The organism is Patulibacter americanus DSM 16676, assembly GCF_000420025.1.
GTDB lineage: Bacteria > Actinomycetota > Thermoleophilia > Solirubrobacterales > Solirubrobacteraceae > Patulibacter > Patulibacter americanus.
Genome location: NZ_ATUD01000003.1, coordinates 56,512 through 169,624, shown reverse-complemented (window position 1 = coordinate 169,624; position 113,113 = coordinate 56,512). Strand labels below are relative to the sequence as shown.

Annotated in this window: 105 protein-coding genes, 1 tRNA gene and 1 pseudogene (2 of these 107 running past the window's edge); 54 read left to right on the top strand and 53 right to left on the bottom strand. The window is 75.2% G+C overall.

Features of this window, described 5'->3' with window-relative positions:
- The 3 genes from F593_RS27920 to F593_RS0107170 all read right to left on the bottom strand — a co-directional run.
- On the bottom strand, positions 1-403 hold the 5' portion of the coding sequence (locus tag F593_RS27920; protein ID WP_022928081.1) for a cupin domain-containing protein. The gene continues 26 nt to the left of window position 1, outside the view; only the first 403 of its 429 coding nucleotides appear in the window; it begins with the start codon at positions 401-403; the stop codon falls past the left edge of the window.
- Between the two features lie 34 nt (positions 404-437).
- Positions 438-2,069, bottom strand: a complete 1,632-nt coding sequence (locus F593_RS27915; protein WP_022928080.1) for a VanW family protein — start codon at positions 2,067-2,069, stop codon at positions 438-440.
- A 304-nt stretch (positions 2,070-2,373) separates the two neighbouring features.
- The gene (locus F593_RS0107170) at positions 2,374-3,471 is read right to left on the bottom strand and encodes a zinc-binding metallopeptidase family protein (protein WP_022928079.1); all 1,098 of its coding nucleotides are present in this window, start codon (positions 3,469-3,471) and stop codon (positions 2,374-2,376) included.
- Positions 3,472-3,662: 191 nt separating this feature from the next.
- On the opposite strand from F593_RS0107170, the gene F593_RS0107165 reads away from it, so the two are divergent.
- Complete coding sequence (locus tag F593_RS0107165; protein ID WP_022928078.1) at positions 3,663-4,475, top strand: crotonase/enoyl-CoA hydratase family protein; 813 nt, start codon at positions 3,663-3,665, stop codon at positions 4,473-4,475.
- A 9-nt stretch (positions 4,476-4,484) separates the two neighbouring features.
- Here F593_RS0107165 and F593_RS23225 read toward each other — a convergent pair whose 3' ends face one another.
- Positions 4,485-5,360: a calcium-binding protein gene (locus F593_RS23225; protein WP_022928077.1), complete on the bottom strand. Its 876-nt coding sequence runs from the start codon at positions 5,358-5,360 to the stop codon at positions 4,485-4,487.
- Positions 5,361-5,556: 196 nt separating this feature from the next.
- On the opposite strand from F593_RS23225, the gene F593_RS23220 reads away from it, so the two are divergent.
- From F593_RS23220 to F593_RS0107145, 3 genes are read left to right on the top strand one after another with little or no spacing between them, the layout of a single operon-like run.
- Positions 5,557-6,018: a calcium-binding protein gene (locus F593_RS23220; protein WP_169449169.1), complete on the top strand. Its 462-nt coding sequence runs from the start codon at positions 5,557-5,559 to the stop codon at positions 6,016-6,018.
- On the top strand, positions 6,002-6,700 hold the full coding sequence (locus F593_RS0107150) for a response regulator transcription factor (RefSeq protein ID WP_084629639.1): 699 nt from the start codon (positions 6,002-6,004) through the stop codon (positions 6,698-6,700). The genes F593_RS23220 and F593_RS0107150 overlap by 17 nt, the downstream gene beginning before the upstream one ends.
- Before the next feature lie 9 nt (positions 6,701-6,709).
- Positions 6,710-8,104: a HAMP domain-containing sensor histidine kinase gene (locus F593_RS0107145; protein WP_022928074.1), complete on the top strand. Its 1,395-nt coding sequence runs from the start codon at positions 6,710-6,712 to the stop codon at positions 8,102-8,104.
- A gap of 58 nt (positions 8,105-8,162) precedes the next feature.
- Here the strand turns inward: F593_RS0107145 and F593_RS0107140 are convergent, their stop codons facing one another.
- Together F593_RS0107140 and F593_RS23215 are read right to left on the bottom strand one after the other, a co-directional pair.
- The gene (locus F593_RS0107140) at positions 8,163-8,354 is read right to left on the bottom strand and encodes a hypothetical protein (RefSeq protein ID WP_022928073.1); all 192 of its coding nucleotides are present in this window, start codon (positions 8,352-8,354) and stop codon (positions 8,163-8,165) included.
- Positions 8,351-10,258 (bottom strand): hypothetical protein, encoded by a 1,908-nt coding sequence (locus F593_RS23215; protein WP_022928072.1) that lies wholly within the window; start codon positions 10,256-10,258, stop codon positions 8,351-8,353. The genes F593_RS0107140 and F593_RS23215 overlap by 4 nt, the downstream gene beginning before the upstream one ends.
- Before the next feature lie 98 nt (positions 10,259-10,356).
- Between F593_RS23215 and F593_RS23210 the strand changes: the two genes are divergently transcribed.
- Entirely contained in the window at positions 10,357-11,112 is a 756-nt protein-coding gene (locus F593_RS23210) for a TetR/AcrR family transcriptional regulator (protein ID WP_022928071.1), read from the top strand.
- Between the two features lie 4 nt (positions 11,113-11,116).
- Here the strand turns inward: F593_RS23210 and F593_RS23205 are convergent, their stop codons facing one another.
- Together F593_RS23205 and F593_RS23200 are read right to left on the bottom strand one after the other, a co-directional pair.
- Positions 11,117-12,178 (bottom strand): alpha/beta fold hydrolase, encoded by a 1,062-nt coding sequence (locus tag F593_RS23205; RefSeq protein ID WP_022928070.1) that lies wholly within the window; start codon positions 12,176-12,178, stop codon positions 11,117-11,119.
- Between the two features lie 99 nt (positions 12,179-12,277).
- Positions 12,278-13,423 (bottom strand): lysylphosphatidylglycerol synthase transmembrane domain-containing protein, encoded by a 1,146-nt coding sequence (locus F593_RS23200; protein WP_022928069.1) that lies wholly within the window; start codon positions 13,421-13,423, stop codon positions 12,278-12,280.
- 173 nt (positions 13,424-13,596) lie between these two features.
- On the opposite strand from F593_RS23200, the gene cobN reads away from it, so the two are divergent.
- A complete protein-coding gene (gene cobN, locus F593_RS0107115; RefSeq protein ID WP_022928068.1) occupies positions 13,597-17,874 on the top strand; it encodes a cobaltochelatase subunit CobN in 4,278 nt (1,425 codons plus the stop codon).
- Positions 17,871-18,155: a hypothetical protein gene (locus F593_RS0107110; protein WP_157251638.1), complete on the top strand. Its 285-nt coding sequence runs from the start codon at positions 17,871-17,873 to the stop codon at positions 18,153-18,155. The genes cobN and F593_RS0107110 overlap by 4 nt, the downstream gene beginning before the upstream one ends.
- Positions 18,156-18,246: 91 nt before the next feature.
- On the opposite strand, the gene F593_RS0107105 is transcribed toward F593_RS0107110, so the two are convergent.
- The 9 genes from F593_RS0107105 to F593_RS23180 form a co-directional block, all read right to left on the bottom strand.
- Positions 18,247-18,951: a hypothetical protein gene (locus tag F593_RS0107105; protein ID WP_022928066.1), complete on the bottom strand. Its 705-nt coding sequence runs from the start codon at positions 18,949-18,951 to the stop codon at positions 18,247-18,249.
- Positions 18,948-19,955: an MBL fold metallo-hydrolase gene (locus tag F593_RS0107100; RefSeq protein WP_022928065.1), complete on the bottom strand. Its 1,008-nt coding sequence runs from the start codon at positions 19,953-19,955 to the stop codon at positions 18,948-18,950. The genes F593_RS0107105 and F593_RS0107100 overlap by 4 nt, the downstream gene beginning before the upstream one ends.
- Positions 19,956-19,985: 30 nt before the next feature.
- Positions 19,986-20,510: a DUF1360 domain-containing protein gene (locus F593_RS23195; protein ID WP_022928064.1), complete on the bottom strand. Its 525-nt coding sequence runs from the start codon at positions 20,508-20,510 to the stop codon at positions 19,986-19,988.
- A 127-nt stretch (positions 20,511-20,637) separates the two neighbouring features.
- The gene (locus tag F593_RS23190) at positions 20,638-21,588 is read right to left on the bottom strand and encodes a manganese catalase family protein (protein ID WP_022928063.1); all 951 of its coding nucleotides are present in this window, start codon (positions 21,586-21,588) and stop codon (positions 20,638-20,640) included.
- A gap of 226 nt (positions 21,589-21,814) precedes the next feature.
- On the bottom strand, positions 21,815-22,768 hold the full coding sequence (locus tag F593_RS23185) for a YihY/virulence factor BrkB family protein (RefSeq protein ID WP_022928062.1): 954 nt from the start codon (positions 22,766-22,768) through the stop codon (positions 21,815-21,817).
- Between the two features lie 51 nt (positions 22,769-22,819).
- Positions 22,820-23,203 (bottom strand): Na-translocating system protein MpsC family protein, encoded by a 384-nt coding sequence (locus tag F593_RS0107080; RefSeq protein ID WP_022928061.1) that lies wholly within the window; start codon positions 23,201-23,203, stop codon positions 22,820-22,822.
- A gap of 199 nt (positions 23,204-23,402) precedes the next feature.
- Positions 23,403-24,017, bottom strand: coding sequence for a flavodoxin family protein (locus F593_RS0107075; protein WP_022928060.1), 615 nt, complete (start codon positions 24,015-24,017; stop codon positions 23,403-23,405).
- Positions 24,018-24,125: 108 nt separating this feature from the next.
- Positions 24,126-24,398: a hypothetical protein gene (locus tag F593_RS0107070; protein WP_022928059.1), complete on the bottom strand. Its 273-nt coding sequence runs from the start codon at positions 24,396-24,398 to the stop codon at positions 24,126-24,128.
- Positions 24,395-25,093: a HemK2/MTQ2 family protein methyltransferase gene (locus tag F593_RS23180; protein ID WP_022928058.1), complete on the bottom strand. Its 699-nt coding sequence runs from the start codon at positions 25,091-25,093 to the stop codon at positions 24,395-24,397. Before F593_RS23180 ends, F593_RS0107070 begins: the two co-directional genes overlap by 4 nt.
- 19 nt (positions 25,094-25,112) lie before the next feature.
- On the opposite strand from F593_RS23180, the gene F593_RS30800 reads away from it, so the two are divergent.
- Genes F593_RS30800 through F593_RS0107050 form a run of 3 tightly spaced genes read left to right on the top strand, consistent with a single transcriptional unit; the run spans position 25,113 to position 27,572 of the window.
- On the top strand, positions 25,113-26,258 hold the full coding sequence (locus F593_RS30800) for a carboxylate-amine ligase (RefSeq protein ID WP_169449168.1): 1,146 nt from the start codon (positions 25,113-25,115) through the stop codon (positions 26,256-26,258).
- A 55-nt stretch (positions 26,259-26,313) separates the two neighbouring features.
- Positions 26,314-27,339 (top strand): iron-containing redox enzyme family protein, encoded by a 1,026-nt coding sequence (locus tag F593_RS0107055; protein ID WP_245540786.1) that lies wholly within the window; start codon positions 26,314-26,316, stop codon positions 27,337-27,339.
- Complete coding sequence (locus tag F593_RS0107050) at positions 27,336-27,572, top strand: CDGSH iron-sulfur domain-containing protein (protein ID WP_022928055.1); 237 nt, start codon at positions 27,336-27,338, stop codon at positions 27,570-27,572. Before F593_RS0107055 ends, F593_RS0107050 begins: the two co-directional genes overlap by 4 nt.
- Before the next feature lie 84 nt (positions 27,573-27,656).
- On the opposite strand, the gene F593_RS23175 is transcribed toward F593_RS0107050, so the two are convergent.
- Genes F593_RS23175 through F593_RS0107035 form a run of 3 tightly spaced genes read right to left on the bottom strand, consistent with a single transcriptional unit; the run spans position 27,657 to position 31,130 of the window.
- On the bottom strand, positions 27,657-29,546 hold the full coding sequence (locus F593_RS23175) for a CheR family methyltransferase (RefSeq protein WP_022928054.1): 1,890 nt from the start codon (positions 29,544-29,546) through the stop codon (positions 27,657-27,659).
- Positions 29,543-30,655 carry a chemotaxis protein CheB gene (locus F593_RS23170; protein ID WP_022928053.1) on the bottom strand — a complete coding sequence of 371 codons (1,113 nt, stop codon included), beginning with the start codon at positions 30,653-30,655 and terminating at the stop codon, positions 29,543-29,545. Before F593_RS23170 ends, F593_RS23175 begins: the two co-directional genes overlap by 4 nt.
- Before the next feature lie 10 nt (positions 30,656-30,665).
- Entirely contained in the window at positions 30,666-31,130 is a 465-nt protein-coding gene (locus tag F593_RS0107035) for a hypothetical protein (RefSeq protein WP_022928052.1), read from the bottom strand.
- Positions 31,131-31,192: 62 nt separating this feature from the next.
- On the opposite strand from F593_RS0107035, the gene F593_RS0107030 reads away from it, so the two are divergent.
- Positions 31,193-31,615, top strand: a complete 423-nt coding sequence (locus tag F593_RS0107030) for a Na-translocating system protein MpsC family protein (protein WP_022928051.1) — start codon at positions 31,193-31,195, stop codon at positions 31,613-31,615.
- Between the two features lie 51 nt (positions 31,616-31,666).
- Here F593_RS0107030 and F593_RS23165 read toward each other — a convergent pair whose 3' ends face one another.
- The gene (locus F593_RS23165) at positions 31,667-32,443 is read right to left on the bottom strand and encodes a SigB/SigF/SigG family RNA polymerase sigma factor (RefSeq protein WP_022928050.1); all 777 of its coding nucleotides are present in this window, start codon (positions 32,441-32,443) and stop codon (positions 31,667-31,669) included.
- A gap of 325 nt (positions 32,444-32,768) precedes the next feature.
- Between F593_RS23165 and F593_RS0107020 the strand changes: the two genes are divergently transcribed.
- Both F593_RS0107020 and F593_RS0107015 read left to right on the top strand, forming a co-directional pair.
- Positions 32,769-33,656 carry an HAD family hydrolase gene (locus F593_RS0107020; protein ID WP_022928049.1) on the top strand — a complete coding sequence of 296 codons (888 nt, stop codon included), beginning with the start codon at positions 32,769-32,771 and terminating at the stop codon, positions 33,654-33,656.
- Positions 33,657-33,928: 272 nt separating this feature from the next.
- Entirely contained in the window at positions 33,929-34,312 is a 384-nt protein-coding gene (locus tag F593_RS0107015; protein WP_157251634.1) for a Na-translocating system protein MpsC family protein, read from the top strand.
- 18 nt (positions 34,313-34,330) lie between these two features.
- On the opposite strand, the gene F593_RS23160 is transcribed toward F593_RS0107015, so the two are convergent.
- Positions 34,331-35,116 (bottom strand): SigB/SigF/SigG family RNA polymerase sigma factor, encoded by a 786-nt coding sequence (locus F593_RS23160; protein ID WP_169449167.1) that lies wholly within the window; start codon positions 35,114-35,116, stop codon positions 34,331-34,333.
- A 271-nt stretch (positions 35,117-35,387) separates the two neighbouring features.
- Here F593_RS23160 and F593_RS23155 point away from each other — a divergent pair, with 271 nt between their 5' ends.
- Positions 35,388-36,248 carry an adenylate/guanylate cyclase domain-containing protein gene (locus F593_RS23155; RefSeq protein ID WP_022928046.1) on the top strand — a complete coding sequence of 287 codons (861 nt, stop codon included), beginning with the start codon at positions 35,388-35,390 and terminating at the stop codon, positions 36,246-36,248.
- Between the two features lie 77 nt (positions 36,249-36,325).
- On the opposite strand, the gene F593_RS0107000 is transcribed toward F593_RS23155, so the two are convergent.
- Positions 36,326-36,838, bottom strand: a complete 513-nt coding sequence (locus tag F593_RS0107000) for a hypothetical protein (protein WP_022928045.1) — start codon at positions 36,836-36,838, stop codon at positions 36,326-36,328.
- Between the two features lie 34 nt (positions 36,839-36,872).
- Positions 36,873-37,823 carry an SDR family oxidoreductase gene (locus F593_RS23150; RefSeq protein ID WP_022928044.1) on the bottom strand — a complete coding sequence of 317 codons (951 nt, stop codon included), beginning with the start codon at positions 37,821-37,823 and terminating at the stop codon, positions 36,873-36,875.
- 183 nt (positions 37,824-38,006) lie between these two features.
- Here F593_RS23150 and F593_RS0106990 point away from each other — a divergent pair, with 183 nt between their 5' ends.
- Positions 38,007-39,428, top strand: a complete 1,422-nt coding sequence (locus tag F593_RS0106990; RefSeq protein ID WP_022928043.1) for a sugar porter family MFS transporter — start codon at positions 38,007-38,009, stop codon at positions 39,426-39,428.
- A 101-nt stretch (positions 39,429-39,529) separates the two neighbouring features.
- Here F593_RS0106990 and F593_RS0106985 read toward each other — a convergent pair whose 3' ends face one another.
- The 3 genes from F593_RS0106985 to F593_RS23145 are packed head-to-tail and all read right to left on the bottom strand — an operon-like array spanning position 39,530 to position 42,140.
- Positions 39,530-40,381: a MetQ/NlpA family ABC transporter substrate-binding protein gene (locus F593_RS0106985; RefSeq protein ID WP_022928042.1), complete on the bottom strand. Its 852-nt coding sequence runs from the start codon at positions 40,379-40,381 to the stop codon at positions 39,530-39,532.
- 26 nt (positions 40,382-40,407) lie between these two features.
- On the bottom strand, positions 40,408-41,088 hold the full coding sequence (locus F593_RS0106980) for a methionine ABC transporter permease (RefSeq protein WP_022928041.1): 681 nt from the start codon (positions 41,086-41,088) through the stop codon (positions 40,408-40,410).
- Complete coding sequence (locus tag F593_RS23145; RefSeq protein WP_022928040.1) at positions 41,085-42,140, bottom strand: methionine ABC transporter ATP-binding protein; 1,056 nt, start codon at positions 42,138-42,140, stop codon at positions 41,085-41,087. Before F593_RS23145 ends, F593_RS0106980 begins: the two co-directional genes overlap by 4 nt.
- Before the next feature lie 151 nt (positions 42,141-42,291).
- On the opposite strand from F593_RS23145, the gene F593_RS23140 reads away from it, so the two are divergent.
- From F593_RS23140 to F593_RS23125, 5 genes are read left to right on the top strand one after another with little or no spacing between them, the layout of a single operon-like run.
- A complete protein-coding gene (locus tag F593_RS23140; RefSeq protein WP_022928039.1) occupies positions 42,292-44,637 on the top strand; it encodes a VWA domain-containing protein in 2,346 nt (781 codons plus the stop codon).
- Entirely contained in the window at positions 44,634-45,233 is a 600-nt protein-coding gene (locus tag F593_RS23135; protein WP_022928038.1) for a type 1 glutamine amidotransferase family protein, read from the top strand. The genes F593_RS23140 and F593_RS23135 overlap by 4 nt, the downstream gene beginning before the upstream one ends.
- On the top strand, positions 45,230-46,183 hold the full coding sequence (gene cobM, locus F593_RS23130) for a precorrin-4 C(11)-methyltransferase (protein WP_022928037.1): 954 nt from the start codon (positions 45,230-45,232) through the stop codon (positions 46,181-46,183). The genes F593_RS23135 and cobM overlap by 4 nt, the downstream gene beginning before the upstream one ends.
- Before the next feature lie 59 nt (positions 46,184-46,242).
- On the top strand, positions 46,243-47,733 hold the full coding sequence (locus tag F593_RS0106955; protein ID WP_022928036.1) for a carboxylesterase/lipase family protein: 1,491 nt from the start codon (positions 46,243-46,245) through the stop codon (positions 47,731-47,733).
- Positions 47,734-47,772: 39 nt separating this feature from the next.
- A complete protein-coding gene (locus F593_RS23125) occupies positions 47,773-49,107 on the top strand; it encodes a cobalt-precorrin-5B (C(1))-methyltransferase (protein ID WP_022928035.1) in 1,335 nt (444 codons plus the stop codon).
- A 108-nt stretch (positions 49,108-49,215) separates the two neighbouring features.
- Here F593_RS23125 and F593_RS23120 read toward each other — a convergent pair whose 3' ends face one another.
- From F593_RS23120 to F593_RS0106935, 3 genes are all read right to left on the bottom strand, one after another.
- A complete protein-coding gene (locus F593_RS23120) occupies positions 49,216-50,397 on the bottom strand; it encodes a CynX/NimT family MFS transporter (RefSeq protein WP_022928034.1) in 1,182 nt (393 codons plus the stop codon).
- A 247-nt stretch (positions 50,398-50,644) separates the two neighbouring features.
- Positions 50,645-51,193: a cysteine hydrolase family protein gene (locus F593_RS0106940; RefSeq protein WP_022928033.1), complete on the bottom strand. Its 549-nt coding sequence runs from the start codon at positions 51,191-51,193 to the stop codon at positions 50,645-50,647.
- Positions 51,190-51,849: a DJ-1/PfpI family protein gene (locus F593_RS0106935; protein WP_022928032.1), complete on the bottom strand. Its 660-nt coding sequence runs from the start codon at positions 51,847-51,849 to the stop codon at positions 51,190-51,192. Before F593_RS0106935 ends, F593_RS0106940 begins: the two co-directional genes overlap by 4 nt.
- A 211-nt stretch (positions 51,850-52,060) precedes the next feature.
- On the opposite strand from F593_RS0106935, the gene F593_RS23115 reads away from it, so the two are divergent.
- From F593_RS23115 to F593_RS0106920, 3 genes are all read left to right on the top strand, one after another.
- Positions 52,061-53,023, top strand: a complete 963-nt coding sequence (locus F593_RS23115) for a GlxA family transcriptional regulator (RefSeq protein ID WP_022928031.1) — start codon at positions 52,061-52,063, stop codon at positions 53,021-53,023.
- Positions 53,020-54,651, top strand: a complete 1,632-nt coding sequence (locus F593_RS0106925; RefSeq protein WP_022928030.1) for a glycerate kinase — start codon at positions 53,020-53,022, stop codon at positions 54,649-54,651. The genes F593_RS23115 and F593_RS0106925 overlap by 4 nt, the downstream gene beginning before the upstream one ends.
- A 113-nt stretch (positions 54,652-54,764) precedes the next feature.
- Entirely contained in the window at positions 54,765-56,312 is a 1,548-nt protein-coding gene (locus F593_RS0106920) for an alkaline phosphatase D family protein (RefSeq protein WP_022928029.1), read from the top strand.
- Positions 56,313-56,369: 57 nt separating this feature from the next.
- Here F593_RS0106920 and F593_RS0106915 read toward each other — a convergent pair whose 3' ends face one another.
- Together F593_RS0106915 and F593_RS0106910 are read right to left on the bottom strand one after the other, a co-directional pair.
- On the bottom strand, positions 56,370-58,061 hold the full coding sequence (locus F593_RS0106915; protein ID WP_022928028.1) for an FAD-binding dehydrogenase: 1,692 nt from the start codon (positions 58,059-58,061) through the stop codon (positions 56,370-56,372).
- 97 nt (positions 58,062-58,158) lie between these two features.
- The gene (locus tag F593_RS0106910; protein WP_022928027.1) at positions 58,159-59,055 is read right to left on the bottom strand and encodes a patatin-like phospholipase family protein; all 897 of its coding nucleotides are present in this window, start codon (positions 59,053-59,055) and stop codon (positions 58,159-58,161) included.
- 62 nt (positions 59,056-59,117) lie between these two features.
- Between F593_RS0106910 and F593_RS0106905 the strand changes: the two genes are divergently transcribed.
- Both F593_RS0106905 and F593_RS0106900 read left to right on the top strand, forming a co-directional pair.
- Positions 59,118-59,771, top strand: coding sequence for an NUDIX domain-containing protein (locus F593_RS0106905; RefSeq protein ID WP_022928026.1), 654 nt, complete (start codon positions 59,118-59,120; stop codon positions 59,769-59,771).
- A gap of 11 nt (positions 59,772-59,782) precedes the next feature.
- Positions 59,783-60,640 carry an alpha/beta fold hydrolase gene (locus F593_RS0106900; RefSeq protein WP_028721505.1) on the top strand — a complete coding sequence of 286 codons (858 nt, stop codon included), beginning with the start codon at positions 59,783-59,785 and terminating at the stop codon, positions 60,638-60,640.
- 82 nt (positions 60,641-60,722) lie between these two features.
- On the opposite strand, the gene F593_RS0106895 is transcribed toward F593_RS0106900, so the two are convergent.
- Positions 60,723-61,010 (bottom strand): putative quinol monooxygenase, encoded by a 288-nt coding sequence (locus F593_RS0106895; protein WP_022928024.1) that lies wholly within the window; start codon positions 61,008-61,010, stop codon positions 60,723-60,725.
- A 37-nt stretch (positions 61,011-61,047) separates the two neighbouring features.
- Positions 61,048-61,470, bottom strand: coding sequence for a hypothetical protein (locus F593_RS0106890; protein WP_022928023.1), 423 nt, complete (start codon positions 61,468-61,470; stop codon positions 61,048-61,050).
- Positions 61,471-61,563: 93 nt separating this feature from the next.
- On the opposite strand from F593_RS0106890, the gene F593_RS0106885 reads away from it, so the two are divergent.
- A complete protein-coding gene (locus F593_RS0106885) occupies positions 61,564-61,794 on the top strand; it encodes a hypothetical protein (protein WP_022928022.1) in 231 nt (76 codons plus the stop codon).
- Positions 61,795-61,797: 3 nt separating this feature from the next.
- Entirely contained in the window at positions 61,798-62,265 is a 468-nt protein-coding gene (ybaK, locus tag F593_RS0106880; RefSeq protein WP_022928021.1) for a Cys-tRNA(Pro) deacylase, read from the top strand.
- An 82-nt stretch (positions 62,266-62,347) separates the two neighbouring features.
- Here the strand turns inward: ybaK and F593_RS23110 are convergent, their stop codons facing one another.
- On the bottom strand, positions 62,348-62,935 hold the full coding sequence (locus tag F593_RS23110; RefSeq protein WP_022928020.1) for a DUF1269 domain-containing protein: 588 nt from the start codon (positions 62,933-62,935) through the stop codon (positions 62,348-62,350).
- Between the two features lie 86 nt (positions 62,936-63,021).
- Positions 63,022-65,733: a DUF1963 domain-containing protein gene (locus F593_RS0106870; RefSeq protein ID WP_022928019.1), complete on the bottom strand. Its 2,712-nt coding sequence runs from the start codon at positions 65,731-65,733 to the stop codon at positions 63,022-63,024.
- Between the two features lie 178 nt (positions 65,734-65,911).
- Here F593_RS0106870 and F593_RS0106865 point away from each other — a divergent pair, with 178 nt between their 5' ends.
- The gene (locus tag F593_RS0106865) at positions 65,912-66,706 is read left to right on the top strand and encodes an aldo/keto reductase (RefSeq protein WP_051160466.1); all 795 of its coding nucleotides are present in this window, start codon (positions 65,912-65,914) and stop codon (positions 66,704-66,706) included.
- On the opposite strand, the gene F593_RS0106860 is transcribed toward F593_RS0106865, so the two are convergent.
- The 3 genes from F593_RS0106860 to F593_RS23100 all read right to left on the bottom strand — a co-directional run bounded on the left by F593_RS0106860 (position 66,703) and on the right by F593_RS23100 (position 70,171).
- Positions 66,703-67,374 (bottom strand): hypothetical protein, encoded by a 672-nt coding sequence (locus F593_RS0106860; protein WP_022928017.1) that lies wholly within the window; start codon positions 67,372-67,374, stop codon positions 66,703-66,705. The two genes, F593_RS0106865 and F593_RS0106860, sit on opposite strands and share 4 nt — an antisense overlap.
- A 174-nt stretch (positions 67,375-67,548) precedes the next feature.
- Positions 67,549-68,976 (bottom strand): APC family permease, encoded by a 1,428-nt coding sequence (locus tag F593_RS23105; protein WP_022928016.1) that lies wholly within the window; start codon positions 68,974-68,976, stop codon positions 67,549-67,551.
- Between the two features lie 91 nt (positions 68,977-69,067).
- Entirely contained in the window at positions 69,068-70,171 is a 1,104-nt protein-coding gene (locus F593_RS23100) for a serine hydrolase domain-containing protein (protein WP_022928015.1), read from the bottom strand.
- Positions 70,172-70,439: 268 nt separating this feature from the next.
- On the opposite strand from F593_RS23100, the gene F593_RS0106845 reads away from it, so the two are divergent.
- The 6 genes from F593_RS0106845 (at position 70,440) to F593_RS0106820 (ending at position 82,191) form a co-directional block, all read left to right on the top strand.
- The gene (locus F593_RS0106845) at positions 70,440-71,261 is read left to right on the top strand and encodes a ferritin-like domain-containing protein (RefSeq protein ID WP_022928014.1); all 822 of its coding nucleotides are present in this window, start codon (positions 70,440-70,442) and stop codon (positions 71,259-71,261) included.
- A gap of 203 nt (positions 71,262-71,464) precedes the next feature.
- Positions 71,465-72,955 (top strand): cellulase family glycosylhydrolase, encoded by a 1,491-nt coding sequence (locus F593_RS0106840; protein ID WP_169449166.1) that lies wholly within the window; start codon positions 71,465-71,467, stop codon positions 72,953-72,955.
- A 123-nt stretch (positions 72,956-73,078) separates the two neighbouring features.
- Positions 73,079-74,113 carry a hypothetical protein gene (locus F593_RS0106835; protein ID WP_022928012.1) on the top strand — a complete coding sequence of 345 codons (1,035 nt, stop codon included), beginning with the start codon at positions 73,079-73,081 and terminating at the stop codon, positions 74,111-74,113.
- 217 nt (positions 74,114-74,330) lie between these two features.
- Positions 74,331-77,180 carry an OmpA family protein gene (locus tag F593_RS27910; RefSeq protein ID WP_022928011.1) on the top strand — a complete coding sequence of 950 codons (2,850 nt, stop codon included), beginning with the start codon at positions 74,331-74,333 and terminating at the stop codon, positions 77,178-77,180.
- 196 nt (positions 77,181-77,376) lie between these two features.
- The gene (locus tag F593_RS0106825; RefSeq protein WP_022928010.1) at positions 77,377-79,644 is read left to right on the top strand and encodes a molybdopterin oxidoreductase family protein; all 2,268 of its coding nucleotides are present in this window, start codon (positions 77,377-77,379) and stop codon (positions 79,642-79,644) included.
- Positions 79,645-79,869: 225 nt separating this feature from the next.
- Positions 79,870-82,191, top strand: a complete 2,322-nt coding sequence (locus F593_RS0106820; RefSeq protein WP_022928009.1) for a hypothetical protein — start codon at positions 79,870-79,872, stop codon at positions 82,189-82,191.
- A gap of 107 nt (positions 82,192-82,298) precedes the next feature.
- Here F593_RS0106820 and ilvB read toward each other — a convergent pair whose 3' ends face one another.
- The 4 genes from ilvB to F593_RS0106795 all read right to left on the bottom strand — a co-directional run bounded on the left by ilvB (position 82,299) and on the right by F593_RS0106795 (position 85,295).
- Positions 82,299-84,137, bottom strand: coding sequence for a biosynthetic-type acetolactate synthase large subunit (ilvB, locus tag F593_RS23090; protein ID WP_022928008.1), 1,839 nt, complete (start codon positions 84,135-84,137; stop codon positions 82,299-82,301).
- On the bottom strand, positions 84,137-84,331 hold the full coding sequence (locus F593_RS0106810; protein WP_157251630.1) for a hypothetical protein: 195 nt from the start codon (positions 84,329-84,331) through the stop codon (positions 84,137-84,139). The genes ilvB and F593_RS0106810 overlap by 1 nt, the downstream gene beginning before the upstream one ends.
- A 294-nt stretch (positions 84,332-84,625) precedes the next feature.
- Positions 84,626-84,778, bottom strand: coding sequence for a hypothetical protein (locus F593_RS29800; protein WP_022928005.1), 153 nt, complete (start codon positions 84,776-84,778; stop codon positions 84,626-84,628).
- Positions 84,779-84,950: 172 nt separating this feature from the next.
- Complete coding sequence (locus F593_RS0106795; protein WP_157251628.1) at positions 84,951-85,295, bottom strand: hypothetical protein; 345 nt, start codon at positions 85,293-85,295, stop codon at positions 84,951-84,953.
- 107 nt (positions 85,296-85,402) lie between these two features.
- Here F593_RS0106795 and F593_RS0106790 point away from each other — a divergent pair, with 107 nt between their 5' ends.
- Complete coding sequence (locus tag F593_RS0106790) at positions 85,403-85,996, top strand: hypothetical protein (RefSeq protein ID WP_022928003.1); 594 nt, start codon at positions 85,403-85,405, stop codon at positions 85,994-85,996.
- A gap of 104 nt (positions 85,997-86,100) precedes the next feature.
- Positions 86,101-86,706: a chemotaxis protein CheB gene (locus tag F593_RS0106785; RefSeq protein WP_022928002.1), complete on the top strand. Its 606-nt coding sequence runs from the start codon at positions 86,101-86,103 to the stop codon at positions 86,704-86,706.
- Positions 86,707-86,741: 35 nt separating this feature from the next.
- On the opposite strand, the gene F593_RS27905 is transcribed toward F593_RS0106785, so the two are convergent.
- From F593_RS27905 to F593_RS23070, 5 genes are all read right to left on the bottom strand, one after another.
- Positions 86,742-87,830, bottom strand: coding sequence for an NADP-dependent oxidoreductase (locus tag F593_RS27905; protein ID WP_022928001.1), 1,089 nt, complete (start codon positions 87,828-87,830; stop codon positions 86,742-86,744).
- A 105-nt stretch (positions 87,831-87,935) separates the two neighbouring features.
- Positions 87,936-88,700 carry an SDR family NAD(P)-dependent oxidoreductase gene (locus F593_RS0106775; protein WP_022928000.1) on the bottom strand — a complete coding sequence of 255 codons (765 nt, stop codon included), beginning with the start codon at positions 88,698-88,700 and terminating at the stop codon, positions 87,936-87,938.
- Positions 88,701-88,710: 10 nt separating this feature from the next.
- On the bottom strand, positions 88,711-90,006 hold the full coding sequence (locus F593_RS23080; protein WP_022927999.1) for an acyl-CoA dehydrogenase family protein: 1,296 nt from the start codon (positions 90,004-90,006) through the stop codon (positions 88,711-88,713).
- 52 nt (positions 90,007-90,058) lie between these two features.
- Positions 90,059-90,649, bottom strand: a complete 591-nt coding sequence (locus tag F593_RS23075; RefSeq protein ID WP_022927998.1) for a class IV adenylate cyclase — start codon at positions 90,647-90,649, stop codon at positions 90,059-90,061.
- 10 nt (positions 90,650-90,659) lie between these two features.
- Complete coding sequence (locus tag F593_RS23070; protein ID WP_157251626.1) at positions 90,660-91,172, bottom strand: MarR family transcriptional regulator; 513 nt, start codon at positions 91,170-91,172, stop codon at positions 90,660-90,662.
- Positions 91,173-91,254: 82 nt separating this feature from the next.
- Between F593_RS23070 and F593_RS0106755 the strand changes: the two genes are divergently transcribed.
- The gene (locus F593_RS0106755; RefSeq protein WP_022927996.1) at positions 91,255-91,899 is read left to right on the top strand and encodes an FMN-dependent NADH-azoreductase; all 645 of its coding nucleotides are present in this window, start codon (positions 91,255-91,257) and stop codon (positions 91,897-91,899) included.
- A gap of 74 nt (positions 91,900-91,973) precedes the next feature.
- Positions 91,974-92,543: a TetR/AcrR family transcriptional regulator gene (locus tag F593_RS0106750; RefSeq protein WP_022927995.1), complete on the top strand. Its 570-nt coding sequence runs from the start codon at positions 91,974-91,976 to the stop codon at positions 92,541-92,543.
- Here the strand turns inward: F593_RS0106750 and F593_RS23065 are convergent.
- On the bottom strand, positions 92,540-93,595 hold the full coding sequence (locus F593_RS23065; RefSeq protein ID WP_022927994.1) for an AraC family transcriptional regulator: 1,056 nt from the start codon (positions 93,593-93,595) through the stop codon (positions 92,540-92,542). The two genes, F593_RS0106750 and F593_RS23065, sit on opposite strands and share 4 nt — an antisense overlap.
- A 98-nt stretch (positions 93,596-93,693) precedes the next feature.
- On the opposite strand from F593_RS23065, the gene F593_RS0106740 reads away from it, so the two are divergent.
- The 5 genes from F593_RS0106740 (at position 93,694) to F593_RS23055 (ending at position 98,079) form a co-directional block, all read left to right on the top strand.
- Positions 93,694-94,719, top strand: a complete 1,026-nt coding sequence (locus F593_RS0106740; protein WP_022927993.1) for an aldo/keto reductase — start codon at positions 93,694-93,696, stop codon at positions 94,717-94,719.
- Positions 94,720-94,916: 197 nt separating this feature from the next.
- On the top strand, positions 94,917-95,192 hold the full coding sequence (locus F593_RS0106735) for a hypothetical protein (protein ID WP_022927992.1): 276 nt from the start codon (positions 94,917-94,919) through the stop codon (positions 95,190-95,192).
- A gap of 66 nt (positions 95,193-95,258) precedes the next feature.
- Positions 95,259-96,542 carry an MFS transporter gene (locus tag F593_RS23060; RefSeq protein WP_022927991.1) on the top strand — a complete coding sequence of 428 codons (1,284 nt, stop codon included), beginning with the start codon at positions 95,259-95,261 and terminating at the stop codon, positions 96,540-96,542.
- Between the two features lie 168 nt (positions 96,543-96,710).
- Complete coding sequence (gene cbiQ, locus F593_RS0106725; protein ID WP_022927990.1) at positions 96,711-97,487, top strand: cobalt ECF transporter T component CbiQ; 777 nt, start codon at positions 96,711-96,713, stop codon at positions 97,485-97,487.
- Positions 97,488-97,494: 7 nt separating this feature from the next.
- A complete protein-coding gene (locus F593_RS23055) occupies positions 97,495-98,079 on the top strand; it encodes a GNAT family N-acetyltransferase (protein ID WP_022927989.1) in 585 nt (194 codons plus the stop codon).
- 75 nt (positions 98,080-98,154) lie between these two features.
- Here the strand turns inward: F593_RS23055 and F593_RS0106715 are convergent, their stop codons facing one another.
- The 3 genes from F593_RS0106715 to F593_RS0106705 form a co-directional block, all read right to left on the bottom strand.
- The gene (locus tag F593_RS0106715) at positions 98,155-98,535 is read right to left on the bottom strand and encodes a hypothetical protein (protein ID WP_028721502.1); all 381 of its coding nucleotides are present in this window, start codon (positions 98,533-98,535) and stop codon (positions 98,155-98,157) included.
- Between the two features lie 85 nt (positions 98,536-98,620).
- Complete coding sequence (locus tag F593_RS0106710; RefSeq protein ID WP_022927987.1) at positions 98,621-99,451, bottom strand: metallophosphoesterase; 831 nt, start codon at positions 99,449-99,451, stop codon at positions 98,621-98,623.
- 85 nt (positions 99,452-99,536) lie between these two features.
- Positions 99,537-99,908 carry a MerR family transcriptional regulator gene (locus tag F593_RS0106705; protein WP_022927986.1) on the bottom strand — a complete coding sequence of 124 codons (372 nt, stop codon included), beginning with the start codon at positions 99,906-99,908 and terminating at the stop codon, positions 99,537-99,539.
- Between the two features lie 40 nt (positions 99,909-99,948).
- Between F593_RS0106705 and F593_RS0106700 the strand changes: the two genes are divergently transcribed.
- The 6 genes and pseudogenes from F593_RS0106700 to F593_RS27400 all read left to right on the top strand — a co-directional run bounded on the left by F593_RS0106700 (position 99,949) and on the right by F593_RS27400 (position 108,330).
- Positions 99,949-100,836: an aminotransferase class IV family protein gene (locus F593_RS0106700; protein WP_022927985.1), complete on the top strand. Its 888-nt coding sequence runs from the start codon at positions 99,949-99,951 to the stop codon at positions 100,834-100,836.
- Between the two features lie 77 nt (positions 100,837-100,913).
- Positions 100,914-104,174: pseudogene (gene fdh, locus F593_RS23050) on the top strand (formate dehydrogenase); the annotation flags it as partial.
- Positions 104,175-104,401: 227 nt separating this feature from the next.
- Positions 104,402-105,283 (top strand): 4Fe-4S dicluster domain-containing protein, encoded by an 882-nt coding sequence (locus F593_RS23045; RefSeq protein WP_033206349.1) that lies wholly within the window; start codon positions 104,402-104,404, stop codon positions 105,281-105,283.
- A complete protein-coding gene (nrfD, locus tag F593_RS23040; protein ID WP_157251624.1) occupies positions 105,280-106,635 on the top strand; it encodes an NrfD/PsrC family molybdoenzyme membrane anchor subunit in 1,356 nt (451 codons plus the stop codon). Before F593_RS23045 ends, nrfD begins: the two co-directional genes overlap by 4 nt.
- 76 nt (positions 106,636-106,711) lie before the next feature.
- Entirely contained in the window at positions 106,712-107,356 is a 645-nt protein-coding gene (gene rpiA / locus F593_RS23035; RefSeq protein ID WP_022927980.1) for a ribose 5-phosphate isomerase A, read from the top strand.
- Positions 107,357-107,526: 170 nt separating this feature from the next.
- Positions 107,527-108,330, top strand: a complete 804-nt coding sequence (locus F593_RS27400; protein ID WP_022927979.1) for an SDR family NAD(P)-dependent oxidoreductase — start codon at positions 107,527-107,529, stop codon at positions 108,328-108,330.
- A gap of 9 nt (positions 108,331-108,339) precedes the next feature.
- Here F593_RS27400 and F593_RS0106665 read toward each other — a convergent pair whose 3' ends face one another.
- Positions 108,340-108,750 carry a Na-translocating system protein MpsC family protein gene (locus tag F593_RS0106665; protein ID WP_022927978.1) on the bottom strand — a complete coding sequence of 137 codons (411 nt, stop codon included), beginning with the start codon at positions 108,748-108,750 and terminating at the stop codon, positions 108,340-108,342.
- A 275-nt stretch (positions 108,751-109,025) separates the two neighbouring features.
- On the opposite strand from F593_RS0106665, the gene F593_RS0106660 reads away from it, so the two are divergent.
- The 5 genes from F593_RS0106660 to selB all read left to right on the top strand — a co-directional run.
- A complete protein-coding gene (locus F593_RS0106660) occupies positions 109,026-109,565 on the top strand; it encodes a Na-translocating system protein MpsC family protein (protein WP_022927977.1) in 540 nt (179 codons plus the stop codon).
- A gap of 9 nt (positions 109,566-109,574) precedes the next feature.
- The gene (gene selD, locus F593_RS0106655; protein ID WP_022927976.1) at positions 109,575-110,591 is read left to right on the top strand and encodes a selenide, water dikinase SelD; all 1,017 of its coding nucleotides are present in this window, start codon (positions 109,575-109,577) and stop codon (positions 110,589-110,591) included.
- Positions 110,592-110,722: 131 nt separating this feature from the next.
- Positions 110,723-110,814, top strand: a tRNA-Sec gene (locus F593_RS29795).
- A 50-nt stretch (positions 110,815-110,864) separates the two neighbouring features.
- Positions 110,865-112,286, top strand: a complete 1,422-nt coding sequence (locus tag F593_RS0106650; RefSeq protein WP_022927975.1) for a hypothetical protein — start codon at positions 110,865-110,867, stop codon at positions 112,284-112,286.
- Positions 112,287-112,361: 75 nt separating this feature from the next.
- A protein-coding gene (selB, locus tag F593_RS23025) for a selenocysteine-specific translation elongation factor (protein ID WP_022927974.1) crosses the window boundary here: on the top strand, positions 112,362-113,113 show its 5' end (the start). The gene runs 892 nt beyond the window's last position; only the first 752 of its 1,644 coding nucleotides appear in the window; its start codon is at positions 112,362-112,364; the stop codon falls past the right edge of the window.

Sequence of the window (113,113 nt, the reverse complement as noted above, 5' to 3'; positions counted from 1 at the left end):
GGTCGTCGGGGAGCGGCACGTCGGCCACGTCCTGCGGCTCGCCGTCCCAGTCGTGGAACGCCTTGGCGTCGCGCGGCTCGTGGTCGCCGGAGCCCCCGAGGGCGAGCAGCGAGACCCGCTCGGGTCCGCGGTTGACGAGCTGACGGCGCACGTGCGGCGGGATCCGGACGAGCTCGTCGGGCCCGAACTCGCGGTCCTCGCCCTCCACCACGATCGTCAGGCGGCCGGCGAGCACGAGGTAGACCTCCTCCTGCTGCTCGTGCAGGTGGATGCGCATGCGCTGTCCAGGCTCGAGGAGCATCTGGTTGATCCCGAAGCTCGTGACGCCGAGGGGCTTCCGGAGCCGGACGAAGCGCTCCGGGGCGGTCTCCTGCAGCCGGGCGGTGGTGATCTCGTCGCTCATGGGCCGACCCTAACGGCCGGCGACCGCCGCGCCGCTACTCCGTCTCGCCCTTCTGCTCCTTCTCGTACCGCGTCGTCAGCGGCTGCGAGGCCTTGCGGCCGTCGGCGTAGCGGACGGTGCGGGTGACGGTGATGGAGAAGTCGCCGCCGTCGGCCGCCTGCCGCTCGCCCGCCTTGGCGCTCACGCGGCGCCCGCCGTTGTTCCCGTAGAGCGAGACCGTGACGCCCGCGTCGTCGTATGACGTGCGGACGAGGACGGGGGCGTCCGTGTCGTTCGTCCAGCGCAGGTCGATGTCGGGGAAGTTCAGCGTCGACTCGCGGCCCGGCGGATAGCGATCGATGTAGAGGCTGTGCGCGCGGTAGGCGTCGAGCTGCAGGCCCGCGAAGTACGCGGCGTTGTAGATCGTGGTGGAGAACTGCGAGACGCCGCCGCCGACGGAGGGCTCGATCTTGTTGTTCGCGATGAACGGGGCCTCGACGTAGCCCTTGGCCTTCGTGCGCTCGCCCGTGATGCCGTTGAGCGAGAACGTGCCGCCGACGGGGATCAGCGTGCCGTCGACCGTGCGGGCCATCTGCCGGATGTTCGTGACGCGCGGCTGACCCGCGACGTACGGCGTCGTGAACGTGCCGATGAGGTACTTGACCTTCCGCGCGGCCGCGGTCGTGACGTCCGCCGGCTTGCTCTTGCGGGGCACCCGGACGGTGTGGCGGCCCGTGCGGACGGCGGCGCGCACGCGCGAGGCGAGGCGCTCGCGGTCGACCTCGCGCCCGGAGCGGGCGGGGCGCACGGAGACCGAGACGCGCTTGGGGGACCACGAGACGTCGCCCTTGTCCGTCAGGCTGCCCGCGGTCGCGGGCGCGCTGACCCGCGCGTTGCGCGCCTGGCGTCCGCCGTTGCGCACGACGCGGTCCAGAAGGGCGCTGAGGCCCTCCCCGCCGGCCCCCAGACGCGCGCGGCGGCCGTCGTCCTGGCTCTCGAGGGCGAGGATCTCGGCCGTCTCCCCGGCGGAGAGCTCGATCGGCTTCCCGGCGCCCGTGAGCCGCAGGCCCCCCTGCAGGTACTCCTCGGCGTCGGCCGCGATGGTCTGCAGGCGGCCGGCCGAGACCGCGGGGACGGCCTTCAGCGGCACGTCGATCGGGCCGCGCCGGCCCGCCAGCAGCTCACGGCGCACCAGGTCGCGCAGGCGGTCGGCGTCGATCGTCCGGCCCGGGCGGGGCTTCGTCGTCGAGACCTCGAGCGTCTCGTCGTCGACCCGCAGGGTGCCGGCGAACGCGTCGCGGCTGACCCGTGCGGCGACGCCGTCGATGGCCTTGGCCGTCCGCGCGTCGTCGAAGCGCGCGCGCACCGGGACGTCGCGGGTGGAGACGAGCCCACGCAGGGGCCCGACGACCCCGCCCCGGCCGGCCCGGACGGCCGCGTCCGCGGTGCCCGACAGGTCGATGGCGTACCCCAGGTCGGAGGCCTTGACGCGCAGGAGCCTGCCGTCGGCCCGCAGGAGGACGGTGCGCTGGGCGGTGAGCACGGGCCGCAGCCGGCGCGCGATCGTCGTGGCGTCGGCGCCCGCGACCTCGATGCCCGCCACGCGGGTCCCCGGCAGCGCCTCGTTCGCGTGCGTCGTCTTCACCCCGATCGACGTGAGCAGCACCGCCAGCACCACGAGCAGCACGAGCGAGACGGCCAGGATCCGGCCGTCGACGGGCAGCCTCCGCGGCGGGCGGCCCCCGGAACGCGAGGTCCCGGCGTCACCCGGGCGCGGGGCCCGGGGTGCACCGGGAGCGGGGGCCGCGGGGCGCGGACGGCGGGCGGGGCCGGCGCCCGCCCCGGACCCCTTCGGGGGGACGGGACGGGAGGGCCGGGGACGACGGGGTTCGGGCATCTCTCGCGTCTGACGGTAGCCCGCCGCCCCCGCCGACCGCGCTGCCGCGGCGATCCTGCACGGCGCCTTGCGGGAGCGGGGTCACGGCCCGCCCCTATCGCCCGGCCGCCAGCGCCACCGCGCGGTCGACGAACGCGAGCTTCTCGACGACCGGGGGCGCGAGGACGAACGGGTAGAGGTCCTCGTTGCCGAGGCTGCGGTTCAGGGCGTTCAGGGCGTAGGAGAGCGGAAGCCACTGCTCGAGCGCCTCGGGGAACCGCCCCACGCGCGGCGCCTCGATGCGCCCGGCGAAGGTGCCCGCCGGGTCGGCCACGTGCTCGGGCCCGGCCACCGCCACCCGGTACGACGCCGCGGTCTGCAGCGCGTCCCACAGGTGCAGGTAGTGCGCGAAGGTCTCCGCCCAGTCCTCGGCGGGGTGCATCGTGGAGTAGGCGCTCACGTGGCGTGCGGGCCAGTCCTCCGGCGCGCCCTGCGCGTAGTGGCGGTCCAGCGCCGCGCCGTAGTCCTCGCGCTCGTCGCCGAAGAGCTCGCGGGCCCGCTCCACGAGGGCCCGGTGGTCGTCGTCGTCCGGGGCCAGGGCGCCCTCGACCAGGACCGTCCAGTACCAGTGGCCGACCTCGTGGCGCAGGTGCCCGAGGACGGTGCGGTAGCGCTCGTGCAGCTGCAGGCGCATCGTCTCGCGGTGGGCGTCGTCCTCCTCGGCCAGGTCCATCGTGATGACCCCGTCGGCGTGGCCCGTGGTGACCGGGGCGTTCGCGCTCGAGAGCAGCTCGAAGACCAGCCCGCCGTCCGTCCCCTGACCGTCCACCACCGGCAGGCCGAGCTCCCGCAGCTCGAAGATCAGCCGCCGCTTGGAGCGCTCCGCACTCGCGAACCGCTCCAGGCCCTCCGCGTCGCCGTCCGCCGGACGGGTGCGGGTGAGGGTGCAGCTCGCGCACAGCTCGCCGTCGGCGGCCGCCAGCCAGTTGCAGCCGATGAGCTCGGCGTTCGCGCAACGCCAGCGCTCGACGGGCGCGTCCGTGTCGCCCGGGACGACCTCGACGCCGTCGCCCTCGTGCTGGGCCACCCCGGTGCGGAGCCCGACGATCTCGGCCGCCCCGGGGTCGAAGGCCAGGTCGGCCCCGCAGTGCAGGCACAGCGAGCCTTCGAACGTCACGAGACGACGGCAGACGGAACAGGCGAAGGCGCGCACGGCTACAGAGTGCCCGGCGCGGCGGGCGGGCAACCGGCGGCCGCGCGACGGTGGGCCTCGGGCGTCGCGGCACCGACCGTCGGCCGACGGGGGGGCGCCCGGACCGGGCCAGGGGCGCCCGCGGCCCCACCAGAGGGCATCCGGGGTCGACCGTCCCCCCGACCGGGGGCCGACCAGCCAGAATGCGGCGCATGACGGACCAGCGGGTGACGATCGAGACCCAGGACCACGTCGCGCACGTGCGCCTCGTACGGGGCGACAAGCACAACGGCCTGGACGGGGCGATGTTCCTCGCCCTCCGCGACGCCGCGCGCGACGTGCGCCGCATCGCCGGCCTGCGCGCCGTCGTGCTGTCGGGCGACGGGCCGAGCTTCTGCGCCGGCCTGGACGTGGCCAGCTTCTTCGCGGAGGACAGCCCGATCGGCATGGAGGCCCTCGGCGACCGGCCCGACGGGGTGCTCGCGAACCTGGCGCAGGCCGTCGCCTACGACTGGCGCCTGGTGCCCGTCCCCGTGATCGCCGCGGTGCACGGCAACTGCTTCGGCGGCGGGCTGCAGATCGCGCTGGGCGCCGACATCCGGATCGCGGCCCCGGACGCCAAGCTCTCCGTGATGGAGATCAAGTGGGGCCTGGTGCCCGACATGGGCCTGACGGTGACCCTGCCCCCGCTCGTCCGGCAGGACGTCGCGAAGGAGCTGACGTTCACCGGCCGGATCGTGTCCGGGACCGAGGCGGTCGAGCTCGGCCTCGCGACCCGCACCGCCGACGACCCGCTCGCCGCCGCGCGGGAGCTGGCCGCGACGATCGCGGCGAAGTCGCCGGACGCCATCCGCGCCGGCAAGCGCCTGCTGAACGAGGCGTGGGACCAGGACGACGCCCCGAGCCTGCTGCTCGAGACGGAGCTGCAGGTCGCGCTGCTCGGCTCGAAGAACCAGATGGCCGCGGCGCAGGCCGCGTTCACGAAGCAGCCGGGCGACTTCGTCGACCCCGAACCCGAGGCCTGAGCGCCCGCCCTACTGCTCGACGCGCTCGTCCTTCGGCGCCTCCTGCTGGTCCTCGCTGCGGGAGTCGCCCGCCTTCGGCGCGCGGCGGACGACGGTCTCGCAGGAGCCGTTGGGGTTGATCGCGGTCGCGTCGGCGATGACGTCGACGGTGTCGAGGTCCGCGCGGTCGCGACCCTCGCCGCAGGTCACGCGGTCGGCCTCGCCGTCGCGGGTGCGGATGCGGTCGTTGCCGGCCCCGCCGTCGAGGGTGTCGGCCGTCGCGTCGACCTCGCCGTTCGGGCCGGGCGTCACGTCCTTGCGGGCCAGGGCCCAGAGCACGTCGTCGCCGTCGCCGCCGGAGACCGTGTCGACGCCGCGGTTGGCGAAGAGCGTGTCGTCGCCGGCGCCGCCGTCGATCGCGTCGTTCCCGACGCCGCCCGCGACGCGGTCCCGGCCGCGCTCGCCGAACGCCCGGTCGTCGCCGGCGCCGCCGAAGAGGCGGTCGTGCGAATCGCCGCCGCGCAGGACGTCGTCGCCCGCGGCGCCGAAGAGGCGGTCGTAGGACGTGCGATCCCCGGTGTCGTTCGCGTCGCCGGTGAGCTGGTCGTTCCCGGCGCCGCCGTTGAGCCAGTCGTTCCCGGACGCGCCGAGCAGCGTGTCGGCGCCGGCCGCGCCGAAGACGCGGTCGTCGCCCGCGGCGCCGATCAGCGTGTCGGCGCCGGCGAGGCCGAAGATCCGGTCGTTGCCGCCGGCGCCGTCGATGCGGTCCGCGCCACGGGTGCCGACGAGTCGGTCGCCCGCGCCCGTGCCCGTCCCCGTGACGCCGGCCGCCAGGGCGGAGGCGGGAAGGACGGCGAGGACGGTCGCTGCCAGGACGGCCGCGCGGCGGTGGGTGGTGCGCTTCATGGGGGATCGCTCCTGTCGGGGGTGCACGACAGTTCTCCCTCACGGGGAGGCCGCCGTGGGGGCTTCCTCACCCGCCCCTCACCCACCATGAGAGGCGTGTGAGAACGCCGTACCCCATACGCACGGGCGTGACAGGATGGCCCCTACGCGCGCCGACCTCCCCCGCGGCGCCGCCCCCGACCCCCCGGAGCTCGCCATGCGCCGCCCCATCGCTCTTCTCGTGTCCCTGTGCCTCTTCGGCGGCGTGGCCACCACGGCCGAGGCCGTCACCCGCACCGGGACCAACGGCAACGACGTCCTCCAGGGCACGAACGGCAACGACCGGATCAGCGGCCGGGGCGGCGACGACACGATCCGGGGCCGCGGCGGCCGCGATGTCCTCAGCGGCGGCAGCGGCAACGACAACATCACCGGGGACACGGGTCCCGACAGCATCAACGGCGGGAGCGGCAACGACGTCATCCTCGGCGGCGGCAGCGGCGACCGCATCACGGGCGGCTCCGGGTCCGACGTCATCAACGGCGGCGGCGGGAACGACACGATCAACGCGCGGGACGGCGCGGCCGACACCATCAACTGCGGCCCGGGACGCGACACCGTGACCATCGACCGCGGCCTCGACCGCGTGCAGGGCTGCGAACGTGTCATCCAGCGCTGAGGCCGCGGGGCGGCCGGTCGTGCTGCTCGTCGACGACGACGCCAGCATCCGCCGCACGCTGGCCGTCGGGCTGGACCTCGAGGGCTTCTCCGTCGTCCCCGCCTCGGGCGGCCGCGCGGCGCTCGAGGCCGTCCCCCGCGTCCGGCCCGCCGCGATGCTGCTGGACCTGACGATGCCCGACCTCGACGGGCTCGAGGTGCTGCGCCGGCTGCGCGCCGCGGGTGAGCAGGTCCCGGTGTGCGTGCTGTCGGCGCGCGACGAGGTCGACGACCGCGTGCGCGGCCTGGAATGCGGGGCCGACGACTACGTCGTCAAGCCGTTCGCGCTCGAGGAGGTCGTCGCGCGGCTCAACGCGCTGCTGCGGCGGCGTCCGCCCGGCGAGGACGAGCGGCTCGTGGCCGGCGACCTGACGCTCTGCCCCGCGACCCACACGGCCGCGCGCGGCGAGCGCGACCTCGAGCTGACGCGGCGGGAGTTCGACCTGCTCCGGCTGTTCCTCCGCCATCCGAACGAGATCCTCGACCGGCGGACGATGCACGAGGACGTGTGGGGCTACACGTTCGATCCGGGCACGAACGTCGCCGACGTGTTCGTCGGGTACCTCCGGCGCAAGCTCGAGGCCGGGGGCGAGCCGCGGGTGCTCCACACGGTCCGCGGTGTCGGGTTCGTGCTCCGCCCGTAGGCTGCGGGCGTGCCGCTCCAGTCCCTCCGCAGCCGGCTGACCCTCGGCGTCCTGGCCGTCCTGGCGGTGGTGCTCGTCGTCGGCGGTTGGTACGTCGCCCGCGAGGCGAACCGCGCCGAGCGCCAGGGCCTCGACGACCGCCTACGCCGCACGGCGGAGCTCTCGGACGACTACGCCCAGCAGGCGATCGACGACCAGAGCGACGACGAGGAGGACGAGCAGCTCGACCGCGTGCTGCGCGCCACGGGCAGCTCGCTCCGGGTGACCTACGCCGGCGCCGAGCTCTTCCGCGCCGGCGTGCCGCTGCCCGGCCTGGGGTCGACACCGCTCGGCTACACCACCCGCCTCGTCGGCGGGCGACGACTGCGCGTCTTCACCGAACCGGTGAAGGACCGGCTGCCCCAGGAGCGCGCGCGCCAGCAGGCGACCACGGACCTGCGCCCCGTCGAACGGCGACAGGCGCGCCTGCGACGGACGCTGGTCGCGATCGGCGCGGCCATGCTGCTCGTGGCCGGGCTCGGCACGTGGCTGGCGGCCGACCTCGTGCTGCGGCCCCTGCGGCGACTGCGCGGCCACGCGCGGCAGGTGGAGCACGAGGCCGACCTCGATCGCCGGGTGCCGACCAGCGGCCCGCGCGAGATCCGTTCCCTCGCCGGCTCCTTCAACGCGATGCTCGAGCGGCTCGGGCGCTCCGCCCACGACCGCACCCTCGCCCTCGAGGCGACGCGCCGGTTCGCGGCGGACGCGGGCCACGAGCTGCGCACGCCGCTGACGAGCGTGCAGGCGGCGCTGTCGACGATCGAGCGTCACCCGACGATGGACCCGTCCACCCGGGCGATGATCGTGGAGGACGCGCTGAGCGAGCAGCGGAGGCTCGTCGACCTGCTCGACGGCCTGCAGGCCCTGGCCCGCGGGGACGCCAACGCGGTCGACCACGACGAGGTCGACCTCACCGACGTCGTCGCGCGGGTGGTGCGCTCCGCCGAGGAGCGCCACCCCGGGGTCCGGCTGGAGCTCGACCTGCCGGAGGCCGAGGTCGTGGTGCACGGCTGGGAGCCGGGGCTGCGCTCCGTGGCCGGCAACCTCGTCGAGAACGCGATCCGCCACGGACGCCCCGGCGGACGGGTCGCCATCACGCTGAGCGCCGGGGATCGCAGGACGGGGCCGGTGCTGACCGTCGACGACGACGGACCCGGGGTGCCCGAGGAGGACCGGGAGGGCGTCTTCGTCCCCTTCACCCGGCTGGCCGGGACGGACTGCCCCGGCAGCGGCCTCGGCCTCGCGATCGTCGCCCAGCAGGCCGGCCACCACGGCGCCGCCGTGCGCGTGGAGGACGCGCCCCTGGGCGGGGCGCGGTTCGTGGTGGCCTTCCGGCCCTCGCCGGTGGCCGTCGCTCCGGCCTAGAAGCCCAGAGACCCCCCGCGCGCTCCGTCGTCCCTCTCGGCCCCGGCGCCCTTCGCGATCAGGGGCGCCCGTGGACGAGCTCGTCGTCCTCGGCGCTCCACTCGAACTCCTCGTCCGCGCTCGGCTCGCGCCGGCGCAGCCAGAGGACGGCCCCGCCGACCACGAGGATCGGCGGCAGCGCGAACGCGAGGGCGAGCGCGCCGTCCAGGTGGTGGGCCACGACGAGCACCGTGGCCAGCAGCGGGCTCACGTCGCCGGCCCCCCGTGGCGCAGGACGGGCGCGTGGGCGCGGAGCCAGTCGAGCGCCACGCCCGTGGTGCGGCCCAGCCAGCCCGGCCCGACGGCGACCGCCGGGGACGGGCGGCCCTCCCGGCCGACGTTGGCGGCGACGCGGCCCGTGGCGTAGGCGAGCACGCCGACCATGCCGAGGACCAGGATGATCGCCGGCGTCCACAGCCACGTCGGGATGTCGTCCTTGCGCTCGACCTGGAAGAGCTCGTGGTCGGGGACCATGGCGCGCGTGGCGGTGTCGCGCAGCGGGACGCCGGGGAAGCTGATCGCGTCGTCGCGGCGCATGAACACCGGCGCCGCGAGCATCGTCCGGCCGGAGTGCACCCGGACCATCGTCTTCCAGTTGCCGGCGACGGGGGCGCGCTCCGTGGTGACCCACGACCCGTCGGCCTGGCGCCGCAGGCGGTTGACGTAGGTGCCCTTGCCCTGCCACGCCGTCGCGGTGACCCAGTGGGCGTCCTCCGCGATCGACGGCGGGTCGAACGTGACGCGCACGTGGGCCGTCGGCTGCGCGCCGCCGTACCCGGGGCCCGGCGTCGTGCGGACGTCCGTCGTCGTCACCGTGGCGGTGACGTCGTCGGGCGTGGAGACGGCCAGGGCGTTCACGCCGAGCCCGACGGCCGCGATCGAAGCGAGGATCGCCGCGACCCGCGGGCCGCGAGTGGCGGGCAGCGTGCCCATGAGCGACTGGGCGAACACGGCACCCAGCACGCCGCCGGCCACGCCGGCCACGATCGCCACCGGCACGCCCTCGGGCAGCAGCGCCGGGGTCCACGGAAGGCGCATCGTCAGGTGCGACCAGCCGTACTCGCCGGCGAACCCGACGGTGCCGGCCAGCACGCCGGCCACGGCACCGAAGCGCACCGGCGAGCGACCCAGGGCGCTCAGGGCGACGAGCTCGACGGCCACGGCCTGGACGAGGAACAGCGGAAGCGACGGGAGCGACTGCCCGAGCGGGCCGCCGACGATCAGGCTGAGCGCGCCGAGCAGCGGGAAGTACAGCGCCCAGGCGGCGAGCGCCGCGCCGCGGCCGCCCCAGACCCGGGCCATGACGAGGCCCTGCGCGGCGGCGAAGGCGAGCAGCATCGGGTGCCAGACCAGCCGGTACTGCGGCAGGCCCCAGTCGAACTCGCCGAGCAGGATCGCCCAGCCAAGCAGCGTGACGGCGCCGAAGAGGACGGGCAGCGGGCGCATCGCGACGCCGCCGGGGTGCAGGAGGTCGCGGCCCGCGACCCGGGCGCCCTCGACCAGCAGCGTGAGCGCCGCGATCACGCCGAGCACGGCGCAGGCGATCATCATCACGTGGGTCGGGCCCCACAGGGTCACGTCCTGCCCGAAGAGCCGGTGCCAGCCGTCGTCGAGCGGGAAGCCCATGAACGCGAGCCCCGAGGCGGCGAGCATCAGCGCCGCGGAGCGCGGGACGGGCCAGAGGCCGCGGATGCGCAGCGCCGAGCGCGAGCTCTCGTTCGGCCGGGCCGGGGCCATGCCGACGGAGAGCAGGCCGGCCTGGAACAGCCCGAGCAGGCCGACGAGGATGGGGTAGTGCGCGGCGGTGCCCAGCGGCCCCTCGTCGCGCCCCTCGTCCATGTGGAGGGCGACGTCCCAGGTGACGCCGAACAGCGCGCAGGCGCCGAAGAGCACGCCGAGGACGGCGGGTACCGCGGCCCACCCCGGGATTCCGGTGCTGCGCTCGGCGAACCCGGCGAGCGCGCGCAGCGGGGCCGCGTGCCCGGTGCGCCAGCGCACGATGAGGGCCATCACGAGGAGCGTCACGCCGGCCGTGGCGACGGCGACGATGGCGATCTGGTCCAGTGGCGCGCCGCCTCCGGCGGGGGCCACGGCCTGGGCGAGGATGGTGGACAACGCAGTCTCCTGAGGGCTTCCTACGGTTCCGTACCTACGCTACCGTACCTACGAACCCGTAGTCCACTGTGCGTCGGGTCACGTGCAAGACTGGACGGGTGTCCTCCCGCCCCCGCACCAGCGCACGACGTCGCCCCGCGCCGCGGCTGCCGCCGGCGGAGCGCCGGGAGCAGCTCCTGGACACCACGCTCGAGCTGGTCACGGACGCGCGCTCCTTCGACGACGTCTCCATGGAGTCCGTCGCCCGCGCCGCCGGCGTCACCAAGCCGGTCGTCTACGACTTCTTCGCCAACCGCGCCGAGCTCCTGGCGGGGCTCATCGAGCGCGAGGAGCAGCGCACGCTGGCCGAGCTCGCCAGCGCGATCCCCGCGCCGCCGTGGCTCGACCAGGACCCCGACGACGTCCTCAAGCAGGCGCTCGAGACGTTCCTCGACGCGGTGCAGGAGAACCCGCGCCGCTGGATCCTCATCCTCCACCCCGTCGAGGGCACGCCCGAGGTCATCCGCCACAAGGTCGAGGAGATCCGCGAGGGCGTCGTCCACCTGGCGAAGGACCTGCTGGAGGTCGGCCTCGCGGTCCGCCGGAGCGCGACGGACATCGACCTCGACCTCGTCTCGCGCATGCTGATCGGCAACGCCGAGGAGGGCGCGCGGCTCATGCTCCAGCGCCCCGAGGACTACCCGCGCGAGCGCCTGCTCGGGTTCGTCGACTGGATGACGCGCATCATCCCGCGTGAGGCGCCCTACCCCGTCAGCCTGCAGGCGACGCTCGAGGGCCTCGCGGCGGACGACCCGCTGCGGCTGCTCATCGCGCGCCGCGCCGCCGACATGGTCTCGGGCAAGCGCCTGATCTGAGCGCTCAACCCGCGGCGCGGGCGGGCGGGACCTCCGAGGCCGGCGCGGCCGCTCCGCCGCCCGCGGCGACGAGGTCGCGGATCGCGCGGGTCGTGCGCTCCGGGGCCTCGACCGGGGCCATGTGGCCGACGTCGGGCAGCTCGACCATCTCGAGCAGGTGGGAGAGCCGCGGCGTCATCCGCTCGGCGTGCACCGGCGGCGTCAGGCGGTCGGCCTTCCCCACCAGCACGATCGTCGGCACGTCGATGGCGTCCAGGCCGTCCAGCAGCTCCACGCGGGAGATCGTGCTGCCGGTGTTCGCCCGCACGTCACGCGGGCAGCTCAGCACCATCCGCTCGCAGAACGCGACGGTCGCCGGGCTCGCGGCCCCGCAGAGCGCGACGTACCGGACGACGCGGGAGCTGATCGGCGTGGTGCGCTTGGGGATCGGGGCGCGGCTGCCGAGGAAGAGCTGGCCGATCTCCTGCTGCACGCGCGGGCCGATGCCGGGCGCCGGGAGGATCAGGGACGACGAGATGAGGTCGCCGACGCCGGTCGAGAAGAGGCCGACGGCGGAGACGCGGGCGACGAGCTCGTCCTGGTGCTCGGCGGCCCAGGCGACGATCGTCATCGCGCCGAGGGAGTGGCCGACGAGCACGGCCCGCTCGCCCTCGGGCACGGCGGCGCGAAGCACGCTCTCGAGGTCGTCACGGTAGGCCTCGATGGAGTAGTCGCCGCCGCTCGAGGGGGCGCTGCCCCCGTGGCCGCGCAGGTCGTAGGCGACGACGCGCAGCTCCCCCATCAGCGCCTGGATCTGCAGCGTCCAGAACTCCAGGGCGCAGGTCCAGCCGTGCACGAGGACGACGGTCGGGGCGCCCTCGGGCCCGAACACGCGCACCCGCAGCGGGGTGCCGTCGCCGGCGCGAACCTGGAGTGGCCGGCCCACGAGCTCGTGGGCCAGGGCGTCGCGCGCCGGGTCGTCCCCCACCCGCCGGCGGTCGGTGACGAGCGTGCCCGCCCAGGCGGCCCCGCCCGCGAGCAGGGCGGAGGCGGCGACGACGCGGGTCCGGGACCGGAACGGGCTCATGCCGCGCATCCTACGCCTCCGTAGGATCAGCGTCGACGGCCGTCCGCCGGCGCACCCCGGAGCGGAGCCCGGCGAGGGCGGACGGGAGCGGCGGCCGGGTCAGGCCGTGGCGGCGGTGCGCCCCGGTGGTGGGTCGTCCTCGTCGACCGCCACGATCTCCGCGTCCGGCGACGGCTTGCCGATGGCCGCCAGGGCGATCGCACCCGGGATGGCCGGCAGCCAGGTCGACACGAGGCGCTGCGTCAGGCTCGCGAGCACGGCGACGCCTCCCGTGACCCCGAAGGCGATGAGCATGCCCAGCAGGCCGGCCTCGACGCCGAGCCCGCCCGGCACGGGGAGCAGGTTGGCGACCTGGCCGAGCAGGTAGGCCATGAAGACGTCGAGCACGTTGGGCGACGCGCCGAAGGCGTGGCAGGCGGCCCAGAGGACGGCACCGTCGGCGATCCACCAGAGCGCGCCGCCGACGACGGCGAGGTCGCGCTCCTTGACGAGGGTCGTGACGGTGTGGACGGCGTCGTCGAGCGTGCCCGGGATCGAGGCGAGCAGGCGGGCGACGCGGCCCTCGCGCTCCGACGTGCGGTCGGCGAGCTTGCGGAGCAGGGGCCGGCCGGCAATCGCGACGGCGATGATCGCGACGGCGATGCCGGCCGGGATGATCGTGATCGCGGCGTGCCCGTGCCCCAGGCCGAACAGGACCACGCCGAAGATGGCGATGAGCGCGATGAACCACACGTAGGTGATCGCGATCTGGGCCGTCACCGTGGCGGCGGCGTGGCGGGCGTCGAGGCCCTGGCGACGCAGGGCGAACGTCGTCGACGCGATGCCGCCCGCCCCGGCGGTGGCCAGCAGGCGGGTGGCGGCGACGCCGGCGAGCACGATCCGCCAGCTCGTGAACCGCGGGAGCCGCAGGCCGGAGCGCCGGGCCGTCGCGTTGAACACCCACACGTAGCCCGCGAAGGAGAGCACCTCGAGGACGACCGCCACGACGAGCCACACGGGATCGCCCTGCCGGACCTTCTCCCACGTGTCGCCGAGGAAGCCGACGTGCGGCGCCAGCAGGCGGAACGCGACGATCACGACGATCAGGACGACGACGCCGATGACCACCCGGCGGAGGATCCCGTGGGTGACCGGGGCCTCCTCGTCGCGCGGCGGCCCGCTCGGCTCCGGCTGTGGCGCCGAAGGGTCGCGCGGGAACGGGTGCCCCGTCGCGTTGGGGGCGAAGTTGGGGTCGGGTGGGAACACGGGAGCCCGTGCCTCTACGACCGCCTCCGCGCGCCGTGCTGGCCCGTCCTCTTCGGGCGAGCTGTGCCGCCGCCGCTGCACGCAGGCATCCTCGCACGCCCGTCCCCGGCGCGCCGTACTGACTGGGCTTCCGGGCCTCGACGCTGTGCGGGCCCCGCTATCGTCGGCGCCTCGTGCTGCGCTTCCTCACCACCGCCGACACCGAGATCCTGGCGGCGGCGGCCGCCTTGCCGGGCCTGCCGGAGGACTTCCCCGCGCTCCGCTGCGCGAACCCGACGCAGCACGCGGACCCGCGGGCGCTCGTCGACGAGGTCTGCGACGGCGCCCGCGTCGTGCTCGTCCGGCTGCTCGGTGGCCGGCGGGCGTGGGAGGCCGGGTTCGACCTGCTCCACGAGCGCTGCGTGGCGGGGGGCATCGCCCTCGTGGCCGTCGGCGGCGAGTCCGAGCCCGACGCCGAGCTGGCCGCCCGCTCCACCGTCGCGCCCGGCGTCGTGGCCCAGGCGCACGACTACCTGCGCCACGGCGGCGTGGAGAACACCGCGTCGCTCCTGCGCTTCCTCGGCGACACGCTGCTGCTGCGCGGCGACGGGTTCGACCCGCCGCGCGAGCTGGCCGACCACAGCGCGTGGGATCCGGAGCTCGGCGACGTCGCCGTCGACGAGGCTCTGCGCGCGGCGCGGGAGCGGATCGCGGCCGACGACGCCGCGTCGGACACCGACGGCGCCCCGCGTCCGGTGATCGGCATCGTCTTCTACCGCTCCCACCGCACGGCCGGGAACACGGGGTTCGTCGCCGCGATCGCCGAGGCCGTGGCCGCCGAGGGCGGCGTGCCGCTGCCGATCTGGTGCTCCTCGCTGCGCCCCGGTCCCGACGGGCGGATCGCCGCGCTCGACCTCGTCACGGAGGATGGCGACGCCGGGGCGCCGATCGTCGACGCGCTGCTCACCACCGTGCTGGCCTCGGGCGGCTCGAACGCCGGCGACCAGAACGCCGACGCCGACCCGGAGGCCGACGACGGCCGCAACGACGCGTGGCAGACGTGGGACGTCGCGCGGCTCGAGGAGCTCGGCGTCCCGGTCATCCAGGCCGCCGCAGCGACGCAGCCCCGTGAGCGCTGGCTCGCCAACCCCGCCGGCCTGACGCCGCTGGACGTCGCGATGCAGGTCGCGATCCCCGAGTTCGACGGCCGCGTGCTCGGCGGCGTCGTCTCCTTCAAGGAGCGCGAGGCCGCCGGCGAGCCGGGGAGCGACGCGTCGCTGCCCGACGTCGACACGCCGATCATGCGCTACGTGGCGGATCCGGACCGCGCGCGCCGCGTCGCCGGCCTCGCCGTCCGCCACGCCCGCCTGCGGCACCTCCCCGCACAGCAGCGGCGGATCGCGATCGTGCTCTCGAGCTCGCCGACGAAGCACTCCCGCATCGGCAACGCCGTCGGCCTCGACACCCCGGCCTCGGCCGTCGAGCTGCTGCGCGCGCTGATCGTGGACGGCCAGGAGGTCGACGCTTCCGCCGTCCCCGAGCTGCAGGCCGCGCTCGACGCGGAGACGATCACGCCGGCCGAGGCGACCGCCGCGGGCGAGGCGCTGATCCACGCGCTGATCCGCCGCGGCGGCCACGACCCGGAGCTGCTCACGGACGACCAGCTCGCCGCCAACCCCTACCGCCTGCCCGGCGCGGACTACGCGGCGTGGTTCGCGACCCTCTCCCCCGGCCTGCGTTCCATCGTCGAGCGCGACCACGGGCCGGGCTTCGTGGACGGCCGGTGGGTGGCCGGCGGCCGGGCGGACATCGAGCCGCAGTACACCCACGAGGGGGACGTCGTCGTCGCGGGCCTCGAGCTCGGCAACGTCTTCGTCGCCATCCAGCCGCCGCGCGCGACGAGCGAGGAGGACGCCGCCGCGCTCTCCCACGACGCCGAGCGCGCCGCCCCGCACCACTACTTCGCGGTCTACCGCTGGCTCGAGGCCGTGTGGGGCGCCGACGCGATGGTGCACCTGGGCAAGCACGGCACGCTCGAGTGGCTGCCGGGCAAGTCGATCGGGCTCTCCGCCGACGACCACCCCGACGCGATCCTCGGCTCGATGCCGCTCGTCTACCCCTTCGTGGTCAACGACCCGGGCGAGGGCGTGCAGTCCAAGCGCCGGGTGCACGCGACGATCGTCGACCACCTCGTCCCCCCGATGATGCGCGCGGAGACCTACGACGAGCTGCAGGAGCTCGAGCACCTGCTCGACGAGTACGTGCGCATCGAGGCGCTCGACCCCGAGAAGCTGCCGGCGTTGGCGCGGCGGATCTGGGAGGTCGTGCACTCCGCCGACCTCCACCACGACCTCGGCCTGCACGACGACGAGGTGGCGAGCTTCCAGGCCGCCGGCGCCGGCGCGGACGCCGCGGAGTTGCAGCACCGGCTCGAGCACCTGGTCTCGGACATCGACACGTACCTCTGCTCCATCAAGGACCTGCAGGTCCGGGACGGCCTGCACGTCCTGGGCCGCGTGCCCGAGGAGGAGCAGCTGCGCGGCCTGGCCGTGGCGATCATGCGCCTGGGCTCGGGCGACCTGCCCGGCCTGCGCGTGGTGGTCGGCCGCGCGTTCGGCCTGGACGAGGACGCCCTCGTGCGGGCGGGCGGGACGCGTCTCGTGGCGAGCGGCCGGGGCGACGCCGACGCGTCGGCGATGGACGCAACGTTGTCCTCCACCACGGGGGAGAACGTCACATCGACCGGCGACGCCTCCCCGGGGGCCGATGACCCGGCTCCGGTCCTCCCCGCCGCGGACGACCCCGATCTGCTCGCGCTCGTCGACCGGTTCCCCGGCCCCGCGGCCACGGGCGGCGACGTCGTCGACCGGCTCGACGCCGCGCAGCGCGCGCTGATCGACGCGCTCGGCGACGCGGGCTGGACCACGGACGCCGCCGCCGTCCGCGACCTCACCCAGCGCGTGCTCGGGCGGGGCCACGCCGAGACGGAGCGCGTGCTGCGCTACGCCGCCGGCGAGGTCGTCCCGCGGATCGGCCGCTCGACGGAGGAGCTCGAGCACGTGGTCGGCGCGCTCAACGGCCGCTACGTCCCGTCGGGCCCCTCCGGCTCCCCCACCCGCGGCCGCCTCGACGTGCTGCCGACGGGGCGCAACTTCTACGGGGTCGACCCGAAGGCGCTGCCGAGCGAGCTGTCCTGGGACACGGGCCGCCGCCTGGCCGAGGACCTCGTGCGCCGGCACGTCGAGGAGGAGGGCCGCCCGCCGGAGCAGATCGGCATCGTCGTCTGGGGCACGGCCAACATGCGCACCCACGGCGACGACATCGCGGAGATCTTCGCGCTGCTCGGCGTGGAGCCGGTGTGGCACCGCGAGACGCGGCGCGTCACGTCGCTGCGGGTGATCCCGCTCGAGGAGCTCGGCCGCCCGCGCATCGACGTCACCGTCCGCATCTCGGGCTTCTTCCGCGACGCGTTCCCGCAGCTCATCACGCTGATCGACGAGGCCGTCGCGACCGTGGCGGCGCTCGACGAGGACGACGAGCAGAACTTCGTCGCCAAACACGTGCGCGAGGACGAGGCGCGGCTGCTGGCCGCGCTGCTGGACCAGGCGGCGACCGGCGGCGCCTCCACGACGGCCGCGGGCGGCGCCGACGGGCTCGACCTCGGGGCGTCGGGCGGCGACGCGGGCGCGTCGGGCACCGCCGCGTCCGACCCGGACCGCGCGCAGGCGCGCCGGCGCGCGACGACCCGCATCTTCGGCTCGAAGCCCGGCACGTACGGCGCGGGGCTGCTCGAGCTCGTCGACAACCGCTCCTGGCACGACCAGGGCGATCTCGCCGCCGTCTATGAGGCGTGGGGCGGCTACGCGTACGGCAAGGGCCTCGACGGCGCCGAGGCGCACGCGTCGATGCGCGAGCAGTTCGGCCGGATCGAGGTGGCGGTGAAGAACCTCGACACCCGCGAGCACGACATCTTCGACTCCGACGGGTACTTCCAGTACCACGGCGGGATGGTCGCGATGGTCAAGGCGATCACCGGCCAGGAGCCCAAGGCGTGGCTCGGCGACTCCGCCGACCCGACGACGGTGGAGACCCGCACGCTGAGCGAGGAGGCCCGCCGGGTCGTCCGCTCCCGCGTGCTGAACCCGCGCTGGGTCGCCGGGATGATCCGCCACGGCTACAAGGGCGCGATGGAGCTCTCCGTCACCGTGGACTACCTCTTCGGCTACGACGCCACCGCGGGCGTGGTCGAGGACTGGATGTACGAGAAGGTCACGGAGCGCTACGTCCAGGACCCCGACGTCCGGGCGTTCCTGTCCGGGTCGAGCCCGTGGGCCTTGCGCTCCATCGCCGAGCGGCTGCTCGAGGCCGCCGATCGCGGGTTGTGGGCGGAGCCGGACGAGGCGCAGCTGCAGGAGCTGCGCGACGTCCTGCTCGAAGTCGAGGGAGAGGTCGAGGAGGCCGGTCAGGCATGAGTCGCAAGCGCCCGAGCATCCGGGAACAGGTGCAGAAGACGTTCAACGTCGAGAACGGCGAGGTGCCGCCGCCCGACACCACCGGGCGCGTGCTCGAGGCCGTCGTCGCGTTCGTGCTCGGCGCGGGCTTCTGGCGCCTCGTCGTGACGGACAGCTGGGTGGCCTCGATCGTCTTCGGCGTGCTGCTGGCCGCCGTCCTCTTCGCCTACGGGCTGTTCCGCCGTCGGCTCGTCGAGGACCGTCGTCCCGGTCGCGACGACGACCGGCCGCCGCGGCGCTGAGCGGCCGCGACGCCCAGCGGGCCGGCGCCGGCCCCGGCGAGTCAGGCCCGCACGGTGGCCGGTCGGCCCGGCCCCGGGGCGCGGTGGCCGGTCAGCCGGGGCGGCCCGCGCCCGGGTCCGCCCCGTACCGCAGCCGCAGGTCGCGGCGCGGGTACGGCGGGTCGTCCGTCGAGGCGCGGAACGCCCGCCACGTCGCCTCGCCGCGGGCGCGGAACGCGCGCTCCACGCGGGCGACGTAGCCGGCGCTGACCACCGCGCGGCCGGCCGCGGCGGCGGTCGTCGTGCGCTCGCGGGCCCGCTCCGTCGCCCGGTAGATCCACACCGGTCCGGGCAGCGCCGCCGAGAACCGCTCCCCGACCTCGACCCGGTCGTACCGGGCCTCGCGGGCGTCCGTCCGGACCAGGCCGGCCGCGTCGACGGGGAGCGCGAGGACGGGCAGCGACGTATCCGGAGCCTCGTCGGCGGAGAGCGTGACCACGACGACGTCGGGACGCCCGCCGCCCGGGTCGACGTAGTGCTTGGCGTCGTTCTCCACCGCCCGGTTCTCCATGCCGGCGACCCACGTGCGCCGCATGCCGCGCACGTCGCCGGGCACCGCGCGACCGGCGGCGGAGAGCCGCCGGACGAGCGGGTCGTGCGGGTCGACGAGGCTGCCGTAGGCCAGGACCCAGCCGACGACGCCGGGCTCGGCGCCGTGGGGGTCGGGGTGGGCGCCGGCCGCGCGGGCCTCGGCGCCGTCGGTCCGGGGCGACCGGGGTCGGCCCGGGTCCTCCGCGGCGGGTCCCTCCCCGCTCACGGGGCGTCGGGGCCGCGCACCCAGGCGACGGCGTCCGGGCCGCCCGCCCGCGCCGCGTGGCCGACGTCTTCGAGCAGCTCGAGAGACGCCAGGAGCGCCGCGAGCCGCGTCAGCCCGTGCGCGGCCGACGGCACGCCCCGCCACACCTGCAGGCCCAGGTCCCAGGTGCTCACGGGCTCCTCGCCGAGGGCCTGGAGGACGCGGCCGGTACGGCGGTCCAGCGCGCCGCGGCGGTCGGCGACGAGGGCGCCCGGGTCGGGGACGGCCGGGCCGTGGCCGGGCAGCGTGAGGAACGCCCGGCGCTGCGTCGTCTCGTCCAGGGCCTGCAGGTAGGTCGCGGCCGGGCGGGCCTCCGGGGCGAGCATCGAGCCGAGGACGGGGGTGAGCGGCGCGGCGCGGAAGAGGTGGTCGCCCACGAGCGCGACGCCCCGGTCCCCGTCGACGAACAGCGTGTCGGTGGGGCTGTGGCCGGGCCGGTGCAGGACGGCGAGGTCGAGCCTGCCGGCGCGGACGACGTCGCCCTCCCGCAGCTCGTGGACATCGTCGACGGGGCGCACGGCGCCGATCAGGCCCTGTGCGCCGCGGGTGCGGTCGAGCAGCGCGTCGGGGGCGCCGTGGCGGGCGGTGTGGGACTCGGCCCACGCCAGCTCGAGGGCGAAGTGCTCCGCCGGGCTCCGCAACACGTCGGCGACGCCGCCGAGCGCCAGGAGCGTCGCCCCGGTGCGGTGCGCGAGCTCGCCGGCCAGGCCGATGTGGTCGGCGTGGTGGTGCGTGAGCAGGACCTGCTCCACCGCGTCGAGGGACGACCCGGCCGCGGCGATCCCCGCCCCCAGCGCGTCCAGCGCGCCCGGCAGCGGCATCGCGGCGTCGACCAGCGTCGTCGGACCCGCCCCCGTGAGCAGGTGCACGTTGACCCCGTCGGCCAGACCGGGGACGGCGAGCGCGATGCGCGTCGCCCCCTCGGCGACCTCCTCGACGGCGAGCGGCTGATCCCGGGCGTCCACCGCGGGATCGTCGCACGGCGCACGTCCTGGTCAGGCGGCGGCGCGCTCCGCGGCAGCGGCGACGGGCGGCGCGGGTGCCTCCTGGGCCTGCTCGGCCTCCGCCTCGGCCACGTTCGCGCGCGAGGTCAGCCACGCGAACCCGGCCAGCGAGACGTCGTTGACGGTGCCCACGGTCCCGACCGCGGCGGCCAGGCGGCCGGCGGTGGGCGAGGCGGTCCGCAGGGCCACGAGCCCCAGGCCGACCCAGGCCCCGGAGCAGCGCTTGCACGAGAGCAGCTCGCCGATGGCGTAGCGCATGCCGGTGCCGCGGGGCCGCTTCTCGCCGGGCGTCGGCTCCTCGACGAAGGGCCGCCGCAGCCACTCCTCGACCTTCTGCTCCGTGAGGACGCGGGTGAAGGTGAAGGTCGCCAGGCCGATCGGCAGGAGCTCCGGACCGCCCGGGGACTCGCCCGTGCGCCGCGAGATCGCGACGGTGCCGGCGAGGGCCGCGGCGTACACGGCCGAGATCAGCGCGTAGTTCGCGGGGTGGGTGGGGGTCTCTTCGATGGTCTTCACGGGGCTCCAGGGGTGCGTCGGGGGACCGGTCGGGCGCCGCGGCGGCAGAGGTACGGCGGCCCGGGCGGCCAGGCGGCGTCGGACGGTGCATACCCGCCCGCCGCCGCCGGGATGCCCGGCCCGGGTGCTACTTGCCGGGGTTGGCGACCTCGCCGATGACCTCGTCCGGCAGGCCGGCCTTCTTGCGCAGCGCGTCGGCGATCTCGCGGATCTCCTCCGTGGAGTAGCTCGGCGCGAAGACGTCGTTCTGGGCCGGCAGGTCCAGCGGGAGCGGACGCAGGGACGGGTCCTCGTCGACGACCTCGAGCGGCTCGCCCGTCTCGGGGTGGTTGCCGTTGAAGACCGCCGAGAGCTCCTGGTAGTCGTTCGGGGAGAACCGGTAGAGGCGGCGGTGGTCGCCCTTCTCGATGTAGGGGCGCGACTCCTTGATCTTGTCCGACGGCACGCGCGGCCCGGGGAAGAGCTTCGTGAGGTCGGAGCCCGTGAGGTTCTCCACCGCGCGGGCGTAGGCGACCTGGTGGACGCCGCCGCGGACGAGCAGGTAGCCCGTCAGCGCGCGGGCGGCCGGGTGGTCGCAGGCCTCGTAGACGCGGAGCTTGCCGGAGCGGGCGCCCGTCTCGAGGAAGTAGTTGTGCGTCAGGTCGAACAGCAGGTCGCCGGTCGAGACGACGTTGTCGCCCGTCCACGGCAGGCCGCGGGAGTCCTGCGGCAGCGCGCCCTTCCCGCCGTTGACGAAGTGGTGCGGGTTGCCGGGGATGTCGGCCAGGCCGAGCAGCGGCGACTTCTGGACGTCGACCTCGTCCTTGATGCTCCGCTCGTCCGTGAGCATCGAGTTGATCGTCGCGGCGACGAGCTCGATGTGCCCGAACTCCTCGGCGGCGATGTTCGAGATCAGGTCGTAGAACGGGCGGGCGGCCTGGCGCTCGCGGAAGTTGAACGACTGGAACGTGTAGTTCAGGAAGGTCGACATCTCGCCGAACTTCCCGCCCATCAGCTCCTGGACGACCTTCGCCTGGGCGGGGTCGGGGGTGGTGGGGGGCGGCAGCTCGGCGAGCCAGCGATCGATGCGCAGGATCATGCGGTGTCCTTCGTTCGGGCGGGGCGGGCCGTGGGCGCACCCCTCGTGCCCGGACCGCTGCCCGGCGCCGACGGCGACCAAACGCCGGACACCGAACCCTTCACATCCGCGCCCCAGCCCGCGACCCATCGGGGGCGGGACCCGCTCCCCCGCGGGCGCCACGAGCCCCGACGCCGTCAGACGCGGCCCGGCCCGAGACGCTCGGGGCGGGGCCCGCCCCCTCTCTCTACGCGGACTTGGGGCGCTTGTCGCGGTCCGGGGCGTCGCGCTCGGGGATCTGCAGCTCGCGCTCGGCGTCCGGGACGCCGTCCTCGATCTGCTCCGTGCGGGCGCGCTCGGCGTTGAGCTGGTGGCCCAGCAGGATCGCCACGTTCGTGAGCCACAGCCAGACGAGGAAGACGACGACCCCGCCGAGGGTGCCGTAGGTCTTGTCGTAGGAGCCGAAGTTCGCGACGTAGAAGGCGAAGAGCAGCGACCCGATCACCCACACGATCACGGCCAGCGCGGAACCGACGGTGACGAACTTGAAGCCGGGGAGCTTGGCGTTGGGCGACGCCCAGTAGAGGACGGAGACCATGGCCATCACGATCACGAGCAGCACGGGCCACTTCGCGATGGAGAAGACGGTGACGAAGGTGTCCGAGAGCCCGATGGCCCCGCCGATGGCGTCGGCCAGCGGGCCGGAGACGATGACCGCCAGCGCGGCGACCACGAGCAGCAGCAGCATCACGAGCGTGACGAGCATCTGCAGCGGGCGCAGCTTGTAGATCGGCCGGCCCTCGTCGACCTCGTAGATCACGTTCGAGATCCGCATGAACGCTCCGACGTACCCGGACGCGGACCACAGCGCCGAGGCGAGGCCGACGAAGAGCATCACGCCCGAGGTGCCCGGCTTCGAGGTGATGGAGCGGATCGGCTCGGCGAACGTCTGCACCGCGGACGACGGCCCGAGCTGACCGACCACGTCCTGGATGGCGTTCGTCGTCTGCTGCGGGTCGGCGAACACGCCGACGAGCGAGACCAGCGCGATCAGCGCCGGGAACATCGACAGGACGCCGTAGTACGTGAGCGCCGCGGCCGCGTCGGTCAGGCGGTCCTCGGAGAACTCGCTCCACGTGCGGCGTAGCGTGGGCAGCAGCCCGGTCTGCCGGGTGTGCCCGGTGCGCTCGATCTGGGTCATCGTCCGTTTGGATACCCCGGGGTCGACGGGGCAAACGAGCGGACGGGCGGCTCAGGCGGCCGCGTCCCGCGGGTCGGCGGCCTCGAGCAGGAACATCTCGGCCGACGCGTCCGCGACCACGTCGATGCCGCTGATGAACGCGCGCACGCGGCGGCCCGTGGCCTCCTCGATCGGGCGGCGCAGCTCGTCCTCCGTCGCGTACTGGAAGAACAGCCGCACGTCGCGCAGCCGCTGGTGCTCGCCCATCCGCACGAGCGCCTTCTCCGACGGGGTCTGCGTGTCCTCGAGGATGCAGACGATCGCGTCGGGGCCGGCGAAGTACGTCTTGACCTTCGTCGGCCCGCGCCCGAACTGGTGCTTGTAGACCTGGGCCATGCTGTTGGAGATGGCCTGCAGCGGGCTGTCGGTGTGCTGGTCGGTGCGGGTGGCGTTCACGGCTCGAGCGTCCTGATCGTGGCGTGCGGCCGCGCCCGGGAGGGGCGGCGTCCCGAGCACTACGGTGGCGGGGGTCCGATCGGATGCACCGCGTGGACACGGATCCGATCGCCCCGCCCCGCCACCTGCGCCGTCCGGGCCGAGCGGCAGTCCGATACCGGTCGGGGCCGGCCCCGCGCGCCCCGCTCCGGGGGCGCCCTCAGGAGCCGGGCGGCGCCGGGATCGGGTGCGCCTTCAGCGCGGTCGCGACGGCGGCCAGGTTCGACGCCATCGCCTGCCCGGTCGCGAGCGTCCACTCCTTCTCGTCCGTGGAGTCCCACTCCTCGGAGCCGGGGCCCGGGCCCTTGTTCCAGTACGTCCAGTTCTGGGCCGGCAGCGTGTAGCCCAGGTCGTTCAGGGCCGCGTTGATCTCGCCGATGACGTGGTGGGCGCCGTCCTCGTTGCCCGTCGTGATCACGCCGGCGACCTTGCCGTAGGCGATCGGGGTCTTCCCGTCGTCCTGCGTCTCGGAGAGGAACGCGTCCATCCGCTCGAGGACCCGCTTGGACACGCTCGACGGCTGGCCGATCCACGTCGGCGTGGCGATGATGAGGACGTCGGCCGCGACGACCTTCTCGCGCAGCGCGGGCCACTCGTCGCCGTCCGTGACGGCCTCGGAGACGACCCCCGGGTCGATCCGGTGGTCCGTCACCCGGACGATCTCCGTCTCGAACCCCCGCTGACGCAGGTCGGCGAGGACGTGACCCGCGAGGTCCGCCGTGTTCGACGGCTCGGGCGACAGCTTGAGGGTGCAGTTCAGGCAGAGGGCACGCATGGGGAACCGCTACCCGAGCGCCGAGGCGGCGAACCCGCCGGCCGGCGGCGCCGGGACCCGGACGCCCGGTCCGCTCCGTCAACCGGTGCGGGCGGACGGTGGCGCCCCTCAGATGCCCTGCGGCGCGGCGGCCGCGCCGGGCAGGTCCCCGCTGGCGGACGTCTGGCGCAGGTCCTGGAGGACGTCGAGGACGACGTCGACGCGGCCGGTCGCGGCGGGCGTGGGCGCCTGGCGTCGAACCCCGTGCTCCCCGCGAGAGCGTCCGGGACCGACGAGCAGCCGGCAGCCTGAGCAGCGCACGGGACGGGCCGGGTACGGGTGTGGTGCGTCCGCAAGCAGCAGCTGCTTGCAGTGGGGGCAGTAGGCGTGATCCGTGCTCATGCGGCCGTGTGTACCCCCTCGCGGCGCGCGGCAAGCGGGGACGCCTCGACGGGCCGCCGCCCGCGGATGATCACCATCTCCTCGACGTCGGCCGCGTCGGCCGGCAGGGCGCCGCGCTCCTTCAGGCGCTCCATCCGCTCCCGCATCAGGGGGCCGTACTCGCCGATCTGCCGCAGCACGACCTCGGTCTGCAGCCCGCCCGCGGCGAGCTGCTCGCGCGTCTCGTCGATGCCGCACACGTCCGAGTGGATGAGCAGGACGGAGCCGCCGGGGGTGAGGTGCGCCGGCACCTCGGCGCAGATCCGGTCGAGCACCGCGCGGCCGTCCAGGCCGGCGTCCCACGCGCGGGTCGGCCCGGAGCGCGGCACGTCGTCCTCGTCGGCGGGCAGGTAGGGCGGGTTGGCGGTGATCACGTCGAAGCGCCCCGACACGGCCCCGAAGAGGTCGCCGTGGCGGGCGTCGACCCGCACGCCGTTGAGCCGCGCGTTCATGCGCACCGTCAGCGCCGCGCGCCGGGAGACGTCGACCGCCGTGACGTCGGCACCGGCCTTCGCGCCGCTCAGCGCCACGACGCCGCTGCCCGTGCACAGGTCGAGCACGCGCCGACCCGGCCCGACCTCCTCCCGCAGGCGCTGCGCGAGCAGCCAGGAGTCCGAGCGGGGACGGAAGACGCCGGGGAGGGTGAGGATCCTCATGGCGGGGTACGTACCCGGCGTGTCGATCGCCACACGCCCCGGACACGCCGCCTTGGCGGAGGAGCTCCGCGCGTGCTTCTCCCGGCCCGGCGAGGCCCTCGTGGGGATCGAGGAGGAGCTCATGCTGCTCCACCCCGAGACCCTCGACCTGCTGCCGCGCGTGGCCGACGTCGTCGGCGGTCCCGACCCCGACGAGCGCCTGCACCTCGAGCTCCCGGCGTCCCAGGTCGAGATCGTGCTCCCTCCGGCCGGCCGCATCGACGACGCGGTCGAGGAGCTCCGTGACGCCCGCTCCTCCCTCGCCCGCCGCGCGGGCGACATCGGCCTGCTGGCCGGCGCCGGCGGCCACCCCTTCGCCGCCCTCGAGGGCGTCCTCAACAGCGGCGAGCGCTACGAGGAGATGGAGCGGGAGTTCGGGGCGATCGCCCGTCGGCAGCTCGTCTTCGGACTCCACGTGCACGTGTGCGTGCGCGGCGCCGACCGCGTCGTCGCCGTCCACGACGCCCTCCGCTCCTACCTGCCCGAGCTCGCGGCCCTCGCCGCCAACGCCCCGTTCCAGGCCGGCCGGGACAGCGGCCTCGCGTCCGTGCGGCCCACGCTGAGCGGCCTGCTTCCCCGGCAGGGCGTGCCCCCCGCGCTGGGATCCCTCGACGCCTTCGCCGCCGACCTCGAGTGGGGCGCCCGCGCCGGACGGGTCCCCGGACCGCACCGCTGGTGGTGGGAGCTGCGTCTGCACCCCGTCCACGGCACGATCGAGGTGCGGGTCTGCGACGCCCAGGCCACCGTGGAGGACACCCGCGGGGTCGCCGCGGTCGTGCGGGCGCTGGTGCACTGGCTCGCCGAGCGCCACGACGCGGGGGACGACCTGCCGGTCGCGAACACCTGGCGGATCGTAGAGAACCGCTGGCTCGCGGCCCGGGACGGCCTGGACGCGGAGCTCGCCGACGTTGAGACGGGCGAGGTGCGCCCCGCCCGCGAGCGCTGGGAGGAGCTGCTCGATCTCCTGGCCCCGACGGCGGCCCGGCTCGGCGATGCCGCGGCCTTCGCGTCGGTCCGCGCGCTGCTCCGCGACGGCGGTGGCGCGGCCCGTCAGCGGGCGGCCGCCGACGGCGACGCCCACGCCGCCACGCGGTGGCTCGCCGACCGCTTCGGGTCCCCTCACTGACGAGGCCGGCGGAGATTGCGTCGCGGCGGCCGCGGGTATCTGCGCTGCCGTGCCCGTGCTTCCCGTTTCCCGTGGTCCGCTGAGCGCCGCGCTGCTGGCCGCACTCTCCGGCCCGGCCCCCGGACTCGACGACGCGGAGGCGCTCCGCGACGTCGCGGTCCCGTCCCCCGCCGACCCGTTCGCCGACGAGGACCTGCAGCTCGCGCTCTACTGCGCCTACGAGCTCCACTACCGCGGCCTCGACGGGGTCGACGCCGCCTGGGAGTGGTCGCCCGCCCTCCTCGCGCTGCGCGGCCGCATGGAGGCGGTCTTCGAGGCGGGCCTGCGCGCCCTGGTGCCCGACGTCGGGCCGGCGCCGAGCGCCGAGGACGTAGACCTGGCGATCCGCGAGATCGCGGCGGAGGACGCCCCGGGGCTCTCCCAGTACCTGCAGCGCAGCGCGACGATCGACCAGTACCGCGAGGTGCTCGTCCAGCGCTCGGCCTACCAGCTGAAGGAGGCCGACCCGCACTCCTGGGCGATGCCCCGCCTGTACGGCGCGCCGAAGGCCGCGCTCGTCGAGATCCAGGCCGACGAGTACGGGGGCGGTCGCCCGGAGCGGATGCACGCCCGCCTCTTCGCCGACACGATGGAGGCCCTCGGCCTCGACAGCGACTACGGCGCGTACCTCGACCGGATCCCCGCGCGGGCCCTGTCGACGGTCAACCTGATGTCGTTCTTCGGCCTGCACCGCCGCTGGCGCGGCGCGATCATCGGACACCTCGCGCTCTTCGAGTCGACGTCGTCGATCCCGAACGGCCGCTACGCCGCGGGCCTGCGGCGACTGGGGCGCGACGACGAGGCCGCGGTCGCGTTCTTCGACGAGCACGTCGAGGCCGACGCGGTGCACGAGAACCTCGCGACCGTCGACATGGCGGGCGGGCTCATCCGCCAGGACCCGTCGCTGGCCGGCGACGTGCTCTTCGGCGCCCGCTGCCTGGCGGAGCTCGAGGGCGCGTGGACCGGCGAGGTGCTGGCCGCCTTCGAGGCCGGGCGCTCGTCGCTGCTGCACCCCCTCGAGCGGACGCCGGTGGCCGCGTGAGCGACGAGACCCGCATCACCGCCTACCGCGACGGCCCGCTCGTCGTCCGGGGGCCGTTCCGGCTCGAGGACCAGGACGGCGGCGAGATCGACCCGGGCCGCGAGGTCGTCGCGCTCTGCCGCTGCGGGCGCTCGCGGATCCGCCCGTTCTGCGACGGCTCGCACAAGCTCGTCCGCTTCAGCGCGCCGAGCACCCGCGAGGACCGGCGCATCGCCGCCCGTCCCGCCGACTGACCCGGCGCCCCGGCCAGCCCGGCGGGTCCGCACGGTCCAGGATCTCCGCCCCGCCCGCGCCGCGGGTGGCGCGGTCCGACGCGGTCAGACCGCCTGCGCGTCACCCACGAAGGGCAGCTCGCCGGCGCCCTGCTGCTCGGCCATCAGGATGATGGCGCCGCGCAGGCCGTGGCTGGCGGTCCGCAGCGGCAGCGTTCGGACGACGCAGGTGAAGGACCGCCCGCGGCGGTCCACGGCCTCGACCACGGTGTTCGTCCCGTCGCCGTCCTCGTCGGTGATCGCGCGCCGCAGCGGCTCGACGATCCGGTCCACGGGCAGGCCGAAGTCGAGGGAGACGAAGGGCCGGCCCGCGACCTCCGCCGGCCGCAGCCCCCACAGCTCCTCGCTCCAGGCGTTCCAGATCTCGACCCGCCCGTCGCGGTCGACGACGACGATGCCGACGCCGAGGCTGCGCAGGATGCCCTCGAGGAACACGTTGACCGTGCCGAGCTCGCGGGCGCGCGAGTTCTGCTCCTCGTTCATCGCCTCGAGCTCGTCGTTGGTCGAGTGGAGCTCCTCGTTCATCGTCTCGAGCTCCTCGTTCGTCGACTGGAGCTCCTCGTTCGTCGTCTCGAGCTCCTCGTTCGTCGACTGGAGCTCCTCGTTCGTCGTCTCGAGCTCCTCGACGGTCGACTGCAGCTCCTCGTAGGCGGTCTCGAGCTCACGGCGAGCGCGCCCGTAGTCCTCCTCCAGGCGCACGACCGCGGTGACGTCGGACAACGTGATCGCCGCGCCGACGGGCGTCCCGCGGTCGTCCGGTACGGGCGTGACGAGGATGTCGAAGGTGCGGTCCTGCGTCAGCGGAGGCCACGGCTCGGCCCGCAGCTCCACGGGCGTCGCGGTCTCGTACGCACGCTCGATGGCGGAGCGGACGTCGCCCAGGCGGTACGAGATCTCGAGGTCCTGGAAGAGTCGACCGACGTCGGCCGGCGCCAGGCCGAAGGTGCCGCGGGCCCCCGCGTTGATGGCGACGACGAAGCCCGTGCGGTCCACCACGATCTGGGGGACCGGGGAGAGCGCGGCGGCGTCCGTGCGCAGGTCGGGCCGCAGCGGCGTGCCCGCCGGACCGCCCGTCAGGGAGCCCTGTGCGAGGCGATCCCGGACGCCGTGCCGCGGCACCTTGCGGAACACTCGGCGCTTCAGGTCCTCGGAGAGGAAGAGGTCGGCGTGCGTGATGAGCATCTCCGACTTGCCGAGGAACAGCACGCCGTCGGGCGCGAGCGCGAAGTTGAAGCGCTCGAGGATCCGCGCCTGCGTCTCGGCCGTGAAGTACATGAGGACGTTGCGCGAGACGAGCAGGTCGACGCGCGAGATCGGCGCGTCCTGCACGAGGTCGTTGCGCCCGAAGATCACGTGGCGGCGCAGGTCGGGGCGGAACGCCCAACCGGCGGGCCCGCGCTCGAAGTACCGCTCCCGCAGCTCCTCGGGGACCGCCTCGACCTGGTCGTCGCGGTAGACCGCCTGCCGGGCGGCGTGCAGCGCCTCCTCGTCGATGTCGGTCGCGTAGACCTTGACCCGCCGGCGGAACGTCTCCTCGCCCAGCGCCTCGGCCAGCACCATCACGACGGTGTAGGCCTCCTCGCCCGAGGCGCAGCCGGCGCACCACACGCGCAGCGGGCGCCCGTCCGGGACCGCGGCGAGCACGCCGGGGAGGATGTCGTCCCGCAGGTGGGCCCACGCATCGGGGTCGCGGAAGAACCCCGTGACGTTGATCAGGATCGTGTTGAAGAGCTGGGTGAACTCGCGCGGGTCGACCTCCAGCCGGTCCTGGTAGGCCGCGTAGTCGTCGACGTCGACCGCGGCCATGCGCTTCTGGATCCGCCGCTGCAGCGTCGGACGCTTGTAGCCCGTGAAGTCGAAGCCGCGGTGCTCGTGCAGGAACGTGAGGAGGCCCTCGAGACCGTCGTCCCGTGCGCCGTCGTCGCGGGGGCTCACGCGCCGTCCGCCGTCCGCAGGTCGCGCCCGCCGACCCCGTCGGCGGGCATCGCGCCGGCGCGCAGGAGCGTGCGGCGCAGCGCGCGGGCGTGGTCGTCGGCCTCGGCCGCACGCTCCTCCAGCCGCGATCCGGCGCTGCCGCCGGTGCGCCGTGCGACGCGCCGCAGCAGGTCGGCGCGCTCCTCCAGCGCCCGCAGGGCGGACCACAGCGTGATCTCGAGCGCCCGGCCCTGCTCCTGCAGCATGCTGTCGCGCGAGAACGCGTGGCCCACGTGGCAGACGTACCGCGCCGGGTCGTCGCCCGTCTCCCAGATCGCTCCGCCGCAGTCGGGGCACGTCAGGCCGGACAGCTCGCCCCGCGTGAGGTCGTCCTCGACGGGGTCGCGTTCGACGGCGTCCGGCGCGCCGGCCGCCCCGTGCGCGACGTCGCCCCGGAGCCTCTCCAGCGGCTCGTCGAGCAGGGCGCAGACCGCGTCGGCCAGGGCGGCGGCCGGGACAGTGCGGTCGACGGGTCCCGCGGCAAGCGCGGCGCTCGGCATGCCGGGGTGGAGCGCGTCCTCCGGGTCCTGCACCACGGTCGCCCCGCCCTCGTCGTGCACGAACCGCAGGCCGGCGGCCCCGTCGTCGAGCAGGCCCGACAGGACGACGCCGATCGTGCGCCCGCCGTGGGCCCGGGCCGCCGAGCGGAACAGCGGGTCGATGGCCGGCCGGTGCCCGTTCTCGCGCGGGCCGCGGCTCAGGCGCACGTGCCCGTCGTGGACGAGGAGGTGGGCGTCGGACGGCGCGACCAGGATCTCCCCGCGACGCAGGGGCGCGCCGTCCGTCGCGGCGGCCGCGGGCAACGGGCCGGCACGGTCGAGGATGTCGGCCAGCACGCTCCGGCCGGTCGCGGGGACGTGCAGGACCACGAGGACGGCGGCCGGCAGCTCGGGCGGCAGCCCGGCGACGAAGGTCTTCAGGGCCTCGACCCCGCCTGCCGAGGCGCCGACGACCACGAGGTCGCGCTGGCCCGGACCGGCCGGCGCCGCCACGGGCCGGCCCGCCGGGGCAGGCGCGGCGTCGTCCGCGAGGGTCGGTGTCGAAGGCGTGGCGATCGACGTCCGGTGCACCCGTCGCACCCTACGCGCGTCGCGGTGCCGTGTGCGCGTGCGACGCCTCGCCGCCGCGCCCGCTGCCCGCGACCGTCCGTCGCCGACGCTCGTCCTGCAACCGCGCCAGGACCTCGGGGGTGGCGGGACGCAGCGCCCGGATCCGGGCGGCCTCCTCCCGGACGGCCCGAGCCTGCGCGCGGGCCTGCTGCCCCTGGGCCCAGACCGCGCGCGAGCCCTCGACCTGGTCGCGGGACGTGGAGCGGGCGGCGGCCCCGCGGCTGGCGTAGCGGCTGCCCTCGGCGCCCCGGCGGCGGTCCGTGTCCGCGACACCCGCCGTCGCCTCCCGCGACCGTCCGCCAGCGGCGGACTCCTGTGCCATACGGGCCACGGCGGCCTCGCGGACGTACTGCGCGACGCTCGTGCCCTGCTCCTCCGCCGCGCCGGAGAGCGCGCGCCAGAGGTCGGAGCCGAAGCGGATGGTCGTCTGGTGCATCAGGGCCCCTCTGGTGACGAAGCGATATCGCCCACGATATCGCCACCCGCTAGGCTGCGGGTATGTCCGAGGCGTCAAGCTCCCCGCTCCCGTTGCGGGAGCCCGCTCCGGAGCCCGCCGAGGCGGGGCGCACGTCGTCCCCACTCCTGGAGATCTCGAACGCCATCGTGGCGCTGCACAAGCGCCACTACGGCAAGGGTCCGACGAGCGCGAAGACGTACATGGTCGGTGAGCTCGTCGTGGTGCTGCTCAAGGGCGGCTACACGCAGGTCGAGCGCACGCTGTACCTCGAGGGGCTCTCCGAGGCCGTGATGGTGCAGCGCCGGGCGTTCCAGGACGCGATGCAGGACCGGTTCCGCCACGTCGTCGAAGAGGCGACGGGGCGCGAGGTGGTCGCCGTGATGAGCAGCAACCACCTCGAGCCGGACCTCTCCTGCGAGACGTTCGTGCTCGGCGACGACGCCGCGGCGGACCCCACCGCCTGAGCGGCCCGACGCACCGCGCCACGCCGGCCTCAGCCCGGCTCCCCGCGGCGCTCAGGCCGTAAGGGCCTGCCGGTCCGCCTCCGGGAGCTCGTGGCCCGGACGGTCCATCTCCGCGCGCATCCGGCCCACCGCCCGGCGCAGCAGGCGCGAGACCTGCATCTGGGACACGCCGATCTCCTCGGCGATCTCGCGCTGCAGCCGGTCGCCGACGAACCGCATCCCGACGATCTTCCGGTCCCGAGCGTCGAGCCCGCGGCACGCGGCGCGGACGACGAGCCGGTCCTCCGCGGTCCGGTAGCCGGCCTCGACCTCGCCGACGGCGTCCCCCGCGACGTGCCCGTCGCCCGTGGGCCCGTCCAGGGAGAGCGTCGTGTGTGCCCGCCCGCCACGCATCGCCTCGCGGATCCGCTCGGATGGCTCGCCGAGCTCCGCGGACAGCTGCTCGACGGTCGGCGTGCGCCCCGTCTCGGCCGACATCCGCGCGGAGGCCTCCTCGACCCGGGCGTCGAGCTCCTGCACGCTGCGCGGCACGTGGACGGTCCACGAGTGGTCGCGGAAGTGGCGCTTGATCTCGCCCGTGATGGTCGGCACCGCGTACGACACGAAACGGTGGCCCGCGTCGTCGTCGAAGCGATCGATCGCCTTCAGCAGCCCGAGGCAGCCGACCTGCACGAGGTCGTCCAGCGCCTCCCCCTTGCCCGCGTAGCGGCGGGCGAGCGAGCGGACCAGCGGCAGCCCGTGCTCGACGAGCTCGTCGCGGGCCGCCAGGTCGCCCGACCGGTGATAGCGGCGCAGCAGCACCGCGTCCCGGCGTTCGCTGGTGTACATCGGTCCTCCCGGGTGCTTGAGCGTGCGGGTCGCTCGCGCGGGAGGCCGGCGGGGACGGACCTCCTGCCGCAGGGCGAAGCCCAACGTCATGTCCGCTGCCGCTCCGGTGAACGAGTCCGGACCGCCCCGTGGACCACCCGTCCCGCCCGCGTCGAGCGGGGCCGTTCGGCCCGGAGCCGACGACAGCCGGCACCGCCCGAACCTACCACCGGCGAGCGGCCGGATGTGAGCGTCCGCGGGGCCGACGAGGGTGACCTCGGGACGGGCGCGCACGCCGTCCACTTCACCGTTTCTCCGCCCTTCGTATCGGGTACCGAAGGGCACCTTGTCCTCCGCCGCCGCCCTTCCGCCCGGCGAGCGCACCGCGAAGGCGTCGCGCTCCCGCTCCGCACCGGGGACCCCCATGGGTCCTCTGGATCCGCTCGACCCGCCGAGCCGGCGGGGACGTCGCGGTGGACGCCGCCGGCGGCCGGAGTGCACGGTCTACCTCGACCTCGACGGCACGCTCGTCGAGCCGGACGGCCGCATCGTCCCCGCCACGCTGCAGGCGCTGGCGCTCGTGCGCGAGCGCGGCTGGCGACCCGTGCTGCTCACGGGCCGCTCGCGGTGGGCGGCCGACGCCGTCGCACGTGCCCTGGGCGTCGACGACGTGATCAGCGAGCTCGGCGCCGTCGTCAGCGTGGGCGAGCACCTGGAGCTCGCGGCCCCGGAGGCCGTGCCGTTCCCACGCGAGGCGCTGCTGGCCGCACTGCCGAGCCGGCTGACGGAGGAGCACGCGCCCGGCACGCCCCGGATGTCCGGGCTCGTCCTGCGCAGCGCGCTCTCGGCGGCGGAGATCACCGACGAGCTCCACGGACGCGGCCTACGGGGCTGGTGCTGCATCGACAACGGCGCGAGCCACGCGCCGCTGGCGGGCGGCCGGCCGGCACGCGTGCTGCACGTGCTCCCGTCCGGGGTCGACAAGGCCACCGGCATCCGGCTGCACCTGCAGCTGCGGGATCTGCGTCCGGACGAGTGCGTCGTCATCGGCGACTCCCCCGCGGACCTCGGCTGCCGCGACGTGATCGCGCGGACGGTGCTCGTCCGCTCCGACGACGCGACGGCCGTCGAGGCGGCCGCCTCCGACGGCGTCCCCGTCACCGACGCCCACGGCGCGAAGGGTGCGCTCGAGGCGATCCGGACCCTGACCGCGGAGCAGCTCGGGCCCGTCTGACACGGGGGCGTCGGTCGGCGCCGTGTTGGCGACGCCGACCGCTCACCACCCAGCCCCTACCCGACGGCGGCCCGCCGATGCGCCCTCGGGCGATCGGTGTGCGTCCGCCGGGCGACGCGCGAGATCCGCGGGCGCCGGGCGCCGCGCCCGGCAGCGCCGGGCGCAGGAGACACGCGGGCGTGCCCTAGACTGCCCCTGCGCGTCGGCCATCGTCCCCCGCGGACGTCGCGCAGCACCGATACAGGCGTCCCCCACGCCTACGCCACCGACCCGTGCACCCATCGATGTCCGACAGCCCGCTGCAGGCGATCTCCAACGCCATGGCGCAGATCTACAAGAACCAGTTCGGCCGCGGCCCGACGAAGGTCAAGACCTACTTCGCGGGGCCCGACGCCGTCGTGTGCGTCCTCGAGGACACGCAGACCCCGGCGGAGCGCCGGCTGGTCGAGCTGGGCGAGTACCAGCGCCTACGTGACGTGCGCCTCTTCTTCCAGTACGCCACGGAGGCCGATCTCAAGCGTCCCGTCGAGGAGGCGACGGGCCGCCGCGTCCGCGCCTTCATCTCCGGGATCGACACGCAGGCCGACGCGTCGGCCGAGATCTTCCTGCTGGAGGGGGACGACGGCTCGGCCGCGTCCTCCGCTCCCGCCGCCTGAGCGCCGGGCGGCGGCCGCTCAGGCCGCCAGCGCCAGCGTCTCGATCGCAGCCGGCTCGGACGCCGCCGCGAGGTAGTCGTGCATCTTCTCGAGCGCCGAGGCGAGGATGCGCGAGACCTGCATCTGCGAGATGCCGAAGCGGTCGGCGATCTCGCGCTGCAGCTGCTCGTCGAAGTAGCGCAGGACGACCATCTCGCGCTCGCGGTCGTCGAGCGCCGAGATCGCGTCCATGACGAGGCTCCGGCGGTCGACCGCCGCGTAGGCCGCGTCGTCCGCGCCGAACAGGTCGAGCGCCTCGCGCGTCTCGCCGGCCGGGTGGTCGAGGGACAGCGAGCGGTAGCCCTGGCCGCCGATCATCGCGTCGGCGACCTGGCGCTCCGGCACGCCGAGGCGCTTGGCGAGCTCCTCGACGCCCGGCTTGCGCCCCGACTTCTGGGCCATCTGGGCGCTCTCCCGCGAGATCTTCGCGTCGAGCTCCTGCACGGAGCGCGGCACGTGGATCGACCAGCAGTGGTCGCGGAAGTGGCGCTTGATCTCGCCCGTGATGTTGGGTGACGCGAAGGCCACGAAGCGCGTGCCGGCGTACGGGTCGAAGCGGTCGATCGCCTTGACGAGGCCGACGGATCCCGCCTGGACGAGGTCGTCGAGGTCCTCCCCGCGACCGCCGTAGGGCCGTGCGAGGGCCCGCACGAGGGGCATGCCACGCTCGACCATGCGGTCGCGAGCTTCGTGATCGTGGTGATCGTGGTACCGGCGAAGCAGCTGCATATCGAGCCGCTCGCGACGATCGTGGAGATCGGACATACAAGCCTCCGGCGTTGCCGCCGTAGGTGACGTGGCCGATGCGCGCCAGGGGAACACCGTTCCATCCCAGGGGCGACGCATCTGATCCTTCGTCTTGCGGGTCGCCGTGATCACTGGACCACTCGCGCTCGTCTCCGGCCGTGAGACCCGTTCAGGATCTGGACCGTGGAATCGCGCTGCGACGACCTACACAGCTTCAACCTAGCAGGTCGGGAGGGGGCTCCGGGAGCGGATCCGGTCCGTCGGCGGCCACCTGTGCGATCTTCCCCGCGTGGACGACGCACGCCGAGCGAGCCCCGACGAGGACGCACCGGGCGCCGAGATCGGGCGGACCGACCACGAGCCGTGGACGCGGCGCGTCGCCGCCCGGACCCGCACCGTCGCACGGCGCGCCCGGGAGCTCAACGAGCACGAGGCCGTGCTGGAGGCGCTCTCCCGCGCCCGCCGTCGCCTGCCCGGCGACGACCGCTTCGGCGACGCGCTGTCCGTGGCAGACCAGGCGCGCGACCCCACCCTCACCCGCCGCATCGCCCGCCTGGCGGGGCAGCGCTCGGGCGGCGCCGTCCACGAGCTCGGGCTCGGGGCGCTGCAGGTGTGGCAGGCCGCGGCGGAGCGCAGCGGGCGCGGCCGCGGGAGCGTCGACGTCACGATCGCGTTCACCGACCTCGTCGGGTTCTCCGCGTGGGCGCTCGAGGCCGGCGACGAGGCCACGCTGCTCCTGCTGCGCGAGGTCGCCGGCGCGCTCGAGCCGGCCGTGGCCGAGCACCGCGGCACGGTCGTCAAGTGGCTCGGCGACGGGATGATGGCCGTCTTCCGCGAGCCGATCGACGCCGTGCGGGCGGTCGAGGCGGGCCGCGATGCGCTGGGCAGCATCGAGATCGCCGGCTACGCCCCGCGGATCCGCGCGGGCATCCACGTCGGCCGGCCGCGCCGGGTCGGCGCGGACTACCTCGGGGTGGACGTGAACATCGCCGCACGGGTGGCGCAGGCCGCGGGGACGGACGAGCTGCTCGCCTCGGACGCCGCGCTGGACGCGTTGGGCCCCGACGTCGTCGAGGCGCGGCGCCGCAAGCGGTTCCGGGCCAAGGGCGTGCCGCCCGAGCTCGGTGTCCACGCGGTCCGCAGCGCGTAGCGCCCGGGCGCCGCGGGTCCGGGCCGCGCCGACCGCGGCCGCCGGGGCAGGGGTCGGGGGTCGGCGCCGCGTCGGGCTCAGCGCGGGCCGGACGGCTCGTCGGGCGCCGCCGGAGGCCGTGCGGGCGGCTCGGGCTCGCCGAGGAGCTCCGCCTCGAGCTCCACGGCGGCCACGGCCGTCCCGCGTCCGCGGGTGCGCCGGCGGAGGGGGTGGACCACGCGGCCGGCGATGCGGTCGATCTGGTGCAGGGACTGGCTCATCCCGCCGACCTGATCCTCCATGCGGTCGACGGATGCGTACATGGCGTCGACGGAGCCGCGCAGGTGCACGACGTCGGGCGGCAGGCGCGCGATCTCCGCCTGGAGGTCCTCCACCGCGCCGATGACGTCGCGGATGTCGCCCCGCATGCCGCGCATGTCGTCCCGGACCTCGTGCAGCACGGCGAGCTCCTCGCGCAGCAGCGCGATCGACTCGGGCAGGGTGCGCAGCCCGCGCTCGAGGGCGACAACCGCCTCGAGCGCGGCCTCGATCCGCGGCAGCAGCTGGGGCAGCAGCGACGGGAGGCCGATCTGGGGCACGGGGACGCGCATGGGCAGGGGGCAGCCTAGACGCGGCCGACGCGGGTCAGGCGCTCGTCGTCGCCCGCTTCGCGGCGGCGCGCTCCGCCACGACCTGCTCGTGCCCGCCGGCCGCGACGGTCGTCGCGCCGAACGAGCGCCCGAGCGCGCGGACCTCCTCCTCCATCCGCGGCACCATCGTCTTCGCCTCGTGCTTGAGGAGGACGTCGCTCATCGGGCTGATGACGATCGTGCGCAGCGCCTGGAACCACGCGAGCGAGCGGGGCACGTAGATCCGGCGCTTGCGACCGGCGATGCCGTCGGCGAAGCGCTCGGCGCACTCCTCCACCGACGTGGTGCCGCCGAGCGGGCCGGGCAGCTTGGAGCGGGCCTCGCGGAACGCCCCGAGGTCCTTCTCGACGTCGCGGACGAGGTCGGTGTCGATCCAGCTCGGGTGCGCCGAGCCGACGCGCACGCCCTTGTGGGCGACCTCGAGCCGCAGCACGTTGGCGAACGCCTCGGCGCCGGCCTTCGACGCGCAGTAGGCGGCCATGCCGGGCAGGACCGTGAAGGCGGCGAGCGAGGCGACCACGAGCACGTAGCCCTTGCGCTCCTCCACGTGCGGGAGCGCGGCGCTGACCGTGCGGATCACGCCGTTCAGGTTCACGTCGACCGTGCGGACGAGGGCGTCGGGGGGATTGACGGCGACCGTGCCGTTGTTCGCGACGCCGGCGTTGGCCATCACGACGTCGATGCCGCCGAGCGCCTCGACCGTGCCGCGGACCGCCGCCTCGATCTGCTCCTGGTCCGTGACGTCGGCCTCGAACCACGCCGCCTTCGGCTGCGGCGCGGTGCCGCCGCCGTTGAGCTCGTCGGCCAGGTCGCGCAGGCGGTCGGGCTCCATGCCGACCAACGACACCCGTGCGCCGCGGCGGACCAGCACGCGGGCGGTCTCCGCCCCGATGCCGCGCGCGGCCCCCGTGATCAGCACGACCTTGCCCTGTACGCTCTTCGCCATCCCGGCAGGCTACTGCACCGTAGGTTCACGTGGGACCGCGCCGGGCCGGGGCCCCTACTGGCCGGTAGGCCCCGTCGTCCTGGGCGGCACCCCCGCGCTCGGCGCGGTGCGGCGGCGAACGGGCGGACACCGCACAGTTGGTTGACACAAGTGGCCGGGGAGGTCGGGGCGTAGGATCGCCGCATGTCGACCCCACCCCCCGAGACCGAGACCGAGACCGAGGAGCCCGACGACGACCTCCACGTCTCAAGGGTGGTCCTCACGTCGGGCGTGGCGGCGCTCGGCGGATTCCTCTTCGGCTTCGACTCCTCCGTCATCAACGGCGCGACCGCCGCGATCAAGGACGAGTTCGGCCTGGGCTCCTTCGTCCAGGGCTTCGTCGTCGCGATCGCGCTGCTCGGTGCAGCGGTCGGCGCCTGGTACGCCGGCCGGATCGCCGATCGCTACGGCCGCATCCGCGTCATGGTCATCACCGCCGGGGTGTTCATCCTCAGCGCCGTCGGGTCGATGCTCGCGTTCTCGTGGATCGACCTCGCGTTCTGGCGCCTCGTCGGCGGCGCCGCGATCGGGTCGGCGTCCGTTATCGCCCCGGCGTACATCGCGGAGATCGCGCCGGCCAGCCTGCGCGGCCGGCTCGGCTCGCTCCAGCAGCTGGCGATCGTCGTCGGCATCTTCGTCGCCCTGCTGTCGGACTACTTCATCGCCGAGGCCGCGGGCGGCGCCTCGAACGACCTCTGGCTCGGCCTCGAGGCGTGGCGCTGGATGTTCCTCGCGGGCGCGGTGCCGGCCATCGTCTACGGCGTGCTGGCCCTGCAGATCCCGGAGTCGCCCCGCTACCTCGTCGCCCACCACCGCGAGAAGGAGGCCCGCACGGTCCTCAAGCGGTTCGTCGGCGGCGACCCCGACAGCCGCATCCGCGAGATCGGGCGCACCCTGCGGGGCGAGGGTCAGATCCGCGTGCGCGACCTGCGCGGCCCGAAGTTCGGCCTGTTGCCGATCGTCTGGGTCGGCATCCTGCTGTCCGTCTTCCAGCAGGCCGTCGGCATCAACGTGATCTTCTACTACAGCTCCCAGCTGTGGCAGAGCGTCGGCTTCTCCGAGTCGGATTCCATGATCACGAGCGTCATCACGTCGGTCGTGAACATCGTCTCGACGCTCGTGGCGATCGCGCTCGTGGACAAGGTCGGCCGCAAGCCGCTGCTGCTCTTCGGCTCGATCGGCATGTTCATCACCCTCGGCGCCCTGGCGATCAACTTCGGCACCGCGCCGATCGTCGACGGCGAGCCGAGCCTCGAGGGCACCCGCGGCGTGATCGCGCTGATCTCGGCGAACCTCTTCGTCGTGTCCTTCGCGACGTCCTGGGGCCCGGCGGTCTGGGTGCTGCTCGGCGAGATGTTCAACAACCGCATCCGCGCGACGGCGCTGGCGGTCGCGGCCGCGTCGCAGTGGATCGCGAACTTCATCATCACGACGACGTTCCCGTCCCTGTCCTCCGTCTCGCTCGCGCTGGCCTACGGCCTCTACACCGCGTTCGCGTTCGTCTCGATCATCTTCGTCTGGAAGGCCGTGACGGAGACGAAGGGGCGCGAGCTCGAGGACATGTAGGGCGGAACGCAGAACGCCCGCCGGCGCCCCGGGAGTCCGGGGTGCGCGGCGGGCGCGGGTGCGGGGTCCGCCGTTCGCTGCTCGCGGACGGCGGGTGAGGACTAGAAGCTCGGGATGACCGAGCCCTGGTACTTGTCCTCGATGAACTTCTTCACCTCGGGCGAGTGCAGGAGCTCCTCGAGCTTCTGGACGCGCGGGTCGGACTGCTTGTCCTTCTGCACGACGACGAGGTTCGCGTTCGGGTTGTCCTTCGGCGACTCGAGGACGAGGGCGTCCTTCGCGGGCGTCAGGTCGGCCTCGATGGCGTAGTTGCCGTTGATGACCGAGATGTCGGTGTCGTCGAGCGTCCGCGGCAGGTTGGCCGGCGCGATCGTCTGGAACTTCAGGTCCTTCGGGTTGCTCTCGAGGTCCCGCGGCGTCGCGTTGGCGGGCGCGTCGGCCTTGAGCTTCACGAGGCCGGCCTGCTGGAGCAACTTGAGGCCGCGGGCCTCGTTGGCCGGGTCGTTCGACAGCGTCACGGTCGCGCCGCTGGGGACCTGCGCGATGTCCTGGAACTTCTTGGAGTAGATGCCGAGCGGCTCGAGGTGCACCGGCTTCAGGGCGACGAGGTCGTCGTAGTCCGGGTTGTCCTCCTTCTGCGCGTCCAGGTACGGGACGGTCTGGAAGTAGTTCGCGTCGAGCTGTCCCTCCTCGAGCGCCACGTTGGGCTGGATGTAGTCGTCGTACGTCTTGACCTCGAGCTTCAGGCCCGCCTTCTCGGCGAGGTTCTTCTGGACGAAGTCGAGGATCTCGGCGTGCGGGACGGGGCTCGCGCCGACCTTCAGCGGTGCGTTCGTGTCGGCCTTGGCGCCGGAGTCGGCGGAGCCCTCGTCGTCGGAGCCGCAGGCCGTCAGCCCGAGGCCGAGGAGGGCGGCGGCGACGAGCGCGAGGAGAGCGCGCAGGCGTACGTGCATGGGGTGGGTCTCTCTGTGAGGGAACGTCATCGGTGCGAGATGCGGCGGACCACGAGGTCGCCGACGAACTGGAAGATCTGGACGATCACCACGAGCAGCACGACGGTGGCCAGCATCACGTTGCCGTCGTAGCGGTTGTAGCCGTAGTCGATCGCGAGGGCGCCGAGGCCGCCGCCGCCCACGGTGCCGGCCATCGCGGAGAACCCGACGATGGCGACGAGGGTGATCGTGAGGCCGCCGACGAGGCCCGGCGCGGCCTCGCGCAGGAGCACCTTCGAGACCGTCTGTGCGCGGGAGGCGCCGGCGGCGCGGGCCATCTCGATGAGCTCGCGCGGGACCTCGCGCAGCGCGCCCTCGACGACCCGGGCGTAGAACGGGGTCATCGCCACGACCAACGGGACGATCACCGCCTTCGTGCCCAGCGACGTGCCGACGACGAGCCGCGTGAACGGGATGATCGCCGCGAGCAGCACGATGAAGGGCACCGAGCGGCCGATGCCGATGACCAGGCCGAGGACGGCGTTGACCGGCGGCAGCGGGCGGAGGCCGTCGCGGCCCGTCGTGTGCAGGAGGACGCCGAGCAGCAGGCCGAGGACGCCGGTGATGACCGTCGAGATGACGATCATCTGCATCGTCTCGCCCAGCGCGGGGCGGATCAGGGGCCACAGCTCGTCCCACGGGGTGGCGGCGGCGAGGGCGGGGCTCATGCGGACTCCTCGTCGGTCGGTGCGGGGGCCGCGACGAGGTCGGCGACCTCGGGCGGCGGGGCGGACTCCTCGGCGGTCGCCGCGACGCGCTCGGCGTGCAGGCCGCGCGGCGCGAGGCGGGGCGCCAGGTCGACGGCCGGATCGGCGACGGCGAGCGTGACGTGCCCGGCCGCGCGGCCGTCCACGGCCTCGACGTGCGCGCCGAGCAGCTCGACGGGCGTGCCGAGCTCCGCCTGCAGCGCGCCGATCCAGCCAGGGTCGACGTCGGTGCGGCCGTAGGTCACGCGCCACGCGGAACGGCCGGCGGCGTCGGCGGCGGGGCGCACGGGGACGAGGCCGCGGCCCAGAGCCGAGGCCGGGTCCGTGACGAGGTCGGCGATCGCACCCTGCTCGACGACACGGCCGTCGCGGAGCAGCGCGACCTGGTCGCAGATGTCGCGCACGACGTCCATCTCGTGCGTGATGAGGAGGATCGTCAGGCCCAGGTCGTCGCGCAGGCCCCGCAGCAGGGCGAGGATCGAGCGGGTCGTGTCCGGGTCCAGGCCCGAGGTGGCCTCGTCCGAGAGCAGCACGTCGGGGCGCAGCGCGAGGGCGCGGGCGATGCCGACGCGCTGGCGCTGGCCGCCGGAGAGCTGCGCGGGGTAGGCCGTCGCGTGGTCCGTCAAGCCGACGCGCTCGAGCAGCTCGGCGGTGCGCGTGCGGCGCTCGGCGCGCGCGACGCCCGCGAGCTCGAGCGGCAGCGCGACGTTCGCCTCGGCCGTGCGCGAGGAGAGCAGGCTTGCCGACTGGAAGATCGTGCCGATGCGGCGGCGCGCGGCCTGCAGGTCCCGGTCGCCGAGGGCCGTGAGGTCCTGGCCGGCGACCGTGATCCGGCCCGAGGTCGGGCGCTCGAGCAGGTTGACGCAGCGCGCCAGCGTGCTCTTGCCCGCGCCGCTGGGGCCGACGACGCCGGCGATGGCGCCGGTGTCCACGTGCAGCGTCACGCCGTCGAGCACGCGGGTGTCGCGGCCGTCGCGGCGGAAGGTCTTGGTCAGGTCGTCGACGTGGATCACGGTGAGGGGCGTCGCCACCGAGGCACCCCGGCCCGGGCGGGCGAGGCCCGCGGGCGACGGCGGCGAACCATAATGCCTGAATCCCGCGGGCTTTGAGGTGATTGGCGGCACGGAGGCCTTCTGCGGGTCCGCTGCTAGCGTCCGCTGCCCCTTGGTCCCGGCCCGCTTCCCCTTCACCGCCCTCGTCGGCCAGGACGACCTCCGGCGGGCGCTCCTCATCAACGCGGTGGCCCCCGACGTGGGCGGCGTGCTCGTGCGCGGCGAGCGCGGGACGGCGAAGACGACGGCCGTCCGCGCGCTCGAGACGCTGCTGCCCGCCGTCGACGTCATCGCCGGCGACCCGTACGGTGCGGCGCCGGACGAGGCCGACCGCTCCCCGAGCGCCGAGGCCGAGGCGTTCGTCGCGGACGGCCGCCTGGCGCGGGTCCGGGCCGGCGAGGATCCCGCCGGCATCGACGGCGTGCAGCGCCGGGCCGCGACGCTCGTCGAGCTGCCCGTCGGCGCGACCGTCGACCGCGTCGTCGGCACGCTCGACCTGGAGCGCGCGCTGCAGGACGGCCGCGCGGTGCTCCAGCCGGGGCTGCTCGCCCGCGCGCACCGGGGGATCCTCTACGTCGACGAGGTCAATCTCCTCGGCGACCACCTCGTCGACGTGCTGCTCGACGCCGCCGCCCAGGGCACGGCCGTCGTCGAGCGCGACGGCGTCTCGCTGCGCCACCCCGCGCGGTTCGTGCTCGTCGGCACGATGAACCCGGAGGAGGGCGACCTGCGGCCGCAGCTGCTGGACCGCTTCGGGCTCTCCGTGACCGTCGTCGGGTCGACGGATCCGGCCGTGCGCGCCGAGGTCGTGCGGCGACGCCTGGCCTACGAGGCTGACCCCCAGGCGTTCGTGGAGCGCTTCCGCGCGGAGGACGAGCGCGTCGCCGCCACGATCGCCACGGCCGCCGCGCTACTGCCCCGCGTGGTCCTCGGCGACCGGATGCTGCGGCTGATCACGGGTGCCTGCGCGCGCCTGGGCGTCGACGGGATGCGCGCCGACATCGTGGCCGCCCGCTGCGCCCGCGCGATCGCCGCGCTCGAGGGCCGCACCGACGTGGAGGAGCAGGACGTCCACGACGCGCTGCTCCTCACCCTCCCCCACCGCCGCCGCCGCGGCCCGCTCGACCCGCCCGGTCTGGAGCCGCAGGAGCTGGACGAGGCCCTGGAGCAGGCGAAGGACGACCTGCCGGACGACGCCCCGGAGGACGGGGACGCGGGCGACGGCGGGGACGCCGGCGACGGCGGTCCGGACGGCGGCCCCGAGGACTCCGGTCCCGCCGGCCCGGGCGCGTCCGGGCCCGACGGCGGCACCCCCGGGGACGGCTCCGGCCCCGACCCCGGCCCGCAGGGCGACGCGCCGCAGGGCACCGACGCCGGCGGGCGCCCCGACGACGCCGGGCGGCCCGACGACGCCCCGGGTACCGACGGCCCAGCCGCCGAGGCGGGCGACGCCCCGTCCGGCGACGCGGCCGAGCAGGCCACCGGGTCCGCGCCGAACGCCCCCGTCCCGCCCGGCGGGACCGAGGAGCGCCCCTTCCGCCCCGGCGCCGCCGCACGCGAGCGCACGGACGCTCCGGCCGGCGCGGGTGCGGGCTCCGGCGTCGGCTCGCTGCTCTCCCTCGCCCGCGGCGGACGCGGCGGCGTGGCCGGTCGCCGCGGCCGCACGAGCGGCGACCACGGACAGCCCGTCGACGTGCGCCTGCGAGAGCACGCCACGGACGACCTGGCCGTCCCCGCGACGCTGCGCGCGGCCGCGTTGCGCGGCGCGACGGCGGCTCGGACCGGACGCACCTCCGACGCTCCGGGCGCCGGCACGTCCCGCCCCCGCATCGACGTCCGGACCGAGGACCACCGCACGCCGATCCGCGCCGGCCGCGAGGGCACGCTGGTCGTCTTCTGCGTCGACGCCTCCGGCTCCATGGGCGCGCGCAAGCGGATGGTCGCCGTGAAGGACGCGGCGCTCGGCCTGCTCATGGACGCCTACCAGCGCCGTGACCGCGTGGCCGTCGTCGCGTTCCGCGGCGGACGGGCCGAGGTGGTGCTCGAGCCGACGAGCTCCGTCGAGCGCGCCGCGGAGCGCCTGCGCCGGCTGCCCACGGGCGGCGGCACCCCGCTGGCCGCCGGCCTCGGCGCCGCGACCACCCTCATCGCCGCCCACCGCCGCCGCGACCCGCAGCGCCGCTCCCTCTGCGTCGTCGTCACGGACGGGCGTGCGTCGGGCGGGAAGGCCGGGCTGCACGCCGCCGAGCGCGCCGCCGAGGGCCTCGGCCGGACCGCCGACGGCGTCGTCGTCTTCGACGCGGAGCAGGGGCGCGTGCGCCTCGGCCTCGGCCGCCGCATCGCCGACGCCGCCGGCGCCCGGCTGCTGCCCGTGAGCGTCCTGACCGGCGAGCCGGACCCGGCGACCCGCCGCCGGCCCGTCCCCTCGCGCATCCCCGTCGCCGGAGCCCCCGTATGAGCCCCCGTCCCGTCGTCGCCGTCGCGGGCGGTCCCGCGCTGCTCGACCCGCCGCGGCCGCTGCGCGAGGCGCTGACCGTCCTGGGCGCCGCGCTGCAGACCGTCGACCTGGCCTCGGACGCCGCGCTCCCCGACGACGCGGTCGCGTTCGTGCTCGGCGACGGTGCCCCGGTGCCGCACGCCGAGGGGCTTTCCGGCAACGCCGCGCTGCGGGCCTCCGTCGTCGCGCTGCACCGCCGCGGCGCGCCGATCGTCGCCGAAGGCGGCGGGGTGGCCTACCTGACCGAGCGCCTGGACGACCAGGCCATGTGCGACCTCCTGCCCGCCGTCGCCCGCGCCGGACGGGGCGGCGTGCCCGACGCCGTCGAGCTCACCGCCGCCGGCGACGGGCCGCTGCACCGCGCCGGGGAGCGCCGCGTCGGACGGCCCTCCGCCGCGATCGCCCTCGACGTCACCGCCGGCGACACGCCCGCCTGGAGGCTCGCGGGGCGCCCCGAGGGCTGGGCCGCCCCGGGCCTGCACGCGAGCCTGATCGTCGTCCCCTGGACGCTGGAGCGGGTCGCGCACCTGCTCGACGCCGCGGGGGTGCGCGCGTGAGCACGCCGGAGAACACCCCGGAGACGGTCGACGACCCCGCCGACGACGGCTCCCGCGGGCGGGTCGTCTTCGTCGGCGCCGGCCCCGGCGCGGCAGACCTCATCACGCTGCGCGGCGCGCGGGTGCTCGGCGAGGCCGACGTCGTCGTGTGGCCCCGCAGCCTCGTCCCCCCCGAGGTGATGGAGCACGCGCGCCCCGACGCCGAGATCTTCACGAGCGACGACCACACGCTCGAGGACGTCATCCAGCTCTTCGCGCGCGCACGCCGCGAGGGCCTGACGGTCTGCCGGCTGCAGTCCGGGGATCCGTCCGTCTACGCCACGCTGCACGAGCAGATCAACGCCTGCCGGCGGATGGACCTGCCGTACGAGATCGTCCCCGGCGTCGGCTCGCTCTCCGCGATGGCCGCGGCGCTCGGCCAGGAGCTGACGGTGCCCGAGGTGGCGCAGTCGCTCATCCTGACCCGCCGCGCCGTGCGCGTGCCGATGCCGGAGAACGAGCGGCTGCAGGACCTCGCCGCGCACGGCACGACGATGGCGCTCTACCTGTCCGTGCGCCGCCCCCGCGAGCTCGTCGCCGACCTCATCGCCGGCGGCTACGCGCCCGACGCGCCCGTGGCCATCGGCTACCGCGTCTCCTGGCCCGACGAGGTCCTGTTGCGCTGCCGCCTGGACGAGCTGGCCGCGACGCTCAAGGCGCACAAGATCACCACGCAGGCGCTGATCATCCTGGGGCCCGGGCTGGCCTCGGGCGAGGAGGAGCGGCGCTCCCACGTGTACCGGCCGACGTACGGGCACCGCTACCGGCGGCTCGGGAGCCCGGCGCGGTACAAGGACGGTGGGGCGAAGGCGGACGGTGAGGCCCAGACGGACGGCGGCGCCCAGGTGGACGCCGGCGCCACCGCCGCCGACCCCGGCGCGCCCGACGGGTCGGGTCCGACCCGCGGCTGACCGCCCTCCGCCGGGCGCGCCGCCCGCTCCGGCCGACCGTGACCGATAGCGTGGCGCCGATGAGCGAGGCTCCCGTCGTCGTCATCTCGAGCGGCGCCGTCCGCGGCGTCCGGGAGGGCGACGCCGACGTGTTCCGCGGCATCCCCTACGCCGCGGCGCCCGTCGGCCCCCTGCGGTTCGCGGAGCCCGCGCCGGCCCCCGCGTGGGAGGGCGAGCGCGACGCCACCGCCTACGGCCCCACGCCGGCCAAGCTGCCGCCGGTCCCGCCGTTCGATCAGATCCTCTCCGACCCGATCGTCCCGGGCGACGACGTGCTGAACCTCAACGTCTGGACGCCCCGCGCCGACCCGGACGCGCGCCTGCCGGTGCTCGTCTGGATCCACGGCGGCGCGTTCCGCGGCGGCACGGGCGCGGTCGAGTCCTACAAGGGCGATGCGTTCGCCCGCGACGGCGTGGTCTGCGTGACGATCAACTACCGCCTGGGCATGGACGGGTTCGGGCACCTGCCCGACGCGCCGGACAACCGCGGGCTGCTCGACCAGCTCGCCGCACTGGAGTGGGTCCGGCGCGAGATCGCAGCGTTCGGCGGCGACCCGGAGCGCGTGACGATCGCCGGCGAGTCGGCCGGAGCGATGAGCGCCGTGACGCTGCTGGCCGCCGAGCGCGGGCGCGGGCTGTTCCGCGGCGTGATCGCGGAGTCCGGGGCCGGGCAGCACGTGCAGACGCCGGAGAGCGCGACGCGGGTCGCGGCCGAGCTGGGCCGGCGCCTGGGCGTCGAGCCCACCGCCGCCGCGTTCGCGACCGTCCCCCTCGGCGAGTTCCTCGCCGCGCAGGGCGCGCTGTCCCTCGAGGTCTCGTCGTCGGACCGCGCGGCCTGGGGCGCCGTCGGGCTGGACGGCATGGCGTTCGAGCCGGTCGTGGCGGGCGACGTCGTGCCCCGCCGGCCGATCGAGGCGCTGCAGCAGGGTGCCGGCGCCGACGTCTCGCTGCTGATCGGGTGCAACGAGGAGGAGTACCGGTTCTGGCTCGTGCCGATGGGGATCCTCCCCCACGTGACGGCCGAGGCGATCCCCGCGACGGCGGCGGTCTACGGCGTGCCGGCCGAGGCGGCGGCCGCCTACGCCGACGAGGCCACCCCGGGCCAGGGCGTGGAGCAGGTCATCACGGATTGGTTCTTCCGCGTGCCCGCCCTGCGTGCCGCCGAGGCCCGCGCGGACGGCCCGGCGCCGACCTACGTCTACGAGTTCCGCTGGCGCTCGCCCGTGCAGGGCGGCGACTTCGGCGCGGCGCACGCCGTGGAGATCGGGTTCGCGTTCGACACGTTGGCCGTCGAGTCCGGCTGGGGCCTGGTCGGCCCCGACGCCCCGCAGGCGCTGGCCGACGAGATGCACGCCGCGTGGGTCGCGTTCGTCCGCGACGGCAACCCGGGCTGGGCGCCCTACGCCCCCGACGACCGGCAGGTGCGGATCTTCGGCGGCGCGGACGGCGCTGGGGCGGTCGAGGTCGACCCCCGCGGGGAGCGGCGGCAGGTCTGGGACGGGCTGCGCTGAGGGGGCGGCTCTCCCGGGCGCTACCGTCCGGGGGAGCCGATGGCCGAGCCCACCCCCCACGCCCCAGCGCAGGTCCCGTCCGCCGACGAGGCCCCGACCGCCGACGACGCGGTGACGAAGGCCCCGGCGACGGACGCCGACGACGAGGACGCCCCCACCGGCGGCGCCCCCGCCCAGCCCGACCGCCTCAGCTCCCGCCGCTCCTCGGACGGCCTGCGCACGGGTTGGACGACGGGGACCTGCTCGTCCGTGGCCGCGAAGGCGTGCGCGCTGCTCCTCGTCGACGGCGCCGCGCCCGACGAGGTCGAGGTCGCGCTCGTCCGCGGCGCCGGCCGGGCGCGGCTGCCCGTGCTGTCGTGCGAGCGGGTCGGGCCCGACACGGCGCGGGCCGTCGTGGTCAAGGACGCCGGCGACGACCCCGACGTCACCCACGGCGCGCACATCACCGTCACCCTCACGCTGCACCGCCGCGTGGGCGCCACGGACGGCGGCGGCACGGGCGCCGAGGCCGCGACGGGCGCGGGCGTCACGTTCGTCGCCGGCGAGGGCGTGGGCACCGTCACCCGCACCGGGCTGGGGCTCGACGTCGGCGGCCCGGCGGTCAACGCGGGCCCGCGCAAGCAGATCGCCGCCGCGCTCTCCGACGTCGTCGACCTGGAGCGCGACGGCGCGGTCGTCGAGATCAGCGTGCCCGGCGGGAACGACCTGGCCCAGAAGACGTCGAACCCGCGCCTGGGGATCGTCGGCGGCATCTCGATCCTCGGCACGAGCGGCATCGTCCGGCCCTTCTCGAGCGCCGCGTGGCGGGCGTCCGTCGGCCAGGCGATCGACGTGATGCACGCGCAGGGCATGGGCACCGCCGTGCTCACGACGGGCGGGCGCTCCGAGCGCTTCGCGCGCCGGCTGCTGCCCGAGCTCGATCCCGTCTGCTTCATCGAGGTCGGCGACTTCATCGGCTACTCCCTCAAGCGCGCCCGGACGCTCGGGCTCGACGAGGTCGTGATGGTCGGCATGGCCGGCAAGCTCGCGAAGGTCGCCGCCGGCGAGCTCATGACGCACTCCGCGCGGTCGAAGGTCGACCCCGCGTTCCTCGCCGACGTGACCCGCGCCGCCGGCGGCGACGAGACGCTGGCGGCCGAGGTCGCCACGGTGCGAACGGCGCGGCACGCGTTCGAACTGTGGGAGGCGCGCGGCCTGGCGCGCGCCACCGACCTCCTCTGCGGCCACGCCGAGGACACCATGGCGGGCTACATCAAGGGCGCGCTGCCCGTGCGGGTGATCCTCACGGACTTCGCCGCGGAGCGGGTGGCCGGGCGGTCGCCGCAGGCCGTCGCGCTGGCGGCGCGTGAGCTGGCGCCGCCGCCCGTCGACTGAGCGCAAGGGCTCCCCTCCGCCGTGCGCGTGCATGCCGCGTCGCCGGCCGGGGTATCTCTCCCCCGCGCCTCCTCCCGCGCCGCGCGGGAGGAGGAGAACTTCACCGGCTCAGGCCGCGCCGCCACGCACGAGGCGCGCGCGGCCGGCCAGGACCGCCACCGCGGTCAGCGGCACGAGCAGCACGAGCAGCACTGCGATCGACGCCTGCCAGTCGCCCGTGGCGTCGTGGAGCGCGCCGATCGCCAGCGGACCGAAGCCGCCGACGAGATAGCCCACGGTCTGCGCCATGCCGGAGAGCTCGGCGGTGTGCGCGGCGTCGGGTGAGCGGAGCACCATCAGCGTGAGCGCCACGCCGAGCGTCGCGCCCTGCGCCACGCCCATCAGGACCATCCACAGGAGGGCCCCTCCGACGGGCGCCGCCAGCATGCCGATCCACGCCGCGGCCCAGAACGCGACGCTGCCCACGCCCAGGCCGACCTGGCGGCGCATCCGCCCGGCGAGCACGGGCGCGGCCAGGGCGCTGCCGACCCCGACGACGTTCATGAGCGCCAGCAGCAACCCGGCGCGCTCCTGGGTCATGCCGTGGTCGACGAAGATCGTGGGCACCCACGCGGTGGCGGTGTAGAACTGGAGCGTCTGCAGGCCCATGAACCCCGTGACGGCCCAGGCGACCGGGTCGCGCCACAGGCCGCCAGCCATCGCCGCGTGCCCGTTCTGCTCCCCGCGGGCCCGCACGATCCGCACGACCGGCAGCCACGCGACCAGCGCCAGCACGACGGGGAGCACCCACGGGACGAGTCCGCCGCGCCAGTCCGTGCCGAGCGCGTCCTCGACCGGGATCGCCAGGCCGGCGGCGAGGGCCGCGCCGCCGGTCAGCGCCATCGCGTAGACCCCCATCGCGAGCCCGGCGATGTGCGGCAGGTCGCGCTTGATGACGCTGGGCACCAGGACGTTGCAGACGGCGATCGCCCCGCCGATGAGCACCGTGCCGCCGATCAGCAGCGCCGTGCCCGGCACCACCCGCACGACGATGCCCGCCGCCAGGACGACCATCGCGCCCGCGATGACCGCCTCGCCGCCGAACCGCCGCGCCAGCCGCGGCGCGAGCGGCGCCAGCGCCCCGAAGCAGAACACGGGGAGCGTGGTCAGCAGGCTCGCCTCCGCCCCCGACATGCCCGTGCTGGCCCGGATCTCGTCCAGGAGCGGCGAAACCGCGACGATCGCGGGGCGCAGGTTCAGCGTGACGAGGACGAGCGCCGCGAGCAGCAGCAGGGTGCGGACGCGGGTCACGCGCCACCCCGCGGACGACCGCGGCGTACGGCGCGGCGGGACGGGCGGACGGCTGGGCGGCGGCGAGAGACGGCGCGCATGGCCGCCACTCTGCCGCGTCCGGCCCCGGTCGCGCGGCGCGCCCCGCGGCCGGGTCGGCGGCCGTCCACGCCCCGCTCCCCCGGCCGGGGGAGCGCCCCGTCGGCGGGAGGCCGCGGGTGCCGACCGAGGGGCGCTCGCGGGGTGCCGACCGGAGGGGGCGCTCGCCCTAGCCCGTGACGACCTCGGCCGTGCTCACCACCCGGGCGAAGTGCCCGTCCAGGTTCGCGGCCGTCACGCGGGCGAGCAGGGCCGCGGGCAGGTCGGGGCCGCCGTCGGGGTCCGGCTCGTCGAACGTGTGGGTGGCGTCGCGCACGAACCGCACGTCGTAGCCGAGGTCGCCGGCCACGCGGGTCGTGGTCTCGCAGCAGCGGTTCGTCTGGATCCCGCACACGATCAGGTCGCGGATCCCCTGCGCGGTCAGCCAGGCGTGCAGGTCGACCTCGCCGTGGAAGGACGAGTGCACGTGCTTCGGCACCAGCAGGTCAGGCTCGACGCCGTCCAGGATCGGCTTGAACGCGTTGCCGGGGTGGCCCGGGGCGAGCGTCGACCCGGGCTCGATCGAGTCGTGGCGGACGAGGACGACCGCGTCGCCGCGCGCCTGGGCCGCGTCGATCAACGCCCGCACGTTGCCCTCGCACGCCGGGTTGTCGCGCGGCGGACGGGAGGCGTCGTCGAACCCCTGCTGCACGTCGATCACGATCAGGGCGGCGGTCATGCGGCCACCTCGCCGTCGATCACGAGCGGGCCGGTGCGGTCGTGCTCCACGCGCGCCGTCGCCGCGGCGGCGGCCTCGGCGCCGAGGTACCGCTCGACGAGCCGGATCGCCAGGTCGATGCCGGCGATCGGGCCGCCGGCGGTCACGACGTCGCCGTCGTCGACCACGCGCGCGTCGCGGACGTCGGCGCCCGTGGCCCGCAGGTCGTCGAGGGCCAGGCGGTTCGTGGTCGCCGGGCGGCCGCGCAGGACACCGGCGCCGGCCAGGAGCATCGCGCCGGTGCAGACGGACGCCAGAACGGTGCCGTCGGCGTGCAGGGCGGCGAGCCGCGGGGCGACGGCGGGGTCCTCCGTCAGGCCGCGCACGCCGGGGGTGCCGTCGAACCAGCCACCGCCGGGCACGACGAGCAGGCCGGGGCGCGCGCCGAACGTGCCGTCCGGGACGCCGAGGGTACCGTCGACGCCGAGCCGCAGCCCGTTCGCGCACCGGACGGTGGCGGGATGCGGGGCGGACGCGGCGCCGTCGACCGGCAGGACGACCGTGCGGACGGGGAAGCCCGCGGCGGCGAGGACCTCGAACGGGCCGACGACGTCGAGCTCGTCGGCGCCCTCGAACACGAGGATCTCGACGGTGGGTGGAGCGGCGGCGGAGGTCATGGGAGCATCGTGCGCCCGACGGGGCGCCGCCGCCAGTGGCAGGTTTGCCATGCATCGATAGGATCCTGCCACCGTGTCGTCCCCCGCCCGTCCGCCGAGTGCCCATCGGCCGCCCGCGCCCCGGTCGCCCGCGCCGCCGTCGCGCGCGCCCCGGTCCCCCGGGCCCCCGTCGTCCGCGCCGCGATCCCCGGCGCCGCGCCCCCACCGCGTCGTGGCGCTGCTGCAGCCCGGCGTGCTCCTGCTGGACCTCGCCGCGCCCACCCACGTCTTCGGGCACTGCGGCCCGCCCCACTACGCGTTCTCGATCGCCGCGCTGCGGGCGGGACCCGTGACCACGTCGACCGGGTTCGACGTCGTGGCCCCGCGCGGCATCGAGGCGCTGGAGGACGCCGACACGATCGTCGTGCCGGGCACGGTCCACCACGACCCGAACCCGGTGTACGTCGCCCCGCTGCGGGCGGCTGCGGCCCGGGGCGTGCGGATCATGTCGGTCTGCACCGGGGCGTTCGCGCTCGCGGCCGCCGGCCTGCTCGACGGCCGCCGGGCGACGACCCACTGGGACGCCTGCGCCGACCTCGCCGCCCGGCACCCGGAGATCACGGTCGAGCCGGGCGTGCTCTACGTCGACGAGGGCGACGTCCTCACGAGCGCCGGCGTCGCGGCGGGGATCGACCTCTGCCTGCACGTCGTCCGCCGCGACCACGGCGCCGAGCTGGCGGCCTCCATCGCCCGCCGCACCGTTGTCGCCCCGCACCGCGACGGCGGCCAGGCGCAGTTCGTCCGCCGCCCCATCGACGGCGGCGGGCCCGGCGAGGACGCAGCGCGCGCCCTCGCGGCCGGCCTCGAGCCGACCCGGGCCTGGGCGCTCGGGCGCCTGCGCGAGCCGCTGGACGTCGCGACCCTGGCCCGGCACGCCAACGTCTCGCCCCGCACCTTCGCCCGCCGGTTCCGCGAGGAGACCGGCACGACGCCCGCCCAGTGGCTGCTCGACCAGCGCACCCTCGCCGCGCAGGAGCTGCTCGAGTCGACCGACCTGCCCGTGGAGGAGGTCGCCGCCCGCTCCGGCTTCGGCAGCGCCGCCTCGCTGCGCCAGCACCTCGCCCGCCGCGCGCGGACGACGCCCACGGCCTACCGCCGGGCGTTCCGGACCACGGGGACCGAGGTCGTGGCGTGAGCCGCGGCGCGGACGAGGCCCGGACCGCCGACGGGCGGCCGCACGTCCTCGACGACGTGCTCCCCGCCGGCGCCCGCGTGCTCTTCTGCGGCACCGCCGCCGGGGCCGTCTCCGGACGGTTGGGCGCCCCGTACGCCGGGCCCGGCAACCGCTTCTGGCCGACGCTGCACGGCGCCGGACTGCTGCCCGCGCCGCTCGAGCCGCTCGCCTTCCGCGAGGCCGCGCGGTACGGGATCGCGCTGACCGACCTGAACAAGGCCGACTCGGGGTCGGACGCCGAGATCGGCACCGCCGGCTTCGACGCCGCGGCGGTCGCGCGCAAGGTCGCGGCGTGCGGCGCGCGCGTCGTCGCCTTCACGAGCAAGACCGCCGGGGCCACGGCGCTCGGCCGGCCCGTCGACTCCGGCCCCCAGCCCGAGCGGTTCGGCGGCGCCGAGGCGTGGGTGCTGCCCTCGCCGTCGGGCCGCGCGCGGCGGTTCTGGGACGTCGCGCCGTGGCGGGCGCTGGCGGCGCGCGTCGACGCGCTCGCCCCGGTGGTCCTGTGCGCGCCCGACAAGCTGCGCGGGGCGGTCGACGCCGCCGAGGCCGCGGACGCGCTCGCCCGCGGGGTGGTGCGCGCCAGCGGCTGGCCGCTGACCCTCCCGGTGGCCGACGGCGGCGAGGGCACCCTCGACGCCTTCCTCGCCGGCGGACGCGCGACGGCCGTGACGGTGCGGGCGCGCGACGCGCACGGGGCGCCGACGGACGCCCGCATCGCGTGGCTGGGCGGGGGCGACCTGATCGGCGGGACCGTCCTCGTCGAGGCGGCAGAGGCCATCGCCCTCGCGGCCGTCCCCGAGCACGCGCGGGACGTGGGGCGGGCGTCGTCGGCGGGCGCCGGCGACCTGGTGCGGGCGGCGCTCGACGGGGGTGCCGCGCGGATCCTCGTCGCCGTCGGGGGGACGGCCTCGGTCGACGGCGGCGCGGGGTTCCTGCGCGCCCTCGGCGCCGACGCCCCGGAGGACGGCGCCGGGCTGCTCCGCGACCCGCGTGGCGACCTGACGGGCGTGGACCCGCGACTGGCCGCCGTCGACCTCGAACTGCTCTACGACGTCGACGCCCCGCTCTGCGGCCCCGACGGCGCGGCACACCGGTTCGGGCCGCAGAAGGGCGCGACGCCCGACGAGGTCCCGGCCTACGACGCGGCGCTCCGGGCGTGGGCGCGGTCCCTCGGGGTCGACCCGGACCTCCCAGGCAGCGGCGCGGCGGGCGGCCTGGGGCTGGCGCTGCGGGCGGTCGGCGCGACCGCCCGGCCGGGTGCCGAGGCCGTGCTCGACCTCGTCGGCTTCGACGCGCTGGCGGCGTGGTCGTCGCTCGTCCTGACCGCCGAGGGCAGCGTCGACGCCTCGACGCTGCAGGGCAAGACCGTCGACGCGGTCGTGCGCCGGTCCGTCGCGGCGGGTACGCCCGTGGCGGTGCTCGGCGGACGGGTGGAGTCCGCCGCGGCGGCGCAGCTGCGGGCGCGGGGCGCGGCGGCCGTGACGCCGCTGGGCCCGGCCGGGCGACCGCTCGACGCAGCGCTCGCGGCGGCCGCGGCGGAGCTCGAGGACCGCGCGGCGGAGGCGGTCGCCGCGGCGACGGGCGCCTGAGGCCGCGCGTCCTTGCACGCACCAACGACCGCTTCACCGAATCGCCACAGCCTCGCCGCACGGGGCGCGCAGAGTCGGGGTCCCCCCATCGCAGTCGACCCAGGACTCCCCCCATGTCCACTCGTATCTCCCGCCGCGGCCTGCTGGCCGCGGGTGGCGCCGGCGCGGTCGCGCTCGGCACGAACGGCGTCTTCGCCGGCGCGGCCAACGCGACCCTCCCCCGCGGCGCCTACCCCTTCGTCGCCGGCGTCGCGTCGGGCGAGCCGGCCCCGGACGGCGTCGTCATCTGGACCCGCATCGCACTCGACGCCCTCGGCCGCGAACCGATCGGACGCCGCCGCGTGGTCGTCGGCTGGCAGGTCGCCGAGGACGAGGGGATGACCCGCGTCGTCGCCCGCGGCCTGCGGCTGGCGCGCCCGGAGGAGGGGCACTCCGTTCGCGTCGAAGTGGACCACCTACGGCCGGGCCGCGAGTACTGGTACCGCTTCTACGCGCACGGCCAGGCGAGCCCCGTCGGCCGCACGCGCACCGCGCCCGCGTTCCGCCGCTCCCCCAACAGCCTGCGGTTCTGCCTCGCGAGCTGCTCGAACTGGGAGGCCGGCTACTTCACGGCCTACAAGCGCATCGCCGAGGACGACCCGTGGTTCGTCGTCCACGTCGGGGACTACATCTACGAGGGCGGGCCGGGCACCACCGGCGTGCGGCAGCACTCCAACGCCGAGCCGATGGACCTGCCGAGCTACCGCGAGCGCCACGCGCAGTACAACTCCGACCCCGACCTGCTCGAGCTGCGGCGGCTGTTCCCGATCGTCGTCACCCCGGACGACCACGAGGTCGAGAACAACTACGCGGGCCTGATCTCGCAGGTCGACACGGAGCCCGACCAGGACCGGGCGGTGTTCGCCCAGCGCCGGGCCGCCGCCTACCGGGCCTACTGGGAGTTCATGCCGCTGCGCCACCCGCAGAGCCCGCGCGGCTCCGGCATGCAGCTGTACCGCGAGCTGCCGATGGGCGACCTGGCGAACTTCGTGGTCGCCGACACGCGCCAGTACCGGACGGACCAGCCCTACGAGGACAAGACCCCGTCGGACGGCCCGGAGATGGACGACCCCAACGCGACCATCCTCGGCCTCGCCCAGGAGGGCTGGATCGTCGACCGGATGAGCCGCTCGCGCGCGAAGTGGAACATCCTCGCCCAGCAGGTCCTGATGGCCTCGCGCGACCGGGTGCCCGGGGCCGAGAAGGGCTACTCCACGGACCAGTGGGACGCGTACCGCGCCGGACGCCAGCGGGTGCTGGACGGCATCGTCGACCGCGGCACGAGCAACCCCGTCGTGCTCACGGGCGACATCCACCAGCACTACGCCGCCGACCTGCTGCGCGACTTCTCCGACCCGTCCTCGCCCATCATCGGCTCGGAGCTGTGCGGCACCTCGATCACCTCGGGCGGCGACGGCAACGACGGCCAGGACGACCTGACCGAGAACCCCTGGATCAAGTACAACGCCAAGCGCCGCGGCTACGTGCGCGTGACGATGGACCGCCAGCGGCTCCAGGCCGACTTCCGGACCCTCAGCGCCGTGCGCACCCCGGACGCGCCCGCGACGACCGGGGCCACGTTCACGATCGAGGACGGGCAGCCGGGGCTACGGGCGGGCTAGCCCCGGCGCGCGGGGCCGCGACCGCGGGACGGGGCGCCGGGGCCAACCCGCCGCCCCCTACCCCAGGTCGCGCGCCAGCGCCCGCCCGGCCGTGCGCCCGGAGAACAGGCAGCCGCCGAGGAAGGTGCCCTCGAGCGCGCGGTAGCCGTGCATGCCGCCACCGCCGAAGCCGGCGACCTCGCCCGCGGCGTAGAGGCCGGGGACGGGCTCGCGCTCCTGCTCGCTCGCGCCGCCGCGCTCCGGTGCGCGCAGGACGCGGCCGTCGAGGTCGGTGTGCAGGCCGCCCAGGGTCTTGCGGGTCAGGACGGAGAGCTTGACGGCGATGAGGGGGCCGTTCTCCGGGTCCAGCAGGCGGTGGGGCTTGGCGACGCGGGTGATCCGGTCCGCCAGGTACTTGCGGGCCCCGTGGATCGCGGTGAGCTGCAGGTCCTTCGTGTAGGCGTTGCCGACCTCGCGGTCGCGGGCCATGATCGTGCGCTCGAGCTCGGCGGCGTCGATCAGCGGCGTGTCGGTCTTGGCGTTCATGCCGCGCACGAGGGCCGCGAGGTCGCGCTCGACGACGAAGTCCGCGCCGCGGTCCATGAACGCCTGGACCGGCGCGGGCGGCCCGGACGCCACGCGGGTCTTCAGCGTCTCGCGGATCGACTGGCTCGTAATGTCGGGGTTCTGCTCCGAGCCCGAGAGCGCGAACTCCTTCTCGATGATCTTCTCCGTCAGCACGAACCACGTGTACTCGTGGCCCGTCCCCATGATGTGCTCGAGCGTGCCGAGGGTGTCGAAGCCCGGGAACAGCGGCACCGGCAGGCGCTTGCCCGTCGCGTCGAGCCAGAGGGAGGAGGGTCCCGGGAGGATCCGGATCCCGTGGTTCGTCCAGATCGGGTCCCAGTTGTGGATCCCCTCGACGTAGTGCCACATGCGGTCGGGGTTGATCGTCTCCCCTCCCGCGGCCTGCGTGATCTCGACCATCCGGCCGTCGACGTGGTCCGGCACCCCCGAGATCATGTGCTTCGGGGCCGTTCCCAGCCGCGCCGGCCAGTTGCGGCGGACGAGCTCGTGGTTGGCGCCGATCCCGCCCGAGGTGACGAGTACCGCCTGCGCCCGGACCTCGAACTCGCCGACCTCGGTGCGCGAGCTCTTCGCCCCCCGCGCGACGGAGCTCGGCTCGAGCACGGCCCCGCGCGCGCCGACGACGGCGCCGTCCTCCGTGAGCAGCTCGTCGACCCGGTGGCGGAACCGCAGCGTGATCAGGCCCCGCGTCACCGCCGCGCGCACCCGCGCCTCGAACGGCCGCATCACCGCCGGGCCCGTGCCCCACGTGAGGTGGAACCGCGGGACGGAGTTGCCGTGGCCCTCCGCGTCGTAGCCGCCGCGCTCGGCCCAGCCGACCTGGGGCATCACCTTGATGCCCTGTTCCGTCAGCCACGCGTGCTTCTCGCCCGCCGCCCAGTCGACGTAGGCCTCGGCCCAACGGCGCGGCCACAGGTCCTCCGGGCGATCGAACTTCGCGGTGCCCAGCCAGTCCTGCCAGGCGAGGTCGCGAGAATCCTTGATCCGCATCCGCCGCTGCTCGGGCGAGTCGACGAGGAACAGCCCGCCCAGCGACCAGAACGCCTGGCCGCCCATGCTCTGCTCCGGCTCCTGGTCGAGCAGCACGACGCGGCGCCCCGCGTCGGCCAGCTCGGCGGCGGCGACGAGCCCCGCGAGACCCGCCCCGATCACGACGACGTCGGCCTGATCCTGATTCGGCATGCGGGCATCCTCGCGTGTCGGCGACGCGTTGTGTGACGGCGGTTCGCGGACGGCGCCGCGGCGGCGTCACGCTCAGGCGCCCGTGCCGCCGCGCGACTCAGGCCATGACGGCGCGCAGCAGCGCCTCGGCCCGGTCGAACTCGTGGGCCGCCTGGGCGATGTAGCGCGCCGTCGCCTCCTCGAGCGCCGCCAGGTCGCCGGGGCTCGCGGCGTCCATCCGACCGACGCCCCGGGGCAGCTCGGGCTCCAGGCGCAGCACCTCGATGCCGCGCAGCGCCTCGTCGTCGTCGCCCGGGACCCCGCCGAGCGACGCGGCGACGAGGTCCATCACGCCCTCCGCCCGGCCGCGGGTGGCGCGGCCGTGGACGATGCCCGTGCCGAGGGAGACCACCACGCCGTGGGCGGGGCCGTCGGCCCGCAGCCGGTCGACGGCCACCGGCGTGGGGTCCTTCGCCCACAGGCCGCCGTCGACGAGGTCGGCGCCCGCGATCCGCACGGGCGGGAAGTAGCCGGGGAGCGCGGCGCTGGCCAGCACGACGTCGGCGAGCAGCGCGTCGCCGTGCCCGTCCTCCGCCGAGCCGCTGTCGAGGACGACGGGGGCCCGCCGGGCGACGTCCGCCGCCGGGACGATCAATCGGTGCGGGCTCTCGGAGAGCCGCCGGTCGGCGACCACGCCGTGGACGATGGAGCGCAGCCGCGCCTGGGCGTCGGCATCGCCCCGGATCGCGAGCTTCAGCCCGGGCCCGAAGACCTGCGGCCCCATGTCGCGGTAGCAGTCGCCGATGGTGTCGGCGGGCAGCGGGTCGGCGGCCCCCAGGGCGCCGGCGACGAGCAGCGCCCCCGTCGAGGTGCCGGCGCCCGCCCCGAAGATCTCGTGGGCGGGCCGGCCCAGGCGCCGCTCGATCTCGGCCAGCATCCGCGCCGCCACGAGCCCGCGCATCCCGCCGCCGTCGACGGAGAGCAGGGGCCACGGGGACGCGGGATCGACGGCCATGGGGGCACCAATGCCCGCCTCTCGGATTCCGCACGCTCCGGCGGCGGTGCGACGATGCCCGCGTGGCCTCCCCGACGCACGACGCCCCGCCGGACCCGGAGGGCGCACCGCTGACCTTCGCCGGCCTGGGCGAGAACCCCCGCGTCCGCCCCGTCGCACGCGAGGTGCTGTCCGACGCGTGGTTCGTGCTGCGGCGCGCGACCTTCGACTGGCGCGGCCCCGACGGCACGTGGACCAGGCAGCAGCGCGAGGCCTACGACCGCGGCAACGGCGCGACGATCCTCCTCTACGACCCCGAGGCCGGGACCGTGCTGCTCACGCGGCAGTTCCGTTGGCCGGCGTTCGAGAACGGGCACCCGGACGGCATGCTGATCGAGGCCTGCGCCGGGCTCCTGGACGACGACGACCCCGAGACCGCCATCCGCCGCGAGGCGCACGAGGAGACCGGGGTGCGGGTCGGCGAGGTCCGCCACCTCTTCGACGCCTACATGAGCCCCGGGTCGGTGACGGAGCGGCTCCACTTCTTCGCCGCCCCGTACCGCTCGGCGGACCTGCGGGCGGAGGACGGCGGTGGTGTCGCCGCGGAGGGCGAGGAGATCGAGCTCGTCGAGCTGCGCCTGGACGACGCGCTCGCGATGGTCGGCACGGGCGAGATCGCCGACGGCAAGACGATCATGCTGCTGGGGTGGGCCGACCGCGAGGGCGTGGTCCGGTGAGCGCGGGCACGGTGTCTGCCCCCGGCCGGGTCGACGCCGGCGACGTCGACCTGGCCCTGCTGGAGCGCGGCGAGGGCCCGCTCGTGGTCTGCCTCCACGGGTTCCCCGACAGCGCGTGGAGCATGGTCGGGCTGCTCGAGACCCTGGCCGACGCGGGCTACCGCGCCGTGGCGCCCGCGATGCGCGGCTACGCGCCCTCCGACCGCCCGCCGGGCCGCACGACGACCCTGCTGGACCTGGCCCGCGACGCCATCGCCGTCGCCGACGAGTTGGGCGAGGAGGAGCTCATGATCGTCGGCCACGACTGGGGCGCCGCGACGGCCTACGCGGCCGCCAACCTCGCCCCGCACCGCGTGCACCGGATCGTCGCCGCGGCCGTGCCGCACCCTGCGGCGATCCTCCGCTCGCCCTCCCTGGGCCAGCTCTGGCGCTCCCGCTACATGCTGCAGTTCCAGGTGCCCGACCTGCCCGAGCGCCTCATCGCCCGCACGGACCTCCGTTGGATCGACGACCTCGCCCGCCGCTGGTCGCCCACGTGGGACCCGACGGAGGACGAGCTCGCGACCCTCCGCCGCGGACTCGAGGGCCCGGGCCGCCTGGCGGCCGCGCTCGGCTACTACCGCGGGCTGCCGCGCAGCTTCGTCGACCGGGAGGTCCGCCGGGTCGCCCTCGGGCGGGTCCCCGTGCCCACGCTGGTGGTCAACGGCGAGGACGACGCGTGCGTGGCGCCCGGCCTCTACGCCGGGATGGACGACCTCTTCCCGGGCGGCCTGACCCGCGCGTCGATCCCGGGCGCCGGGCACTTCGTGCACCTCGAGGCCCCAGACGCGTTCGCGGAGCACGTGCTGGCGCACCTCACCGCGGGGTGAGGGACCGGTCCGGGCCGCACGTCCGTCCGGGGAGCCGGCCGCCGGCCGGGGTGCCGGCGGTGACGGGCCGGCCCCGCCCGGGTCAGACCGCCTCGTAGCGGCGGACGTCGGGCGCGCGGGCGAAGAGCTCGTCCGCGCGCTCGAACGCCTTGGCCAGGTGCGGCTGCCGGTCGTGGGCGGCGAGCGCGTCGACGCTCGCCCACGACTCGACGAACGTGAAGTCGCGCGGGTCGTCGATGGAGCGGTGCAGCACGTAGGACTCGCAGCCGTCCTCCTTCAGCGTCTCCTCCGTCAGCGTGCGGAGCGTCTGCAGGACCTCGTCCTCACGGCCCTCCTGGGCGTAGAGGTGGGCGACGACGATGAGCGACATGGGGCGACCCTAGCGGCGCCCATCGCCGGCCCGGGCACTACTGCAGGATGCCGGTGATGCCCGTCCGCAGCGGGAGCCCGCGGACCTTCTTCTCCGCCTTGGCGGACACCTCGTACATCACGGCCCCGTGCGAGATCCGGAAGGTGCCGGCGTCCGGCTTGAGCAGGTAGTGCGCCCGGCGGCCCTTCCGGACCAGGTCGAAGCTGCCCGTGCAGCGCCCCCGGTCGTCGATCTTCGGGATCTCGACGCAGGAGATCCGGATCCGCGACGGCTTGGACCCCGGCGCCTCGATCCGGGCGGTCTCGCGGATGCCCTTGCGGAACGCCTGCTTCGCGGTGAAGCGCGGCTTCGAGGCGCTCGCGGGGGCGGCGGCGACGACGGCGCCCACGGGCACGGTGGCCGCCAGGGCGAGGGAGAGGAGCGGGAGACGGGACAGGGGACGGGACTGGAAACGGGCCATGGAACGACCGTAACGGCTTCGGCATGCAACACGCAAATTCCGGCACCCGGCCCGCCCTGAGGGCGCGACCGCCCGCCGTGGCAGGATCCGTCCATGAGCGCGCGCGACCTCGTCCACGTCACCACCGCGCTGGGCCGGCTCGCGGGCGGGCGGGCCGGGGTGGGCGTGTCCGTGGCGGCGATCGACGAAGCGATCGGCCGCGGGCACGGCGACATGCGCACCCCGCTGAACCTCGCCTCCCTCGCGGAGAAGGGCCACGCGACGCCGCTCGACGACGGCACCTGGGCCCTGACCGACGCCGGCGTCGGCCGGCTGGAGGCCTGAGCGGTGGCGGGCCGCGAGACCCCGGGGACCCGCGCGGCGCGCGCGGCCGGCGTCGCCTTCGAGCTGCACGAATACACGCACGACCCGTCGGCCGACTCCTACGCGCTCGAAGCGGCCGAGGCGCTCGGCCTCGACCCCGCGTGGGTCCTGAAGACCCTGGTCGTGCAGCGCGACGACGGCCTGGCGGTCTGCGTCGTCCCGGCGGGCGACACGCTCGACCTGCGCTCGCTGGGCAAGCGCGTGACGATGGCCGACCCGACGAAGGCCGAGCGCACCACGGGCTACGTGGCGGGCGGCATCAGCCCGCTGGGCCAGCGCCGCGCGCTGCCGACGCTGGTCGACGAGAGCGCCCTGGAGCACGACACGGTCTACGTCAGCGCGGGCCGCCGGGGGCTCGAGATCGAGCTGGCGCCCGCCGACCTGGTGGCGCTGACGCAGGCCGAGGTCCGGCGGCTGCGGCGCGACACGTAGGCCCGGCACGGACGCTCGACGGCCGTCCGGGACGCCCGGCGGACCGGCGCGGCCGCCGGTCCGCGTCGGGCCGCGCCGGGTCCTAGAGGACGCGGCCCTCGATGCGCGCCCGCAGCGCGTCGATCCGCTCGCCGCGCTCGGTGCGCGGGGCGTCCGGGACCGCGTCGGGCACGACGCCCTCGGCGAGGTGCGTCTCGAGCTCGTCGAGCAGCGCCTCGACCGGGCGCCGGTGGACGGTGCCGCCGACGGAGGCCATGAGCTCGTCGAGGCGCGGCTCGTTCTCCGCCTGCTCCTCGACCTCGGCCACCACAGCGGTCGACCCGGCCGGCAGGTGGCGCACCGCCTCGACGAGCGCGTCCTCCTCGACCTCGGCGTCCGCGGCATCGGCGGTCTCGCCCAGCCGGGCCCCGACACCGAACCCGACGAGCATCCCCAGCGGTCCGCCGAGCACGCCGAGCAGGCCGCCGAGCGCGCCGCCGCGCTGCATCCCGGGGCCCGGCGTCTCCTCCAGGTCCTCCACGTGCACCGTGCCGTCGTCGGCGACTCTCACGACGACCGCGGCGTGCAGGCCGAGCTTGCCGCTCTGCGACGCCTCGCGCAGCAGCCCGAGCGCCTCGGGGGCGCGCTCCGGGTCCTCGAGGCGGATCGAGACGACGTTCTCGTGGGTCATGCGGGGGTGCCTCGGGGTCCGGGGACGGGTGAGCGACGAGCGTAGCGGCCGGTCCGGGCACGGCGACCGCGGGCTCCCCCGCCCGCTCAGCAGCTGTCGCCGACCGCCCAGGCGCCCTCCCACCGGCCGGCCGCGGCGTCGTCCGTCCCGATCAGCACGCGGAGGTCCCCGCCGTCGCCCCACTCCAGGCCGAGCTCCGGGGTGCCGGCCAGCGCCAGCAGCACGATCTCGTCGTCCTCGACGGGGTGGCCCTGGACCCCCGGGTCGGCGCCGAGGAGAGTGCCCTGCACCGGGCCGGCCCGGTGGGCCCAACGGTCCGGCAGGTCGCCGACGATCCGGTCGTACCGATGCTCCACGCTCGGGTGCAGCCCGAGACGGTCCGCGACCTCGTAGTCCTGCAGCGGCTCGAGCACGAGCCGGAACCCGATCGGCTGGGCCGCGACGGGGTCGGCGGGGCCCGCTGACGGGGCGCCGTGCTCGGGGCCCTCGACCACCCCCTCGTCATCGCTCGGGCCCTGGTCCGCTTCGTCCGGGTCCTCGTCCCACCGATCCTCGTCGCCCTCGTCCCACGGGTCGTCGTCCTCGTCGCTCCACGCGTCGACCGGCTGGGGACGGAGGACGCCGACGGCCGGCGGGTCCGCGACCTCGAGCGGCGGCGCGCTGCCGGACACGTGCAGCACGACCGCCGTGCCCGCCTCGGGGCCGCCCTCGACGAACCCGGGGATGCCCTCGTCGGGATCGGGGTTCTCGAGCAGCACGTAGACGAGCAGCCAGCCCGTGGCCGGCAGGGGCAGCGGTTCCGGTGCCTCCGGCAGCTCGCTCAGGTCGATCGCCGCGAGGAACGTGAGCGGTTCTCCGTCGCCGGTCGTCGGCCAGGCGGCGCCCGCGGGCAGCAGCGGCGGGCCGGCGATCCGGCTGCGCGCGCCGGGGCGGGGTTCGAGCGCGAACCCGTAGCGGGCCGCATCCGCCAGCCGGGCCGCGGCGTCGGCCAGTCCCTCGCGTTCGAGCAGGGCCCGGAACGCCGTGCGCGACGCCGCGGCCTGCACCGTCAGCTCGTCGGTCGGGCGGGGCGCGTCGTCCTGGGTCTCCCAGCGGTCGCCGGAGGCGTGCTCGTCCTCGTCGTCCGGGGAGGCGCCGGACGCAGCTTCGTCGTCCTCGAAGCCCTCGTCGTCCCCGGCATCCCGCACGCGCCCGCCGCCCCCGGCAGAGAGGCCGACGCCCGGCCCGGTGGGCCGCGCCCCCGGCGGAGCGTGGTCGAAGGCGCCGAACCCGATCTCGAGGCGCCCACCGCCCTCCGTGCGGTGCTCGAACAGGACGAACGTGCCTTCCTCCGCGTCGCCGCCGTCCGGGTCGTCGTCCCGGGCCCCTGACGGATCCTCGTCGGAGTCCGAGGCCCGGGACGGCCCGGGCGGCCACGCGTCGGTGAGCGCGGCGAGGTCCTCCGCCGAGGCGAACGCCGCGATCTCGCCCCACGGGTCGAGCCCTCGCGGACCGTACGCACCGTCCTCGATCCCATCCGACCCGAACGCGAGCCACGGCAGGACGGGCCCGACCCAGGGCGCCGGCCACGTCTCGGCGAGCAGCAGCTCCAGCAGGCGGCGACGGACCTCCGCGAGCCGACGCGCGGCGGCCGCCGACGCGTCGTCGTCCTCGGGGTCGATGCCGCGACGTAGGGGTGTCCAGGCGTCGAGCGTCGCGTCGTCGGCGTGGTCGAGGAGGGAGATCTCCACGCCCTCGCCTGCGGCGCGGGCACGGTGCAGATTGTAGGCGGCGGAGCGGGCGTCCGGCAGCGCGCGGTAGGCGTCGGCGAACGCTCGATCGACAACGAGCAGCTCCGGGAGCGGACCGGGCCACGGGCCGTCGTCCGTCTGCCAGGTCAGCGCGACGGCGCACGGCGCGGGCAGCCCGGCAGCGGCGCCGGCACGGCGGACGGTCCGGAGCATGGCGCGCGCAGCGTCCTCCACGGCCCCGTCTCCGGCGGGGAGGGGCGGGGGCGGGCCGTGCAGCCGCAGCGACCACCGCAGCTCCTGCCGCGCCGGGGTCTCCGCCGCGGCGACGAGATCGACGAGGGCGTCGAGCAGGCCGGCGGCGTCTGTCACGTGGAGCTCGTCGACCTGGCGGCCGACCGGCGCCTCGTCCTGGTCGTCCGGCGCGTCATCGTCCGTGGACGGCGCGGCCCAGCGCTCTACCGGGCGACCCTCGCCGTCCGTCACGATGCGATCGACGCGCACGCCGACCGACGCACGGCCGGGGATCGTCGGCGTCCAGGCCCACGCTCGCGTGTGCCGGACGCCGTCGGACCCTTCCGCTGTGGCGAGCGCCACCGTCAGCTCCTCGACCTGATCGTCCGGGCCCTGGGCCGGGAACGACGCGATGACGACGACCGACGAGCCGTCGGCCAGCACCGACCGCGCCTGCACGCTGAAATTCCCGCGGGTGACGAGCACCGGCGTGCCGTCGGCCAGCCGCCAGCCGACGGCCTCGGGTTCCTCCTCCTCGCGGCGCCCCCAGCTCGACGTGGCGGAGACGATGGCGCCGTCGGCGTCGAACCCCGCCGCCGCGCGGCGCCCACCCGTCGGTTCGTCGATCCACGCGTCGCTCTGGACCCCCAGCTCGCCGTACGGGTCGAGCGTCAGGACGCGCGTCCCCGTGGCGTGCCGGACGACGGCCGGCGGACGTGCCCGCGACAGCTCCCGGCCGATCCACCCGCCCACGTCGTCGAACGGCACCGCGCCGTGGATGACGAGGATCTCGCGCAGGAGCTCGTGGGCCCGGGCACGCCACGCAACGTCGACCATGGCCGGAGCCTCGCACCCCGCCCGGTCGGCCCGCCCTCGACGACGCGTGCCGGGCGCACGCTCCCTGGGTACGCGCAACAGGAAGCTCCGTCCCGCGCCGCGGGACGCCCCCGAACCGGAAGGCCCCACCGTGACCCAGCCCCTCGCCCCCACCGTCGCGCTGAAGAACGGCGCGCAGATGCCGCGCCTCGGCCTCGGCACCTGGCCGCTCGACGACGCCGAGGCGGAGCAGGCCGTCGCGACCGCCATCGGCTCGGGGTACCGGCTGATCGACACGGCGTTCAACTACGGCAACGAGACGGGCGTCGGGCGCGGCATGAAGGCCAGCGGCGTGCCGCGGGACGAGCTGTTCGTCACGACGAAGCTCAACAAGGAGGACCACGGCGTCGACGAGGCGCAGCGGGCCTTCGAGCGCAGCGCCGGGAAGCTCGACGTCGACACGATCGACCTGCTGCTCATCCACTGGCCCAACCCGCAGCAGGACCGCTACGTCGACGCCTACCGCGGGCTCGTGAAGCTGCTCGAGGACGGGCGCGTGAAGGCCATCGGCCTGTCGAACTTCAAGCCCGCCCACGTCGACCGGGTGATCGCCGAGACGGGCGTGGTCCCCGACGTGAACCAGATCGAGCTCGACCCGACGAAGACCCGCGCCGAGGTCCGCACGTACCTCGCCGAGCAGGGCATCGTCTGCGAGTCGTGGAGCCCGCTCGGCGGGCGTAGCGACGACCTCCGCCACGACGCGACGATCACCCGCATTGCCGAGGCGCGCGGCAAGACCCCGGCGCAGATCGTGCTGCGTTGGCACATGGAGCTTGGCCTGGTGACCGTGCCGAAGTCCGCCGACCCGCAGCGCCAGCGCGAGAACCTGGCCCTCTTCGACTGGTCACTCACCGCTGACGAGGTCGCCGCCATCACGGCGCTCGACCAGGGCGGCGACGTGGGCGTCACCGACTCGGAGGAGTTCGGCCACTAGGGGCGCTCGTCGATGCGAGGAGCCCGGGCCTCGCCCGGGGTCCCCTCGACGCTCGGGGGCCTCTCGACGGCGGGGTCGGGCTCCCGCGGCGTGGACGGCGCCTCGATCGCGTCCGCCCCCTCGCGCGCCCAGTACGGCTGCGCGCGCTCGCCCAGCTCCGCCGCCTTCTGCCGGCTGCGGCGCTGCACCGCCTCCTCCACGGCCCGGTGGCGGTTGAGGTCGGGGCGCGCCTTGAGGATCACCCGTTCGACGACCCGCCCCAGCAGGAAGGGGGCGAAGATCGAGACGAACAGGCTGCGCTCGAAGGTCCACCACTGCAGGTGCAGGACCGTGACGAGCCCGAGCCAGACGGCGGCGGTCGCCGCGTAGACCGCGATCCGCGGCTTCGTGTGGAGCGCGGGGTCGGGCCCGTCGTCGTCCTCGTCGTCCGCCGGGTCCGGCGGCGCCTCCCCCGGCTCGCGGGAGGGCCAGCCGTCCGGGTGCCAGTGGTCGCCGCGGGCTATGGGCCGGCGCTTCGCCTCGGCGGGCGTCCGCTCCGGGCGCTCCGGATCCCACAGCGCGGGGTCGACCTCGTCGAGCGCGTCGCGCGCCGCCCGCTCGCGGTGCCAGCGTGCGAGCTCGCGCGCCTCATCGGGATCGGCCCGGGACGGCCTCGGGATCCACGCCACGCGGCCGACGGTACTGCGGCGGGCGCCCCGGCACCAGGGGGTTTCGGGCCTTCGGCGCATCTTCGCCACGCCTGACGTGGCGAAGATGCGCCGAAGCCCGAAGCGCGGCCCCGGGGCCCGGGCGAGCCGGCGCTCGCGCGCTCCCCCGGGGTCGGCTCCCCTCAGCCGGCCCCCTCAGCCGGCGGCCGGCGCGGTCCGCTCCACGGGCTCGTCGACCAGCTCGTCGCCCTCGTCGCCCGTGTACATCGCGGGCGGCTTGCGCTGGAAGCCGCGGGTCACGATCAGCAGGACGACGAAGCCGATCGCCACCCAGGGCAGGCCGATCCGGAACGTCGGCCACGTGAGCTGCGTCCACAGCCAGACCGTGACGAGGAAGCCCACGAACGGGATGACGCCGAAGAGGACGATGTCGCGGCCGGAGCGGCGCCCGTTGTCGATCACGTAGTGCTTGACCACCGCGAGGTTCACGAACGAGAACGCCGCCAGCGCGCCGAAGCTCACGACGGAGGCGACCGTCGTCAGGCTGAGGAAGAGCGCCGAAAGCCCGATGGTGCCGACGATGAGGTTGGCCGTCACGGGCGTCCGGAAGCGCTCGCTCAGACGACCGAAGACGGGACGCGGCAGGCTGCCGTCGCGGCCCATGGCGAAGAGGATGCGCGAGACGCTGGCCTGGCTGGCCATCGCGGACGCGAACGCGCTCGCCACGTACACCGCGGTGAAGAAGCTGTTCAGCAGGTCGCCCCCGGTGGCCTTCATGACGTCGGTGCCGGCGGTGTCGACGCTCTCGAACGTCGTGTAGTCCGGGAAGACGAGGTGCCCGGCGTAGGACTGCAGCAGGTACAGGCCGCCGCCGATGACCGTGCAGAGCATGATCGCCCGCGGGATCAGGCGGCGCGGGTCGCGGGTCTCCTCCGCCAGGGTCGACACGGCGTCGAAACCGAGGAACGACAGCGCGAGCACGGCGGCGCCCGCGAAGATGGCGCTCGAGTCCATCCCGGACTCGACGAACGGGGCGGTGAACGACTTGACCTCGACGTCGCCGGTGATCTTGCCGACGACGAGGACGACGAAGACCGCGATGAAGACGAACTGCGCGACGACGAAGATCATGTTGACGTTCGCGACGAGCTTCACACCGAGGATGTTCAGCCCCGTCACGAGCACGACGAACAGCACGATCCAGACCTCGACGGGGATGTCGGGGAAGTAGTCCTTCATGTACAGGCCGATGACGAGCACGTTGAGCATCGGCAGGAACAGGTAGTCGAGGAGCAGCGCCCAGCCGACCATGAACCCGACGGGCCGACCGAACGCGGCCGACGCGTACGTGTAGGCCGATCCCGACGTCGGCCGCGCCTGCACCATGCGGCTGTAGGAGTAGGCCGTCAGGAGCATCGCGACGATCGTCACGACGTAGGCCGCGGGCAGGTGCCCGCTCGTCTGGTCCGTGACGATGCCGTAGGTCGTCCACACGGTGAGGGGGACCATGTAGGCGAGCCCGAAGAAGATCAGGGCGGGCAGGCCGAGGACGCGGGCGAGCTTCGTGTCGTGGCCGCTCGCGTCGCCTGGACGGGCTGCGGGGGTGCCAGCGGTGGTGCTCAAGGAGGCTCCTCGGAGGTGGTCCGGTAGGTGGTCGTCCGCCGCCCCGGAAGGTTCCGGAACGGCGTTCCGGGTGGTCTACCTCAGCCGTGCGTCACGAGAGACTGGTCACCCTGTCGCAGATCTCGCCCACGAGGCGACGCTGCGCCGCCTCCGCGGCCCGATCGGTCGCCTCCGGCCACGACGAGAGCATCGCCACGACCACCCGGGTGTCGGGATCGGCCACCACGAGCTGTCCGTGGATGCCGCGGGCGGCGATCCGCCCGTCGACCGCCCACCACTTCGCGGCGTAGCCCGTCTCGCCCGTGTCGTGCCTCGGCGACGGCCAGGCGCGGCGGTTCCAAGCGTCGGCCGCACCCGAGCCCAGCGCCCCCAGCCACGCCGCCGGGACGACGCCGGACGACCCGCCCTCGAGCACGACCTGTCCGAGCCGCGCGTAGTCGCGGAGCGTCGCGCAGAAGCCACCGCTGATCACGGCCGTCCCCGCCGGGTCGACCGCGAGCTCGGCGTCCGCCTCGGCGCCGAGGGGACCCCACAACTCGCGCGCGATGAGCTCGGCCAGCGGCGCGCCGCCGGCCCGCTCCGCCGCGACCCCGAGCAGGTCGGTGTTCGGCGAGGCGTAGTGGAAGACCTCCCCGTGGGCGCGGCCGTCGGGGGCCCGGCCGATCGTCGCCAGGTACTCCAGGATCGTCCGCGCCTCGATGTCGGGGCCCTGCGGGAACCAGCCGCACGCGGCGTCGTAGCGCCAGAAGTGCTCGTAGTCCTCGACGAAGTCGGTCGCCGCCGTCATGTCGAGCAGGTGGCGCAGGGTCGCCCCGGCGTAGCCGCTCCCGGCGACCTCGGGCACCAGGTCGGCGACCGGCGCGTCCGGGTCGAGCGCGCCGCGACCCGCGAGCACGCCGACGAGCAGACCCAGCACGGACTTCGCCACGGACTGCGAGAGGTGCCGCGTGGCGGGCGTCATCCCGTGGGCGTAGCGCTCGTGGACGAGCGCGCCCTCGTGCAGGACCGCCAGGCCGTCGAGCCCGGGCGGGCTCGCGAGGTCCTCCAGCGCCAGCGGCCGGTCGGGCAGCGCGTGCACCGGTCCGGCGCCGCGGGGCACCGGGACGGTCGCCACGACCTCGCCCACGTGCTGGTAGGCCCAGCGGTTCCACGGGCCGATCTGCCAGGTCTCGAGGGGGGCGCGCTCGTCGGGCATGGTCGAGCAGCCTGCCGCACGGCGGCCGCGGGCGCGCGGTTGGGAGGGCCGGACCACCGCCGGTCGGCGGGGGGGGGACGACGGGCCCGGACGACCGCCCCGAGGGCCCGACGGCTCCCACCGTGGTGCCCCGCGGCGAGCCCTCTCCGGCCCCACGCGCGGCGCCGGGACCGGCCCACGAGCCCCCGGGGGCGCATCCGGTACGCCCTTCGGCGCGTTGTATCGGGTGCATCCAACGGCGCGCCGAGCGCGCCAGGAAGGGGTCCTCATGGACGAGAACCCGGACGTCACCACCCCGCTGTTCGACACGATCGACCGGCAGCACGCGCACCTCCCCGCGTCGTCGCGGCGCAACCTGGTCAAGGGCACCGCCGCCGCGATCGGCGGCCTCGGGCTCATGGGCCTGGCCACCGGCACGGCGCAGGCGCAGAAGAGCGACAGCGTGAACACCCCCGAGACGATCTCCGCCGTGGCGGCGACCGCCGAGGTGCTCGCGACGATCGTCAACACCGTCGGGCCCGAGAAGCTCGGCGACCAGCTCGACGCGACCACGCGCCTGAACATCCAGGCCGCGGCGCAGCAGGAGAAGAACCACTACGAGCTCCTGACCTCCGACGCCGTCGGCGGCAAGGCCGTCACGACGACGATCTACGTGCCCGACGAGGTCTTCGCCTCGAAGGAGAACCTGCTGAAGACCCTGGTCGTGGGCGACCAGATCTTCATCAACGCGTACCTGCTGGCGACGACGGTGTTCGCGCGCCAGGGCGACCTGATGGGCTCCCGCTTCGCCCGCTACACCGCGGAGATCATGGCCACGGAGGCCGTGCACCGCGCGCTCGCCCTGCAGTCGCTGGGGCAGCTCGGCAACGACCGCGTGTACGCGAAGTTCACGCAGAAGGAAGAGGTCCAGGGCCTCCTGACCTCCAACTTCAAGGGCTTCTCGAAGATCACGAACGCCGTGGGCCTGCTCGAGGCCGCCGGCTTCGGCTTCGGCAAGCCGGGCTCCAAGCCCGGCCAGGCGTACGACTACGCCGAGGTCTCCGCCCGCACGCCCACGGTCCCGGGCGTCAACACCATCGAGATCGCCTAGCGCGATCCCGGTCCGTCGCCCTCGCGCGACGTAACGGCCGGCCGTCCGGGGGCTCCGGCGGCCGGTCGCGAAGCGTCACACGACGGGCCACAACTTCGCGCGCCCTTCCGGGTTCCAATCCCTGAACGACGACGAGCGCGACCGCGGCCCTGCGCCCCGGGCGACCGTCGCCACCTCCGCCCCCGATGAGGAGCACCTTCTTCGTGACCCCCCTCCGCAGCCTGCGCCGCGGCGCCGTGCGCGCCGCCCTCGTGGCCGCCGCCGTCGCCGCGCCGGCCACCGGCCTCGCCGTGACCGCGGCCCCCGCGTCCGCCGCCAAGACGATGGTCACCTCGATCGCCGACGACGGGGTGCTCAACCGGGTCCACGGGGACCCGGCGCCGATCGTCGAGAAGTGGAAGGCCGCGGGCGTGCAGAACGTCCGGATGTTCGCCCAGTGGTCGCACATCGCGCCGAACCCGGACGACACGCGGCCCCCCGAGGGGTTCAACGGCAAGGCGGAGGGCGCCTACTCCTTCACCGAGCTCGACCGCAAGATCGACCTCGTGCGAGAGAACGGCATGACCGTGACGCTCGTGGTCACCGGTCCCGGTCCCGTGTGGGGCTCGCTCGAGCCCGCCCGCCGCAACGCCCGCTGGCGGCCGAGCCCCACCAAGTTCGGCGACTTCGCCACCGCCGTCGCGAAGCACACGGCCGAGCGGGTCGACGACTACATCGTGTGGAACGAGCCGAACGTCGCCACCTGGCTGCAGCCCCAGAACGTCTGCAGCGGCAGCGGCCGGTGCCGGGTCTACGCGCCGCACCTCTACCGCAAGCTGGCCGACGCCGGCTACCGCGCCATCCGCAGCGCCGACCCGGACGCCACGATCGCGATCGGCGCCACGTCGTCCAAGGGCGACCAGTACACCGTGCGGACCAACAGCACCACGCAGCCGCTCGTCTTCCTGCGCACCCTCGCGTGCGTGAACAGCCGCTACAAGCGGATCACGACCGGCGATTGCCGCGGCTTCAAGGCGCCGCAGGGCAACGTGCTCGCGTACCACCCGCACTCCAGCAAGTACACGCCGGGCTACCGCTCCGCCAACAAGAACGACGCCCGCATGGGTGACATCTCCCGCCTGACGAGCGTCGTCGACAAGCTCACGAAGGCGGGGCGCCTGAAGGTCGTCGGCGCGTCGAAGTTCCCGCTCTGGTTCGACGAGTACGCGTACGAGACGAACCCGCCGGAGACGGTGCGCGGCGTCTCGCTCACCGCCCAGGCCTCGTGGTCGCAGTGGGGCTGGTGGACCGCGTGGCGGCACCCGCGCGTGCAGCTGCTCACCCAGTACGAGTGGTTCGACGAGGGCGAGGCCGGCGAGGACGACCCCTCCGGTTGGCAGTCCGGCCTGCACTTCGCCGGCGGCAAGGCCAAGCCGATCGCACAGGCGTTCCCCAACCCGATCTTCGGCTACCGCACGTCGCGCACCGGCTCGGTCTGGGGCCAGGTGCGCACCGCCACGGGCCGCACGAAGGTGACGATCCAGCGCGCGTCCGGCGGCACGTTCCGGAACTACAGGACCGCGACGACCGACGCCCGCGGCACCTTCACGGCCCGCGTGCCGAAGAGCTCGGGCACGAAGTACCGCTACACCTACGTCTCCCCCGTCGACGGCGAGACGAAGACCTCGCTGCCGACCACGCTCCGCAAGCGCTGAGCCTCGGCGCGGCCGGTGATGCCCGGCCGCGCCGCATCCCCTTCCCCCCGGACGTCGCGCGTCTCCCGTCGCGGACACCAGCGCGTCCGCCGTCCGCCCGATCCCCCACGAGAGGACCCCCGCATGACCCCCACCACCACGCCACGCCGCACGACGCGCGCCCTGCTTCCCGCCGCCGCGGCCGTGCTCGCCCTCGGCGTCGCCGCCGGGCCCGCCCAGGCCAAGACGACCTGGGGGATCGCCGACCAGAAGCCGTCGACGTTCGCCCACCCCGCGTTCCAGGAGCTGCGCTCCGCGGGCATGAAGACCGCCCGCTACACCATGCGCTACGACGCGCTGCGCTACCGAAACACGAAGGGGCGCGAGTACCACGCGCAGGTGCTCGACGAGTGGCTCACGGGCGCAAAGGCGCAGGGCGTGCGCCCGCTGATCACCTTCTGGGTGACCGCCTCGGACTCGACGTCGCTCAAGCGCAAGATCTCCGCCTCGCGGTTCCGCACGGAGTTCCGACGCTTCCGCAAGGCGTACCCGTGGGTGCGCGACTTCTCGCTCTTCAACGAGCCGAACCTGACCGGCCCGTACCGCCGCGACCCCGAGGCCCTCGGCCGGCTCTACCGCACGATCAGCCGCGAGCTCAAGGGCTGCTCGAGCTGCCGGCTGCTCGTCGGCGACCTGCACCTGACGTCGGGCAAGGAGACCGCCGACTACGCCCTGCGCGTCCGCCGCGCGGCGAAGATGCCCATCCGCATCTGGGGCCTGAACAACTACAACGACGTCAACGACCGCAAGTCGACCCAGACGTCGCGGTTCCTCCGCTCGAGCGCGGTCAAGGGCTCGAAGGTCTGGATCACGGAGACGGGCGGCGTCTACAGCCGCAAGGCGTCCTCCGAGCGCAAGAACCCGTTCCTCGCCCAGCGCAAGAAGGCCAAGAGCGACAGCGCGCGCGAGAAGTACCAGTACGACGCCACCCGCTACCTGCGGACGATCGCCAAGCGCCACGCCCGCCAGGTCCAGCGCGTCTACATCTACCAGCTGCAGTCCGAGCCGAACCCCCGTTGGAAGGCCGGCAGCCGCAACGGCTCCTGGGACTCGGGCCTGCTGGACCCGCGCGGCGACGAGCGCCGGGCGTTCGGGTACGTGCTGCGGCACCTGCTGTAGGGGACGGACCCGGAGGGACCGCGGGCGCTCGCGCGGCGCGCGCGGTCGGCCGGGACCGCCGGGCCTTGACCCGAACGGGCGTCTACGGGGTTCTCCACGTAAGCGGTGGGGGAACGCCCGGAGGGCCGCAAGAATTCCGGACCGCGGCCGAGGACCCGTGGGTCGCGGCGGGCACCCCGCCCCCGCGTGTCCACTCGTTCTCTCCCGAAGTCGGTCCATGTCCCGTACCCACCCGGCGCGCTTCTTCCGCGCGTCCGCCCTCGGCGTCCTCGCCGCCGGTCTCCTCGTTCCCGCCACCGCGTCGGCGCAGGGCCCGGTGCCGTCGAGCACGCCCCTGTACGCCCCTACCTTTCAGGCGGGCCAGAGCGTGCCCTCCGGCAGCAGCGGCCCGGTGCGGTTCCTCCTCCGGGGGGCCTTCACCGGCGGCGCGGAGCCGGACGTCGTCGCCGTCTCCGACGGCGCCGAGACCGCGGAGGGCGACCTCCTCCCGGCGACGATCGCGCGCTTCGGGCGGACGCCGAGCGGCTACGACGCCATCGGTGAGCCCATCCCGCTCGCGGGTGAGGAGCCCGTCGCGGCCCTCGCCGCCGACCTCTACGCGCCGGGCAGCTCGGTCGCGGTCGTCGCCAGCCGCGGGAAGTACGGCCACCTCCAGGCCGTCGACCTCCACGGGAACGGGACGTCGCGCGGCCTGCAGCTCGACGGCCAGCCCGTCGCGATCGCCGTGGGCGAGTTCCTGCCGGGCCGGGGGCGCGTCGTCGCCGTCAGCCTCGAGGACGACCGCCTCGCGTTCTACCGGCCGTTCGAGGACACGTTCGCGCTCGTCCAGGAGTTCTCGGGCGTGAAGACCGGCCCGCTGTCCTCCGGTCCGACGTACTCGGGGACCACCGACGCGCTCATCACGACCGCCGACGACGGCGTCCACGGCGTGCGCCGGCTGTACAGCGAGTCCGGCAACCCCGCGGCGCCGTTCGGGGCGCAGGAGCAGGGCACCACGTCGGCCGCGTTCGGCACGTCCATGGGGCTGGTCGCCGCGGACGAGGACGCGAACCAGTTCCGCTGGTACACCACGCACCAGAACGGCCTCACCTCGGTCGCCGCCTTCACGACGACCTCGAGCCCCAGCCTCGTGGGCTACGGCCCCGTGTTCCCGGCGACGACCGGGCTCGGCGCCCCCATCGCGATGGACCTCTACGGCCACGACGCGCGCGACACGGTCGTCGCCCTCGACGGCGCGCAGGTGCGCGCGTTCTTCCCGGGCGACGACGTGGCCGTCGTGGGGCCGCTGCAGGGCGGTCGCACGGCCACCGCCCTGGACTTCGACGGGGACCACCGCGAGGAGCTCGTCGTCGCGGAGGGCGCCGGCGTCACCCTCTACCGCAACGAGACGGGCACGCAGGAGACGAAGCCCACCCTGGGCCCCGCGGCCGTGCATCCGTCGGTCTACGACGCGACGAACGACCGCCAGGTCGTGACCTCCCGGACCTTCGACGTCTCCGTCCCGACCGGCACCGACGACGCGTACGAGTGCGCGCTCGGCAGCGGCGACTGGACCGCGTGCTCGAGCTCGTCGGCCCCGGCCTTCACCGTGCAGGCGGACGGCTCCTACGACATCCGCGTGCGCCGCAAGGCGCAGGGCCACAGCTTCTGGTCTGCGGAACAGACCATCAAGGTGCGCGTCGACACGAGCGCCCCGGCGAAGCCGAAGCTGGTGCAGTCCCCGGCCGCGGTCACGAACTCGGCCGCGTTCGAGTACGAGCCGGCCGTTGACGGCACCCGCATCGAGTACCGCATCGACCACGGGTCCTGGCAGCACGCTCCGAACCTCCACATCAACCTGTGGGATCTTCAGGAGGGGCAGCGCCGGGTGTCGTTCCGCGCGGTGAACACACTCCGCGACGTGCCGTCGGAGGAGGTCGACGTCGACTTCCTGCTCGACAAGACCGATCCGCTCGCCCCGACGAAGATCGCCGGCCCGGACACGATCACGACGAAGCGCACCGCCACGTTCTCCTTCGAGGGCGAGCCGGACGCGACCTTCGAGTGCCTCGTCGATCAGCAGGAGCTCAAGGGCGCCGACGGCGTCGCCGCGCGCATCCGCAGCCCGTGGGAGCCGTGTGCCTCCTCGAAGGTGCTCGAGGACCTCGAGCTCGGCGAGCACACCGTCTCGGTCCGCCAGGTCGACGCGGCCGGCAACCGCGGCGAGGCGTCCTCGTGGACGTGGACGATCGTCGCGCCCGAGCCGGAGCCCGTCGTCGAGACGCCCGCGCCGGTCGTGGAGGCGCCCGCGCCGACGGACGAGACCGTCACGGTGCCGCCGACGGCGAAGACGCCCGACACGGCGCCCGCCCCCGCCGCGACCCCTGTACCCCCGACGAAGCCGGACGAGGCGAAGCCCGCCGAGCCCAAGCCCGTCGCCGCCAAGCTCTCGGTCGGCGCTCCCGCCGGCAAGGGCAAGACGCCGGTCGCCACGTCGACCGGCCGTCGCGTCGCCGTCGGCTGCGCCGCCCCCGGCGCTGAGGACTACCGCTGCGCCGTCACGGTGACGCGCGGCGGCAAGCAGGTCGGCCAGGGCCGCCGCACCGGCGCGGGCGTCGTGCCGGTGAACCTCGACAGGGCGACGGCCCGCAAGGTCCAGCGCCTCGGCGGCCTGAAGGTCCGCGTCACGCTGACGGTCAAGACCGCCGACGGCGAGACGAGGAAGACCCAGAAGACCGTCCGGATCCTCCCGAAGAAGGTCGTCGTGGTCCCGACGGACGGCCTCTTCGCCTTCGACTCGGCCACTCCGTCGAAGGGCGCGGACGCCCTGGCGAAGGCGATCGCCGGTCAGCTCGACGGCGCTCGCACGATCACGATCGTCGGCCACACCGACGCGAAGGGCTCCGCCGACGTCAACCGCCGCCTGGGCCGCGAGCGCGCGGAGGCCTTCCGCCTCCTGCTCGCGAAGCATGGCTTCGACGGCAAGGTCGCCGTCGACTCCGCCGGCGACACGAAGCCCCGGGCCAGCAACGCGACCGACGGTGGTCGCGCGCTGAACCGCCGGGTGGAGATCGACGTCCGCTACTAGTCGCAGGACGAAGCCCGCGACGGACGTCGCGGCCTCCCGCTCGTCAGGCCGGCGCGGGACTCGGGCGGCAACCCCCGGGTTGCCGCCCGGCCTGGCTAACGGTGCGGTCCCCAAATTCCCTGCAGTCGCACTGCAGGAACTACGCTCGGGGACACGGCGGCGCGCCCAGCCGCCGGCCGACCACCGGAGGCCCCGCATGAGCACCACCACCGCGTACCGCACCTGCCCGCTCTGCGAGGCCACCTGCGGCCTCGAGCTCACCGTCGAGGACGGCCGCGTCACGAAGGTCCGGGGCGACAAGGACGACGTCTTCTCGCAGGGGTTCCTGTGCCCGAAGGGCGTCTCCATCGCCGAGCTGCACGAGGACCCGGATCGCCTGCGCACGCCGCTGGTCCGCCGCGACGGCGAGCTCGTCGAGGCGACGTGGGACGAGGCGTTCGCCGAGGTCGACCGGCTCCTGTCCCCCATCCTGGCCGAGCACGGCCGCGACGCGGCGGCCATCTATCTGGGCAACCCGAACTCGCACTCCCTGGCGGGCACGATCTACGCGCCGCTGCTGGCGAAGTCGCTCGGCACGAAGCACATCTTCAGCGCCTCGACGCTCGACCAGATGCCCAAGCACGTCAGCTCGGGGCAGCTCTTCGGGACGCCGCTGTCGATCCCGATCCCCGACCTGGACCGCACGGACCACCTGCTGATGCTGGGCGCGAACCCGCTCGCGTCAAACGGCAGCCTGATGACGGCACCGAACGCTCGAGGCCGCATCCGGGCGATCCGGGCGCGGGGCGGCAAGGTCGTGGTCGTCGACCCGCGCCGCTCCCGCACGGCGGAGGAGGCCGACGAGCACGTCGCCGTCCGTCCCGGCGGCGACGCGCTCCTGCTGCTGGCGATGGTCCACGTGCTCTTCGCCGAGGATCTCGTCGCACCCGGCCGGCTCGAGCAGTGGACGGCGGGCATCGACGAGGTGCGCCGTGCGGCCGAGCCGTTCTCGCCCGAGCGCGTGGCCGCGCACTGCGGCGTTCCGGCGGCGGACATCGCCCGCCTGGCGCGCGAGCTCGCGGCCGCCCCGACCGCCGCGGTCTACGGCCGCATCGGCACCTGCACCGTCCCCTTCGGCACCGTCACCTCGTGGCTCGTCGACGTGCTGAACGTCCTGACGGGCAACCTCGACCGCCCCGGCGGCGCCCTCTTCACGACGCCCGCGACCGGCGCGCCGCACACCCGCGGCGAGCCGGGCCGCGGCCGCGGCATGATCGTGGGCCGCTGGCAGAGCCGCGTGCGCGGCGCGAACGAGGCGATGGGCGAGTTGCCCACCTCGGTGATGACCGAGGAGATGGAGACCCCGGGCGAGGGCCAGATCCGCGCCCTCATCACCGTGGCCGGCAACCCGGCGCGCTCCGCCCCGGACTCCGACCGGCTCGAGGCGGCGTTCGCGAATCTGGACGCGCTGATCTGCGTCGACATCTATCGCAACGAGACCTCGCGCCACGCCCACGTCGTCCTGCCGCCGCCGTCCGTCCTGCAGAAGGGCCACTACGACCTCGTCTTCACCCAGCTCGCCGTCCACAACGTGGCGAACTGGTCGCCGGCGGTGCTGCCGAAGGACGAGGGCGCGCTCGACGAGTGGCAGATCCTCCTGCGGCTCGTCGGCATCGTGACGGGCCAGGGCTCCGACGCCGACGTCGCCGCCATCGACCAGTTCGTGGCCCACGAGGCGGCGCGCCGCGAGGCGAGGTCCCCCGCCTCGCGGCTCCACGGCCGCGACCCCGCCGAGGTGCTGGCGGAGCTGACCGACGCCGACGGCGAGCCGCGAACCGGGCCGGCGCGGATGGTCGACCTGCTGTTGCGCGCGGGGCCGTACGGGGCGGGCGAGGACGGCCTCACCCTGGCCGCGCTGGAGGCCGCACCGCACGGCGTCGATCTCGGCCCGCTCGAGTCCCGGCTCCCGGACGCCCTGCGTACCCCGAGCGGCCGCATCGAGCTCGCTCCCGAGCTGCTGCTCGCGGACCTGCCGCGCCTGGAGGCCACCCTCGACGAGCCCGTCGACGCTGAGGCGCTCGTCCTCGTGGGCCGCCGGCACCTGCGCTCGAACAACTCCTGGATGCACAACCTGCCGCTGCTGGCCAAGGGCCCGGCGCGCTGCACGCTGCAGCTGCACCCGGACGACGCCCAGCGCCTGGGCATCACCGACGGCGCCCTCGCGCGGGTGACGTCGAAGGCCGGCGAGGTCGAAGCCACGGCGGAGGTCACCGACACGATCCGTCCCGGTGTGGTCTCCCTCCCCCACGGCTGGGGCCACGACGCTGCGGGTGCGCAGCTGGGCGTGGCGGCGCAACGGCCGGGGACGAACTCGAACGTGCTGACGGACGACTCGCAGACCGACGCGATCTCCGGGACGGCCGTGCTCAACGGGATCCCGGTGACGGTGCGGGCGGCCGACCGGGTGGCGGTTGCGGCGGACTGAGGAGACCCGCGGTCTCGGCCGGCAGCGGGACCGCGGTCGCGGCCCGCCGAGGGGAACTGCGGTCGCCTCGCCGGGGATCCCACGCCCGCTCCGCGCCGTCGACGGACCGTCCCCGGCGGCGGTGCGGGCCGCGGACCGCGGTCCCCGATCGCGCGGCGGCCGCTCCGTTCGTCCGCGGGCGGGGTTCCATCGGGTGTCCCGTCCCGTCCTCCCGTCCAGGGCCCCATGCTCCCCTCCCGTCTTCCACCGTCCCTCCCGGTCTTCGCCGCAGCGATCGTCGCCGGCGCGACGTTGGGCGCATCCCCCGCTGCGGCGTCACCAGAGGCGGGCGCCGCCATCCCGACGCTGTGGAGCGGCTGGACGGCGCTCGGCCCCATCACCACCGCCGAGCAGGTGACCGTCGGGGCCGGTGGCGCGACGTTCGCGATCGAGGGGACCCGGTTCGCCACGTCCGTTCCGGCCGGTGGAGGGCTGGTCGGCTCCTTCCCCGGGCGTCTGCGCGACCCGTCGAACCCGGCGGTCGTCCCGGGGGGCCGCATCGCCGTCCTGACCTATCCCTCGGGTGCCCCGGCCGTCGCGACCTCGGCCGACCTCGGGGGCCAGTGGCGGACGGCGCCGCTGCCCGCGCGGGCCGCCGGGGCGCTCGGCCCGTTCTTCACCGACGACGCCCGCGGGATCGTCGTCGAACGCCAGACCCCGCCGTACCCGTCCGAGAGCGAGCTGCCGGCCGGCCCCCGGACCGGCCCCGGGGTCTGGGCCACGGAAGACGGCGGGCGGACGTGGACCACGGTCGTTCGCCCGGAGGCCCTGCCGGCGACGGCCGCCGACGCCCGCGCGGCGGGCCCGCGGGCGGCACCGGAACCCCCCGACCCGCTCCCGCGGGTGAGCGTCACCGCGGTGGTCCCCGCGCCCGGCGGCGCGTTCGTCCGTGCGCTCGCGATCCGCCGTGCCGCGCCCGGTGACGAGGGGACGGGCGTGGCCGTCGAGCGCTCGGTCGACGGCGGCCGGACGTGGTCCCGCCTGGCGACCCGCCCGAGCCCCGGGGACTGGGACCTCCGCACGGTGACCTCCCTGGGCGTCCTCGCGTCCGGCGAGATCGTCGCGCCGCTCTCCGGGCCGTTCGGGACCGACCCGGCGGCCGAGGGGACGCTCGTGGTCCTGGCTCCCGAGGGTCGCATCGTTCGCGAGGTCCGGGTTCCGGGCCGATCCCCGGTCGTCTCGTGCGGCACGACCGGCGGTTGCATGGTCGGGGCCGAGGACCCGTCGGGTGCCCGCGTCTGGCGCGACTTCGACGGCGCGTCGCTCGGCCCGCGCCGGCCGCCCTCCCCGGAGGTCTCGGCGAGCGACACCTCGCAGACCTTCGACGACCACCGGACCGTCGTGCGCATCGCCGCCGGAGCATGGTCCACGTCGCGCGACGGGATGACGTGGACCACGGTCCCGACCCCGCCGTCCACCGACGGTCCCCTGGCGGTCGCCACCGCGCCCGGAGGACTGGTCGCCCTCTTGGGGGACGACACGGTCTGGCGCCTGCACGGGCGACGCTGGACGAGGCTCGCCACCGTGTCGCGGCTGGCCGACACCGTCGCGTGGGCCGGCCGGGACGTCCTCGTCGCCGGCGAGCAGGGCATCGACCGCATCCGGGGCCGCACCGTCGTGCGCGAGGTCCGTGGGCACGGGGCCGGCGTGGCGGGCGTCTCCGGCCGCACCCGGGGGCTCGACGTGGCGTTCAACCATCTGGACGTCCGCGGGAGCCGCGTGCTCGCATGGCAGTCGTCCTCCGACAGCCCGCGCCATCAGATGGTGCGCTCCGATGACGCGGGCCGCAGCTGGCGCCGGGTGCGCTCCGTCGCGGCGGTCGACGACCTGCAGTCCGTCTCGGCCCGGACGATCGTCGCGTCGCACGGCTCCACCGTCCTCGTCTCGCGCGACGGTGGCCGCCGCTTCCGCCGCGTCGGGACCGCCGACGGCCTCGCCCTCGAGCGTCCCCTCGACCCCACGCCGCACGGGGCGTTCGTGGCCTTCCGCACCGCGCGGACGGGGCTCCTGGGCACCGGCGACGACCTCTTCCTCACGCGCGACGGCGGACGGACCTTCGAGGCCGTCCCGCGACCCGCTGCAGAGACCACCTTCGCCCGGCTGACCCGCGGTGGCGTTCTCACGGACGGACCGCTCGGCATGCTCGTCCGCGGAGCCACCCCGAAGACCGCGCAGCGCCAGACGGCGCTCGACCTGCGCATCGTCCGCGTCCGTCGCGCCCGGAACGGAGCGGTCCGCGTGGCGTTCCGGGGCCGGGCCCAGGGGGTTCCGGCGGGCGAGGAGCTCTCCATCGTCGCGGCGCGGGGCCCCAGTGCGGTGCCCCAGGAGATCCTCGACGGTGCGTCGGGCAGGACCCGCGTCTCGCGGTCCGGGGCGTTCCGGGACACCGTCGAGCTCCACGCGGGCCGGTGGATCCGCGTGTACTACCGCGGGGCGTTCCAGAAGACGCCGTTCCGCACCACGAGCCTGAGCGGCTGGGTGCGGGTGCCCACGCGTCCGCAAGGGTGAACGGCGACGGCGGACGCCGACCCTGGGCCGATGCAGCGCGGAGCGAAGCGCCCGCGCCCCACGCCCCGCGCCTCAGGCGCCCTGCGGCATCGCCCCGGCCGCGTGGATCAGGCGCCCGCCGGCATCGCCCCGCCCGCCCGGAACGCCGGCACGCACCCCTGCTCGACCGGGATCCCGACCCGCAGCAGCGCCGGCCCGTCCGCGGCGAGCAGCTCCTCGAGGGCCCCGTCGACGTCGGCCGGATCGTCGATCGACCGCGCCCACACGCCGAAGCCGCGGCCCAGGGCCTCCCAGTCCAGGCCCGGCAGCAGCGACGCCGCGCGGTAGCCGGCGTAGTGGGTGTCCTGCTGCTCGCGCACCATGCCCAGGGAGGCGTTGTCGAAGAGCAGCACCTTGACGGGGACGCCCAGCTCGGCGGCCGTCGCGAGCTCCTGCAGGTTCATCAACATGGAGCCGTCTCCACTCACGCAGACGACGGGACGGGCCCCGGCCGGATCGGGGCCGTCTGCGGCCGCGGCGTCCTCCGCCGCCGCGACGGCCGCCCCGATCGCCGCCGGCAGCCCGAAGCCCATCGTGCCCAGGCCGCCCGAGGTCAGCCAGCGGCGCGGGGCCGCGAAGCGCAGGCGGGTCGCCGCCCACATCTGGTGCTGGCCGACGTCGGTGGTCACCGTCGCCTCGCCGCCGGTCAGGGCGTCGAGGCGCTCGAGGGTCGCCTCGGCCGAGATCGTTCCGGGGCCGTCCGTCCCGCCGCGGCCTCCCCGCCCCCGGCCGTCGAGGGGCCACGTGTGCGCGGGCACCACCGCGGCGTGCCGCGCGCGCCAGCCGTCGATCTGCGCCCACCACGCCGTCAGGCGGTCCGCCTCGGGCCGCAGCTCGCGCAGCCGTGCGGCGATCGCCGTGAGCGCCAGCCCCGCGTCGCCGACGACGGGCACGTGGGCCTCGACGTTCTTGCCCAGCTCGGCGGCGTCGACGTCGACGTGGACGACCCGAGCGTCGCGGGCGAACGCCCCCAGGTCGCCCGTCACCCGGTCGTCGAACCGCGCGCCGACGGCGACGATCAGGTCGGCCGCCTGGAGCGCCGCGTTGGCCGCGGGAGCGCCGTACATGCCGGGCATGCCGAGCCAGCGCGGGTCGGTGCCCGGCACCGTGCCGAGCGCCATGAGCGTCGTCGTGACGGGCAGGTCGAAGTCGCGGACGAGGGCCGTCAGCTCGGCGTGCGCGTCGGCGTGGACGACCCCGCCGCCGGCGAGGACGACGGGCCGGCGGGCGACCGCGATCGCCTCGGCCGCGCGGCGGATCTGGGCGCCGTTCGGCGTCTCGCGCACCCGGTAGCCGGGCAGCGACAGCGGCCCGCCCGCCGCGCGGGCCGGCGCCTTCGCCAGGTCGGACGGCACGTCGACGAGCACCGGGCCGGGCCGCCCGGTGCGGGCGACGTGGAACGCCTCGTGGATCGCCGGCGCGATCTCGTCCGCGGACTCCACGCCGATCGCGTGCTTCACGATCGGCGCCGTCATGGACAGCACGTCGCACTCCTGGAACGCGTCGGTGCCCCGCAGCGTCGTCGGCACCTGGGCCGTGATGAACACCGTGGGGACGGAGTCGGCGTGCGCGTCGGCGATCGCCGTGACGAGGTTCGTGGCGCCCGGGCCGCTCGTGACGAGCGCGACGCCGACCCGGCCGGTGGCCTTCGCGTAGCCCTCGGCCGCGTGGCCGGCCGCGGCCTCGTGGCGCACGAGGACGTGGTCGATCGGCGAGGCGATGAGCGCGTCGTGGATCGGCAGCGAAGCGCCGCCGGGCAGGCCGAAGACCGTGGTGACGCCCTCGGAGAGCAGCGCCTCGACGAGCCGGTCGGCACCGCGCGGGGAGCGGGCAGCCGGGGCTCCGCCGGCGGACGGGACGACGGTGGATGCTGCGGCCGCGGGTGCGGCGGACGAGGACGAGGACATCAGGCGCCCTCCTGCGGGCGGGTGGCGAGGGGGACGGACGACGCCGCGGACGCGGCCATCGACGCCGCGGCGGCAGAGAGCGCGAGCAGGCGGGGGTCGAAGACCGTGATCGACCCGAGGCCCGTCGACGGGACCTGGCTGCGGTGGCTGTTGGTGGTGGCGGGCTGGGTGGGTGTCACGGGATACGGGCGCACGGGTGCGCTCCCTTCGAGGGGCGGGATGAGCGGCGGGTCGGAAGGACCGGGAACGCGGAAGCCGGCGCTGAGCCGGTACGCGGTTCGCGGTGCTAGCGGACGTCAGCCGTGAGGCTGACTACGACGCCGGCCGTGAGGCCGACTACGAGCACGCCGCGGAGGACGCCAACGGCGTCCTCGGGAATAAGCGGCGTGGTGTGACGGTGAGTCACGGGGAGCATCATGCCCGAAGACGTCGGTCCTCGTCAACGAGGAACCGACGCGGCGGCCCGGGGCGGGCCTGCTCGGCTGGGGCTACGCGGCGAGCTGCGGGTGGTCGGCGCCTGCGGCCGGGCGGGCGCCGAGGAGGCGCGCGTCATAGACGACCATGGCGCCGAGCCCGGTCGACGGGACCTGGCTGGTCGGACGGTTGGGCGTGGCGGTGGCGGCGACGATGAACGGGCGCACGGGGCGCTCCCTTCGGCAGGTGGGCGGCGGCTTGTGCTCGAGTGATCGGCCGCACACGACGACGGTGCAGGGCGGCTCGGACGTCCGTCCAGCGACGCGCGGTTCCCGATCGCCGGGTGCAGGGCAGGCGATCCGGAACGTCAGGCCGCGGGTGCGGGCCGCCCCGTGCGTGCTACCAGCCGCCGGGCGCCGGGCGGCCGCCCCGCAGCTCGCGTGCCAGCGCCTCGGCGTCCTGCGTCGTCACGGTCACCTCGCGCAGGCGACCGGGGGCGTCGAAGCGGATCCGCAGCGCCGGGCCGTCGCGGTCCAGCGCCCAGAAACGGGTGCCGTCCAGGCTCGTGCAGCGGTACCTCCAGCCCGGCGCGCGCAGGCCGACGGCGAGCTCCCAGAGGGGCGACGGCGGGTCGCTCAGCGCCTCGGCGGCGGTGATCGCGTCACGCGGGATCCGGATGTCGCCGCGCAGCGCCGCGACGCGCTCCGCCGCCGTCGGGCGCAGGGTCACGTCGCTCTCGGTCACGTCGATCCGCACGCCGTCTCCCGTCTCTGCGCGCCGCCCGGGGGTGGCCGGCGCCTGGTCCGTCGAGCGTAGCTGGGCCCGCACCGCACGCCCCGTACGCTGGGCGCATGGGCTTCTTCCCGACCGAGCCGCCCGAGCCCCGTGACGAGGAGCTCGACGAGGACTGGCTGGCCTACGCGCAGTTCACCGGACACACGATCCCGGGAGCGGTCCCGGAGCCGATCGTCGTCGCGTCGACCCCGTTCGTGACGATCGTCGCGACGCTGACCGTCAGCGAGCAGGCCCTCGGCATCACGTGGCACACGATCTCGCGCCGCGTCCTGACGGGCCTGAGCCGCGACCAGATGTCGCTGCGCGAGGCGACGCGCACCGCGGCGTTGCCGGACGAGTTCCTGCGCCTCGGCGTGGCCTACGACGACGGCCGCACCGCCACGAACCTGCCGTGGGAGACGGAGGATGCCGAGCCCGACCCGGACGACCCGGCGCAGCTCGCGTGGCGCCTGCGCGGCGGCAGCGGCTCGCCGACGGTGACGACCAACAGCGTCGTCGTCGAGCCGGGCCCGGACGCCGGCCCCGTCACGCTCGTGTGCGAGTGGCCGGCGCTCGGCGTGCCGGAGTCCCGCGCCGTCGTCCCGTTCGACGTCATCGACCGCGCGCGGCTGCTGGCGATCACGATCGAACCGCTCGACGAGGACGCGTAGGCGCCCGACGAGGACGCATGGGCGCGGGACCCCATCGGGCGGCCGCCGCCGCGGGCCCCGCCTCCGCGGCCGGCCGGAGCACCGGGGAGGGCTACGCTGCCCGCATGGACGGCCCCACTCCTCCGTCCCGGTTCCCCGTCGTCGGGCTGGCGGGCTCCGTCGGCGGGCTGCGCGCCATCACCGCGGTGCTCGAGGCGCTGCCGGAGGACCTTCCCGCGGCTGTCGTCGTGCTCATCCACCAGGAGCCCGAGCGCGAGTCGCAGCTGACCGAGATCCTGGCGCGGCGCTCGCGGATGCCGGTGACGACGGCGCAGGACGGCGCGCCGCTGCGGCCGGGGCACGTCCTCGTGATCCCGCCCGGCCGTCACCTGCTGGTGACCCCGGAGCGCCGCACGGCGCTGGTCGTCTCGGGCGTGTTCCCGCCGAACCGCCCCTCGGCCGACCTGCTGTTCGCGACGCTCGCGACGGCCGTCGGGCCGGACGCGATCGCCGTCGTGCTGACCGGCCACGGCCACGACGGGGCGACGGGCGCCACCGCCGTGCACGTCCTGGGCGGCACGGTGGTCGCCACGGACGAGGCGACGTCCGAGGTCTTCGCGATGCCGGAGGCGACCATCGACCGCGACCACGCCGTCGACCACGTCGTGGCCGACACGGACCTGCCGGCGCTGCTCGAGCGACTCGTGGAGGAACACCCCGCGGCGAGCTGAGGCCGCAGTGGCAGCCCCGCCCGCGCTGATCCCCCCTACGGGACGAGGACGATCTTGCCCTTGCGCCCGCGCTCCTCGACCGCGCGGTGCGCGTCGGCGGCCTGCTCGAGCGGCATGGTCTTCGCCACCCGCGTGACGAGTCCGCCGGCGGCGACGCCCTCGACGAGGCGCTTGAGGAGCTCCTGGTCGTGCTCGATCAGCATCGGCCGCTGGGTGATCCTGCGGCCCGGCTCGTCCTTCACGGGGCGCGTCGTCACGATGACCCCGCCGTCGTCGACCGCCGGGAAGACGTCGGCGCCGAGCGGCACGGCGTCCAGCACGTACTTGAACCGGCCGATGTCCGACAGGTCCGCGTCGCGGGGGAGCACGCGGGCGACCCCGAGCGACGCGACGAACTCCTCGTCGTCCGTGCCCGCGATCGCCGTGACCTTCAGGTCCTCCGCCACCGCGATCTGCGCGGCGAAGGCTCCGACGGCGCCCGAGGCGCCGGTGATCAGGATCTCCGCGCCCTGCGGCGCACCCAGGTGGCCGAGCGCCTGCTGGGCGGTCAGGGCGTTGAGCGGGATCGTGGCGGCGTCGACGGCGGAGAGCGTCTCCGGCCGGGCGACGATCCAGGCCGCCTCGGCCAGCACGAGCTCGGCGTAGGCGCCGTAGCGACCGCCCGCGACGTACCACGGGATCATCCCGACGACCTGGTCCCCCGGGCCCCAGGCCCCGACGCCCGGGTCGGCCTCGGCCGCGAGCGGCGCGGGGTCGCCAGTGGGGTCGATCAGGGCGTCGGCGGACGCGGCGTCGACGAGGCTGTCCGGCTGCGTCGGGTCGGCGGCGAGCTCGTCGGGGTCCAGCGGCGACGTCGCCCCTCCCCCGCTCGCCGGCGGACCGTCGGACACGCCCGGGCCGACGGCCACGACCTCGCCGGCGAAGTCCCAGCCCAGCGTGTAGGGCGGACCCTCGATGTCGAAGCCGGGCGGGAACATGCCGTGCCGGGCCCCGATGTCGGTGGGGTTGATGTTCGCGGCGGCGAGCCGGACGACCACCTGCCCGGGGCCGGGCTCGGGATCGGGCCGGTCCTGGACCTCGAGGACCTCGGGTCCGCCGGCCTGCGTGACGACGACTGCTCTCATCGGTGCTTCCTCCGCATGGGTTCGGAGGACGGCTACCCGTGAGGTGCGGCGGCTACGCGGGAGGTCCGGCGAACGCGGTCGATGTCACGGACCCGGCCGCGCGGCCTACCGCGCCGCCATCCGCACCGCGCCGTCCAACCGGACGACCTCGCCGTTGAGCATCGCGTTCGTGACGATGTGCTCCACGAGGTCGGCGTACTCGGCCGGGTGGCCCAGGCGCGGCGGGAACGGGACGGTGGCCGCCAGGTCGGTGCGGACCTGGTCGGGCAGCCCCGCCATCATCGGGGTGTCGAAGAGCCCCGGGGCGATCGTCATCACGCGGATCGCGTGGGCGGCGAGCTCGCGGGCGACGGGGAGCGTCAGGCCGACGACCCCGCCCTTCGACGCGGCGTAGGCGACCTGGCCGATCTGCCCGTCGTACGCGGCGGCCGAGGCCGTCTGCACGCACACGCCGCGCTCGCCCGTCTCCGCGTCGGGGTCGTTGGCGGTCATCGCACCCGCCGCCAGCCGCAGCGCGTTGATCGTGCCCAGCAGGTTGACCTCGATGACCTTGGCGAAGCGGTCGAGGCCGGTCGGACCGCCCCGGCCGACGAGCTTCGCGGGCGTCGCGAGGCCGGCGCAGACGACGGAGATCCGCAGCCCGCGCTCGGCCGTCGCCGCCGCGTCGACGGCCGCCTGCACGCCGGCCTCGTCGAGGACGTCGCACGTGACCGCGACGCCGCCGATCTCGGCCGCCAGCGCCTCGGCCCGCTCTGCCGCGAGGTCGGCCAAGACGACGTGGGCGCCCTCCGCCGCCAGCCGGCGGGCCGTGGCCTCGCCGAGTCCCGACGCGCCGCCGAAGACGACGGCCCCTGCTCCCTGGATCCGCATCCCGGCGACCCTACGCGGCGTGCGCGCGGTCGGCGTGGGCGGCGGCCGCGGGTGTGCCACCGGCACCGGCGTCCGTCGGAGTGTCCGGGCAGGTCGGCCCGATGGCCGGCACCGCCGGCGTCTCCGCCCCGCGGCTGGCCGTCACGGCGCACCCGGCGCCGCGGCCCTGACCCGCGAGATGCCGGCTGATGACCATGCGCTGGATCTGGTTCGTGCCCTCGAAGATCTGCATGATCTTCGCCTCACGCATGTACCGCTCGACGGGGAAGTCCGTCGTGTAGCCGTAACCGCCGAGCACCTGGACGGCGTCCGTCGTGACCTTCATGGCCCCGTCCGTGGCGACGAGCTTGGCGATCGACGCCTGACGACCGAACGGCAGCCCGCGGTCGCGGCGGCGGGCGGCGTCGAGCAGCATCGCGCGGGAGGACTCGACCGTCGCGGCCATGTCGGCGAGCAGGAACCCGAGGCCCTGGTGCTCGATGATCGCCTTGCCGAACGTCTCGCGCTCCGTCGCGTAGTCGACGGCGTGGTCGAGCGCCGCCTGCCCCAGGCCGACGGCCGCGGCGGCGATGCCGAGGCGGCCGGAGTCCAGGGCGGAGAGCGCGATCTGCAGGCCCTGCCCCTCGTCGCCGATGCGGCGTGCCTCCTCCACGAAGACGTCGTCGAGGTCGATCGTGGCGGTCGTCGAGCCCGTGAGGCCCATCTTCGACTCCGGCTTCGCGGCCGTGAGGCCGGGCGCGTCGGCGGGGACGAGGAAGCACGTGATGCCGCGGGAGCGGTGGTCCGACGTGCGGGCGAAGACCGTGTAGAAGTCCGCCTCGCCGCCGTGGGTGACCCAGGCCTTGGCGCCCGAGAGCACGTAGCCGCCGTCCGCCGGTCGCGCCGTGGTGCGCATCGCCGCGGGGTCCGACCCGGCCTGCGCCTCGGACAGGCAGTAGCCGCCGAGCTTCGTGCCGCCCAACATCTCCGGCAGCCAGCGGGCCTGCTGCTCCGCTGTGCCGAACGTGGCCAGCGGATAGCAGGACATCACGTGCACGGACACGCCGACCGCGACGCTCGCCCACGCGCTCGCGAGCTCCTCGAGGACCTGCAGGTAGACCTCGTAGTCCAGCCCGCCGCCACCCAGCGACTCCGGGTACGGCATCCCGAGCAGCCCCAGCTCGCCGAGCTGCGCGAACGTCTCGCGCGGGAAGGCGTGCTCCGCCTCGGCCTTCGCCGCCCGCGGCGCCAGGTCGGCCGCGAGGTCGTGGGCCAGGGCGACGATCTCCTCGGCCTCGGCCGACGGCAGCAGGCGGTCCGCGCTCATACGAGCGACAGTACCAGCGGACGTACGCTGGTACTAGTCGTGGTCGGTGGTGCTAGCCGCCGGGCGACCCGAGCGTGCGGTCCGGGCCGCCCCGAGCGTGAAGGAGAGCGGCGTATCCCTCGGCCAGGATGTCCCCGTCCGCCACCCCGAGTGCCCGTCGGAGCCAGGCGACCTTCGCCACGCAGGTCGGCCCGTCGCCGGCTGGCCCAACGACCGCCTCGAGCTCGAGGAAGGTCCCGAGGCCCTCGACGTCGTCGAGGTGGATCCGCACGCCCCGCCACAGGAGCAGGCGCCGGACCTTCCGGACCTCGGAGACGATCCCCAGGCGCGCGCCCAACGCCGCCCGCACGGCTCCCGGGTCGCCGACGCGCAGGCGCTCGTAGGCGCTCGCCCGGGCCGCGGCCTCGTCCGCCCGCTCGTAGTGGATGAGCTCGGCGCCGGCGGCCGACTCCCCGACCCACCCGGGCCACGGCTCCCGCCGTTCGGCCCGCAACTTGAGCCGCCCGCGGCGGACGGCGAAGTACGTGTCGTGCTGGTGAAGCACCGCGGTCGGTTCGGCCCCGGCCGCCAGCGCCAACGCCTCCACGGCGCGCGGGCCGGCGCAGCGTGCCTTGAGCTCGACGTTGCGGCCCGAGGACACCACGACCAGACCCTCAGCAGGCCGGGTCGGCCCCGCCGTCCGCCCCGGGGTGGGGCGTCCCACAGCCGTCGGCCGCGCCCGGCGGCCCGTCGCCGCCCCCCATCGCCTGCCGCAGGAGCCCGTAGAGCGTCTCGCGCTGCTCGGCGTCGAGGGCGCCGAGGACCTCGTTCTCCGCGCCGGCGAGGGCGAACTCCGCCTGCGCCAGGCGCTCCCGCCCCGTGTCCGTCAGGCGCACGATGTGGCGGCGCCGGTCCTCCTCGGACCGCCGGCGCTCGATGAGCCCGTCCGCCTCGAGCTCGTTGAGCAGCCCGACGAGGTTCGTGCGGTCGATCCGCAACAGGCCGGCGAGCCCCTGCTGGGTGCTCTCCCCCGCGTCGCGCAGCACGGTCAGTGCGACCAGGTGCCGGGGACGCATGCCGAGAGGACTCAACGCCGACTCGCCCCGCACCCGCATGCGCCGGGCGAGCTGATCGAGGAGCGCGGCCGAGAGGTGCGGCAGCTGGTTGATGACGGGCAGGGACGCGATGGAGCCAGTCTACTCCGGCCGCCTGATCCGCGCTGTGCTACAAATCATTTGCGCACCACAAACCATTGCCGAAGGATCACCCATGTCGCACCTCCTCCACATCGACTCGAGCATCCAGGGTGACGCGTCCGTCTCCCGCGCGCTCACCGCCCGCGCCGCCGACGCGTGGCGCGCCGCCCACCCCGACGGCACCGTCACCTACCGCGACCTCGGCGCCGACCCGGTGCCGCACCTCGACACCGCGGCCGGGCTCGCGCGGACGGTCCCGCCGGAGCAGCACACGCCCGAGCAGGCGGCGTCCTGGGCCCTCACGGTCGCGCTGATCGACGAGGTCAAGGCCGCCGACACCATCGTCCTCGGGCTCCCGCTCTACAACTTCGCGGCGCCGAGCTCGGTGAAGGCCTGGGTCGACCACCTCTTCGCCTACGGGCTCGCCATCAACCCCGAGACGCAGGAGGGCCTGCTCGGCGGCCGGGACTTCATCGTCGTCGCGTCGCGCGGCGGCGGCTACGGCCCGGGCACGCCCCGCGAGGGCTGGGACCACGCCGAGCTGTGGCTGCCCCACGGCGTCAGCATGCTCGGGCTGGAGCCCCGGTTCGTGACGACGGAGCTGACCCTCGCGGCGGCTCGCGAGCAGCTGGCCCACCTCAAGCCGCTCGCGGACGAGAGCCGCGCTGCGGCCGAGGCGGAGATCGACGCGCTCTGGACGACCGCGGCGACGGTGTGAGTCCCCGCGCCGGCCGGGGCGACGCGTGACGCGCCTCCCCCGTGCCGGCAGGACGGTCGCGTAGGGTTGCGCCCGTGCCCCTCGTCCTCAGCGACCGACACGAGCAGCTGGCGGATCAGCTCGTGGCGCTGTTCCTCGCCGAGGGCTTCCGCCGCTTCACGCTCGGCGACCTGACCCAGCGCCTGCACTGCTCGAAGACCACGCTCTACGCGCTCGGCGAGAGCAAGGAGCAGCTCGTCGGCAACGCCGTCGTCCGGTTCTTCAAGGCGGCCACGCGCGAGGTCGAGGCGCGGACGGCCGAGCAGGAGGGGGCCGCGGCGAAGATCGAGGCCTACCTCTCCGCCGTCGCCGACGCCCTGCGGCCCGCGTCCGAGGCCTTCATCGCCGACATCGCGGCCCACCCGACCGCCCGCCGCGCCTACGCCCGCAACACGAAGATCGCCGCCGGCCGCGTCCGGGAGTTGATCCAGGAGGGCGTCGCGTCGGGCGAGTTCCGTCAGGTCCACGCGGAGTTCGTCGCCGATACCGTCGCGGCGACGATGCAGCGCATCCAGTCCGGCGACGCTCAGCGGGCGACCGGCCTGCGCGACGCCGAGGCGTACGAGGAGCTCGCGCGCCTCGTGCTCCGCGGCATCCGCTCCTAGGCGGCGACGGGCTCGGCCGCGCCGACGACCCCGCCCGCCCCGATCCGCTCCGCCGGCTCTCGCTCCGCCACGGCCGTCCGCCACGCGCGCGGCGACGCCCCCATCACGCGCTTGAAGGCGTTGGAGAACGCGCTGTCGGACGTGTAGCCCCAGCGGTCGGCGACCGCAGAGACCGTGACGTCCGGGTCCTGCAGGTCGCGGCCCGCCGCGTGCATGCGGACCTGCAGCAGGTGGTCGAGGGGCGACGTGCCGACCAGGGCGGTGAAGCGCGCCGCGAACGCCGAGCGCGAAAGCAGCGCCGCCTCGGCCAGCTCCGCCACCGTCCACCGGCGCGCGAGGTCGGCGTGCATCGTGCGCAGCGCCGCGCCGACCCGCTCGTCGCGCAGCCCGCGCAGCCACCCCGTCACCGCGCCGTCGCCCTCGGCCGCCGCCCGCAGCGCCTGCACCAGCACGATCTGGGCCAGGCGCTCCGTCGCGAGCGCCGCGCCCATTCGCGGAGCCTCCGTCTCGTGGCCGAACAGCGCGAGGGCGTGGTGCAGCGCGTCGTTGCCGTCCGCCGAGGCCCGCACGACGAGCAGCCGCGGAAGGACGTCGAGCAGCAGCCGCGCGGTCTCCTCGTCGAACGTGAACCGCCCCGCGGTGACGACGACCTCGGGAGGACCGGCGGGCAGGTGCGGCGCGTCCGCGCCCGGTCCGTCGCCGGCCCCCGCCCCGCCGACCTTCCGCGTCCCGACGGCGCCCGCCCGCGTGCCCACGCGCGCGATGCCGTCGGGCGAGGCCCGGAAGGCCGGCACGCCGTCGACCGGCTCCAGGGCGGGGTCGCTGGCGATGACGTAGGACTCCTCGCCCGTCAGCACGTAGCAGTCGCCCGCGCGCAGGAGGTCGGGCCCGGCGCCCGCGGCGACGATCCACGCCTCGCCGCGGTGCACCGCGCCGAACTTCACGTGCCGGAAGGCGGGGAACGAGACCGCCCAGTCGCCGCCCGCCTCGAACCGCGAGGGCAGCACGCTGCGCACCGCGAGGATCTGGAGGACGTCGGAGAGCGGATCCACCCACCAAGAGTATCGCGCAGGTATTGCGGACTCCAGGCCATGGATCGTCCGACCTGGCGGTCGTACGGTGGATGCACACCCCAAGCAGGAGCACCACCTTGCAGTACGCACAGCTCGGCCGCACCGGCCTCTACGTCTCCCGTCTCACCCTCGGCGCCATGACCTTCGGCGGTGGCGACGTCGCGCCCTGGAACGCCGTGGGCAACCTCAGCGCGGCGGAGAGCGCGGCGCTCGTGCACCAGGCCCTCGACGCGGGCATCAACGTCGTCGACACCGCCAACGTCTACGGCGGCGGTGAGTCCGAGGAGCTCGTCGGCCGCGCGCTCGCATCGCGCCGCGACGAGGTCGTCCTGGCCACGAAGCTGCACCCCCGCGTCGGCCCCGGCCCGAACGACGTCGGCCAGTCCCGCCGGCACGTCACGCGGGCCATCGAGGACAGCCTGCGGCGCCTGGGCACGGACCACGTCGACCTGCTGCAGCTGCACAACTTCGACGCGCTGACGCCGATGGAGGAGACGCTCCGCGCCCTGGACGACGCCGTGCGCGCCGGCAAGGTGCTCTACATCGGCGTCTCGAACTGGGCCGCGTGGCAGCTGCAGAAGGGCCTCGGGCTCTCGACGCTCCACGGGCTCGAGCGGTTCGCGACCCTGCAGGCGTACTACTCCCTGGCCGGCCGCGACCTCGAGCGCGAGATCCTGCCGCTGGTGCGCGACGCCGGCGTCGGCCTGCTCACCTGGAGCCCGCTCGCGGGCGGGTTCCTGTCGGGCAAGTTCGGCCGCGAGGGCACGACGGACACCGGCTCCCGCCGCACCACGACGGACTTCCCGCCGGTCGACCGCGAGGCGGCCTACGACATCATCGACGTGCTGCGCGTCGTCGCCGAGCAGCAGGAGCGCAGCGTCGCGCAGGTCGCCCTGGCCTGGGTCCTCGCGCAGCGCGGCGTCACGAGCGTCATCACCGGCGTGCGGCGCCCCGACCAGCTCACGGACAACCTCGGCGCGCTGGACGTCGTCCTGACCCCGGACCAGCTGCGTGCCCTGGACCAGATCAGCGCGCCGCCGCCCGCCTACCCGGGTTGGATCCAGAGCACGGAGGGTCGCCGGCCCGCGGGCGCGATCGACTGACGAGGGGGGCGACGGCCGGGACGGGTCCGGCCCGGACGCGCCGTCCCGTGCCGCACTCCGCGGGCCTGTGCAGATAAAGCCCGCAAATTGCGCCGGAAGCGTTCCGGAGGCCCCCGAATCCGCCGCGAGCAGTGCGAACATGTGTTCGCATGAGACCCGCCGGCAACCGCGTGCCCGACCCCGGTCAGGATCGCCTGATGATGGCCCTCCGCGCCCGCAACCCCGACCGCGCGCTCGAGGCCGCGCGGCTGATGGGCGAGGTCCCCCTGAGCGCCGCGGCGCAGATCACCGCGCTGCTCGCGGAGCAGGACGACCCGCGCTACGACCGGGCCGCCTCGCGCCTGGCGGGGCGGATCATGCTCGAGCGTGGGCTGGGCCTGGAGGACGCCGACACGGTGCTGACGAACGTCGCCCAGCTCCCCGACCCCGACGCGCTCTCGCAGCTGCTCGGGTACTGCCGCCGCGGGGACTGACCGCGGCGCGCGGGCGGGAGACGCGGCGCACACCGGCCCCACCGCGCCGGTTGTACCGTTCAAGCAGTGGCCGGGCCGACGCCTCACGACCCCGAGGAGCCCGGTCCGGCGGCGGGCGACGGCCCGGCCGACACCCGCCTGCGCCGCGGCGACGCGGGCTACCGGCGGCTCTCCGTCGCGATGTTCGCCGCGGGCCTGGCGACGTTCGCGCTGCTCTACACGACGCAGCCGCTGCTGCCGCTGCTCTCCCGCGAGCTTCAGGTCAGCGCCGCCACCTCGAGCCTCACGCTCTCGGCCACGACGCTCGGCCTGGCGCTCGCGCTGCTCCCCGCGGGCTGGCTGTCGGACGCGTGGGGTCGCACCCGGGTCATGAAGCTCTCGCTCCTGGGCTCGGCCGTCCTGATCCTGTTGGCAGCCGCGGCGCCGTCGTTCCCCGTGCTGCTCGCGGTCCGGGCGCTGCAGGGCGTCGCGCTCGCCGGCCTGCCCGCCGTGGCGATGGCGTACCTCGTCGAGGAGGTCCACCCGGAGTCGCTGGGCAGCTCGATCGGCCTGTACATCGGCGGCAACGCGATCGGCGGCATGGCCGGGCGACTCGTCGGTGGGGCGTTCGCCGACCTCGGCGGCTGGCGGCTCTCCCTGCTGGCCGTGGGCGTGAGCAGCCTCGCGTGCACCGCCGTCTTCCTGCGCCTGGCCCCCACCTCGCGGCACTTCGTGCCCCGGCCGTTCCACGTGCGCCCCGCCCTCGCGCGCCTCCGGGACCACCTGCGCGACCCGGGCCAGCTGCGGCTCGACGCGATGGCGGCGCTGCTCATGGGCACGTTCGTCGCGGTCTTCAACGGCCTGAGCTTCCGGCTCGAGGAGGCTCCGTACGGCTTGGGCCAGACGGCGATCGCGGCGGTCTTCCTCGTCTACCCCCTCGGGTCGCTCAGCTCCGCGGTCGCCGGTCGACTCGCCGACCGCATCGGCCGCCGGGCCGTCCTGCCCTTCGGCGTCCTGATCGCGGGCGCCGGCCTGGCGCTGACGCTCCTGCACCCGCTGCCGCTGGTGATCCTCGGCATCGCGGTGCTGACGATCGGCTTCTTCGCCGCCCACTCCGTCGCCTCGAGCTGGGTCGGCCGCCGCGCCGTCCACGCCCCGGCGCAGGCCTCCGCGCTCTACCTCCTGGCCTACTACGCGGGCTCGTCGATCGCCGGTCCCCTCGGCGGGGCGGCGTGGGAGGCCGGCGGCTGGACCGAGGTCGTCACCGTCGGCGCGGTCCTCCTCGGCCTGGCCCTGGTGGTCTCGCTGCGCCTGCGCGGCACCCCACCGCTGCGCCGCGCCGCCGAGTACGAGCCGCCCGTCCCGGTCTGAGGGTCGCCCGCGGCCGAACCGCACACGCGTCAGGGCGGTATGTCTCAGGAGACATATCCCATGCATCTGAGGACATGACGCCGCAACGGGTGTGCGCTTCGGCCGTGGTCGGCCGGCCGGGAGGGCGCCCGGTACCGTCCCCTCCATGCCCGACGCCCGGAGAGCCTCGTGAGCGGCGCCGCCCACGGGGGCAACGAGGAGCTCCTGGGCCTCGACACCCCGCTGCACCGCCTACCGCCGCAGACGAAGGTCGCCGCGCTCGGCATCTTCGCCGTCGCCGTCGCGCTCACCCCCACGCACGCCGTGTGGGCGTCCGCGCTGCACCTCATGCTGATCCTGGCCGCAGCGACCGTCGCGCAGATCCCGCCGGTCGACCTGGCCAAGCGGCTGATCATCGAGGTGCCGTTCGTGCTCTTCGTGGTCGTGCTGCCCTTCGTCGCGACCGGGGAGCGCGTGCACCCACTGGGGATCCCCCTCGCCGTCGACGGGCTGTGGCTCGCGTGGGGGATCGTCGCCAAGGCCTCCCTCGTGCTGCTCGCGACGGCGGTGCTCGCCGCCTGCACGCCACCCGCGGCGATCCTCGCCGGCGCCGAGCGCCTGCACGCGCCGCGGATCCTGACGGCGATCGCGGGCTTCACCATCCGCTACGTCGAGGTCGTCCTCGCCGAGCTCGGGCGCATGCAGACCGCCCGGGTGGCGCGGGGCGACGACCCACGGTTCCTGTGGCAGGCCAAGGCCGTCATCCGCTCCTCCGGCACGCTGCTCGTCCGCTGCTTCGAGCGCGGCGAGCGGGTGCAGCTGGCGATGGTCTCGCGTGGGTGGGACGGCGGGATCCCGGCGGGGCTCCTGACCGCACCGGCCAAGCCGGTCGAGTGGGCCGGCGCCCTCAGCGTCCCGGTGTTTGCGGTGCTGACCGTCGTCGCGGCGCGCCTGATCGGGGCATGATGCGTCCATGAGCACCCTCGCGCGCTGGATCCGGGAGAAGGCCGGCCTGGCCTCCCCGGCGGAGCTGCCCGTGCCACCCGTCGGCTTCTCGGACGGCACGATCGCGCTGCGCCCGTGGCGCCCCTCCGACGGCCTCGACCTCGCCGCGCTGTGCGACGACGACGAGATCCGGCGTTGGACCGGCGTGCCCGTCGTCTACCCCGCCCAGGAGGCCGCGGGCCGCGCCGCGTTCGCCGAGGCCGAGCGGCGCGCCGGCCGCGGCGTCTACCTGGCGATCACCGACGCGCACGACGCCGTCCTGCTCGGCGCGATCGACCTGCGCATCCCGGGCGACGACCGCCGCGTCGGCGAGCTCGGGTACCTGCTCGGCGCCGCCCACCGGGGCAAGGGCACGATGGTCCGCGCCATCCGCCTGCTCGCCGGCTGGGGCTTCGGCACCGTCGGCCTGGAGCGGATCGAGGTCCGGGTGCACCCCGACAACGCGCCCTCCCTGGCCGTGGCGGAGCGCGCCGGGTTCGTGCCGGTCGACGGGCCCGAGCGCACCGGCTCGGCCGACGACCGGCTCGTGCTCGCGTTGCGCCGCGACGCCTGAGCGGCGCGCCGGGCACAGGGCACAGGGCGCGACGCCGCCCCGACCTCCGGGAGGCCCGGCTGAGGCGGGCCGGCCCTAGGCCGAGAGCCCGGCCACCGCTGCGCCGACGGTCCCCGCGCTCATCGTGGTGAACGACGCCACCGTGACGACCCGGTAGGTCAGGCCGTCCGAGAACGACTCGCGGAACGCGAGGGGGACGAACAGCAGGGGATTGACGGTCGCCCCGGCGATGAGCAGCGCGCGGTTCCACCCGGCGAGGTCCGGCAGCGCCAACCCGACGGCGATGAGGATCACGCCCATCACGATGAAGTCGATGTGCGTCTGCAGCACCCGCCGCGGGGAGCGCACGCCGGCCGCCGCGAGCATCCCCGGGAACGCGGTGCGCAGCATGACGACCCAGCCCAGGAGGGCGCCGAGCGCGAGCAGGCACAGGCCGACCTGGATCAGGACGTTCATGCCGCGCATCATGGCGGGGTGAGACGCCGTCGGGGCGGCGGCCTACCGTCGGTAGGAGCCGCCGGGCGGCCGACGCCCGAGTCCCCTACCCCCGGTCCGCCGCCTCGTGCTCGTCGAGCCAGGCCGTGCGCTCCGCGATCGGGTCGTCGTACGCCGCCGTCGGCGCGGAGGCCAGCGGGACGAGGGTGGCCACCACGTCGTCGCGGAACAGGTCGATCCGTGTCATCCCGCCGATGTCCGCCCACGCGCGCAGGCGACCCTCGCCCGGCAGCGGATCCAGCGTGACGTGGAGCGCCGGGCCCGACCACACGGGGATCCCCGTGAGGGTTCCGGCCGCGACGGCGTGCGCGTGCCCGCAAACGACGAACCGCACGTCGCGGCCGCGAAGCACGTCGCCCAGGCGGCTCGGGTCGCGCAGGCCGATGCGGGACAGGAGCGGGTGGGCCGTCGGGATCGGCGGGTGGTGCATGGCCAGGACGGTGCCGTGCTTCGCCTTCCTCGCGAGCACGTCGGTCAGCCACTCGAGCTGACCGGCGCCGAGCTCACCGTGTGCACGTCCGGGGACAGTGGTGTCGAGGGCGACGATCCGCACGCCGTCCACGTCGACGGCGCGGTGCAGCGGCGCTCCGTCGAGCATCGCCTCGCGGAACACCTCCGCCTCGTCGTGGTTGCCGGGGATGGCGATCACCGGCGCGCCGAGCTCCGCGCCGAGCGGGTCGACGGCCGCCCGCACGCGGGCGTAGGACTCGGAGCTGCCGTCGTCGCTCAGGTCGCCGGTCAAGAGGATCGCGGCGGGCCGGATCCCGGACGCCCGGACCGTCTCCAGCGCGAGGGCCAGCCGCTCGTCGGCCGCACCCTCCTCCGCGGTCACGTGCGGGTCGGAGAGCTGGAGCAGCGTGCGGTCGGGCGTGCGCATGCGGACGACGGTACGGTCCGGCCCGGCGGACGCCGCGGGCCCCGACGGCGGGGCGGCGCCACCGTCGCGCGGGGAGCGGCCGCCGTCAGCCCACCGCTGCCGCGGGGGCCGCCGCGATGATGGTCTCGAGCGTTCCGCGGGCGGACTCCAGGTCCGCGATCGCGCCCGAGATCCGGTCGCGCTCCTGGGTCAGTCGCCCGGCCAGCTCGGCGCATGCGGGAGCCGGGTGGCCGTCGTCATCGCGCATGCAGGGCAGCAGTTCGGCGATCACGGCGGTGCCGAGGCCGGCCGCCAGCAACGTGCGGACGTGACGCACCGTGCGCAGGTCGTCCTCCGCGTACCAACGCTGTCCGCCCTCGCCGCGGGCGGGCCGCACGAGCCCCCGCTCCTCGTAGTACCGCAGCGTCCGCAGGCTCAGACCGAGCGAACGCGCCGCCTCACCGATTCGCACATCCACCCCTTGAAGCTGACGTCGACGTCAGGTCTAGCGTAGTCGGATGACCACGACCAGCCCCGCAACCCGCACGACTCCCGGCCCCGGCGACCACGACGGCCTGACCACCACGACGCGCCCGGAGGCGGCGCCGGAGTTCGCCGTCCACCGCAACGGCCGCCCGGCCGGCGTCGGCGACCTGGCGCCGCTCGCGTTCGCGGGCTACGCCCATTTCACCGCGATGCAGGTGCGGGACGGACGTGTCCGTGGCCTGGACCTCCACCTCGACCGGCTGCGCACGGCGTCGCAGGAGCTGTTCGGTCGGGCCCTGCCGGACGACCGCGTACGCGATCTGCTGCGCGCGGGGGTGAACGCCGGGCCCGCCGACGTCTCCCTGACGGCGACCGTCTTCTCGTCGGCCGGAGAGTTCACCGCGGAGGGTGGCGACCGGCCGCCGGAGGTCCTGATCCGAACGACCCCGCCGTCGGACGGGCCGGCCGGGCCCCTCGCGCTGGCGGCCGTCGACCACGAGCGCGACCTCCCGGCCGTGAAGCACGTGGGCGAGGTGGCGAAGACCTACCACCTGCGCGGCGCCGCTGCGACCGGCTTCGACGACGCGCTCTTCGTGGACCGCCGCGGCCGACTCGCCGAGGGCACGATCTGGAACCTCGCGTTCTGGGACGGCGGCACGGTGATCTGGCCCGAGGCAGCGAAGCTCGACGGGACGACGATGGGGGTCGTCCGCCGGCAGCTCGACCACCTCGGGATCCCGCAGGCCACGCGGCCCGTCACCGCCGCCGACCTCCCCGCGCTGGCGGGCGCGGTCGTCATGAACTCCTGGACGCCGGGCGTCGCGGTGCGTCGGGTCGGGGGCACGGCGATCCCGGTGTCCGAGCCGTTCGTCGCCCTCCTCCACCGGGCCTTCGCCGCGGAGGAGGGCGAGGCGCCCTGACCGGGCCGACCCCGGGAACGCGCCAACTTCGCAACGGAGGTGATTCCCGCCCGCCGACGGGGTACGGTGCGCGTCAGATGGGCAAGACGCGTCGCCGGCGGCTCCCGCCGCTCCTCCGTCAGCTGACGGACGACCCGACCGGTCGCGGCGTGGCCGCACAGTCGGGGCGCTCCGCCGCGATCCGGCCGCGCAACGCGAAGGACACGGCCGACAAGGTCGTCGACTCCGTGTGCCCGTACTGCGCCGTCGGCTGCGGGCAGAAGCTCTACGTGAAGGACGAGAAGGTCGTCCACGTCGAGGGCGACCCGGACTCCCCCGTCTCCCGCGGGCGGCTGTGCCCCCGCGGGTCCTCGACGCCGTCGCTGATCAACTCGCCCACCCGGGTGACGACGGTGCGCTACCGGCCGCCGAACGCCACCGAGTGGCAGGACCTCGACCTCGACACCGCGGTCGACATGATCGCCGACCGGGTCATCGACACCCGCCGGCGCACGTGGCAGGACCGTCGGCACTCCGACAACGCGATGCTGCGCCGCACGCTCGGCTTCGCGCACCTCGGGGGCGCCACGCTGGACAACGAGGAGAACTACCTCCTCAAGAAGCTCTTCTCGGCCGCCGGCGCGGTGGCGATCGAGAACCAGGCCCGCATATGACACTCCTCCACGGTCCCCGGTCTGGGGACCTCGTTCGGACGTGGCGGGGCCACGCAATACCTGCAGGACATCGCCAACGCTGACTGCATCGTCATCGAGGGCTCGAACATGGCCGAGTGCCATCCCGTCGGGTTCCAGTGGGTGATGGAGGCGAAGGAGCGCGGGGCGAAGGTCTTCCACGTCGACCCGCGGTTCACGCGCACGAGCGCGGTGGCCGACGAGCACCTGGGCATCCGCGTGGGCACGGACATCGTGTTCCTCGGCGCCCTGATCAACCACGTGCTGCAGAACGGGCTCGAGTTCCGCGAGTACGTCGAGAACTACACGAACGCCGCCACGCTGGTCCGCGAGGACTTCGTCGACGCCGACGACCTCGGTGGCGTCTTCTCGGGCTGGGACCCGGAGTCGGGCACCTACGACCAGCAGTCGTGGGGCTACGACGGCATGGACGTGCGCGCCCCCGCCGGCTCGCCGTTCAAGAAGGACGCCGTCGACGACCCGCAGGAGGGCGACGACGCGCAGACGTCGTCCGGCGAGCAGTCCCACGGCGCCCACGGTGCCGACGTCGGCGACCCCGACGAGCTCAAGACGGACCCGACGCTGCAGCACCCGCGCTGCGTCTTCCAGGTCCTCAAGCGGCACTTCGCGCGCTACACGCCGGACATGGTCGAGCGGGTCTGCGGCATCGGTCCCGACCAGTTCGCCCGCATCGCGGATGCGATCACGGAGAACTCGGGCCGCGAGAAGACGACCTGCTTCATCTACTCCGTCGGCTGGACGCACCACACGACGGGCACGCAGTACATCCGTGCCGCGTCGATCCTCCAGCTGCTCCTGGGCAACATGGGCCGTCCCGGCGGCGGCATCATGGCGCTGCGCGGGCACGCGTCCATCCAGGGCTCGACGGACATCCCGACGCTCTACAACCTGCTGCCCGGCTACCTGCCGATGCCGAGCGCCGCGCCGCCCGGCGAGGACGACCTCGCCGCCTATATCGAGAGCAACGAGCCCGAGGGCGGGTTCTGGGGCAACGCCCGGGACTACACCGTCTCGCTCATGAAGGCGTGGTGGGGGGAGCACGCCACGGCCGCGAACGACTACGGCTTCGGCTATCTGCCCCGGATCACCGGCGACCACTCGATCTACCCCACGATCATGGGGATGCACGAGGGCGAGGTCGAGGGGTTCTTCGTCATGGGCGAGAACCCGACGGTCGGCTCCGCGAACTCCAAGCTGCACCGCATGGGGATGGCGAACCTCAAGTGGCTCGTCGTCCGCGACCTGCAGATGATCGAGTCGGCGACGTTCTGGAAGGACGGCCCGGAGATCGAGACGGGCGAGCTGCGCACGGAGGAGATCGGGACCGAGGTCTTCTTCCTCCCCGCCGCCACGCACGCCGAGAAGTCGGGCACGTTCACCAACACGCACCGGCTGCTGCAGTGGCGCCACCAGGCCGTGGAGCCGCCCGACGACTGCCGCTCCGAGCTGCACTTCACCTACCACCTGGGCAAGCGCATCCGCGAGAAGCTCGCGGCGTCGACGGACGAGCGCGACCGGCCGCTGCTCGAGCTGACGTGGGACTACCCCACGCACGGCCCGACGGAGGACCCCAGCGGCGAGGCCGTGCTGAAGGAGATCTCGGGCTACACCGTCGCCGACGGCAAGGCCGTGGGCGGCTACCGCGAGCTCAAGGACGACGGCACGACGGCGTCGGGCTGCTGGATCTACTCCGGCTCCTACGCCGACGAGGTCAACCAGACCGCGCGCCGCACGCCGAACACGACGGGCGACATCGCCTCCCCCGCCCCGGAGTGGGGCTGGGCGTGGCCGCTGAACCGCCGCGTGCTCTACAACCGCGCCTCGGCCGACCCCGCGGGCAAGCCGTGGAGCGAGCGCAAGAAGCTCATTTGGTGGGACGAGGAGCAGGAGCGGTGGACCGGGCTCGACATCCCGGACTTCGCGGGCGACATGCGCCCGGACTACGTGCCGGAGAAGGGCGCGAAGGCCGAGTGGGCGCTGCGCGGCGACGACCCGTTCGTCATGCAGGCCGACGGCAAGGGGTGGCTCTACGCGCCCTCGGGTCTGCTCGACGGGCCGATGCCCAACCACTACGAGCCGCACGAGTCCACGGCGCAGAACCTCGTCCACCCGGGCGTCCAGGCCAGCCCGACCCGGCAGATCGAGGAGCGGGAGGACAACCGCTCCAACCCCGAGCCGACCGAGGACGGGCACGCGGTCTACCCGTTCCAGGTGATGACGTTCCGCATCGCGGAGCACCACACCGCCGGCGGCATGTCGCGGTTCCTGCCGCACATGGCGGAGCTCGCACCGGACCCCTACGCCGAGGTCTCGCCGGAGCTCGCGGAGCTGCGCGGCCTGCAGCACGGGGAGTGGGCGACGCTCGTCTCGGCGCGCACGGCGATCGAGGCGCGGGTCATGGTCACCGACCGCATCCGCCCGCACGTCATCGGCGGGCGCCAGGTGCACACGATCGGCCTGCCGTATCACTGGGGCCCGAACGGCCTGGCCGTCGGCGACTCGGCCAACGACCTGCTGCCGATCGTGATGGACCGCAACACCCACATCTCGGAGTTCAAGGCGTCGACCTGCGACATCGTCCCGGGGCGCCGGCCGCGCGGGGCGGACCTCGAGCCGTTCGTGCAGGCCTACCGCGACCGCGCGGGCAGCCCCGGCCGGCCGATCACCCCGGTCGAGCCGGGCCGCACCCCCGAGCACCACGGCGCCGACCAGCGTCCGATCCCACCGGAAGAGCTCGACCGGCCGCTGGCCGGCACCGACCCGCACGGGCCGCCGAAGGACTACGGCACCACCGAGCACCCGCCCCTCGGTCGCGGCCGCGAGCCCGACTGGACCCCACCGGAGGAGAGCGCGTGAGCACCTCGCCGCTGTCGATCACGCACACCCCGCCCGCCAACCGCGGGTCGGTCTCCTACGGCGAGGAGCAGCAGCCGCGCAAGGGCTTCTTCACCGACACCTCGCTGTGCATCGGCTGCAAGGCGTGCGAGATCGCCTGCAAGGAGTGGAACCACGTCCCCGCGGACGGACAGCACTTCTCCGGCGAGTCGCTCGACAACACGAACGCGCTGGGCGCGAACACCTGGCGCCACGTGGCGTTCATCGAGCAGAAGGTGCCCGCGGACGAGATGGACCTCGTGGGCCGCGCGCAGCTCTCCCCCGACGTCCCGCTCGAGGACGCCGTCGACGGCATGCGCTGGCTCATGTCCTCCGACGTGTGCAAGCACTGCACGCACGCCGCCTGCGTCGACGTCTGCCCGACGGGCGCCCTGTTCCGCACGGAGTTCGACACGGTCGTCGTGCAGCAGGACATCTGCAACGGCTGCGGCTACTGCGTGCCCGCGTGCCCCTTCGGAGTCATCGATCGCCGGAAGGAGGACGGACGGGCCTGGAAGTGCACCCTCTGTTACGACCGCATCGGCGACGACCAGACGCCCGCCTGCGCGAAGGCCTGCCCCACGCAGTCGATCCAGTACGGCGACCTCGACGAGCTGCGCGTCCGCGCCGGCGAACGCGTCGAGGCCCTGCACGAGCGCGGCGTCGACCAGGCGCGGCTCTACCTGCACGACGAGTCCGACGGCATCAAGGGCGCCGGCGCGTTCTTCCTGCTCCTCGACGACCCCGAGGTCTACGGGTTCCCGCCCGACCCGGTCGACACCGCGCACCACCTCGGCGAGAGCTGGCGCGCGGCGGGGATGGCGGGACTGACGATGGTGGGCGTCGTCGCAGGCGCGGTCGCGTGGGGGTTGCGCCGGTGAGCACCGTGCCGCCCCACGAGGGGCCCCAGGGGCCGGACGAGCCGGAGGACGATCCGATCGCGGCCGCCCTGCGCTCGGCGGGCGGCACCCGCACGGGGAGCGACACCGCCGGACCGGTCGACGCGACCACGGGCAAGCCGGTCGCCCCCGCGGGCCAGGCCCCGATCACGGGCCGCGCTCCCGCGCCCGGGATCGAGGGCCGCGACCCCGCGATGAAGACGGGTGACGTCGACGCGGACAGCCCCCAGAAGGCGGGCGGCGACGACGGCCCGCAGAAGGCCGGCGACGCGCCGAAGGTCTCCTCGGGCCACCGCGAGATCCGCACCGCCCGGCCGGAGAAGGAGCGCAGCCACGGCCGCGGGAGTGGTGGGGGCCGCACCGGCGACCCGGGGCGCTCGAAGCGTCGCCGCGGCGGCAAGGCCGAGCGGTCGATGGTGCCCGACGCCGAGCCGCGCTCGTACTACGGCCGCCAGGTCGTCAAGACGCCGGTGTGGACATGGGAGGTGCCCTGGTACTTCTTCACCGGCGGCATGGCGGGAGCTTCGGCGCTGCTGGCCACGGGCGCGCGGTTCACCGGCAACGTCCGGCTCGGGCAGAGCGCCTCGGCCGTCGCGCTCGTCGGCACGGCGGTCTCGCCCGTGCTGCTGATCATGGACCTGGGCCGCCCCGCGCGGTTCCTGAACATGCTCCGCGTCTTCAAGATCACCTCGCCGATGAGCGTCGGCACGTGGGGCCTCTCGCTCCTGGGCGGCTCCGCCGGCGCCGCGGCCGGCTGGCAGCTGTTGAACTTCCCGCCCGCGATCATCGGCGTGCCCTCCCAGGCAGCCGCAGGGGTCTTTGGCCCGTTCGTCTCCGTCTACACCGCCGTCCTGTTGACCACGACCGCCACCCCGGTGTGGACGGAGGCGCGGCGGACGATGCCGTTCGTCTTCGCCGGCTCCTCGCTCGCGAGCGCCGGCGGTGCCGCCACCGCCCTGACCCCCGTCGCGCACGCCGCGCCGGCCCGCGCGATGGGCGTGGCGGGCGGGCTGCTGGAGACGCTGGCCAGCACCGTCATGGAGCGCCGGCTCGACCACCGGATCGCCGCGTCCTACGAGCACCCGACGGTCCGCCCGCTGAACCTCGCCGCGAAGGCGTGTGCCCTCGGCGGGGCGGCGGTCGTCGGCCTCGCGGGGCACCGCTCCCGCCCCGCCGCGGTCGCCGGCGGCGCGTTGCTCATGGCGGGCTCGGCGCTCGAGCGCTGGGCCATCTTCAAGGCCGGCAAGGTCTCCGCCGAGGATCCGATCCAGACGATCGGCCCCCAGCGCGACCGCGTGAACGCCCGCGGCACGGACGCCGTCGCGCCGGAGTGATCGCCCGTCGGATCCCCTGCCGGCGGCCCGCGACGGTCCCGGCGGGAGGGGCGGGCCGCCTGGATATCGTGGGCGCATGACGGGGGATCCGGAGCACGAGAAGGTCGTCGTCGCCCGCGCGGCGGCCGCGATGGTCGCCGACGGGATGACCGTCGCCCTCGGCTCGGGCTCCACCGTGGCCCGGGTGGCCGAGGCCCTGGGCGAGCGGGGGTCTCGGGCGCGGTTCGCGTGCGCGTCGCCGGCCACGGCCGCGGTGGCGACGACGGCCGGGCTGTCGCTCGCCGACGACGCCACGACGGAGCGCTACGACCTGGCCATCGACGGCGCGGACGAGGTCGCCCCGGACCGCTGGGCGATCAAGGGTGGCGGCGGCGCGCACACCCGCGAGCGCGTCCTGATCGCCGCCGCCGACCGGTTCCTGTGCGTCGTCGGCGCCGACAAGCTCGTGGAGCGGCTCGGCCGTGCCGTCCCGCTCGAGCTCCACGCCTTCGCCCTCGCCGCCACGCTCCGGCACCTGCCCGGCGTCGTCCTGCGCGAGGCACCGCCGACCGCCGACGGCGGCGTGCTCGCCGACCTGCCCGCCGACCTCTCCGACCCGGCCGCCCTCGCCGCCCGGCTCGACGCCACCCCGGGCGTGGTGGACCACGGCCTGTTCTCACCCGCCCTCGTCCGCGAGCTGCTGGTGGCCCACGGGGACCGGGTCGAGCACCTGCGCGACTGAGGCCCCCGCGCGCGCGGGTCTGCTGGCGCCTCGTCCCGCGCCGCCTCGACCCGCCGCTGGTCCTCGACGCCCCATCCCCCACAGCCGTCCGCCGCCCGCACAGCCGTCCGCCGCCCGCACAGCCGTCCGCCGCCCCCACGGCCGCCCTACTCGTCAGTAGGGTGCAGGCCATGAGCTCCCGGATCCTCATCACCGGCGCGTCGAGCGGCATCGGCCAGGCCACCGCCCAGCGCCTCCGCGACCGGGGGCACCGGGTCGTCGGACTCGACCTGCGGCCCGCCGGAGACGACACGATCGCCTGCGACGTCAGCGACCAGGCGTCCGTCGACGCCGCCGTGGCCGGGGCCGTCGAGCGACTGGGCGGGCTCGACGTACTCGTGAACTGCGCCGGGCTCGGCCTGAGCCAGGGCGCCGGCGATCCGCCCGGGCCGGACGCCGAGAAGGTGCTCGCCGTCAACCTGCTGGGGCCGTGGCGCGTCACGGCCGCGGCACTGGCGCCGCTGCGCGAGGCGCGCGGGCGGGTCGTGAACGTCGCGTCGGGCCTCGCCCACCTCTCCGTCCCGTTCGCCACCGCCTACTGCATGAGCAAGCGCGGGCTCGTCGGCTACTCCGACACGCTGCGCTACGAGCACGGGGACGCCCTGCAGGTCACGACCTTCTACCCCGGCTACGTCAAGACGCCGATCCACCAGGACTCGATCGACAAGGGCTTCGGCCTCGAGGGCCTGGTGCCGGAGGAGCCGCTGGCCGCCGTCGCCGAGCGGCTGGCCGAGGCCGCCGTCGGCCCGTACCGGCGTGACGTGGCGAGCACCCGCGCCGGGACGGTGAACTACGCCGTGCTGCGCCGGGTGCCGCGCCGCCTGGTCGACGCGGCGGTCAACGCCCAGCTGCGGCGCACCGTGCGGAAGAACCCGCCGCAGGGCGGCTCGCCGGCGGTGGACCGCTTCGTGGCCGCGACGCGCGGCCGGCGCTAGGGGCGGGCCTCAGCCCACCTGCTCGGGCGGCCCGGAGGACGGTTCGTCGGGGCCGTCGGCCTCCGCCAGCGAGTCGCCGAGGACGAAGATCTCGGCGGCGAGGTCCGGCTCGACGTGGTTCGCGCTCATGAACGCGACCACGCGACGGCCGGTCAGGGCCTCCACGCCGGTGCGCAGCTCGCCGCCCATGACCTCCTGGAACGTGCGGCGCAGCGCCAGCACCTCGTCCGTCCGGCCGTGCTGGAGGAGCGTCCGCTCGCCGCGGGTGAGGGTGTCCTCGAGCAGCACCATCACCGTGTCCGCGCCGAGCACGGTGCGGGCGCGCATCGCGCCCCGGCCGGTGTAGTCCTGCAGCGCGCGGACGACGAGGTCGTTGATCGCGGAGTGCAGTCCCTTGACCGCGTCCGTTGATCCTGGCACTGCCCATACCTCCTGGCCTCCCTCGGAACGTGGCACCACCCCGGCCGGGGAAGACGTACTGAGCCGAGGGTGAAGCAACGTTCCCCACCGACTTCTGCCGCGAGGGCAGCTTCCGGCGAGGGCTCGCTGAGGCGGATCCTACAGCAGCGGCCCGCCACGGAGGAACGTTGCGGCGGCGTCCCCGGCCGACGGGCGGGCCCGGATTCGTGGAGCGGCTCGGTCGGCCGCGGTACGGCCCTCTAGCATGCGTCTCGCAAGCGACGCACGGGGGAACGATGGCGCAGGACCCAGAGGCCCAGGAACGACAGACCCGCCAGCAAGGCGCCCTGCTCTCCGAGCTCTCGAACGAGATGGTGCGGATCCAGAAGAAGTTCTGGGGCCGGGGTGCCGTCGAGGCCAAGTCGTACATGTTCGACGACTTTTTGCTCATCGTCATGCGCGGCGGCCTGACGGTCGCCGAGGAGTCCATGCTCGCGAAGGGCCACGAGGACGAGGTCCGCCAGTTCCGCCAGGTGTGGCAGAACGACATGACGGGGCTGCTCACCGGCATGGTCGAGGAACGCACCGGGCGCCATGTCGTCAACTACCAGAGCCAGGTCATGTTCGACCCGGACGTGGTCGTCGAGATGTTCATGTTCGGTCGCGACGACCACGGCACCCCCTCCATGCTCGCCGAGCCGACCCCGGAGCACTTCGACGGCGTCGTCGGCGCCGCCTCGCAGGCGGTCATCGAGGAGCCGCCGCCCGCCGCCGAGCCCGCCGGCAAGGACCCCGAGCGCGGCCGTACCGAGGAGGAGCGCGGGCAGGGGCGCTAGGGTCGCCGCATGGCGACCGTCCCCCGGCTCACGTCCCTCGCCGCCGGTGCCGGCTGCGGCTGCAAGCTGCCCGCCGCCGCGCTGCTGCCGATCGTCCTGGACCTCCCCCGCCAGGCCGATCCGCGCGTGCTCGTCGGCACCGCCACGGGCGACGACGCCGCGGTCGTCCGCCTGACGGACGAGATCGCGCTCGTCCAGACCACGGACTTCTTCACCCCGCTCGTCGACGACCCCTACGACTTCGGCCGGATCGCCGCGGCCAACGCGCTCTCCGACGTCTACGCCATGGGCGGCACCCCGGTCAGCGCCCTGAATCTCGTGGCGTTCCCGCTCGAGACGCTCGGCACCGAGGTCCTGGGCCGCATCCTCCAGGGCGGGCTCGACGTGCTGACCGCGGCGGGCGCCTCGCTCGTCGGCGGCCACTCCATCGAGGACGCCGAGCCGAAGTACGGCATGGCGGTGACGGGCACGGTCCACCCGGAGCGCTACGTGTCGAACGCCGGTGGGCGAGCCGGCGACGTCGTCGTGCTCACGAAGCCCCTCGGCGTCGGGGCGATCGTGGCCGCCCGGCGTCGCGACCGCTGCGACGACGCCCTCCTGGCCCGGGCCGTCGACGTCATGACGACGCTGAACGCGGAGGCCTCCGCCGCGGCCGTGGCGGCGGGCGCCCACGCGATGACCGACGTGACGGGCTTCGGCCTGTTGGGCCACCTGCACAACCTGGGGCGCGAGAGCGGCGTGGCGGCGGAGCTCGACGCGGCGGCGGTGCCCGCCATCGACGGCGTGGAGGCGCTGCTGCGCTCGGACGACGGCGTGAACGGCGGCTCGCGGCGCAACGCGGCGTGGGCGGCGGAGTTCGCCACGTTCGCCGACGGCGTGGAGGAGTGGCGCCGGCGGCTCGTGGTCGACGCCACGACGTCGGGCGGGCTGCTCGTCGCGCTGCCGGAGGACGCCGCGGGCGCGGTGCCGGGGACCGTCGTCGGGCGCCTCGTGGAGGGCGACGCGGGCACGATCCGCGTCGGCTGAGGCCGCCGCGGGGCCTCGGTCCCCGCCCGCCACACCCCGGCGCACGGCGCGCCGGCCGGCGCGGGCCCGCGCCGGCCGCTCCTGCTCCTCCCGTACTCTGCCGGGACGGTCGCCGCCCCGCGTGGTGCCGTGGAGCGGCCCGGGGCCGGTGCCCCGAACGGCCTTCAAAGCCGTCGGCGGCGCGCGTGCCGCGCCGGGAAGGTTCGACTCCTTCGCCGCTCCGTGGTACGAGTAGGGCGTCCCCCGCGCCGCGGCGCTCGTCCCAGGAGCCCCATGCCCGACCTCGTCCCCCGCGCCCGGCCCGGCGCCGGCGACCCGCTGCGGCGGGTCGCGATGGGTCCGGCCGCCCTGCGCGCCGTCCTCGCCATCGCCGCCGCCGCGGGCGGCCTGCTCGCCGGCGTGCCGGCCGCGTCGGCCGACGTGCTCCGTGTGACCGCGGGCGACACCCGGTCCCCGGTCGTCCTCCGCGGCGATGGCGCCCGCCGCCAGCTGCCGATGAGCGAGTGGACGGACACCGACGGCGCAGCCGGCACGTGGTTCCCGAGCGGGGCCGGCGGGAGGCTCGTCGACCTGCACATGGACGTCACGGACCCCGGCCTCTTTCGCCCCCGGCTCCTCTCCGTCGACGGCGGACGCGGGCGGACGCTGCCGATGCGGCCCCTCCGCCGCGGACCCGCGTCGGGATACCTGTTCTGGGACGCCCCCCACGCCCTGTGGAACGGGGACGCCACCGCCGTGACGGTCGGTCCGTTCGTGAACCGGGCCGGCACCCGGGTCGTGCAGCGCTGCAGCGTGCGCACGGAGCTTCGTTGCCGGACGCAGGCCGTTCCGAACGCGACCCCGATCGCGGTGCTGCCCGACGGCCGCGGCGTCTTCGCGACGACGCACCCCACGCTCGTCCGCGACTTCGCCGGGCAACTCGTCGACTGGACGCCGCGCAGCCGGCGGTGGGTGCGCACCACCCGACGGCGGCTGAACGCGCCGCGGCGCGAGCACCTGTGGGTCGAGGCGGGCGACGGTGTTCCCCGGCGGGTGCTGCGGGAGCGGACCGTCCGCCCGCGCACCGGGGTCACGAACCTGATCGCGCACCCGGGCGATCCGCAGCGCGGCGGCGCACTCGTGCAGCTCTACCGCGCGCGTGCCGTGCTCGAGACCCGACGCCGTGGCGGGCGACTCGAGGCCTTGCTCAAGGCGTACATGCTCGACTTCGGGGACAGCTCCTGGGGGGAGCTGACCGCCGACGGCCGGTGGCGGGACCGGCCCGAGATCGACCGGCTCGGGTTCTGGCCCTCCGCGGCGTTGCCGGACGGCGCGTGGCTCGGGCTGCGCCCCGACAGGCACCCGAAGGACAGCAGCGCCAGCCGCCGCCTGCCGGCCGTGCTCGGCTCCGACGGCACGCTGCGCGACGTCCTCGTCGGCGGGCAGCCCCTGACGGCTCGCGGGCTGCACCTGGCCGTGGGGCTGCCGGCGGACGCGGCTCCGCCGGCGCACCGGCGGGGGGACCACCAGACGTCGGAGACGCTGCGACTCGACGGCTACGAGCGGGGCGCGAACAGCGCGATCGTCCACTACGAGGCCGACGACGTCGTCGTCGCCGTCCGCGTGCCGCTCGACGGCCGCCCGCCCACGGTCCTGGACCGCCTGCCCGCCTCACGCGACGGACTCCCGATCGGCGTCGACTACCTGCCGTTCTGAGCCGCATCTAGCCGGGGCCGCCGGCCGCCGGCCCCGGAGCACCGGACGGAGCGGCGCGCGCGGTAGCGTGGCGGGATGCCGGACGCCGCCCGAGCACCCGTCGCCGGCGGGGACGGTGACGCCCCCGCGCCCGCCGCGGGCCCGCTCGTCCTCGGCACCGCCGGGCACATCGACCACGGCAAGACCGCGCTGGTCGGCGCGCTCACGGGCACGGACACCGACCGCCTGCCGGAGGAGCGCGAGCGGGGGATCTCGATCGCGCTGGGGTACGCCCGGCTGCCGCTGCCGTCGGGGCGCGTGCTGTCCCTCGTCGACGTGCCCGGCCACGAGCGGTTCGTCCGCACGATGGTCGCCGGCGCGACGGGGATCGACCTCTTCCTGATGGTCGTCGCGGCCGACGACGGCGTCATGCCGCAGACGGTCGAGCACGCCGAGGTGCTGCGCGGCCTGGGCGTCTCGCGGGGCGTCGTCGTCGTCACGAAGGCCGACCTGGCCGACCCGGCGGACGCTGCCGCGCAGGCCGCGGAGCTGCTGCCGGGCTGCGAGGTCGTCGCCTGCTCGGCGCGGACCGGGCAGGGGCTCGACGACGTCGTCGCGGCGCTCGAGCGGCTGGCGGACGGCGTGCCCGGGCGGGACACGTCGGGGCGGGACACGTCTGGTCCGGCGGGACGGCGCGCCGTCGTCGACGCACGGGCCTCCGCGGGTCTTGCCCCGGCCGACGAGCCGCCCGTGCTCCACGTCGACCGCGTCTTCACCGTGGCGGGCCGCGGGACCGTGGTCACCGGGACCCTGTGGTCCGGCGTGCTCGCGACGGGCGCCACGCTCGA

What these genes read in the sequence shown, in the direction of transcription:
- F593_RS0106820 (WP_022928009.1), top strand. Translation starts at nt 79,870, where the DNA reads ATGCTCCCCTCCCGTCTTCCACCGTCCCTCCCGGTCTTCGCCGCAGCG.
- selD (WP_022927976.1), top strand. Translation starts at nt 109,575, where the DNA reads ATGGCGACCGTCCCCCGGCTCACGTCCCTCGCCGCCGGTGCCGGCTGC.
- F593_RS23185 (WP_022928062.1), bottom strand. Translation starts at nt 22,768, where the DNA reads ATGACCCAGATCGAGCGCACCGGGCACACCCGGCAGACCGGGCTGCTG.
- F593_RS0106920 (WP_022928029.1), top strand. Translation starts at nt 54,765, where the DNA reads ATGTCCACTCGTATCTCCCGCCGCGGCCTGCTGGCCGCGGGTGGCGCC.
- F593_RS0107030 (WP_022928051.1), top strand. Translation starts at nt 31,193, where the DNA reads ATGTCCGAGGCGTCAAGCTCCCCGCTCCCGTTGCGGGAGCCCGCTCCG.
- F593_RS0106825 (WP_022928010.1), top strand. Translation starts at nt 77,377, where the DNA reads ATGAGCACCACCACCGCGTACCGCACCTGCCCGCTCTGCGAGGCCACC.
- F593_RS0106915 (WP_022928028.1), bottom strand. Translation starts at nt 58,061, where the DNA reads ATGCCGAATCAGGATCAGGCCGACGTCGTCGTGATCGGGGCGGGTCTC.
- F593_RS0106775 (WP_022928000.1), bottom strand. Translation starts at nt 88,700, where the DNA reads ATGCGGATCCAGGGAGCAGGGGCCGTCGTCTTCGGCGGCGCGTCGGGA.
- F593_RS23190 (WP_022928063.1), bottom strand. Translation starts at nt 21,588, where the DNA reads ATGATCCTGCGCATCGATCGCTGGCTCGCCGAGCTGCCGCCCCCCACC.
- F593_RS0106835 (WP_022928012.1), top strand. Translation starts at nt 73,079, where the DNA reads ATGACCCCCACCACCACGCCACGCCGCACGACGCGCGCCCTGCTTCCC.
- F593_RS0106865 (WP_051160466.1), top strand. Translation starts at nt 65,912, where the DNA reads ATGCCGCGCCTCGGCCTCGGCACCTGGCCGCTCGACGACGCCGAGGCG.
- F593_RS0106735 (WP_022927992.1), top strand. Translation starts at nt 94,917, where the DNA reads ATGATGGCCCTCCGCGCCCGCAACCCCGACCGCGCGCTCGAGGCCGCG.
- F593_RS23125 (WP_022928035.1), top strand. Translation starts at nt 47,773, where the DNA reads ATGGCCGAGCCCACCCCCCACGCCCCAGCGCAGGTCCCGTCCGCCGAC.
- F593_RS0106935 (WP_022928032.1), bottom strand. Translation starts at nt 51,849, where the DNA reads ATGACCTCCGCCGCCGCTCCACCCACCGTCGAGATCCTCGTGTTCGAG.
- F593_RS0107075 (WP_022928060.1), bottom strand. Translation starts at nt 24,017, where the DNA reads ATGCGTGCCCTCTGCCTGAACTGCACCCTCAAGCTGTCGCCCGAGCCG.
- F593_RS23205 (WP_022928070.1), bottom strand. Translation starts at nt 12,178, where the DNA reads ATGAGCCCGTTCCGGTCCCGGACCCGCGTCGTCGCCGCCTCCGCCCTG.
- F593_RS23110 (WP_022928020.1), bottom strand. Translation starts at nt 62,935, where the DNA reads ATGACCCACGAGAACGTCGTCTCGATCCGCCTCGAGGACCCGGAGCGC.
- F593_RS0107035 (WP_022928052.1), bottom strand. Translation starts at nt 31,130, where the DNA reads ATGCACCAGACGACCATCCGCTTCGGCTCCGACCTCTGGCGCGCGCTC.
- F593_RS27905 (WP_022928001.1), bottom strand. Translation starts at nt 87,830, where the DNA reads ATGAGAGCAGTCGTCGTCACGCAGGCCGGCGGACCCGAGGTCCTCGAG.
- F593_RS0107110 (WP_157251638.1), top strand. Translation starts at nt 17,871, where the DNA reads ATGAGTCGCAAGCGCCCGAGCATCCGGGAACAGGTGCAGAAGACGTTC.
- F593_RS0107070 (WP_022928059.1), bottom strand. Translation starts at nt 24,398, where the DNA reads ATGAGCACGGATCACGCCTACTGCCCCCACTGCAAGCAGCTGCTGCTT.
- F593_RS0106700 (WP_022927985.1), top strand. Translation starts at nt 99,949, where the DNA reads ATGACCACGACCAGCCCCGCAACCCGCACGACTCCCGGCCCCGGCGAC.
- F593_RS23160 (WP_169449167.1), bottom strand. Translation starts at nt 35,116, where the DNA reads ATGTCCGATCTCCACGATCGTCGCGAGCGGCTCGATATGCAGCTGCTT.
- F593_RS23165 (WP_022928050.1), bottom strand. Translation starts at nt 32,443, where the DNA reads ATGTACACCAGCGAACGCCGGGACGCGGTGCTGCTGCGCCGCTATCAC.
- rpiA (WP_022927980.1), top strand. Translation starts at nt 106,712, where the DNA reads ATGACGGGGGATCCGGAGCACGAGAAGGTCGTCGTCGCCCGCGCGGCG.
- F593_RS0106790 (WP_022928003.1), top strand. Translation starts at nt 85,403, where the DNA reads ATGGGCTTCTTCCCGACCGAGCCGCCCGAGCCCCGTGACGAGGAGCTC.
- F593_RS23080 (WP_022927999.1), bottom strand. Translation starts at nt 90,006, where the DNA reads ATGAGCGCGGACCGCCTGCTGCCGTCGGCCGAGGCCGAGGAGATCGTC.
- F593_RS0107000 (WP_022928045.1), bottom strand. Translation starts at nt 36,838, where the DNA reads ATGCGCGTCCCCGTGCCCCAGATCGGCCTCCCGTCGCTGCTGCCCCAG.
- ilvB (WP_022928008.1), bottom strand. Translation starts at nt 84,137, where the DNA reads ATGTCCTCGTCCTCGTCCGCCGCACCCGCGGCCGCAGCATCCACCGTC.
- F593_RS0106845 (WP_022928014.1), top strand. Translation starts at nt 70,440, where the DNA reads ATGGACGAGAACCCGGACGTCACCACCCCGCTGTTCGACACGATCGAC.
- F593_RS0106870 (WP_022928019.1), bottom strand. Translation starts at nt 65,733, where the DNA reads ATGGTCGACGTTGCGTGGCGTGCCCGGGCCCACGAGCTCCTGCGCGAG.
- F593_RS0106785 (WP_022928002.1), top strand. Translation starts at nt 86,101, where the DNA reads ATGGACGGCCCCACTCCTCCGTCCCGGTTCCCCGTCGTCGGGCTGGCG.
- F593_RS0106890 (WP_022928023.1), bottom strand. Translation starts at nt 61,470, where the DNA reads ATGGCCCGTTTCCAGTCCCGTCCCCTGTCCCGTCTCCCGCTCCTCTCC.
- F593_RS0106660 (WP_022927977.1), top strand. Translation starts at nt 109,026, where the DNA reads ATGGCGCAGGACCCAGAGGCCCAGGAACGACAGACCCGCCAGCAAGGC.
- F593_RS23055 (WP_022927989.1), top strand. Translation starts at nt 97,495, where the DNA reads ATGAGCACCCTCGCGCGCTGGATCCGGGAGAAGGCCGGCCTGGCCTCC.
- F593_RS23220 (WP_169449169.1), top strand. Translation starts at nt 5,557, where the DNA reads ATGCGCCGCCCCATCGCTCTTCTCGTGTCCCTGTGCCTCTTCGGCGGC.
- F593_RS0106955 (WP_022928036.1), top strand. Translation starts at nt 46,243, where the DNA reads ATGAGCGAGGCTCCCGTCGTCGTCATCTCGAGCGGCGCCGTCCGCGGC.
- F593_RS0106985 (WP_022928042.1), bottom strand. Translation starts at nt 40,381, where the DNA reads ATGCACGTACGCCTGCGCGCTCTCCTCGCGCTCGTCGCCGCCGCCCTC.
- F593_RS0106990 (WP_022928043.1), top strand. Translation starts at nt 38,007, where the DNA reads ATGTCGACCCCACCCCCCGAGACCGAGACCGAGACCGAGGAGCCCGAC.
- F593_RS0107165 (WP_022928078.1), top strand. Translation starts at nt 3,663, where the DNA reads ATGACGGACCAGCGGGTGACGATCGAGACCCAGGACCACGTCGCGCAC.
- F593_RS23100 (WP_022928015.1), bottom strand. Translation starts at nt 70,171, where the DNA reads ATGCCCGACGAGCGCGCCCCCCTCGAGACCTGGCAGATCGGCCCGTGG.
- F593_RS0106885 (WP_022928022.1), top strand. Translation starts at nt 61,564, where the DNA reads ATGAGCGCGCGCGACCTCGTCCACGTCACCACCGCGCTGGGCCGGCTC.
- F593_RS0106895 (WP_022928024.1), bottom strand. Translation starts at nt 61,010, where the DNA reads ATGTCGCTCATCGTCGTCGCCCACCTCTACGCCCAGGAGGGCCGTGAG.
- F593_RS23150 (WP_022928044.1), bottom strand. Translation starts at nt 37,823, where the DNA reads ATGGCGAAGAGCGTACAGGGCAAGGTCGTGCTGATCACGGGGGCCGCG.
- F593_RS0106940 (WP_022928033.1), bottom strand. Translation starts at nt 51,193, where the DNA reads ATGACCGCCGCCCTGATCGTGATCGACGTGCAGCAGGGGTTCGACGAC.
- F593_RS23225 (WP_022928077.1), bottom strand. Translation starts at nt 5,360, where the DNA reads ATGAAGCGCACCACCCACCGCCGCGCGGCCGTCCTGGCAGCGACCGTC.
- F593_RS0106755 (WP_022927996.1), top strand. Translation starts at nt 91,255, where the DNA reads ATGTCGCACCTCCTCCACATCGACTCGAGCATCCAGGGTGACGCGTCC.
- F593_RS0106715 (WP_028721502.1), bottom strand. Translation starts at nt 98,535, where the DNA reads ATGAACGTCCTGATCCAGGTCGGCCTGTGCCTGCTCGCGCTCGGCGCC.
- F593_RS27400 (WP_022927979.1), top strand. Translation starts at nt 107,527, where the DNA reads ATGAGCTCCCGGATCCTCATCACCGGCGCGTCGAGCGGCATCGGCCAG.
- F593_RS0106980 (WP_022928041.1), bottom strand. Translation starts at nt 41,088, where the DNA reads ATGAGCCCCGCCCTCGCCGCCGCCACCCCGTGGGACGAGCTGTGGCCC.
- F593_RS0106710 (WP_022927987.1), bottom strand. Translation starts at nt 99,451, where the DNA reads ATGCGCACGCCCGACCGCACGCTGCTCCAGCTCTCCGACCCGCACGTG.
- F593_RS0106910 (WP_022928027.1), bottom strand. Translation starts at nt 59,055, where the DNA reads ATGGCCGTCGATCCCGCGTCCCCGTGGCCCCTGCTCTCCGTCGACGGC.
- F593_RS23135 (WP_022928038.1), top strand. Translation starts at nt 44,634, where the DNA reads ATGAGCCCCCGTCCCGTCGTCGCCGTCGCGGGCGGTCCCGCGCTGCTC.
- F593_RS27910 (WP_022928011.1), top strand. Translation starts at nt 74,331, where the DNA reads ATGTCCCGTACCCACCCGGCGCGCTTCTTCCGCGCGTCCGCCCTCGGC.
- F593_RS0106650 (WP_022927975.1), top strand. Translation starts at nt 110,865, where the DNA reads ATGCCCGACCTCGTCCCCCGCGCCCGGCCCGGCGCCGGCGACCCGCTG.
- F593_RS23180 (WP_022928058.1), bottom strand. Translation starts at nt 25,093, where the DNA reads ATGAGGATCCTCACCCTCCCCGGCGTCTTCCGTCCCCGCTCGGACTCC.